General features: G+C 67.7%; 109 protein-coding genes and 1 pseudogene (2 of these 110 only partly in view). 65 read left to right on the forward strand and 45 right to left on the reverse strand.

Annotation, left to right across the window (positions count from 1 at the left end; genetic code table 11):
• On the forward strand, window positions 1–2,841 hold the 3' portion of the coding sequence (smc, locus tag ACZ5IQ_RS11750; RefSeq protein WP_464481294.1) for a chromosome segregation protein SMC. It extends 747 nt beyond the left edge of the window; the window shows 2,841 of its 3,588 coding nt (coding positions 748–3,588); its start codon lies beyond the left edge, outside the window; it ends in the stop codon at window positions 2,839–2,841.
• Window positions 2,842–2,913: 72 nt separating this feature from the next.
• Here smc and ACZ5IQ_RS11755 read toward each other — a convergent pair whose 3' ends face one another.
• Window positions 2,914–4,137 (reverse strand): ISL3 family transposase, encoded by a 1,224-nt coding sequence (locus ACZ5IQ_RS11755; RefSeq protein ID WP_212806588.1) that lies wholly within the window; start codon window positions 4,135–4,137, stop codon window positions 2,914–2,916.
• 169 nt (window positions 4,138–4,306) lie between these two features.
• On the opposite strand from ACZ5IQ_RS11755, the gene ACZ5IQ_RS11760 reads away from it, so the two are divergent.
• The 5 genes from ACZ5IQ_RS11760 (at window position 4,307) to ACZ5IQ_RS11780 (ending at window position 12,082) form a co-directional block, all read left to right on the forward strand.
• Entirely contained in the window at window positions 4,307–6,100 is a 1,794-nt protein-coding gene (locus tag ACZ5IQ_RS11760) for an HNH endonuclease signature motif containing protein (RefSeq protein ID WP_464481295.1), read from the forward strand.
• Between the two features lie 113 nt (window positions 6,101–6,213).
• The gene (gene ftsY / locus ACZ5IQ_RS11765; protein WP_464481296.1) at window positions 6,214–7,593 is read left to right on the forward strand and encodes a signal recognition particle-docking protein FtsY; all 1,380 of its coding nucleotides are present in this window, start codon (window positions 6,214–6,216) and stop codon (window positions 7,591–7,593) included.
• Between the two features lie 254 nt (window positions 7,594–7,847).
• Complete coding sequence (locus ACZ5IQ_RS11770) at window positions 7,848–9,167, forward strand: ammonium transporter (RefSeq protein ID WP_464481297.1); 1,320 nt, start codon at window positions 7,848–7,850, stop codon at window positions 9,165–9,167.
• A 60-nt stretch (window positions 9,168–9,227) separates the two neighbouring features.
• Window positions 9,228–9,566, forward strand: coding sequence for a P-II family nitrogen regulator (locus ACZ5IQ_RS11775; RefSeq protein ID WP_020103781.1), 339 nt, complete (start codon window positions 9,228–9,230; stop codon window positions 9,564–9,566).
• Between the two features lie 17 nt (window positions 9,567–9,583).
• The gene (locus ACZ5IQ_RS11780) at window positions 9,584–12,082 is read left to right on the forward strand and encodes a [protein-PII] uridylyltransferase (RefSeq protein WP_464481298.1); all 2,499 of its coding nucleotides are present in this window, start codon (window positions 9,584–9,586) and stop codon (window positions 12,080–12,082) included.
• On the opposite strand, the gene ACZ5IQ_RS11785 is transcribed toward ACZ5IQ_RS11780, so the two are convergent.
• Entirely contained in the window at window positions 12,063–13,508 is a 1,446-nt protein-coding gene (locus tag ACZ5IQ_RS11785) for an FAD-dependent monooxygenase (protein ID WP_464481299.1), read from the reverse strand. The genes ACZ5IQ_RS11780 and ACZ5IQ_RS11785 overlap by 20 nt on opposite strands.
• Before the next feature lie 133 nt (window positions 13,509–13,641).
• Between ACZ5IQ_RS11785 and ffh the strand changes: the two genes are divergently transcribed.
• On the forward strand, window positions 13,642–15,219 hold the full coding sequence (ffh, locus tag ACZ5IQ_RS11790; protein WP_318985977.1) for a signal recognition particle protein: 1,578 nt from the start codon (window positions 13,642–13,644) through the stop codon (window positions 15,217–15,219).
• Between the two features lie 5 nt (window positions 15,220–15,224).
• The gene (locus ACZ5IQ_RS11795; protein ID WP_212811895.1) at window positions 15,225–16,292 is read left to right on the forward strand and encodes an amidohydrolase family protein; all 1,068 of its coding nucleotides are present in this window, start codon (window positions 15,225–15,227) and stop codon (window positions 16,290–16,292) included.
• A 1-nt stretch (window position 16,293) separates the two neighbouring features.
• On the opposite strand, the gene ACZ5IQ_RS11800 is transcribed toward ACZ5IQ_RS11795, so the two are convergent.
• Both ACZ5IQ_RS11800 and ACZ5IQ_RS11805 read right to left on the reverse strand, forming a co-directional pair.
• Window positions 16,294–17,127, reverse strand: a complete 834-nt coding sequence (locus tag ACZ5IQ_RS11800) for a D-alanyl-D-alanine carboxypeptidase family protein (protein WP_212811894.1) — start codon at window positions 17,125–17,127, stop codon at window positions 16,294–16,296.
• Window positions 17,128–17,201: 74 nt separating this feature from the next.
• Window positions 17,202–18,080 carry a D-alanyl-D-alanine carboxypeptidase family protein gene (locus tag ACZ5IQ_RS11805; RefSeq protein ID WP_212811893.1) on the reverse strand — a complete coding sequence of 293 codons (879 nt, stop codon included), beginning with the start codon at window positions 18,078–18,080 and terminating at the stop codon, window positions 17,202–17,204.
• A 36-nt stretch (window positions 18,081–18,116) separates the two neighbouring features.
• On the opposite strand from ACZ5IQ_RS11805, the gene ACZ5IQ_RS11810 reads away from it, so the two are divergent.
• The 5 genes from ACZ5IQ_RS11810 to trmD all read left to right on the forward strand — a co-directional run bounded on the left by ACZ5IQ_RS11810 (window position 18,117) and on the right by trmD (window position 20,662).
• Window positions 18,117–18,548: a nuclear transport factor 2 family protein gene (locus ACZ5IQ_RS11810; protein WP_064979066.1), complete on the forward strand. Its 432-nt coding sequence runs from the start codon at window positions 18,117–18,119 to the stop codon at window positions 18,546–18,548.
• A gap of 176 nt (window positions 18,549–18,724) precedes the next feature.
• A complete protein-coding gene (rpsP, locus tag ACZ5IQ_RS11815; protein WP_029105754.1) occupies window positions 18,725–19,195 on the forward strand; it encodes a 30S ribosomal protein S16 in 471 nt (156 codons plus the stop codon).
• Window positions 19,192–19,434 carry an RNA-binding protein gene (locus tag ACZ5IQ_RS11820; RefSeq protein WP_003881089.1) on the forward strand — a complete coding sequence of 81 codons (243 nt, stop codon included), beginning with the start codon at window positions 19,192–19,194 and terminating at the stop codon, window positions 19,432–19,434. Before rpsP ends, ACZ5IQ_RS11820 begins: the two co-directional genes overlap by 4 nt.
• A 2-nt stretch (window positions 19,435–19,436) precedes the next feature.
• A complete protein-coding gene (gene rimM, locus ACZ5IQ_RS11825) occupies window positions 19,437–19,967 on the forward strand; it encodes a ribosome maturation factor RimM (protein ID WP_212811892.1) in 531 nt (176 codons plus the stop codon).
• 5 nt (window positions 19,968–19,972) lie between these two features.
• On the forward strand, window positions 19,973–20,662 hold the full coding sequence (gene trmD, locus ACZ5IQ_RS11830) for a tRNA (guanosine(37)-N1)-methyltransferase TrmD (protein ID WP_212811891.1): 690 nt from the start codon (window positions 19,973–19,975) through the stop codon (window positions 20,660–20,662).
• Window positions 20,663–20,667: 5 nt separating this feature from the next.
• Here the strand turns inward: trmD and ACZ5IQ_RS11835 are convergent, their stop codons facing one another.
• Window positions 20,668–21,588 (reverse strand): serine hydrolase, encoded by a 921-nt coding sequence (locus tag ACZ5IQ_RS11835; protein WP_212811890.1) that lies wholly within the window; start codon window positions 21,586–21,588, stop codon window positions 20,668–20,670.
• Between the two features lie 316 nt (window positions 21,589–21,904).
• Between ACZ5IQ_RS11835 and rplS the strand changes: the two genes are divergently transcribed.
• The 5 genes from rplS to ACZ5IQ_RS11860 all read left to right on the forward strand — a co-directional run bounded on the left by rplS (window position 21,905) and on the right by ACZ5IQ_RS11860 (window position 24,970).
• Complete coding sequence (gene rplS, locus ACZ5IQ_RS11840; RefSeq protein WP_020103768.1) at window positions 21,905–22,246, forward strand: 50S ribosomal protein L19; 342 nt, start codon at window positions 21,905–21,907, stop codon at window positions 22,244–22,246.
• A gap of 43 nt (window positions 22,247–22,289) precedes the next feature.
• Complete coding sequence (lepB, locus tag ACZ5IQ_RS11845; protein ID WP_464481300.1) at window positions 22,290–23,156, forward strand: signal peptidase I; 867 nt, start codon at window positions 22,290–22,292, stop codon at window positions 23,154–23,156.
• A 9-nt stretch (window positions 23,157–23,165) separates the two neighbouring features.
• A complete protein-coding gene (locus ACZ5IQ_RS11850; protein WP_212811888.1) occupies window positions 23,166–23,849 on the forward strand; it encodes a ribonuclease HII in 684 nt (227 codons plus the stop codon).
• A gap of 92 nt (window positions 23,850–23,941) precedes the next feature.
• Window positions 23,942–24,247 carry a DUF2469 domain-containing protein gene (locus ACZ5IQ_RS11855; protein ID WP_003893809.1) on the forward strand — a complete coding sequence of 102 codons (306 nt, stop codon included), beginning with the start codon at window positions 23,942–23,944 and terminating at the stop codon, window positions 24,245–24,247.
• 3 nt (window positions 24,248–24,250) lie between these two features.
• Entirely contained in the window at window positions 24,251–24,970 is a 720-nt protein-coding gene (locus ACZ5IQ_RS11860; RefSeq protein WP_464481301.1) for a trimeric intracellular cation channel family protein, read from the forward strand.
• Here the strand turns inward: ACZ5IQ_RS11860 and ACZ5IQ_RS11865 are convergent.
• Window positions 24,961–26,175, reverse strand: coding sequence for a cytochrome P450 (locus ACZ5IQ_RS11865; protein ID WP_464481302.1), 1,215 nt, complete (start codon window positions 26,173–26,175; stop codon window positions 24,961–24,963). The two genes, ACZ5IQ_RS11860 and ACZ5IQ_RS11865, sit on opposite strands and share 10 nt — an antisense overlap.
• A 142-nt stretch (window positions 26,176–26,317) precedes the next feature.
• Here ACZ5IQ_RS11865 and ACZ5IQ_RS11870 point away from each other — a divergent pair, with 142 nt between their 5' ends.
• Together ACZ5IQ_RS11870 and ACZ5IQ_RS11875 are read left to right on the forward strand one after the other, a co-directional pair.
• Entirely contained in the window at window positions 26,318–26,851 is a 534-nt protein-coding gene (locus tag ACZ5IQ_RS11870; protein WP_464481303.1) for a TetR/AcrR family transcriptional regulator, read from the forward strand.
• Between the two features lie 60 nt (window positions 26,852–26,911).
• Window positions 26,912–27,580 (forward strand): PadR family transcriptional regulator, encoded by a 669-nt coding sequence (locus tag ACZ5IQ_RS11875; protein WP_020103763.1) that lies wholly within the window; start codon window positions 26,912–26,914, stop codon window positions 27,578–27,580.
• Here the strand turns inward: ACZ5IQ_RS11875 and ACZ5IQ_RS11880 are convergent.
• Complete coding sequence (locus ACZ5IQ_RS11880) at window positions 27,577–29,088, reverse strand: PTS transporter subunit EIIC (protein ID WP_464481304.1); 1,512 nt, start codon at window positions 29,086–29,088, stop codon at window positions 27,577–27,579. The genes ACZ5IQ_RS11875 and ACZ5IQ_RS11880 overlap by 4 nt on opposite strands.
• 137 nt (window positions 29,089–29,225) lie before the next feature.
• On the opposite strand from ACZ5IQ_RS11880, the gene ACZ5IQ_RS11885 reads away from it, so the two are divergent.
• Both ACZ5IQ_RS11885 and ACZ5IQ_RS11890 read left to right on the forward strand, forming a co-directional pair.
• A complete protein-coding gene (locus ACZ5IQ_RS11885; RefSeq protein ID WP_212811884.1) occupies window positions 29,226–29,708 on the forward strand; it encodes a PTS sugar transporter subunit IIA in 483 nt (160 codons plus the stop codon).
• A 3-nt stretch (window positions 29,709–29,711) separates the two neighbouring features.
• Window positions 29,712–30,098 (forward strand): DUF2237 family protein, encoded by a 387-nt coding sequence (locus ACZ5IQ_RS11890; protein WP_029118411.1) that lies wholly within the window; start codon window positions 29,712–29,714, stop codon window positions 30,096–30,098.
• Window positions 30,099–30,102: 4 nt separating this feature from the next.
• Here the strand turns inward: ACZ5IQ_RS11890 and ACZ5IQ_RS11895 are convergent, their stop codons facing one another.
• Complete coding sequence (locus ACZ5IQ_RS11895; protein WP_346415765.1) at window positions 30,103–31,809, reverse strand: 3-ketosteroid-delta-1-dehydrogenase; 1,707 nt, start codon at window positions 31,807–31,809, stop codon at window positions 30,103–30,105.
• A 143-nt stretch (window positions 31,810–31,952) separates the two neighbouring features.
• On the opposite strand from ACZ5IQ_RS11895, the gene ACZ5IQ_RS11900 reads away from it, so the two are divergent.
• The 3 genes from ACZ5IQ_RS11900 to ACZ5IQ_RS11910 are packed head-to-tail and all read left to right on the forward strand — an operon-like array spanning window position 31,953 to window position 34,169.
• On the forward strand, window positions 31,953–33,086 hold the full coding sequence (locus ACZ5IQ_RS11900; protein ID WP_212811882.1) for a Rieske 2Fe-2S domain-containing protein: 1,134 nt from the start codon (window positions 31,953–31,955) through the stop codon (window positions 33,084–33,086).
• Window positions 33,086–33,364 carry a ferredoxin gene (locus ACZ5IQ_RS11905; RefSeq protein WP_212811881.1) on the forward strand — a complete coding sequence of 93 codons (279 nt, stop codon included), beginning with the start codon at window positions 33,086–33,088 and terminating at the stop codon, window positions 33,362–33,364. The genes ACZ5IQ_RS11900 and ACZ5IQ_RS11905 overlap by 1 nt, the downstream gene beginning before the upstream one ends.
• 4 nt (window positions 33,365–33,368) lie before the next feature.
• Entirely contained in the window at window positions 33,369–34,169 is an 801-nt protein-coding gene (locus ACZ5IQ_RS11910) for an SDR family NAD(P)-dependent oxidoreductase (protein WP_318985989.1), read from the forward strand.
• A 24-nt stretch (window positions 34,170–34,193) separates the two neighbouring features.
• On the opposite strand, the gene ACZ5IQ_RS11915 is transcribed toward ACZ5IQ_RS11910, so the two are convergent.
• Window positions 34,194–34,976, reverse strand: coding sequence for an SDR family NAD(P)-dependent oxidoreductase (locus ACZ5IQ_RS11915; RefSeq protein ID WP_464481305.1), 783 nt, complete (start codon window positions 34,974–34,976; stop codon window positions 34,194–34,196).
• An 84-nt stretch (window positions 34,977–35,060) separates the two neighbouring features.
• Window positions 35,061–36,005, reverse strand: coding sequence for an SMP-30/gluconolactonase/LRE family protein (locus ACZ5IQ_RS11920; RefSeq protein WP_346415768.1), 945 nt, complete (start codon window positions 36,003–36,005; stop codon window positions 35,061–35,063).
• 66 nt (window positions 36,006–36,071) lie between these two features.
• Here ACZ5IQ_RS11920 and ACZ5IQ_RS11925 point away from each other — a divergent pair, with 66 nt between their 5' ends.
• Window positions 36,072–36,656, forward strand: a complete 585-nt coding sequence (locus ACZ5IQ_RS11925) for a TetR/AcrR family transcriptional regulator (protein ID WP_406774894.1) — start codon at window positions 36,072–36,074, stop codon at window positions 36,654–36,656.
• Between the two features lie 6 nt (window positions 36,657–36,662).
• Here ACZ5IQ_RS11925 and ACZ5IQ_RS11930 read toward each other — a convergent pair whose 3' ends face one another.
• Both ACZ5IQ_RS11930 and ACZ5IQ_RS11935 read right to left on the reverse strand, forming a co-directional pair.
• Window positions 36,663–38,099 (reverse strand): amino acid permease, encoded by a 1,437-nt coding sequence (locus ACZ5IQ_RS11930; protein ID WP_464481462.1) that lies wholly within the window; start codon window positions 38,097–38,099, stop codon window positions 36,663–36,665.
• A gap of 69 nt (window positions 38,100–38,168) precedes the next feature.
• Window positions 38,169–38,681: an anthrone oxygenase family protein gene (locus ACZ5IQ_RS11935; RefSeq protein WP_212811876.1), complete on the reverse strand. Its 513-nt coding sequence runs from the start codon at window positions 38,679–38,681 to the stop codon at window positions 38,169–38,171.
• 3 nt (window positions 38,682–38,684) lie between these two features.
• On the opposite strand from ACZ5IQ_RS11935, the gene ACZ5IQ_RS11940 reads away from it, so the two are divergent.
• Complete coding sequence (locus ACZ5IQ_RS11940) at window positions 38,685–39,557, forward strand: AraC family transcriptional regulator (protein WP_212814852.1); 873 nt, start codon at window positions 38,685–38,687, stop codon at window positions 39,555–39,557.
• 12 nt (window positions 39,558–39,569) lie between these two features.
• On the opposite strand, the gene ACZ5IQ_RS11945 is transcribed toward ACZ5IQ_RS11940, so the two are convergent.
• From ACZ5IQ_RS11945 to ACZ5IQ_RS11970, 6 genes are all read right to left on the reverse strand, one after another.
• Window positions 39,570–40,424 carry an SDR family oxidoreductase gene (locus tag ACZ5IQ_RS11945; protein ID WP_212814851.1) on the reverse strand — a complete coding sequence of 285 codons (855 nt, stop codon included), beginning with the start codon at window positions 40,422–40,424 and terminating at the stop codon, window positions 39,570–39,572.
• 33 nt (window positions 40,425–40,457) lie between these two features.
• Window positions 40,458–41,366 carry an alpha/beta hydrolase gene (locus ACZ5IQ_RS11950; protein ID WP_212811875.1) on the reverse strand — a complete coding sequence of 303 codons (909 nt, stop codon included), beginning with the start codon at window positions 41,364–41,366 and terminating at the stop codon, window positions 40,458–40,460.
• A 31-nt stretch (window positions 41,367–41,397) separates the two neighbouring features.
• Entirely contained in the window at window positions 41,398–42,198 is an 801-nt protein-coding gene (locus ACZ5IQ_RS11955; protein ID WP_212811874.1) for an IclR family transcriptional regulator, read from the reverse strand.
• A 250-nt stretch (window positions 42,199–42,448) separates the two neighbouring features.
• Window positions 42,449–43,912 carry an FAD-dependent oxidoreductase gene (locus ACZ5IQ_RS11960; protein ID WP_212811873.1) on the reverse strand — a complete coding sequence of 488 codons (1,464 nt, stop codon included), beginning with the start codon at window positions 43,910–43,912 and terminating at the stop codon, window positions 42,449–42,451.
• Complete coding sequence (gene bphC / locus ACZ5IQ_RS11965; RefSeq protein ID WP_212811872.1) at window positions 43,909–44,817, reverse strand: biphenyl-2,3-diol 1,2-dioxygenase; 909 nt, start codon at window positions 44,815–44,817, stop codon at window positions 43,909–43,911. The genes ACZ5IQ_RS11960 and bphC overlap by 4 nt, the downstream gene beginning before the upstream one ends.
• Window position 44,818: 1 nt before the next feature.
• Window positions 44,819–46,000, reverse strand: coding sequence for an acyl-CoA dehydrogenase family protein (locus ACZ5IQ_RS11970; RefSeq protein ID WP_212811871.1), 1,182 nt, complete (start codon window positions 45,998–46,000; stop codon window positions 44,819–44,821).
• A 221-nt stretch (window positions 46,001–46,221) separates the two neighbouring features.
• Here ACZ5IQ_RS11970 and ACZ5IQ_RS11975 point away from each other — a divergent pair, with 221 nt between their 5' ends.
• Both ACZ5IQ_RS11975 and ACZ5IQ_RS11980 read left to right on the forward strand, forming a co-directional pair.
• Entirely contained in the window at window positions 46,222–47,829 is a 1,608-nt protein-coding gene (locus ACZ5IQ_RS11975) for a flavin-containing monooxygenase (protein ID WP_212811870.1), read from the forward strand.
• The gene (locus tag ACZ5IQ_RS11980; RefSeq protein ID WP_212811869.1) at window positions 47,829–48,629 is read left to right on the forward strand and encodes a mycofactocin-coupled SDR family oxidoreductase; all 801 of its coding nucleotides are present in this window, start codon (window positions 47,829–47,831) and stop codon (window positions 48,627–48,629) included. Before ACZ5IQ_RS11975 ends, ACZ5IQ_RS11980 begins: the two co-directional genes overlap by 1 nt.
• Before the next feature lie 9 nt (window positions 48,630–48,638).
• Here the strand turns inward: ACZ5IQ_RS11980 and ACZ5IQ_RS11985 are convergent, their stop codons facing one another.
• Both ACZ5IQ_RS11985 and ACZ5IQ_RS11990 read right to left on the reverse strand, forming a co-directional pair.
• Window positions 48,639–50,036: a WS/DGAT/MGAT family O-acyltransferase gene (locus tag ACZ5IQ_RS11985; RefSeq protein WP_212811868.1), complete on the reverse strand. Its 1,398-nt coding sequence runs from the start codon at window positions 50,034–50,036 to the stop codon at window positions 48,639–48,641.
• Between the two features lie 269 nt (window positions 50,037–50,305).
• Window positions 50,306–51,145, reverse strand: coding sequence for an alpha/beta fold hydrolase (locus ACZ5IQ_RS11990; protein WP_212811867.1), 840 nt, complete (start codon window positions 51,143–51,145; stop codon window positions 50,306–50,308).
• Between the two features lie 113 nt (window positions 51,146–51,258).
• On the opposite strand from ACZ5IQ_RS11990, the gene ACZ5IQ_RS11995 reads away from it, so the two are divergent.
• The 3 genes from ACZ5IQ_RS11995 to ACZ5IQ_RS12005 are packed head-to-tail and all read left to right on the forward strand — an operon-like array spanning window position 51,259 to window position 54,866.
• Entirely contained in the window at window positions 51,259–52,461 is a 1,203-nt protein-coding gene (locus ACZ5IQ_RS11995) for a CoA transferase (protein WP_212811866.1), read from the forward strand.
• Window positions 52,458–53,258, forward strand: coding sequence for an acyl-CoA thioesterase (locus tag ACZ5IQ_RS12000; RefSeq protein ID WP_212811865.1), 801 nt, complete (start codon window positions 52,458–52,460; stop codon window positions 53,256–53,258). Before ACZ5IQ_RS11995 ends, ACZ5IQ_RS12000 begins: the two co-directional genes overlap by 4 nt.
• Before the next feature lie 45 nt (window positions 53,259–53,303).
• Window positions 53,304–54,866 carry an acetolactate synthase large subunit gene (locus ACZ5IQ_RS12005; protein ID WP_212811864.1) on the forward strand — a complete coding sequence of 521 codons (1,563 nt, stop codon included), beginning with the start codon at window positions 53,304–53,306 and terminating at the stop codon, window positions 54,864–54,866.
• Window position 54,867: 1 nt separating this feature from the next.
• Here the strand turns inward: ACZ5IQ_RS12005 and ACZ5IQ_RS12010 are convergent, their stop codons facing one another.
• The 3 genes and pseudogenes from ACZ5IQ_RS12010 to ACZ5IQ_RS12020 form a co-directional block, all read right to left on the reverse strand.
• The gene (locus ACZ5IQ_RS12010; RefSeq protein WP_212811863.1) at window positions 54,868–55,635 is read right to left on the reverse strand and encodes a maleylpyruvate isomerase N-terminal domain-containing protein; all 768 of its coding nucleotides are present in this window, start codon (window positions 55,633–55,635) and stop codon (window positions 54,868–54,870) included.
• A 105-nt stretch (window positions 55,636–55,740) separates the two neighbouring features.
• A complete protein-coding gene (locus tag ACZ5IQ_RS12015) occupies window positions 55,741–55,908 on the reverse strand; it encodes a hypothetical protein (RefSeq protein ID WP_165605545.1) in 168 nt (55 codons plus the stop codon).
• A gap of 173 nt (window positions 55,909–56,081) precedes the next feature.
• Window positions 56,082–56,921, reverse strand: a pseudogene (locus ACZ5IQ_RS12020) (SDR family NAD(P)-dependent oxidoreductase); the annotation flags it as partial.
• A 78-nt stretch (window positions 56,922–56,999) separates the two neighbouring features.
• Between ACZ5IQ_RS12020 and ACZ5IQ_RS12025 the strand changes: the two are divergent.
• Window positions 57,000–57,317 carry a transposase gene (locus ACZ5IQ_RS12025; RefSeq protein WP_260932170.1) on the forward strand — a complete coding sequence of 106 codons (318 nt, stop codon included), beginning with the start codon at window positions 57,000–57,002 and terminating at the stop codon, window positions 57,315–57,317.
• Window positions 57,314–58,207: an IS3 family transposase gene (locus ACZ5IQ_RS12030; protein WP_260932168.1), complete on the forward strand. Its 894-nt coding sequence runs from the start codon at window positions 57,314–57,316 to the stop codon at window positions 58,205–58,207. The genes ACZ5IQ_RS12025 and ACZ5IQ_RS12030 overlap by 4 nt, the downstream gene beginning before the upstream one ends.
• On the opposite strand, the gene ACZ5IQ_RS12035 is transcribed toward ACZ5IQ_RS12030, so the two are convergent.
• Complete coding sequence (locus ACZ5IQ_RS12035) at window positions 58,188–58,343, reverse strand: hypothetical protein (RefSeq protein WP_464481306.1); 156 nt, start codon at window positions 58,341–58,343, stop codon at window positions 58,188–58,190. The two genes, ACZ5IQ_RS12030 and ACZ5IQ_RS12035, sit on opposite strands and share 20 nt — an antisense overlap.
• An 85-nt stretch (window positions 58,344–58,428) precedes the next feature.
• Here ACZ5IQ_RS12035 and ACZ5IQ_RS12040 point away from each other — a divergent pair, with 85 nt between their 5' ends.
• From ACZ5IQ_RS12040 to dprA, 4 genes are all read left to right on the forward strand, one after another.
• Window positions 58,429–58,815 (forward strand): MerR family transcriptional regulator, encoded by a 387-nt coding sequence (locus ACZ5IQ_RS12040; protein WP_371824539.1) that lies wholly within the window; start codon window positions 58,429–58,431, stop codon window positions 58,813–58,815.
• Window positions 58,816–58,961: 146 nt separating this feature from the next.
• A complete protein-coding gene (locus ACZ5IQ_RS12045) occupies window positions 58,962–59,318 on the forward strand; it encodes a YraN family protein (protein ID WP_064859396.1) in 357 nt (118 codons plus the stop codon).
• Window positions 59,318–60,826 carry a YifB family Mg chelatase-like AAA ATPase gene (locus ACZ5IQ_RS12050; protein ID WP_212811861.1) on the forward strand — a complete coding sequence of 503 codons (1,509 nt, stop codon included), beginning with the start codon at window positions 59,318–59,320 and terminating at the stop codon, window positions 60,824–60,826. The genes ACZ5IQ_RS12045 and ACZ5IQ_RS12050 overlap by 1 nt, the downstream gene beginning before the upstream one ends.
• A complete protein-coding gene (dprA, locus tag ACZ5IQ_RS12055; protein WP_212811860.1) occupies window positions 60,823–61,956 on the forward strand; it encodes a DNA-processing protein DprA in 1,134 nt (377 codons plus the stop codon). Before ACZ5IQ_RS12050 ends, dprA begins: the two co-directional genes overlap by 4 nt.
• An 18-nt stretch (window positions 61,957–61,974) precedes the next feature.
• Here dprA and ACZ5IQ_RS12060 read toward each other — a convergent pair whose 3' ends face one another.
• The 11 genes from ACZ5IQ_RS12060 to ACZ5IQ_RS12110 form a co-directional block, all read right to left on the reverse strand.
• Entirely contained in the window at window positions 61,975–63,165 is a 1,191-nt protein-coding gene (locus ACZ5IQ_RS12060) for a cytochrome P450 (RefSeq protein ID WP_212811859.1), read from the reverse strand.
• 100 nt (window positions 63,166–63,265) lie between these two features.
• Entirely contained in the window at window positions 63,266–64,861 is a 1,596-nt protein-coding gene (locus ACZ5IQ_RS12065; protein WP_212811858.1) for a YhgE/Pip family protein, read from the reverse strand.
• Entirely contained in the window at window positions 64,858–67,623 is a 2,766-nt protein-coding gene (locus ACZ5IQ_RS12070) for an MMPL family transporter (RefSeq protein WP_212811857.1), read from the reverse strand. The genes ACZ5IQ_RS12065 and ACZ5IQ_RS12070 overlap by 4 nt, the downstream gene beginning before the upstream one ends.
• A 9-nt stretch (window positions 67,624–67,632) precedes the next feature.
• Complete coding sequence (gene mhpA, locus ACZ5IQ_RS12075; RefSeq protein WP_212811856.1) at window positions 67,633–69,201, reverse strand: bifunctional 3-(3-hydroxy-phenyl)propionate/3-hydroxycinnamic acid hydroxylase MhpA; 1,569 nt, start codon at window positions 69,199–69,201, stop codon at window positions 67,633–67,635.
• Window positions 69,202–69,219: 18 nt separating this feature from the next.
• Entirely contained in the window at window positions 69,220–69,996 is a 777-nt protein-coding gene (locus ACZ5IQ_RS12080) for a 1-acyl-sn-glycerol-3-phosphate acyltransferase (RefSeq protein ID WP_212811855.1), read from the reverse strand.
• Between the two features lie 4 nt (window positions 69,997–70,000).
• On the reverse strand, window positions 70,001–70,810 hold the full coding sequence (locus ACZ5IQ_RS12085) for an SDR family NAD(P)-dependent oxidoreductase (protein WP_212811854.1): 810 nt from the start codon (window positions 70,808–70,810) through the stop codon (window positions 70,001–70,003).
• Window positions 70,807–71,481 (reverse strand): hypothetical protein, encoded by a 675-nt coding sequence (locus ACZ5IQ_RS12090; RefSeq protein ID WP_212811853.1) that lies wholly within the window; start codon window positions 71,479–71,481, stop codon window positions 70,807–70,809. Before ACZ5IQ_RS12090 ends, ACZ5IQ_RS12085 begins: the two co-directional genes overlap by 4 nt.
• Before the next feature lie 119 nt (window positions 71,482–71,600).
• The gene (locus ACZ5IQ_RS12095) at window positions 71,601–73,484 is read right to left on the reverse strand and encodes an acyl-CoA synthetase (RefSeq protein WP_464481307.1); all 1,884 of its coding nucleotides are present in this window, start codon (window positions 73,482–73,484) and stop codon (window positions 71,601–71,603) included.
• A complete protein-coding gene (locus tag ACZ5IQ_RS12100; RefSeq protein WP_406774906.1) occupies window positions 73,481–74,419 on the reverse strand; it encodes a fumarylacetoacetate hydrolase family protein in 939 nt (312 codons plus the stop codon). The genes ACZ5IQ_RS12095 and ACZ5IQ_RS12100 overlap by 4 nt, the downstream gene beginning before the upstream one ends.
• Complete coding sequence (locus ACZ5IQ_RS12105; RefSeq protein WP_318986019.1) at window positions 74,416–75,549, reverse strand: VOC family protein; 1,134 nt, start codon at window positions 75,547–75,549, stop codon at window positions 74,416–74,418. The genes ACZ5IQ_RS12100 and ACZ5IQ_RS12105 overlap by 4 nt, the downstream gene beginning before the upstream one ends.
• A complete protein-coding gene (locus ACZ5IQ_RS12110; protein ID WP_212811850.1) occupies window positions 75,546–77,303 on the reverse strand; it encodes an FAD-dependent monooxygenase in 1,758 nt (585 codons plus the stop codon). Before ACZ5IQ_RS12110 ends, ACZ5IQ_RS12105 begins: the two co-directional genes overlap by 4 nt.
• A 182-nt stretch (window positions 77,304–77,485) precedes the next feature.
• Between ACZ5IQ_RS12110 and ACZ5IQ_RS12115 the strand changes: the two genes are divergently transcribed.
• From ACZ5IQ_RS12115 to ACZ5IQ_RS12140, 6 genes are all read left to right on the forward strand, one after another.
• Window positions 77,486–78,097: a TetR/AcrR family transcriptional regulator gene (locus ACZ5IQ_RS12115; protein WP_212811849.1), complete on the forward strand. Its 612-nt coding sequence runs from the start codon at window positions 77,486–77,488 to the stop codon at window positions 78,095–78,097.
• A gap of 96 nt (window positions 78,098–78,193) precedes the next feature.
• Window positions 78,194–79,165 (forward strand): cellulase family glycosylhydrolase, encoded by a 972-nt coding sequence (locus ACZ5IQ_RS12120; protein WP_244872586.1) that lies wholly within the window; start codon window positions 78,194–78,196, stop codon window positions 79,163–79,165.
• Between the two features lie 37 nt (window positions 79,166–79,202).
• Complete coding sequence (locus ACZ5IQ_RS12125) at window positions 79,203–80,048, forward strand: siderophore-interacting protein (protein WP_464481308.1); 846 nt, start codon at window positions 79,203–79,205, stop codon at window positions 80,046–80,048.
• A gap of 73 nt (window positions 80,049–80,121) precedes the next feature.
• Window positions 80,122–81,285, forward strand: coding sequence for a lactate 2-monooxygenase (locus ACZ5IQ_RS12130; RefSeq protein ID WP_212811846.1), 1,164 nt, complete (start codon window positions 80,122–80,124; stop codon window positions 81,283–81,285).
• A 426-nt stretch (window positions 81,286–81,711) separates the two neighbouring features.
• Entirely contained in the window at window positions 81,712–82,521 is an 810-nt protein-coding gene (locus tag ACZ5IQ_RS12135; protein ID WP_244872585.1) for a Fic family protein, read from the forward strand.
• 68 nt (window positions 82,522–82,589) lie between these two features.
• On the forward strand, window positions 82,590–83,486 hold the full coding sequence (locus ACZ5IQ_RS12140) for a tyrosine recombinase XerC (protein ID WP_212811845.1): 897 nt from the start codon (window positions 82,590–82,592) through the stop codon (window positions 83,484–83,486).
• Window positions 83,487–83,587: 101 nt separating this feature from the next.
• Here the strand turns inward: ACZ5IQ_RS12140 and ACZ5IQ_RS12145 are convergent, their stop codons facing one another.
• On the reverse strand, window positions 83,588–84,067 hold the full coding sequence (locus ACZ5IQ_RS12145) for a M23 family metallopeptidase (RefSeq protein WP_212811844.1): 480 nt from the start codon (window positions 84,065–84,067) through the stop codon (window positions 83,588–83,590).
• A gap of 289 nt (window positions 84,068–84,356) precedes the next feature.
• Here ACZ5IQ_RS12145 and rpsB point away from each other — a divergent pair, with 289 nt between their 5' ends.
• Both rpsB and tsf read left to right on the forward strand, forming a co-directional pair.
• A complete protein-coding gene (gene rpsB, locus ACZ5IQ_RS12150; RefSeq protein WP_212811843.1) occupies window positions 84,357–85,169 on the forward strand; it encodes a 30S ribosomal protein S2 in 813 nt (270 codons plus the stop codon).
• A gap of 1 nt (window position 85,170) precedes the next feature.
• Entirely contained in the window at window positions 85,171–85,986 is an 816-nt protein-coding gene (tsf, locus tag ACZ5IQ_RS12155; RefSeq protein WP_020102030.1) for a translation elongation factor Ts, read from the forward strand.
• Window positions 85,987–86,076: 90 nt separating this feature from the next.
• Here the strand turns inward: tsf and ACZ5IQ_RS12160 are convergent, their stop codons facing one another.
• On the reverse strand, window positions 86,077–86,361 hold the full coding sequence (locus tag ACZ5IQ_RS12160; RefSeq protein WP_244872584.1) for an FmdB family zinc ribbon protein: 285 nt from the start codon (window positions 86,359–86,361) through the stop codon (window positions 86,077–86,079).
• Window positions 86,362–86,488: 127 nt separating this feature from the next.
• Here ACZ5IQ_RS12160 and fmdA point away from each other — a divergent pair, with 127 nt between their 5' ends.
• Window positions 86,489–87,742, forward strand: coding sequence for a formamidase (gene fmdA, locus ACZ5IQ_RS12165; protein WP_029118377.1), 1,254 nt, complete (start codon window positions 86,489–86,491; stop codon window positions 87,740–87,742).
• Between the two features lie 64 nt (window positions 87,743–87,806).
• Here the strand turns inward: fmdA and ACZ5IQ_RS12170 are convergent, their stop codons facing one another.
• The gene (locus ACZ5IQ_RS12170) at window positions 87,807–88,265 is read right to left on the reverse strand and encodes a MarR family winged helix-turn-helix transcriptional regulator (protein WP_464481309.1); all 459 of its coding nucleotides are present in this window, start codon (window positions 88,263–88,265) and stop codon (window positions 87,807–87,809) included.
• Between the two features lie 158 nt (window positions 88,266–88,423).
• On the opposite strand from ACZ5IQ_RS12170, the gene ACZ5IQ_RS12175 reads away from it, so the two are divergent.
• Entirely contained in the window at window positions 88,424–89,518 is a 1,095-nt protein-coding gene (locus ACZ5IQ_RS12175; RefSeq protein ID WP_234880615.1) for a substrate-binding domain-containing protein, read from the forward strand.
• 50 nt (window positions 89,519–89,568) lie between these two features.
• On the opposite strand, the gene ACZ5IQ_RS12180 is transcribed toward ACZ5IQ_RS12175, so the two are convergent.
• Entirely contained in the window at window positions 89,569–91,302 is a 1,734-nt protein-coding gene (locus ACZ5IQ_RS12180; RefSeq protein ID WP_464481310.1) for a purine-cytosine permease family protein, read from the reverse strand.
• Between the two features lie 290 nt (window positions 91,303–91,592).
• Between ACZ5IQ_RS12180 and ACZ5IQ_RS12185 the strand changes: the two genes are divergently transcribed.
• From ACZ5IQ_RS12185 to ACZ5IQ_RS12200, 4 genes are all read left to right on the forward strand, one after another.
• Entirely contained in the window at window positions 91,593–92,999 is a 1,407-nt protein-coding gene (locus ACZ5IQ_RS12185) for an amidase (protein ID WP_464481311.1), read from the forward strand.
• Window positions 93,000–93,215: 216 nt separating this feature from the next.
• Window positions 93,216–93,779: a hypothetical protein gene (locus ACZ5IQ_RS12190; RefSeq protein WP_464481463.1), complete on the forward strand. Its 564-nt coding sequence runs from the start codon at window positions 93,216–93,218 to the stop codon at window positions 93,777–93,779.
• Window positions 93,779–94,942: a glutathionylspermidine synthase family protein gene (locus ACZ5IQ_RS12195; RefSeq protein WP_020102022.1), complete on the forward strand. Its 1,164-nt coding sequence runs from the start codon at window positions 93,779–93,781 to the stop codon at window positions 94,940–94,942. Before ACZ5IQ_RS12190 ends, ACZ5IQ_RS12195 begins: the two co-directional genes overlap by 1 nt.
• Before the next feature lie 19 nt (window positions 94,943–94,961).
• Window positions 94,962–95,411, forward strand: coding sequence for a DUF350 domain-containing protein (locus ACZ5IQ_RS12200; RefSeq protein WP_318984319.1), 450 nt, complete (start codon window positions 94,962–94,964; stop codon window positions 95,409–95,411).
• Here ACZ5IQ_RS12200 and ACZ5IQ_RS12205 read toward each other — a convergent pair.
• Window positions 95,408–95,833 (reverse strand): MarR family winged helix-turn-helix transcriptional regulator, encoded by a 426-nt coding sequence (locus ACZ5IQ_RS12205; RefSeq protein WP_318984320.1) that lies wholly within the window; start codon window positions 95,831–95,833, stop codon window positions 95,408–95,410. The genes ACZ5IQ_RS12200 and ACZ5IQ_RS12205 overlap by 4 nt on opposite strands.
• A gap of 45 nt (window positions 95,834–95,878) precedes the next feature.
• On the opposite strand from ACZ5IQ_RS12205, the gene ACZ5IQ_RS12210 reads away from it, so the two are divergent.
• The 4 genes from ACZ5IQ_RS12210 to ACZ5IQ_RS12225 all read left to right on the forward strand — a co-directional run bounded on the left by ACZ5IQ_RS12210 (window position 95,879) and on the right by ACZ5IQ_RS12225 (window position 98,951).
• Window positions 95,879–96,568: a class I SAM-dependent methyltransferase gene (locus tag ACZ5IQ_RS12210; RefSeq protein WP_318984321.1), complete on the forward strand. Its 690-nt coding sequence runs from the start codon at window positions 95,879–95,881 to the stop codon at window positions 96,566–96,568.
• 126 nt (window positions 96,569–96,694) lie between these two features.
• Window positions 96,695–97,450, forward strand: coding sequence for a UMP kinase (gene pyrH, locus ACZ5IQ_RS12215; protein WP_346414907.1), 756 nt, complete (start codon window positions 96,695–96,697; stop codon window positions 97,448–97,450).
• 40 nt (window positions 97,451–97,490) lie between these two features.
• The gene (gene frr, locus ACZ5IQ_RS12220) at window positions 97,491–98,048 is read left to right on the forward strand and encodes a ribosome recycling factor (RefSeq protein WP_212811834.1); all 558 of its coding nucleotides are present in this window, start codon (window positions 97,491–97,493) and stop codon (window positions 98,046–98,048) included.
• Between the two features lie 30 nt (window positions 98,049–98,078).
• Entirely contained in the window at window positions 98,079–98,951 is an 873-nt protein-coding gene (locus tag ACZ5IQ_RS12225) for a phosphatidate cytidylyltransferase (protein WP_020102016.1), read from the forward strand.
• On the opposite strand, the gene ACZ5IQ_RS12230 is transcribed toward ACZ5IQ_RS12225, so the two are convergent.
• A complete protein-coding gene (locus ACZ5IQ_RS12230; protein WP_346414908.1) occupies window positions 98,842–99,807 on the reverse strand; it encodes a DMT family transporter in 966 nt (321 codons plus the stop codon). The two genes, ACZ5IQ_RS12225 and ACZ5IQ_RS12230, sit on opposite strands and share 110 nt — an antisense overlap.
• A gap of 94 nt (window positions 99,808–99,901) precedes the next feature.
• Between ACZ5IQ_RS12230 and rlmN the strand changes: the two genes are divergently transcribed.
• Complete coding sequence (gene rlmN, locus ACZ5IQ_RS12235) at window positions 99,902–100,999, forward strand: dual-specificity RNA methyltransferase RlmN (RefSeq protein WP_212811832.1); 1,098 nt, start codon at window positions 99,902–99,904, stop codon at window positions 100,997–100,999.
• Between the two features lie 4 nt (window positions 101,000–101,003).
• Here the strand turns inward: rlmN and ACZ5IQ_RS12240 are convergent, their stop codons facing one another.
• Window positions 101,004–101,543 (reverse strand): TetR/AcrR family transcriptional regulator, encoded by a 540-nt coding sequence (locus ACZ5IQ_RS12240; RefSeq protein ID WP_212811831.1) that lies wholly within the window; start codon window positions 101,541–101,543, stop codon window positions 101,004–101,006.
• Window positions 101,544–101,568: 25 nt separating this feature from the next.
• Window positions 101,569–102,909 carry a condensation domain-containing protein gene (locus ACZ5IQ_RS12245; protein ID WP_464481312.1) on the reverse strand — a complete coding sequence of 447 codons (1,341 nt, stop codon included), beginning with the start codon at window positions 102,907–102,909 and terminating at the stop codon, window positions 101,569–101,571.
• Window positions 102,910–103,048: 139 nt separating this feature from the next.
• On the opposite strand from ACZ5IQ_RS12245, the gene ACZ5IQ_RS12250 reads away from it, so the two are divergent.
• The 4 genes from ACZ5IQ_RS12250 to ACZ5IQ_RS12265 are packed head-to-tail and all read left to right on the forward strand — an operon-like array spanning window position 103,049 to window position 106,279.
• Window positions 103,049–103,426, forward strand: coding sequence for an ArsR/SmtB family transcription factor (locus tag ACZ5IQ_RS12250; protein ID WP_135356334.1), 378 nt, complete (start codon window positions 103,049–103,051; stop codon window positions 103,424–103,426).
• Window positions 103,423–105,099 (forward strand): SulP family inorganic anion transporter, encoded by a 1,677-nt coding sequence (locus ACZ5IQ_RS12255; RefSeq protein WP_464481313.1) that lies wholly within the window; start codon window positions 103,423–103,425, stop codon window positions 105,097–105,099. The genes ACZ5IQ_RS12250 and ACZ5IQ_RS12255 overlap by 4 nt, the downstream gene beginning before the upstream one ends.
• Entirely contained in the window at window positions 105,096–105,470 is a 375-nt protein-coding gene (locus ACZ5IQ_RS12260) for an FHA domain-containing protein (protein WP_061001106.1), read from the forward strand. Before ACZ5IQ_RS12255 ends, ACZ5IQ_RS12260 begins: the two co-directional genes overlap by 4 nt.
• A gap of 53 nt (window positions 105,471–105,523) precedes the next feature.
• The gene (locus ACZ5IQ_RS12265) at window positions 105,524–106,279 is read left to right on the forward strand and encodes a YoaK family protein (protein ID WP_133425998.1); all 756 of its coding nucleotides are present in this window, start codon (window positions 105,524–105,526) and stop codon (window positions 106,277–106,279) included.
• 64 nt (window positions 106,280–106,343) lie between these two features.
• Here ACZ5IQ_RS12265 and ACZ5IQ_RS12270 read toward each other — a convergent pair whose 3' ends face one another.
• Window positions 106,344–106,598, reverse strand: coding sequence for a DUF2631 domain-containing protein (locus tag ACZ5IQ_RS12270; protein WP_061001105.1), 255 nt, complete (start codon window positions 106,596–106,598; stop codon window positions 106,344–106,346).
• Between the two features lie 123 nt (window positions 106,599–106,721).
• Here ACZ5IQ_RS12270 and dxr point away from each other — a divergent pair, with 123 nt between their 5' ends.
• From dxr to ACZ5IQ_RS12290, 4 genes are all read left to right on the forward strand, one after another.
• Entirely contained in the window at window positions 106,722–107,903 is a 1,182-nt protein-coding gene (gene dxr / locus ACZ5IQ_RS12275) for a 1-deoxy-D-xylulose-5-phosphate reductoisomerase (RefSeq protein ID WP_464481464.1), read from the forward strand.
• On the forward strand, window positions 107,900–109,135 hold the full coding sequence (locus ACZ5IQ_RS12280) for a M50 family metallopeptidase (protein WP_061001104.1): 1,236 nt from the start codon (window positions 107,900–107,902) through the stop codon (window positions 109,133–109,135). The genes dxr and ACZ5IQ_RS12280 overlap by 4 nt, the downstream gene beginning before the upstream one ends.
• Before the next feature lie 9 nt (window positions 109,136–109,144).
• Window positions 109,145–110,311: a flavodoxin-dependent (E)-4-hydroxy-3-methylbut-2-enyl-diphosphate synthase gene (gene ispG / locus ACZ5IQ_RS12285; protein WP_061009581.1), complete on the forward strand. Its 1,167-nt coding sequence runs from the start codon at window positions 109,145–109,147 to the stop codon at window positions 110,309–110,311.
• A gap of 72 nt (window positions 110,312–110,383) precedes the next feature.
• Window positions 110,384–111,238 (forward strand): GNAT family N-acetyltransferase, encoded by an 855-nt coding sequence (locus tag ACZ5IQ_RS12290; protein ID WP_061001102.1) that lies wholly within the window; start codon window positions 110,384–110,386, stop codon window positions 111,236–111,238.
• Here ACZ5IQ_RS12290 and ACZ5IQ_RS12295 read toward each other — a convergent pair.
• Window positions 111,214–111,396, reverse strand: the final stretch of a protein-coding gene (locus tag ACZ5IQ_RS12295; RefSeq protein ID WP_407665082.1) for a DMT family transporter. It continues 804 nt past the right edge of the window; 183 of the gene's 987 nt are visible here — the last part of the coding sequence; its start codon lies off the right edge, out of view — the gene reads right to left on this strand; its stop codon occupies window positions 111,214–111,216. The two genes, ACZ5IQ_RS12290 and ACZ5IQ_RS12295, sit on opposite strands and share 25 nt — an antisense overlap.

Raw genomic sequence — 111,396 nt, forward strand, 5'->3', positions numbered from 1 at the left:
GCGCTGCGGCGCGAGCACGGCGAGGTGGCCGAGCGCCTCGAAGCCGCGTCGGCCGAACTGGCCGGCCACGAAGCGGCGGTATCGGGCCTGTCCGGCCGCGCCGAGGCCGCGCAACAGACCTGGTTCCGGCTGTCGGCGCTCGCCGAGCGGGTCAGCGCCACCGTGCGGATCGCCACAGAACGCACCAACCTGCTGGACTCAGAGCCGGAGGTGTCGACGGGGCCGGACCCGGACGCACTGGAGGCCGAGGCCGAGGCCATCGCCGAGCACGAGGAACAGCTGCTCGCCGAACTCGCCGAATCGCGGACCCGGCTCGAGGCCGCTCGCGGCGCGCTGGCCGAATGCGAACGTGCGGCGGCCGACGCCGAACGCGCCCAGATGGCCGCGGCCCGTGCCGAAGCGGACCGGCGCGAAGGACTCGCGCGGTTGTCGGGACAGGTCGACACCATGCGTACCCGCATCGAATCGATCGACGAGAGGGTGCTGCGCCTGGCCGGCAGCATCGAAGAGGCAGCCGCCCGGGTCGAGCAGGCCAACGCCGAGTTCGAACTCGTGCAGAGCAAGGTCGGTGAGCTGGATGCCGGCGAGTACGGGCTCGATGAGCACCACGATCGGACCATCGCGGCCATGCGTCAGGCCGACCAGCGCGTCGACGAGCTGCAGGCGGCCGAGCGTGCGGTCGAGAAGCAGGTCGCTTCCCTGCGGGCTCGCATCGATGCCCTGTCGGTGACCCTCGACCTCAAAGACGGGTCGGCGTGGTTGCAGAAAAACCATGACGGCTCAGGGCTTTTCGGCTCGGTGGCCGAACTGGTCCGGGTGCAGCCGGGCCATGAGGCGGCCATCGCAGCGGTGCTGGGCGCCGCCGCCGACGCGCTCGCGGCCGAGAGTTTCGATGCCGCACGCGCCGCGGTGGAAGCGCTCAAAAAGGGCGACGGCGGTCGTGCCGCCATTGTGCTCGGCGACTGGCCGGTTGAATCCTCCTCGCCGCGTGGGGATTTGCCGTCCACTGCGCAATGGGCGCTGGACCTGGTCGACGTGCCGGCCCGGCTCTCGGGCGCGATGCACGCCATGCTGGCGCGGGTCGCGGTGGTCGCTGATCTGCCTGCGGCGCTGGAGCTTGTGGCTGCGCGTCCGGAACTGCGTGCGGTGACGGCTGACGGTGATCTGGTCGGCGCCGGCTGGGTCAGCGGCGGATTCGATCGCAAGCCGAGCGCCTTGGAGATCACCTCGGAGATCGAGAAGGCCCGCGCCGCGCTGATCGACGCCGAGCGTCAGACCAGTGAATTCGGTGCCGCGTTGGCGGGTGCGCTGGCCGAACAGTCCGCGCGTCGCGATGCCGTCGAACACGCGCTGGCCGCGCTACACGAATCGGACGCCACCATCTCGTCCGTCTATGAGCAGTTGGCGCGGTTGGGTCAGGAGGCCCGGACGGCCGATGCCGAATGGCAGCAGCTGATGGCCCAGCGCGACGAGCTGGAAGCCGGTCGCGGCCGCACCCTGGCCGAGCTGGCCGAGCTGGAGGACCGGTTCCACAACGCGCAGCAGGAGCCGATGTTCGACGTCGAGTTCGTCGACCGCTCCGAGACGACGGCAGCCGCCGAAGAGGCGCGTGCCGTCGAGGTCGAGGCCCGGCTCGCGGTGCGTACCGCTGAGGAACGTGCGAATGCCGTTCGCGGACGGGCAGATTCATTGCGCCGGGCCGCGGCCGCCGAGCGTGAGGCGCGAGTGCGCGCGGCGCGGGCGCGTGAAGCCCGGGAGAACGCGGCGAAGGTCGCGGCCGCTGTCGCCGATTCCGGCCGGCTGGTGGCCGAAAAGCTAGCTGCCACAGTGAGTCTGGCGGCACGCAAGCGTGATGCACTGGCCGCCGAGCGGGCTCAGCGTTCCGAAGGTCTGACGCGGGTCAGGGCAGAGGTGTCCGAACTCAGCGCCCGCGCCGGCGCGCTGACCGAGGCGCTGCACCGCGACGAAGTCGCCAAAGCGCAAGCGGCCCTTCGTATCGAGCAACTCGAACAGCAGGTGCTGGAGCAGTTCGGTATGGCCGTCGCAGACCTGGTCGCCGAATACGGACCGGACGTGCCGCTGCCGCCGACCGAACTCGAGATGGCCGAGTACGAGCAGGCCAAGGAACGTGGTGAACAGGTCAGCGCGCCCACCCCGATGGCGTTCGACCGGCCCACCCAGGAGCGCCGCGCGAAGAAGGCCGAGAAGGAACTGGCCGAGCTCGGTCGGGTCAATCCGCTGGCGCTGGAGGAGTTCGCCGCGCTCGAGGAGCGCTACAACTTCCTGTCCACCCAGCTGGAGGATGTCAAGGGCGCCCGCAAGGACTTGATGGACGTCATCGCCGACGTCGATGAGCGCATCCTGCGGGTGTTCACCGAGGCCTACGCCGATGTGGAGCAGGAATTCACGCAGGTCTTCTCAACGCTGTTCCCCGGCGGCGAGGGCCGGCTGCTGCTGACCAACCCAAGCGACATGCTCACCACCGGCATCGAGGTCGAGGCCCGGCCACCGGGCAAGAAGGTCAAGCGGTTGTCGCTGCTGTCGGGCGGTGAGAAGTCACTGACCGCGGTGGCGATGCTGGTGGCGATCTTCCGGGCGCGGCCGTCACCCTTCTACGTCATGGACGAGGTCGAGGCCGCGCTGGACGACGTGAACCTGCGCCGTCTGATCAGTCTGTTCGAGCAGCTGCGGGAGAAGTCGCAGCTGATCGTCATCACCCACCAGAAGCCGACCATGGAGGTCGCCGACGCGCTCTACGGCGTCACCATGCAGGGCGACGGCATCACCCAGGTGATCTCGCAGCGCATGCGCGGCCAGGAGTTGGTTTCCAGCCAGTCATAGGCGGGGTTCGGCGTGGCCCTTTTGTGGCACGTGTCGGTCCTTGATGGCATGTTCGAACACATGTGCTACTCCTCACCTTCTCGTGGGTAGCTGAGGGTGGAGCCCGCCCAGGCAGAGATAGATCATTGAGGTCAGTGTTCGGGCGGAGTGGTGGCCGTAGCCGCGGGCGTTGATGAGTCGGATTTTGGCGTTGATGCCTTCGAGGAGGGCGTTGGAGATGCCGAGTTCCACGGCGGCGATGACGGCGTCGAAGTGTTCCTGTAGTCGTTTGCCGAGTTCGATGAAGGACGGGATACGGCTGCGTTTGGCGGCGGTGATCCAGGCTTTGAGTCGTTGACGGGCGACACCGGGTTCGTGTGGGAGTCGATACAGGTCGCGCAGCTGTTCTTTGAGGGCCCAGGCCCGGCCGACGTGACGGTTCGCGCGGGCGATCTGGTTGACCAGTTCACGTTTGTTGTCGGTGAGTTTGTTTTCGCCGGTGCGCAGCGCCCATCGGGTCTGGCGCCACTGCGCTGAGGTCATGGCGACTTTGTCCGGTCCGCTGGCGGCGGCGGCGAAGACCCGGTCCAATGCCCGGTTGACCCATTGCATGATGTGGAACGGGTCAAAGCAGATGGTGGCTTCCGGTAGGTGGGTTCGGGTGGCTCCGCGGAACGCCTTGCTCACGTCCATGCTCACGGCGGTGATCGTCTCTAGTGTCGAATCAGGTTGTTGTTCATAGAATTTCGATAGCGATTCTTCACTGCGTCCGGGCTGGACTCCGATGACGGTGCCGGTGTCGTGGTCGCCGACGATGGTCAGATATTTGTGCGGGTGGCGGTAGCAGATTTCGTCGACGCCGATCCGGTACAGGTCTGTGAGTCGTCGTTGGTCGAGCAGTTCGTCGACACCGCGGTTGATGATGGCGGTGACCGATTCCCAGCCGCACCGCATGAGCGTGGCCACGGTGGTGCGGTCGGTGCGTTGGGCCAGCCAGAGCACCGTGTCTTCGAAGTCTCGGGTGAATCGGGCACCGGGACGAGCCCACGGCACCTGCTCGGTGACGATGCCGCAGCGTGGGCAGTTCGTGCGGCGGATGTCGTAGACCAGCCACAGTTTCTTGCAGGCCAGATCCACATGGCGCCAGCGCCGGCGCCGGCGGTCATAACCGGCCCGCACACGTTTGCCGCACGGGCAGCGCATCGAGCGGGCTTTAAGGCCGACGGTGACTTCGATATCGCGGTCGCCGATGGTGACATCGGTGACGTTGGCTCCGGGGACCTGAAGTATTCGGTTAAATGCAGTACTGACGCGCACGCGGATCGTTCCTGGCGGTTGAGGTTGGTGTGGTAACCCCGAAACCTAGAGGGACACCGCGTGCGCGTCCTTCAACTCGCCGCCGACACGCTCAAAACCCCAGGCGCACAACCTAAAATAGCCCCTGAACAGCGCAAAGGCGCCCACGAAAACCCGTGGAGCGCCACACATGTTCGAACATGTGGGTGTCGGGGCCGGCGGTGTGCTGGTTCACGATGCCTCTGTGGTCGATGCGGTGGTGCATTTCGCGCGGGTGTCGAATGTCGCTGAGTGCGGGAAGTTCCGGGCGATCGCTGATCTGGTGGCGTTGCGTGTCGATGACGAAGATGGCCGGCAGTGGTGGGCCTGTGATGGGTGGGATGCTGCGGTCGCCGAGGTGGGGGCGGCGCTGGGTATCGGGAAGCGTGAAGCGTCGGGGCAGTTGTCGATTGCGGTCGCGTTGCGGTTCCGGTTGCCGCGGGTGGCGGCGGTGTTCGCCGACGGTGGGGTGTCGGCGCGGACGGTCGGCGCGATCTGTTGGCGTACCCGTTTGGTGGAGGATCCCAATACGCTGGCGGTGATCGATGTTGCGTTGGCGGGGGCGTTGTCGGAGTGGGCGGGGTTGTCGCGCAAGAAGATTGAACGCAAGATCGATGGTTGGGTGCAGAAGTTCGACCCGGCTGCGGTGATCAAGGTGCGCTCGGCTGCGCGCCGGCGTGGGGTCGGGGTGGGCAAGCCCGATGATGAGACCGGGGTGGCGTCGATCTGGGGTGCGCTGTTGGCCACCGATGCCGATCTGTTGGATCGGGTGCTGGACGAGATGGCCCGGCAGGTGTGTGAGGACGATCCGCGGACGTTCGGGCAGCGGCGGGCTGACGCGTTGGGGGTGTTGGCGGCTCGTGGGGATCGGTTGGTGTGCCAGTGTGGCAATCCGGATTGTCCGGCGGCGGGGCCTGATGCGCGGGTGGCGGCGGTGGTGATTCATGTGCTCACCGATCGGCTGCCGGTGCCGGTGGCGGATCCGCTGCTGCACGGGGATCCAGCCGCGCCGCTGACCCCGGTGCCAGAACCGGATCCCGCACCACAACCGAATCCCGCGCCTGAGCCGGTCTTCACGCCCGAACCTGAGCCTGAGCCCGCGCCGGCGGATGACCTGGCGCCCATGCCCACCCCTGAAGCTCATGCGGCGCACCCGCCGGTCCGGACTTCCGCTCCGACTTCTACCAAGCCCCCGGCGCCGGTGCGCACACCGGTCGGTTATGTCCTCGGCGGCGGTGTGGTGCCCCCGGCGGTGCTGGCGGACCTGGTGGCCCGGGGCGCGAAAGTGCGCACCGTGGCTTCGGCTGCGGATCTGGACGCGGTGTCGCGGTATCGGCCGTCGGCGGCGATGGATGAGTTCGTGCGGGTGCGGGCGATGACGTGCATGTTCCCGGGCTGTGATCAGCCTGCCACCGCCTGCGATGTGGACCATACGATTGCGTGGCCGGTGGGGTCGACGCATCCGGGCAACCTGAGCCCGAAGTGCCGCAAACACCATCTGCTGAAAACGTTTTACGGCGGGCCGGATGGGTGGCAGGACCGTCAACAGCCTGACGGGACGATTGTGTGGACCGCGCCCACCGGTCACACCTACATCAGCGTGCCCGAAAGTCGAATCCTGTTTCCCCGCACGGTCACCGACACCCCGCTGCCGAACCCACCACCAGACATCGCCGATCTGGACATCACCGCGGCTCCCGGCCGGGGTGTGATGATGCCCATCCGGCGCCGCACCCGCGCCCAGAACCAGGCTCAGCAGATCGCCTACGAACGTGCCCTCAACCAAGCCGACATCGACGAGCGCCAAGCCGCCCAAGAAGCCTTCGCCCGCCGGCGCAAAGAACGCCAAGAACGCGAAGCCGCAGAAACCGCCGAAGCCGCGGCGGCACCGGTATCCACCGAGCAACGCCAACCCGCTGAAAACGGCATCCCACCACCACGGTGAGCACCCAGATCGATTGGCGTCGCCGCCCGAGACGATCGTTGTGCCGATCTGCACCGGCCGGGAGGACGTCTGCCACCCGCGGCAGAACTTGGTGCGGCTGACAGAATGGCACGGTGTCGGAAGGTCTCTGGATCGCGATAGCGATCGTTGCTGTTCTCGTTGTCACCGCTCTGGTGGTCGGATTCGTCCGCTACCGGCGCAGCAGGATTTCGCTGTCCGCGCCGGAGGAGACGCCGAAGCTCGACCGGTCCGGCGGCTACACGGCGTCATCAGGCATCACGTTCAGTAGTTCGGACACCGCGGAGAAGCTGCCGACCGTCGGCGACGACGCCGAGATTCCGCGAGACTCGCGCAAGCGCACCATCGCCGACGTCCAGCTGCCCGAGCCGGAGATCGTGACCGAGCCGGAAGCGGTCGCCGACGTACCGGAAGCGGTCGCCGAGCCGGAAGTGGTGGCCGAACCCGAGCCGACCGTCGCGCCCGAACCCGAGGCAGCGCCGGAACCCGAGGCAGTTCCCGAACCCGAGCCCGAGCCCGAGCCCGAACCCGAGGTTGCGCCGCGCGACGAGATCGCACCGACCGCCGGCCGGCTGGAGCGCCTGCGTGGCCGCCTGGTCAAGTCGCAGACCACGCTGGGGCGCAGCATGCTGGGCCTGCTGGGCGGTGGCGACCTCGACGAGGACTCGTGGGAGACCATCGAAGACACCCTCCTCATCGCCGATCTGGGCCCGGTCGCCACCGAATCGGTCGTCACCGCGCTGCGCAGCCGCATGGCAGAGGCCAACGTGCGCACCGAGGCCGACGCCCGCGCCGTGCTGCGCGAGGTGCTGATCAAGGAACTGCGGACCGACCTGGACCGGTCCATCAAGGCGCTGCCGCACGCCGACAAGCCGTCGGTGCTGCTCGTCGTCGGTGTCAACGGCGCCGGCAAGACCACCACGGTCGGCAAGCTGGCCCGCGTGCTGGTCGCCGACGGGCGTCGCGTCGTGCTCGGCGCGGCGGACACCTTCCGTGCCGCGGCAGCCGACCAGCTGCAGAGCTGGGGTGCTCGCGTCGGCGCCGACACCGTGCGTGGCCCCGAGGGCGCGGACCCGGCCTCGGTCGCCTTCGACGCCGTCGACAAGGGCATCGCAGCGGGCGCTGACGTCGTCGTGGTGGACACGGCGGGCCGGCTGCACACCAAGACCGGTCTGATGGACGAACTGGGCAAGGTCAAGCGCGTCGTCGAGAAGCGCGCCAAGGTCGACGAGGTGCTGCTCGTGCTGGACGCGACCATCGGCCAGAACAGCCTGCCGCAGGCCCGGGTCTTCGCCGAGGTGGTCGACATCACCGGCGTGGTGCTGACCAAGCTCGACGGCACCGCCAAGGGCGGCATCGTGTTCCGGGTACAGCAGGAGCTCGGTGTACCGGTCAAGCTCGTCGGCCTCGGTGAGGGTCCGGACGACCTGGCGCCGTTCGAGCCCGCCGCCTTCGTCGACGCGCTCCTGGGCTAGTCGCTGCCATTCGCCTTCAGAACCCGAAACTGCCCTATTCCACCCGGAATAGGGCAGTTTTGTGTCCGCCGGGCAGGAACTCACAGAGCAGGCCAGGGCCTGCGAAGAGGGCATTAACCGCGCCGAAACGTAACTGGTCGATCCGTTCACATACGTGAAACGCCCGCGCGCCGTCGGCGAAACAACCGATGCGCAAAGTTCTGGCCTAGGTCATCGGCGTCTGCCTGTGACATGGGTTAAGGAGGAAGCGGCCAGTGGATGGATTCCCTATCTTGGGCACGCCGGACACCGGTGATACCGCATGGATGCTGGTGAGTTCAGCGCTCGTGCTGTTGATGACACCGGGTCTGGCGTTCTTCTACGGCGGCATGGTGCGCCGTAAGGGCGTGCTCAACATGATCATGATGAGCATCAGCGCCATGGGTGTCGTCACGGTGTTGTGGGTGCTGTACGGCTACTCGATGGCGTTCGGCAATGACAAGTGGAGCTTCGTCGGGGATCCCACCCAGTACTGGGGACTCAAGGGACTCATCGGCGGCAACTCGCTCGTTGCGCACCTGCCCGCGGGAACCACTGCGGCGGTGCAGATTCCGCTCGCGGGGACCATCCCGCAGCTGGTGTTCGTGGCATTCCAGCTGATGTTCGCCATCATCACCGTCGCCCTGATCTCGGGCGCGGTCGCCGACCGCCTCAAGTTCGGCGGCTGGCTGCTGTTCGCCGGGCTGTGGGCCACCTTCGTCTACTTCCCGGTCGCCCACTGGGTCTTCGCCTTCGACGGCATCACGGCCACGCACGGTGGCTGGATCGCGAACCAGCTCAAGGCAATCGACTTCGCCGGTGGTACCGCGGTGCACATCAACTCCGGTACCGCGGGCCTGGTGCTGGCCATCATCCTGGGCAAGCGCTCGGGCTGGCCCACCACTCCGATGCGTCCGCACAACCTGCCGTTCGTCATGCTGGGCGCCGGCCTGCTGTGGTTCGGTTGGTACGGCTTCAACGCCGGCTCGGCACTGACCTCTGACGGTGTCGCCGCCTCGACGTCCATCACCACCACCGTGGCGACCGCCGCCGCGATGCTGTTCTGGTTGCTGACGGAAAAGATTCGTGACGGCCACGCCACCTCGCTCGGCGCGGCGTCGGGCATCGTGGCCGGCCTGGTGGCCATCACCCCGTCCTGCTCGTCGGTCAATGTCATCGGCGCGCTGGCGATCGGCGCGGGCGCCGGTGTGGTCTGCGCTCTCGCGGTCGGACTGAAGTTCAAGCTGGGCTTCGACGATGCGCTCGACGTCGTGGGCGTTCACCTGGTCGGTGGTCTGTTCGGCACCCTGATGGTCGGCCTGGTGGCCACCAAGGAGGCTCCGGCCGCTGTGGCGGGTCTGTTCTACGGTGGTGGGTTCGACCAGCTGTGGCGTCAGGCCGTCGGCGCGTTCGCGGTCCTTGGCTACTCGGCGATCGTTACCGCTATCTTGGCCTTGATCGTCAAGTACACCATCGGCCTCCGCCTCGACAAGGAGGACGAGGCCAACGGTATCGACGAGGCCGAACACGCGGAAACCGCTTATGAATTCGCGTGATCGGGAAGGATTTACGGTGACATCCACGAGTACCGCGGTTATTTGGAAGGAATTGATCAAATGAAGTTGATCACGGCGATCGTCAAGCCGTTCACGCTCGAAGACGTCAAGACCGGTCTGGAGCAAATGGGAATCCTCGGGATGACCGTCAGCGAGGTGCAGGGCTACGGCCGCCAGAAGGGCCACACCGAGGTCTACCGCGGTGCTGAGTACTCGGTGGACTTCGTGCCCAAGGTGCGGGTCGAGGTCATCGTCGACGACGCGTCGGTCGACAAGGTCGTGGATGTCATCGTGCAGGCCGCACGGACGGGCAAGATCGGTGACGGCAAGGTGTGGGTCACCTCTGTCGAGACCGTGGTGCGCGTCCGTACGGGTGAGCGGGGCAGCGACGCCATCTGACGTCGGCTGACCACCAGATGACAATGCAGACACCAGATTCCGCTGCCGGAGCCGACGATCCTTCGGTTTCGTCTGCTTCGGCACCGGGATCAACCCGTCCGGCCAGCGACCTGAGTGCTGCTGTCGAGCAGTTGCTCAACGGCGGCGCACGCCGCCTCGATTCGGTGGCGTTGCGCGAGGCGCTGGTTGATCTGTACGAATTCTGGCTTGCCGCAAAGGCAACCGAGATCGGTATCACCGAGACCAGTGGCTTCTCCATAGTGGCGACCGGTGGTCTCGGGCGCCGGGAGATGCTGCCGTACTCGGACCTGGATTTGATGCTGTTGCACGACGACCTGCCGCAGGCCGCTGTCACGGAGGTCGCCGAGGCGCTCTGGTACCCGTTGTGGGACGCCAACATTCACCTCGACCACAGCGTCCGGACGGTGCCGCAGGCACTCAAGACCGCGGCCGGCGACGTCTCCGCCGGGCTGGCCATGCTCGACGCCCGGCACATCGCGGGCGATTCGGATCTGTCGTCCCTGTTGGTCGGCGGCGCCCGGCGGCAATGGCGGACCGGGATCACCTCCCGCTTCACCGAATTGATCGAACACGCCGCGGCGCGGTGGGAACGTTCCGGTCAGATCGCGCACCGCGCCGAACCGGATCTGAAGAACGGCCGCGGTGGGCTGCGCGACGTGCAGCTGCTCAACGCACTGGCCATGGCGCAGTTGGCCGACGTCTACCCGAGCCGGTCCGTGGCGTCGCCCATCGGCACGCTGGGCGACGCGCATCTCGCACTGCTCAACGTGCGCACCGAGCTCCACCGCGTCTCGCACAAGGGCCGTGAGATGGTGCTGGCCCAGTACGCCGACGAGGTCGGCGCCGCACTGGGCATCGGTGACCGCTTCGACCTGGCCCGCATGATCAGCGATGCCGCCCGCACCATCAGCTTCTACGTGGACGCCGGCGTGCGGACCGCGGGGAATGCCTTGCCGCGCAGAGGCTTTGCGGCACTCAAACGACCCGTCCGGCGGCCGCTGGACGAGGGTGTACTGGAATTCGGCGGCGAGGTCATCCTGGCCCGCGACGCCAAACCGCAGCGCGACCCGGGCCTGATCCTGCGCGTGGCCGCCGCGGCAGCCACCAACGGACTGCCCATCGCGGGATCGACCTTGGCGCGGCTGGCCGAATCGGCGCCCGAATTGCGGGCGCCGTGGCCGAAAGAAGCGCTCAACGACCTGCTCGTGATGCTGGCCGCCGGGCCGGGTGCGGTGGCCACCGTGGAGGCCCTGGACCGGACCGGGCTGTGGGGCCGGTTGTTCCCGGAGTGGGGCGCGATCCGCGACCTGCCGCCACGTGATGTCGTGCACATCTGGACCGTCGACCGGCATCTGATCGAAACCGTCTCCCGGGCAAGCGCTTTCACCACCCGCGTGGACCGGCCCGATCTGCTGGTGCTGGGTGCGCTGCTGCATGACATCGGCAAGGGCCGGGGCGGCGACCACAGTGTGATCGGAGCCGAACTGGCCAATCAGATCGGCATCCGGCTGGGCTTGTGGCCGGCCGATATCGAGGTGCTGGTCAAGATGGTGCGCTACCACCTGCTGCTGCCGGAGACCGCGACGCGTCGAGATCTGCAGGACCCCAACACCATTGCATCGGTGGTCGACGCACTGGGTGGCGATGGGCTGCTGCTGGAGCTGCTGCACGCGCTGGCCGAGGCGGATTCGCTCGCCACGGGTCCCGGCGTGTGGGGTGACTGGAAGGCCTCCCTGATCGGCGATCTGGTCCGGCGGTGCCGGCTGATGATGGCGGGGGAGGACCTGCCGCACCCCGATCCCATTGATCCGCAACTGCTTTCGCGCGCCAGTCAGAGCGGTGTCCACGTCGAACTCACCGCGGCGGACAGTGCGCACCTGTTCAACGTCACGATGCTCGCCCCGGATCGGCGCGGTCTGCTGTCGAAAGCGGCCGGGGTGCTGGCCCTGCACTCGCTGCGGGTGCATTCGGCGTCGGTCAACAGCCATGAGGGACTGGCGATCAACACCTTCGTGGTGTCACCACACTTCGGCTCCCCGCCGGCCGCGGAACTGCTGCGTCAGCAGTTCATCCTGGCGCTCGACGGCGATCTCGACGTGATCGCCGCGCTCGAGCAGCGGGACGAGGAAACTCCGGCCCCGACCCGGCGCGCCGGCGAGGTTCCGGCGGCCGTGCCCGGCTACCACACGGTCGCGCCGCCCCGCGTGCGGTGGTTCGAGGGGTCCTCGGACGACGAGTTGGTCGTGCAGATCCGTAGCGCCGACCGGCCCGGCCTGCTCGCCCGCCTGGCCGCTGTGGTCGAGCGCAAGGGCGCAGATGTGGCCTGGGCCAAGGTGACGACGCTGGGCGCCACCGTCGTCGACGCGTTCGGTCTGGTGGTGCCGGAGGACTTCACGGCCACCGAGGCCCGGGCAGCGTTCGAACAGGATCTGTATGCGGTGTTGCCCGCGCCCGCGCCGGTCAAGCCTGCCGTGATCACTGCCGAGGTGAGTTAGCGAGTTCCGCGCTGCCGCACCACTTCCGGACGGCGGCCGGGGCGTCGGTGGCCTCGCCGGCCCACGCGACGTAACCGTCGGGCCGGATCAGCACGGCGGGCGGCAATTGGTCATCGCCGGTGACCGCGCAGGTGACGTCGGTGCGGTCGAGCGTCAGACCGCCCTTGGTCAGCAGTAGGAATCGGCCGTCACGTAGCAGTTCGTAGACCCGGGTGCCCGCGCACGCGATGTCGGGCATGCGGCGCCCGACCAAACGGTGATCGTCGCGCTTGCGGGGATAACTGATGGCGATTCCGCTGAGGCGGCCGCCCATGGCACGCCTGGTGGGCCCGGTGCTCAGGAGCGCGGTGATCGCGATGCGCCGCAGGAGTCGCCGCGGCAGGCTGCGGCCCAGGACGAGCTGATTGAACGCATCGGTCAGTTTGAGCACGTTGGCGCCGACGGCATGGCGTTCACTCTGGTAGCTGTCCAGGAGCCAGGCCGGTGCGGTGCCCTTGACGGCCGACGCCAGCTTCCAGCCCAGGTTCATCGCATCCTGGATGCCGGTGTTCATGCCTTGTGCGCCCAGCGGCGAGTGGACGTGCGCCGCATCGCCGGCGATGAAGCAGCGGCCGACGCGGTAGCGGTCGGCCTGGCGTCGCTCGGACAGGAACCGGGTGCTCCAGCGCATCTCGCTGACGCCGAAGTCCGTTTTCACGATGCGGCGCAGTGAGCCCGTGATCTCGGAAAGCGGTACCGGTTCGCCGAGCGGCACGTCTTCCCGGGTGCGGTCCCACGCGATGGCGCGGAACCAGCCGTCGCCGAACGGGACCAGCAGCACGACGCCGTCGGGACTGTTCGCGGCAGCCAGCCCGCCGGCCGGCGGGCTCGTCAGCTGGACGTCTGCCAGCAGGATGTGGGTCTGGTACTGCTTGCCGGCGAACCCGATGCCCAGCATCGTGCGCACCGCGCTGTGGGCACCGTCGCAGCCCGCGAGGTAGCCGGCGCGCACCGTGCTGTGGTCGGCGAGGCGCACGGTGACGCCGTCCTTGTCCTGCGTCAGACCCGCAACTTCGGCGCCGTAACGGATTTCGACGCCGAGTTCGATGGCGCGTGCGGTCAGCACCCGTTCGGTCAGGCTCTGCGGTGCCATCAGCACCATGGGGTAGCGGGTGGGCAATTCCCGCAGGTTGATCGCGGCGCCCGGGACGGGGCTCACGCTCTGGACGGGGAGCCCGCGCTGCACGAGTTCGTCGGCCAGGCCGCGGGCGTCCAGCAGTTCCAGCGTCCGCGCATGCACGCCGAAGGCCCGGGTGATGTTCGGGATGTCACGGCGTCGTTCGAGCAACTGAACCGCGACGCCGCGCATCGCCAGTTCGCACGCCAACGCCAGACCCGTCGGGCCGGCACCGACAACGACGACGTCAGCGCTGTTCATGGTGGTCATCTCAGGCTCCTCGTTAATTCATCAAGCAATGAATTCATCATGTGATGAAATACTGCGCGCCCGGGTATCGCCGTGTCAAGGGGACGGTGGTGCCGAAGTACCGGCGACGGGCGCTGCAGTTAGGCTTAACCCCGTGTTTGAATCCCTGTCCGACCGGTTGACCGGTGCGCTGTCGGGTCTGCGCGGCAAGGGCCGGCTGACCGACGCCGATATCGACGCCACCGCCCGCGAAATCCGCCTGGCCCTGCTCGAGGCCGACGTGTCGTTGCCGGTCACGCGCGAGTTCATCGGCCGGATCAAGGAACGCGCCAAGGGCGCCGAGGTCTCCGGTGCGCTGAACCCGGCGCAGCAGGTCGTCAAGATCGTCAACGAGGAGCTCATCGGCATCCTCGGTGGGGAGACGCGCCAGCTGGCGTTCGCCAAGACCCCGCCGACGGTCATCATGCTCGCCGGTCTGCAGGGTTCCGGTAAGACGACCCTCGCCGGCAAGCTGTCGAAATGGCTCAAGGATCAAGGACATACGCCGCTGCTGGTCGCGTGTGACCTGCAGCGCCCCGGCGCCGTCAACCAGCTGCAGATCGTCGGTGAGCGGGCCGGCGTCAGCGTCTTCGCACCGCACCCGGGAGTCTCGCCCGACGGCGTGACCATCGACCAGATGACCACCGGCGACCCGGTGTCGGTCGCCGCCGCGGGTCTGGCCGAGGCCAGGGCCAAGCACTTCGACGTCGTGATCGTCGACACCGCCGGCCGCCTCGGTATCGACGAGGAACTGATGGCCCAGGCCGCCGCGATCCGCGACGCCGTCAAGCCTGACGAGACCCTGTTCGTCCTCGACGCCATGATCGGTCAGGACGCCGTCACCACCGCCAACGCCTTCCGCGAGGGCGTCGGGTTCACCGGTGTCGTGCTGACCAAGCTCGACGGCGACGCCCGTGGTGGTGCCGCGCTGTCCGTGCGCGAGGTCACCGGCGCGCCGATCCTGTTCGCGTCGGCCGGCGAGAAGCTCGAGGACTTCGACGTCTTCCACCCGGACCGCATGGCGTCCCGCATCCTGGGCATGGGCGACGTCCTCACCCTGATCGAGCAGGCCGAGCAGGTCTTCGACCAGAAGAAGGCCGAAGAGGCCGCCGCCAAGATCGGCTCCGGTGAACTGACGCTCGAGGACTTCCTCGAGCAGATGCTGATGATCCGCAAGATGGGTCCCATCGGGAACCTGCTGGGCATGCTGCCCGGTGCCGGTCAGATGAAGGACGCCCTGGCGGCCGTCGACGACAGCCACCTGGACCGCATCCAGGCCATCATCCGCGGCATGACCCCCGCCGAGCGGTCCGACCCGAAGATCATCAACGCCTCCCGGCGCCTGCGCATCGCCAATGGATCCGGTGTCACGGTGGCCGAGGTCAATCAGCTGGTCGACCGCTTCTTCGAGGCCCGCAAGATGATGTCGCAGATGGCCGGCCAAATGGGAATGCCGTTCGGCCGCAAGAGCTCTCGCAAGGCCGCCAAGGGCAAGAACAAGCAGGCCGGCAAGGGCCGCAAGGGCGGACGCGGCCCGACGGCGCCGAAGGCGGCCGCCAACCCGTTCGGTCTGGACCCGAGCGCGCTGCCGGGCGGTTTCCCGGACCTGTCGAACATGCCGCAGGGGCTCAACGAGTTGCCGCCGGGCCTCGCCGACTTCGACCTGTCACAGCTGAAGTTCCCGAAGAAGTAGCCGCCGTGCGGGCGCTGCACATTCGCGGTCGGGGACTGCCCGACGGCGACGAGGTGCAGTGGTGGATACATCAGGGCGTGCTCTCGGCCGAGCCGATCGCGAACGCCGACACCATCTTCGACGGTGGCTGGATCATCCCCGGGCTGGTCGACGCGCACTGCCACGTCGGCATCGGTCCGGGTGGCCCCGTCGAACTCGACGAGGCCGAGCGCCAGGCCGAGACCGAGCGCCAGGCCGGTGCGCTGCTGCTGCGCGACGCCGGGTCTCCGGTCGACACCCGCGACTTCGACGACCGCGACGACCTGCCGCGGATCATCCGCGCGGGACGGCATCTGGCCCGGCCCAAGCGCTACCTGCCCGGGTTGCCGATCGACATCGAGGACGAATCGCAGCTGCCGCAGTACGTCGCCGAGCAGGCCCGGCGCGGTGACGGCTGGGTGAAGCTGGTCGGCGACTGGATCGATCGGGGAGTGGGCGACCTGGCGCCGCTGTGGTCCGACGACATCCTCAAAGAAGCCATCGACGCCGCCCACGCCAACGGTGCGCGCGTCACGGCGCATGTGTTCGGTGAGGAAGCGTTGCCGGGGCTGATCAACGCCGGTATCGACTGCATCGAGCACGGCACCGGGATCACCGACGACATCATCGAGCTGATGCTGGCCCACGGCACGGCGCTGGTGCCGACCCTGATCAACATCGAGAACTTCCCCGGGATCGCGGAGAAGGCGACCAAATTCCCGGCATACGCCAAACACATGCGCGATCTCTACGCGACGTGCCCGCAGCGCGTCGGCGCCGCGCACGAGGCCGGCGTACCCATCTACGCGGGCACCGACGCCGGCGGGATGATCGCCCACGGCCGCATCGCCGACGAGGTCGCCGCCCTGGGCCGGGTGGGCCTGAGCCCGACGGACGCGTTGGGCGCGGCAAGCTGGAACGCACGAAAGTGGTTGCAGCGCACCGGCTTGGAGCACGGCGCCTCGGCCGATCTCGTCTGCTACGCCGACGATCCGCGACTCCCGGGCGTCCTCGACCATCCCGACCTGGTGATCTTGCGCGGCCGGGTCTACTGACTCAGGTGTAGTGGCTGAAGCCCCAGTCGAACAACTGTCTCGCCTGCGGGTAGAGATTGCCGGTGCCGTACATCTGCACCACGACCAACCGGTGGTTCCCGCGCTGCGCGGCGCCGACGTACGTCTTGCGGGCCCGGTCCGTGTAGCCCGTCTTGCCGGCGAAATCGCCGGGGTACCCCGTCAACAGCTCGTTCTGACTGGTCAGGGTCTTGCCGGGAAACTGCGCCGACGTCTGCCGGAAAATCTCGGCGATCACCGGGTAGGTCAGCGCCGCCCGGTAGATCACCCCGAGGTCGCGCGGCGTGGTCAGCGATTCCCAGCCGGGACCGTCGAGTCCGGACGGTGAGCCGGCGCGGGTGCTGCGGGCGCCGAGCGCCGCGGCCTTGCGATTCATGGCCGCCACCGTGACGCGCTGGCCGCCGAGCATGTCGGCCAGCATGTTCGCGGCGTCGTTGCCCGACACCATGAGCAGGGCATCGAGGAGCTGGCGGACCGAGTACACCTGGCCGGGTTTGAGCCCGACGCACGAGCACTCGACCTTGGTGTGCGACTCGTTGGCCCGTCCCAGCGCGTCCGGGCGCAGGTTGTCCAGGACGACCATGGCCAACAGCGGCTTGATGGTGCTGGCCGGCGCGTACGAGCCGCCCGGATCCTGCGACGCCAGCACCTGGCCGGTATCGAGGTCGGCGACCAGCCAGGCTTTGGCCGGGCCGTTGGCGAATGCCTGTGCGCCCGTGGGTTGCCCGGTGGGTTCGGCCGTCGCGGACGGTGTGGCGATCGGCGTCACCAGTAGTGTGCCGAGGGCCAGCGCGGTCGCCGTGAACAGTTTGCGCACGAGCGCCGACGCTACGGAACCCAGGCTGCGATCAGCTCGCGCCGAGATTCCGGTCGGGTCTCGGTTGGTTCGGTCTACAGCGAGCCGACGCTGACCGAGCGGTCCTGCGCGAAGCCCCAATCGAGCAACTGCGAGGCCTGATCCCAGTAGGTCGGCCCGCCCTCGCGCACCATGCCGTACATCATCGCGATGACCAAGCGGCGGCCGCCGCGGTCGGCGGCGCCCACGTAGGTCTTCTTGGCGGCGTTGGTGAACCCGGTCTTGCCGCCGATGGCGCCCGGATACCGCTGCAGCAGCTGGTTCTCGTTGACGATCTGCTCGTTGCCGTTCTTGCCGGGGAACGTCGCGGCGGGCTGCGCGGTGATCTGCGCGAAGTACGGATTGGCCATCGCGGCCCGGAAGATGATGGCCAGGTCCCGGGGAGTGGTCCAGCCCGAACCGCCCGCGCCGTCGAGGCCCGACGGGGTGGCGGCGTGGGTGTCGACGGCGCCGATGGCGGCGGCCTTGGCGTTCATCTTCGCGACGGCGACGTCGTAGCCGCCGATCATGTCGGCCAGGGCGTTGGCGGCGTCGTTGCCCGAGGCGAGCAGCACCGCGTCCAGCAGTTGGCGCGCGGTGTACACGTGGCCGGGGACGATACCGGCGCAGTTGCACTCCACCTGGGTGTCGGCGACGGTGCCGGCCACGGTCGCGTCCAGGTTCGGCAGTTCACTGAGCGCGGTCAGCGCCAGCAGCGTCTTGATGGTGCTGGCGGGCGGATGCCGCAGGTCGATGTCCTGTCCGGCGAGAATCTGGCCCGAGTCCATGTCGGCGACGATCCACGCCGGGGCCGGCCCTGCCGGGATCTGTACCGTGCCGACCGGCTGGATGTCGGGGTCAGCGGCCGCAACCGGCGGCGCGCCGAGGAATACGAGCGTCAGGGTCGCCATGACGGCGGTTGCGAACCTTCCCATGGAGCCAGCAGCCTACTGGTGGTGTTCAATCGGTTCATGCTGAGTCTGGAAGAGATCTCGGACCGTCTGGAAATCCAACAGCTGTTGATCGCGTACTCGACGGCCATCGATACCCGCCAATTCGATGATCTGGCAAAGGTTTTCACGCCGGATGCCTACATCGACTACCGCGCGATGGGCGGCATCGACGGGCATTTCCCCGAGGTCAAGGAATGGCTGGCGCAGGTGCTGCCGAATTTCCCGGCCTATGCGCACATGCTCGGCAACTTCGACGTCACCATCACCGGCGACACCGCGAAGTCACGCACCATCTGTTTCAACCCGATGGTGCTGCCCGCGGCGGACGCCGACGCACAGCCCCAGGTGCTGTTCTGCGGCCTCTGGTACGAGGACGAGTTCGTCCGCACCGCCGAGGGCTGGCGTATGACCCGCCGCGTCGAGACTAAGTGTTTCGACCGGGTGGTCTGAGTCGCCGTTCACGGGATTTGGGCCGGTCGCGGCTGCTCTGGCAGAATGGTCGGCTGTCTGTCCGCGACCCGTTCAATGCGCCGCGCGGCGGTCACACACGTGAGGCAAGACCGGACCGGGCAATCCGCCCGAGTCGCTGAATTGCAGCGTGGCAATCATCAGGAGAAGTGCAGAACATGGCTGTCAAGATCAAGCTCACCCGGCTTGGCAAGATCCGCAACCCCCAGTACCGCATCATCGTCGCCGACGCGCGCACCCGCCGCGACGGCCGCGCCATCGAGGTCATCGGCCGGTACCACCCGAAGGAAGAGCCGAGCCTGATCGAGATCGATTCGGAGCGCGCGCAGTACTGGCTGGGCGTCGGCGCACAGCCGACCGAGCCGGTCGCCGCCCTGCTGAAGATCACGGGTGACTGGCAGAAGTTCAAGGGCCTGCCGGGCGCCGAGGGCACCCTGAAGGTCAAGGAGCCCAAGCCGTCCAAGCTGGACCTGTTCAACGCCGCGCTGGCGAACGCCGACGCCGCCCCCGGTGGCGAGGCCGTCACGCTGAAGAAGCGCAAGGACAAGAAGGAAGAAGCGGCTGAGGCTGCCGCCGAGACCGAGGCTGCCGAGGCCACTGAGGCCGAGGCCGAAGCGCCCGCCGAATGAGCAGCGTCGTCGTCGACGCCGTAGAGCACCTGGTCCGCGGGATCGTCGACAACCCCGACGATGTCCGGGTCGACATGGTGACCAGCCGCCGCGGTCGTACCGTCGAGGTGCACGTGCACCCCGATGACCTGGGCAAGGTCATCGGGCGCGGCGGCCGCACGGCCACCGCGCTGCGGACACTGGTCGCCGGCATCGGCGGCCGGGGCATCCGCGTCGACGTGGTGGACACCGACCAGTAAATATGGACCTCGTGGTCGGCCGCGTCGTCAAGGCGCACGGCATCAGCGGCGAGGTTGTCGTCGAAGTACGTACCGATGATCCCGGCGAGCGTTTCTCGCCGGGATCATCGCTGCGTGGCAAGCCCGGTGCGCGTAGCATCGAGCGCGCCGAACGTACCTATGTGATCGACGCCGTTCGTGAGCACGGCGGGCGGCTGCTGGTGAGGCTGGCCGGTGTGAACGATCGCAATGCGGCAGATGCGTTGCGCGGCACGCTGTTCCTGGTGGACTCCGCCAGCCTGCCGCCCATCGACGAGCCCGACGAGTTCTACGATCACCAGCTCGAGGGCCTCAAGGTCCGCACCGTCGACGGTGTCGACGTGGGTGTGGTGACCGAGGTGCTGCACACCCCGGGCGGCGAATTGCTGTCCATCCGAACGGAATCCGGTGCCGAGGTGCTGGTGCCGTTCGTCACCGCGATGGTGCCGACGGTGTCGCTGGCCGACGGTCTGGTGGAGATCGATCCGCCCGACGGCCTGCTCGAGTTGGATTGATACCCATGCGGATCGACGTCGTCACCATCTTCCCGGCGTATCTCGACGCGCTGCAGCAGTCCCTGCCGGGCAAGGCGATCGCCAACGGCACCGTCCAACTCGGTGTGCACGACCTGCGGAACTGGACGCATGACGTCCACAAGTCGGTCGACGATTCGCCGTACGGCGGCGGGCCCGGCATGGTGATGAAGGCGCCGGTCTGGGGTGCCGCCCTCGACGAAATCTGCACGCCGGAAACGGTTTTGGTGGTCCCGACGCCGGCGGGCCGGCTGTTCACACAGGAACACGCGCACCGCTGGACCGGCGAGAAGCACCTGGTGTTCGCGTGCGGCCGCTACGAGGGCATCGACCAGCGGGTCGCCGACGACGCCGCCCGGCGCATGCGGGTCGAAGAGGTTTCGATCGGTGACTACGTGCTGCCCGGCGGTGAGTCCGCGGCGCTGGTCATGATCGAGGCCGTGGTGCGGTTGCTGCCCGACGTCCTGGGCAATCCGGCGTCACACCAGGATGATTCGCATTCGGCGCACGTCGGGGGAGTGCTGGAGGGGCCGAGTTACACGCGGCCGCCGGTCTGGCGTGACCTCGAGGTGCCCCCGGTGCTGTTGTCGGGCGACCACGCCAAGGTCGCCGCCTGGCGCCGCGAACAGGGTCTGCAGCGGACGCGCGAGCGCCGGCCGGACCTGTTGCCCGACTAGCCCGGCTAGTTGATCCGCCCGCCCGGGAACATCGTCTTCACGGCGTTGGTGATGGTCGCGCGTGCCGTGGCGTCATCGGTGGGCTGCAGTGAGCCGATCGCCATGACGTAGCGCCGGTCGGCGCCGATCACGCCGGTGGACATGTGCATCCAGTTGTTGCCGCCCCAATCCGGCATCCAGCCCTGCTTCACCGCGACCGGTTCGCCGTACAGACCGTCCGGGATGCCGAAGCGCTGCGGGTAGCCGTCGGCGCCGGTGGGCGTGGACGCGGCCAGGTTGGCCAGGATGATGCTGGCCCGCTCGGGCGGGAGCCCGCCGGAGCCGTTCAGCAACTGGTCGTAGTAGTGCACCAGGTCGGTGGTGGTGCTCATGGTGTTCCACCACTTGCCGTCGTAGGGCACCGAGGTCCCGGTCAGCCCGTAGCGGGCCGCGACGCGGCTGACGACGCTGTTGCCGCCGCTGCGATTCCAGAACACCTCCGCCGCGGAGTCGTCCGACGAGCGCAGCATGGTGTCCAGCGACTGACGGTCGGCCGCGGTGAGCTCGATCTGGCCCTTCGCCTCCTGCAGCAGCAGATCGTCGGCGATGAACAACTTGGCCACCGACGCGATGGGCATGGCGGACTTGTTGCCGGCGGCGATCAGCTGGCCGGTGTTGCGATCGAGAACCGCGGCGCTCATCGACGCGCCGGCCGCCGCCGCATCACTGGTGGCGGTCCGTTCGCGGGCATCGAGGCCCGCCAGGGCAGCGGCGGGCTCGGTGGCCGGGGCCTCCGGCATCTCCAGGGCGGTGACGACCGGTACGACGGTCAGCGCGATCCGGTTCGGCGGCGGCGCCCCGTAGACCTTGGCCTCGCAACCAGCTGTGAGCATCACCGTTGCCGCGGCAGCGGTGATGGTCAGCAGCTTCACGTGCTGCGGGCGCATGGGTCTCCTCAGATCACGGTGGATAAAAATCTGATTGATCAGCGTAACCGGTAAACGTGTGTTGGGTGTGACGACTGTGACGGTGCCGCGTGTGATGTCGGCTGCACCGGCCCGGCGGGGGTCACGATTTCGTCACCCGGCGGCTGTCTGGCACAATTGAGCAGTTGTCTGCGCTGGGCGCGGGGTCGGCGTCTGTTTCGGATGTGTCCCCGCCCGCTACGGCATCCGACCAACGTCCGTAAAGAGAATGGCTTTTCCGTCGCGCCGCATGGTGTCCGGCGGCTGTAGCCCGCGAGTTAGCAAGGAAGTGTCACCGATGAAAACGCTGGACTTCGTCGACCAGGCGTCGCTGCGCGACGACATCCCGGCCTTCAACCCCGGCGACACCCTCAATGTGCACGTCAAGGTCATCGAGGGCAACAAGCACCGCATCCAGGTGTTCAAGGGCGTCGTGATCCGTCGTCAGGGTGGCGGCATCGGTGAGACCTTCACCGTCCGCAAGGAGAGCTACGGCGTCGGCGTCGAGCGGACCTTCCCGGTGCACTCGCCGAACATCGACCACATCGACGTCGTCACCCGCGGTGACGTCCGTCGCGCCAAGCTGTACTACCTGCGCGAGCTCCGTGGCAAGAAGGCCAAGATCAAGGAAAAGCGCTGAGCTTGTTCGGCGACTCTTCCGCCGAGCTGATTAGCCTGGTGCCGTGACCGGCCCAAGCGAAGACAGCACCACTCCGGACAGTCCGGCGACGGACGACGCCGACACGACAGCGACCGCCGACTCGGTCAAGGCAGACGAGGCCCGCAAGGCCGAAGATGCCGACGAGAAGCCGAAGTCGAAGCTGGCCGCGCTGCGTGAGGGCGTCGTCCTCGTCGTCACTGCGGTGCTGCTGTACTACCTCGTGCTGACGTTCGTCGCGCGGCCGTACCTGATTCCGTCGGAATCCATGGAGCCCACGCTGCACGGCTGCAGCGGCTGCGTCGGCGACCGCATCATGGTGGACAAGCTGACCTACCGGTTCAGCTCGCCGGAGCCGGGCGACGTGGTGGTCTTCAAGGGCCCGCCGAACTGGAACATCAGCTACAAGTCGATCCGTTCGGACAACCCGACGATGCGCTGGATTCAGAACGCGCTCTCGGTCGTCGGCTTCGTGCCGCCCGATGAGAACGATCTGGTGAAGCGCGTCATCGCCGTGGGTGGTCAGACCGTGCAGTGCCGCAACTCGACGGGACTGACGGTCGACGGCAAGAAGCTCAAGGAGCCGTACCTGGACCCGGCGACCATGATGGTCGACCCGGCGACAAATCCGTGCCTGGGCAACGAGTTCGGCCCGGTGAAGGTGCCGGACGGTCGGCTCTGGGTGATGGGCGACAACCGCACCCACTCGGCGGACTCGCGCGCGCACTGCACGAACACACCGGCGGACGCCATCAACGCGCTGATGTGCACCGGTGACCCGACCGCGGGCACCGTGCCGGTCGCCAACGTGATCGGCAAGGCCCGGTTCATCGCGTGGCCGCCGTCGCGCTGGGGTGGTGTCGTCACGGTCAATCCGCAGACCGGTCAATAAGGTTCTTCGGTGTCCGTTTGGCCGCCTCGCACGGTGATCCGCAAGTCCGCGGGCCTGCGCACGCTGGAGTCGGCGCTGTACCGCGGTGGCCTCGGTCCGGTGGCCGGGGTCGACGAGGTCGGCCGTGGGGCCTGCGCCGGTCCGCTCGTCGTGGCGGCCTGCGTGCTGGGCCCGAATCGGCTGGAAAGCCTGGCCGCCCTTGATGATTCGAAGAAGCTGAACGAAGCCGAACGGGAACGGCTGTTCCCGTTGATCCGGCGTTACGCGCTCGCGTACCACGTGGTGTTCATCCCGTCGGTCGAGGTCGACCGGCGCGGGGTGCACATCGCCAACATCGAGGGCATGCGCCGCGCGGTTGCGGGCCTGTCCGTGCGGCCGGGGTACGTGCTGTCCGACGGGTTCCGGGTGCCGGGCCTGTCGGTGCCGTCGCTGCCGGTGGTCAGCGGGGACGCCGCGGCGGCCTGTATTGCCGCCGCCAGCGTGCTGGCCAAGGTGAGCCGCGACCGCCTGATGGTCGAGATGGACACCGTGCACCCGGGCTACGGGTTTGCGGTACACAAGGGGTACAGCACCGCTGCCCACACCGCGGCGCTGGCCGAACTGGGGCCCTGCCCCGAACACCGGTTCTCGTTCGCCAATGTGCGCAAGCTCGCTGCCAACCCGGCGATAGGGCAGCGCTGCCGATCCGGGTAGGGGAAAATGGGAACCGGCCGCCGATCCGAACAAGACATGGCCCTGCAACACCGAGTAAACCGAAGGACCGCTGAACTGATGAGTCTGTGCCGATGAGTGCCGAGGATCTCGAGAAGTATGAAACCGAGATGGAGCTCTCGCTGTACCGCGAGTACAAGGACATCGTCGGGCAGTTCAGTTACGTCGTCGAGACGGAGCGGCGGTTCTATCTGGCCAACAGCGTCGAGCTGATCCCGCGCAACGCCGACGGAGAGGTCTACTTCGAGCTGCGTCTGGCCGACGCCTGGGTCTGGGACATGTACCGGCCGGCGCGGTTCGTCAAGCAGGTCCGGGTCATCACCTTCAAAGATGTCAACATCGAAGAGGTCGAGAAGCCCGAGCTGCGCCTGCCCGAATAGCCCGTGCCGACCCTCGGCGAGCTGTTCGCCGTCATCGACCTGGCCGGCGTCCTGACCAACGCGATCCTGGGCGGCATCGTCGCCCGCGACGAGCGCATGGATCCGATCGGTTTCCTGACGCTGGCACTGCTGTCCGGGCTGGGCGGCGGCATCATCCGCGACACCCTGCTGCAGCACGGACCGCCGGTGGCGCTCACGGACTTTCGCTACGCGCTGTGCGCGGTGATCGGCGCGGCGATCGCGTTCCTGATGCCGATCGGCGGTCGCGGCTGGCAGGCGGTGTTTCCCTACGTGGACGCGCTGGCCCTCGGTTGTTGGGCGACCGCCGGTGCGCAGAAGACGTTGGCGCTGGGGCTCGGCTGGGTGCCGGCCCTGCTGCTGGGCACCATCACGGCGGTCGGCGGCGGCGCATTGCGGGATCTCACGACGCACCGGGTTCCGCAGATTTTCGGTGGCAACACGCTGTACGCGACGAGCGCGCTCGCGGCCAGCGCGGTGGTGGCCGGGTTCTGGAACCTCGGGCTGGCGCAGACCGGCGTCCTGGTGGGCACCGCGGTCGGGGCCGGACTGTGCCTGATCTCGCGTCGCCGTGGCTGGCAGCTGTGGGGTGGACTGTCGTGGGAGTACAGCTTCAGCCGCAAGCCGGGGCAGCGGCTGCCGCATGTGTCGGTGCGGATGGTGCGGGACGACGCCGGTGGCGCCGCCGGCGACGGTCAGCGGTAGCGCAGCTCCAGTCGTAGGTGTCGGCGGACCATGAGGCTCGGCACCCATTCGGCGCCGGCGAGCTCGAACCAGTTGGTGGCCTCGAGCAGCGTGGTGATCCCGATGCGGGCCTCGGTGCGGGCCAGCGCCGCGCCGACGCAGAAATGCAGGCCCTTCCCGAACGCCAGGTGATTGCGCAGGTTCGGCCGGCCCAGTTGCAGCCGGTCGGGGTCGTCGAAGGCCGCCGGGTCGCGGTTTGCCGACCCCCAGAGCAGGAGCAGGTGACCGTCTTTGGGCAGCGGAACACCCGCCAGCGTGGTGTCCCGCCGGATGTGCCGGTGATGGTTGCGAAACGGCGACTCCAGTCGCAGCGTCTCCTCCAGGAGGGCGGGCACCAGTTGCGGGTCGCGGCGCACCTGTTCCTGGACGTCGGGGTGGGTGGCGAGGAGCCGCGCCGCGTTGCCCATCAGCCCGGCGGTGGACTCACCGCCGGCGCCGACCAATTGCAGCAGCATCAGCACCGCCACCTCGGCCGTGACGGTGTTCTGGGCCACCGCGCGGGTGAGGTCGCCGAGCAGGTTGTCGCCCGGATTCGCCTGTGCTTCAGCGAATTTGGCGTACAGGTAGCCGGCGAGTTGTGCCGACGTCTCGACGGCGGCGCCGATGTGCTCGAGGTCGAAGACGCCGCTGAGCAGTTCGGTGCTGCCGTAGCCCCACTGCACCAGCTGCGGCACGTCGCCGTCGGGCAGCCCGATGAGCCTGGCCACCAGCGTCATCGGCAGGCGGTCGCCGATGGCGGACATCCACTCGATGCGGCCGTCGACCGCCGCGTCGTCCCACAGCTGCCGGGCGATGTCGGCGATCGCCGGCTCGAGGGCCCGAATCCTCTTGGCCACCAACGCCGGTAGCACCAGTTTGCGTTCGTGCGCATGACGCGGGTCGTCGCCGGTGGCGAGGACATGTCCGGCGGTGTCGACGGCTCCCATGTCGAAGGTTCCCGGCCGAACCGTCCCGTTCTGCGCTCCGGCATTTACCAGCGTGGCGGTCAGGTTGGAGGAGAAGTCCGCCGGGCGGCCGACGGCTTCCTGTACGGCATCCCAGGTGGTGGCCAGATAGAAGTCGGTGCCGGGCACGCGGTGTACCGGACCGGCCAGGCGGAGCTGCGCATAACAGTCATACGGATCGTCCAGCGTGGCCGGACTGAGCAGATCTGAAACTAGTTGCACGCCTTGAGTTTTGGGCTCACGTAGCGGCATGTCAAGGCCGGAATTCGGCTGTCTCACGCACGGTATGCGAGCTGCGGTGATGCAGACGGTTTGAGAAATTTCGTCTCGCTGTGAGACAAATCAATGGATTAGTATCAGGCCGATGGACTGGCTGATCGGCGCCGACCGCCGCGACGCGGGCATCGAACGCATCTATGCCGCCGCGGCCGCGAGCGCCGCGGCCCGAGGCCTGGACCGGTTGAACATCGACGAGGTCGCCGCCAGCGTGGGGTGTTCGCGCGCCACGGTGTACCGGCACGTCGGCGGCAAACAGGCGCTGCGAGACGGGGTGCTGGCGCGTGCGGTCATGCGGGTCGGGCAGGAGATCGCGCAGGCGGTGGCCGGGCAGACCGGGCCCGAGCGGATCGCGGCGGCCGTGCTGACGTCCCTGCGGGTGGTCCGGGCGGACCCGCTGGCCTCGGGTGTGGTGCGTGGCGGAGCCCTCGTCGACTTCGACTCACCCCGGCTCTCGCAGGCGGCGGCCGAGCTGACGGGCATCACGGATCCGCTGCTCGCGGACTGGATCGTGCGGGTTGTACTGTCGTTGCTGTGCTGGCCGTTGGCCGACGAAAAGGCCGAAGAGCTGGTGGTACGCCGGTATGTGGCCGCCGTAGCCCCGCCGGCGGGTGGTAAATGACTGTCCCGACAGGCGGTCATGACTGGGGCCTTTGCGGCAATGGATTGTTAGGCTAAACAGATGGCAAGCAAGCCGCAGAGCAAACCGTCGCTGGCGGCGACGAGTTGGACGCTGCTGGGCATGTTGTCGTACGAAGAGGAACTCAGCGGCTACGACATCAAGAAGTGGATCGACTGGAGCGTCGGTTTCTACTACTGGAGCCCGTCGTACAGCCAGATCTACACCGAGCTGAAAAAGCTTGAGGGACTTGGCTATCTCGAGTCCCGCGTCGAGCAGGACGAAGGCCTGCGCACGCGCCGTCTGTACAAGATCACCGAGTCCGGCATGGCTGCCGTGACCGACTGGACCAACAACGCTCCCGTCGACCCGCCGGTGCTCAAACACAGTGTGCTGCTGCGGGTTACGTTCGGCCACCTGAGCAACCCGACCCGGCTGCGGGAGCTGCTCGAGCAGCACGTCGCCTACTGCGAGGCCATGGAGCGGCAGGCCGCCGAGGACTCCGACGGCGCCAAGGCCCAGCCGGTGTGGGCGTATTCGGTGATCGCGCTGCGCTGGGCGGCCAAGTACTACGCCGCCGAGCGGGAACTGGCGCTCGAACTGATGAAGGACATCGACGACGCCGACGCGGTGCTACAGACCGCGGCGAAAGGCGTTGCGGGCATGCCGCGTTCGATGCCGGGCCTGTGGCGTGAGGTCGAGCGCGAGGTTCAGGGCCGCCACGACGTCTAAAGGATCGCGGCGATGTCGTTCTTGAGGGCTTCGGAGTCGGTGCCGAAAACCGCTTGGACACTGTTGCCGACCTCAATGACGCCCGCGGCGCCGAGACTCTTCAGCCGGTCCTGATCGACCTTGCTCGTGTCGGCGACCTCGATGCGCAGCCGCGTGATGCACGCGTCGACGGCGACGAGGTTGCCCCGCCCACCGAAGGCCGCGATCACCTGCTCCGGCCTCGAGTCCGCGCCGTCGCCGAGATTGGCCTGCTCCTCGGCTTCGAATTCGGTATCCGGCTCCCGGCCCGGGGTCCGCAGATTCCACTTCGTGATGGCGAACCGGAACAGCACGTAGTAGACGACGAAGAAGACCACGCCCATGCCGATGAGCAGCGGGATGTTCTTCGCGGCCGGGGCGGTGCCGTAGAGGAGGAGGTCGGCCAGTCCCGCGGAGAAGGAGAAGCCGAGGTGGATGTCGAGCAGGTACGCGACCGCCAACGACAGCCCGGTCAGCACGGCGTGGATGACGTACAGCGGGAACGCCACGAACATGAACGAGAATTCGAGCGGCTCGGTGACCCCGGTCAGCAGCGCCGTCAGCGCCGCGGCCGACAGGATGCCGACGGCGACCTTCCGCTGTTTCTTGTCGGCAACGTGGATCATCGCCAGGGCGGCGGCCGGCAATCCGAACATGAGCACCGGGTAGAACCCCGATGTGAGGATGCCCGCGGTCGGGTCGCCCGAGGCGAAGCGTGTGAGTTCACCCGTGACGACGTGGCCGTCGGGGGTCTGATAGTCGCCGTAGAGGAACCACACGTAGGAATTCGGGATGTGGTGCAGGCCCAGGGGGATCAGCATGCGGTTGGCGAATCCGTAGACGAAGGCGCCGAAGGCCCCAGAACCGCCGATGAACCTGCCCAGGCCGGTCAGGCCCGCGTCGAACAGCGGATAGCAGTAGCTCATCGCGAACGCGAGGAACAGGCACGCGATCGACACCACGATGGGGACGAACCGCCTGCCCCCGAAAAACCCGAGGTACGCGGGCAATTGGATGGTGTGGTAGCGGTCGAAGAGCCACGCGGTGAGCAGGCCGACCACGATTCCCGCGAACACGCTGTAGTTGATCTGGGCCTGGGCGCCTGCCTTGTCGACCTCGCCGGCCAGCACGACGGGCGACATGGTCTTGAACACCGACTGCACCACGAGGTAGCCGACGACGGCGGCCAGAGCTGTCGAGCCGTCGGCCTTCCTGGCGAACCCGATGGCCACGCCGACGGCGAACAGCAGCGGGAGGTTGGTGAACAGTGCGTCGCCGGCAGCGCTCATCGCGTGGACGAACGGCCCGATGACGGGGGCCTTGATCTTGCCCAGCAGGTCGTCCTGGCCCAGCCGGAGGAGGATTCCCGCCGCGGGCAGCACGGCGATCGGCAGCATGAGACTCTTGCCGAGCCGTTGCAGTTGAGCGAAGCCGGGGATGCGCAGGTCCGACTTTTCCTGTGCACCTGAGATTTTCGCTGTGCCGTTCATGTGCGAGACCCTTCTCTGCCGCAGAAACGCCACTCGGCGCGAGAGCTTTGCGGCAGCTTAGACGAGAACATGCGTCCGTGAGAGCTCGTTCGGCGGCGCTCGTATTGTGGGAGCGCACGAACAGAGGAGATGCGCCAGTGAGTCAGACGTCAGTTCTCGCCCCGGTCGCCGGGCGCGCGGTTCGGCTCGAGGACGTCCCGGACCCCGTGTTCTCGGCGGGCATGGTCGGCTACGGCGCCGCGATCGACCCGCCGCGCGGCGTGATCGAGGCCGTCGCCCCCGTCACCGGCAGACTCCTGAAACTCATGCCGCACGCCTACGTCGTCCTGACCGCGGACAACGTGGGCGTTCTCGTGCACCTCGGCCTGGACACCGTCAGGCTCAACGGTGACGGTTTCACGGCTCATGTCAGTCAGGGTGACGACGTCACCGCGGGGCAGGTCGTCATCGGCTACGACGTGCCCGCGGTCGAGGCCAGGGGGCTCAATCCCATTGTCGCCGTGGTGGTGATGGACGAACGTGTGCCGGAGAACGTTACCTTGTCGGCCGCGGTCACTTCCGGTGCGGACATCGAGTGCGGGGCAAGCCTTTTCACCGCGAGCAAGGTAAGGAAGGATTGACCGGTGGCAGATCGCAATGTGCTCGGTGCTCCGCTGGAACCGTGTGGCACCGAACCGCTGACGGGCTTCTACCGTGACGGCTGCTGCTCGACCGGGCCCGAGGACGCCGGCCGGCACACCATCTGCGCCGTCGTGACCGGCGAGTTCCTGGCGCACCAGCGTTCGATAGGCAACGACCTGTCCACGCCGATGCCGGAGTACCGCTTCCCGGGCCTGTCGCCCGGCGACCGCTGGTGCGTGACCGCGGTGAACTGGCTGCGCGCGCACAACGACGGCTACGCGGCACCGGTGGTGCTCGCCTCCACACACGAGCGGACGCTCGAGGTCGTGCCGCTCGAGGTGCTCCAGGCGTACGCCGTCGACGTGCCCGACGACCTCGGCGGGCTCTGAGCTCTCACAACTTCCCGGCGGCATCCCGTCCGGCGATGTAGCCGTACACCAGGCCCTGCGCGATGGTCGCGCCCGCGCCCGGGTAGACGGCGCCGAAGGCGTTGGCCGCGGTGTTCCCCAGTGCGTACAGGCCTTCGACGACGCCGCCGTCCTCCCTGCGCACCCGGCCGCGCTCGTCGGCCACCACGCCACCGCAGGTGCCGAGGTCGCTCAGCGTCATCTTCACCGCGTAGAACGGGCCCTTGACCAGCGGGCGCAGGTTCGGGTTGGGCGTCACCGTCGGATCACCGTAGTAGCGGTCGTAGGCGCTCAGACCACGGTCGAAATCGGGATCGATGCCGGCGGCCGCGCTCTCGTTGAATCGCGTCATGGTCCGCTCGAAATCGGCGGCCGGGACTCCCATCTGGGCCGCCAGATCGGCGAAGTTGGTGGCCTTGGCGGCGATACCGGCCCGGTACCAGGACTTGGGCAGCGGCATCCGCGGGAACGAGCCGGCGGCGAAGACGTAGCTGTTGCGGTACTTCTGGTCGAACACGATCCACATCGACTCGACGGGCGTGCCGGCCCGCTCGAGTTCGAGCACGCGCTGGCCGAACGACATGTAGTCGGTCGACTCGTTGGCGAAGCGCTTGCCGTCCTGATCGACGATGAGTGAGCCGGGCAGCGAGCGCTCGGCCAGCAGCACGGCGGGCGGGCGACCGTTCGCGGACGCGACGGCCGGGAACCACCAGGCCTGGTCCATCAACGCCGTGGCGGCACCGAGGTCGGTGGCCGCGCGGATGGCCTCACCGGTGTTGGAATCGGCGCCGAGGCTCTCGTGGTCGCCGAGCGAATCGGACTGGTACTTGTGGCGCATCGCCATGTCGTGATCGAAGCCACCGGCCGCCAGCACCACGCCGCGTGTGGCGGTGACGGTGACCTCACCGCCGCCGTGCGACAGCACCGCGCCGGTGACGCGCTGACCGTCGCCGGTCAGCCGGACCAGCGATGTCTCGGTCCAGATGGGGATGCCGGCCCGCAGCACACCGGCGAACAGCCCGGCCGCCAGCGCCTGGCCACCGGCGATGTACTCGCGTCCCAGCAGCTTGCCGCCGACGCCCTGCGCGAGCCGTTTGGCGATGAGCGGCAAGCCTTTTCGCGGCACCCGCGCCATCAGGTTCATCCATTTGTAGTCCGCGCCGGTCGTCGGCATCGGGACCTTGACCTCCATGACACCGCCGCGCAGCCGGTCCCGGTAGGCGCCCAGCACGCCGGCGTCGAGCGGGCGGCATTCGCAGGTGCGCCCGGTGGCGCGGCCGCCCGGTCGCTCGGGGTGGTAGTCGGAGTACTCGCGGGCCCAGAACAGCCGCATCGGGGTGGTGCGGCCCAGCATGTCGACGGTCGCGTTGACGTGCTGCAGGAAGCCCGCCGAGCGGGCCGCCGGTGCGGTGCCGTCGACGACGGCGTCGAGGTACGTCGCGGCGCGGTCGGCGGTGTCGGCGGTGCCCTTGTCGGTCAGCAGGGGAGTCGTCGGCAGCCACAGGGCGCCACCCGAGCGGGCGGTGGACCCGCCGATGTCGGAGGCCTTCTCGACAACCAGGACGTTCAGCCCCGATTCATGACCGCTCAGCGCGGCGGCCAGGCCGGTACCGGAACCGATCACCAGCAGATCGACGGTGGTGTCGGTGATGTCGAGGCCGGCCGGAATCGTGGCCGCGGCAGATGTCGTCACGGCCGCCAAGCGTATTGCGACAGACCGATTTCCGGCCTCGCGCGTCCCTGCCAGCGGGAGAACACGTGCATTGCGCACCCCGTTGCTGTTAGACCTGAAACATCAAACTGCAGCCCAGTTTTCAATGTGAGGATGGTCATCAGATGTCGGTGGAGGATGTCGATGTTCGCCAGATCGAAGCCGGTGAAGCGCCGACCCGGTTCGCCCGTGGCTGGCACTGCCTTGGCCTGACCAAGGACCTCGGTGACGGCAAACCGCACTCGATCAAGGCCTTCGGGCAGAAGCTCGTCGTGTTCCGCGGCGCGGACGGCCGGCTCAACGTGCTGGACAGCTACTGCCGCCACATGGGTGGTGACCTGAGCCAGGGCACTGTGAAGGGCAATGAGATCGCCTGCCCGTTCCACGACTGGCGCTGGGGCGGCGACGGTAAATGCAAGTTGGTGCCGTATGCCAAGCGCACCCCGCGGCTGGCACGTACCGCGAAGTGGGAGACCCTCGAGCAGGACGGGATGCTGTTCATCTGGAACGACCCCGAGGGCAGCGCGCCGCCGGCGGAGAACTACATCCCGCGCATCGAGCAGGCGGGCAGCGATGAGTGGACCGATTGGCATTGGTACACAACGGTTGTCAACGTCAACTGCCGCGAGATCATCGACAACGTCGTCGACATGGCGCACTTCTTCTACATCCACGGCGCGGTGCCGTCGCACTTCAAGAACATCTTCGAGGGCCAGGTCGCGACGCAGTACATGAACGGCGGTGGTCGCGAGGACATGCAGGGCACCGAAGGTGCGAAGATGCTCGGCTCGACGTCGGTGGCGTCGTACTACGGGCCGTCTTTCATGATCGATGACCTGACGTACCACTACCCGGACGCCGACCACAAGACCATCCTGATCAACTGTCATTACCCGATCGACTCGAATTCCTTTGTGCTGCAGTACGGAATCATCGTGAAGAAGATGGCGGGCCTGCCCGAGGAGGCGGCCGTGGCGACGGCGCACGCGCTCGGTGACTGGGTGAAGCAGGGCTTCGAGCAGGACGTGCAGATCTGGAAGAACAAGGCGCGCATCGACAATCCGCTCCTGGTCGAGGAGGACGGCCCGGTCTACCAGCTGCGCCGGTGGTACGAGCAGTTCTACGTCGACGTCGCGGATGTGGTGCCGGAGATGACCGACCGTTTCGAATACGAACTGGACACCACCGTCCCGCGTGAGGCGTGGACCAAGGAGATGGAAGCCAACATCGCAGCAGCACGGGCCGCGGAGTCGGTCTGATGACCGCGCGGCCCGACATCCGGCTGGCCGATATGCCGATGGTGCCGGTGGCCTGCCGTGCCTGTGGCGCAGAGGTGTTGGCGCGCAAGGGCAGCTGGCAGCAGACCAGCGTGCAGTGGACGCGCGAGTCGGCTGCGCGGTGCGAGGAGCGCCGGCGGGCCGAGTGTCTGCCGGGCCGGATCTTCCTGGCGTGCGGCCAGTTGAAGGAGTCCATCGCGGATGCGGTGGCGGCCGGTGTCGTGCACGTCGTTGAGGACGAACTGGGCGTGGCACCATAGCCGCATGAGCTCAGACAAGCGGGTCGCGGTCGTCACCGGTGCCAGCCGGGGCGCCGGCAAGGGTATTGCCGCGGCGTTGGTGGCCGACGGGTGGACGGTGTACCTGACGGGCCGTACCGTCACCGATCCCGGCGACGGCGGTATCGCCGTGCCGGTGGATCACCGCGACGACGACGCCGTGGCCGCGTTGTTCGCGCGGGTGGCCGACGAGGCCGGACAGCTCGATCTGCTGGTCAACAACGCCGCCGTGGTGCACGACAACCTCGTCGACCCGAAGCCGTTCTGGGAGAAGCCGATCGGCCTCGGTGACGTGCTCGACGTCGGTCTGCGGTCGGCGTATGTGGCGTCGTGGCACGCCGCCCCGCTGCTGGTGGCACGGGGCCGTGGCCTGATCGCGTTCACGTCGTCGCCGGGCGGGGTGTGTTACATGCACGGCCCGGCCTACGGCGCGCAGAAGGCCGGCGTGGACAAGATGGCCGCCGACATGGCCGTCGACTTCCACGGCACGGGGGTGTCGACGTTGTCGATCTGGATGGGCATCCTGCTCACCGACAAGTTCAAGCAGGCGTTCGACGCCGAGACGCTGGCCAAGGCCGCCGGTAATTTCGAGACGCCGGAGTTCATCGGGCATGTGATCAACGCGCTGTATCAGGACCCGGACCTGGACGGCATCAGCGGGCAGACCGTGATCGCCGCGGAAGAAGCCCAGCGCTACGGCATCACCGACGTCGACGGGCGCACGCCGCCGTCGCACCGGGCGATGCTTGGTGATCCGCGGGTGCCCAGCGACGTGGTCGTCCGCTGAGCACCCGCGGAAGTTCGTGGCGCGTCAGCAGTGCGCGCCGCCGTCGATCCGGATCTCGGTGCCGGTGAGGAACGCGCCGTCATCGGAAGCCGCCATGGCGACCACCGCGGCGACCGCGCTGGGATCACCCAGGTTCGCGTCGTTGCCGGTGTTGAGCATCGGGACCTGCTTGGTCCACAGCCCGTAGTCGGTGCCTTCCGGCATCTTGGCGAACGTGCCGTTCGCCAGCGGGGTGGAGACACCGCCGGGCTGGATGTTCACCGCGCGCAGTCCCTGCTTGGCGTATTCGAGCGCCAGTGAGTGGGTGAAGCTCAGGATGCCGCCCTTGCTGGCGGAGTAGGCCGCCATATAGGGGTGGGCATAGCTCGCCGAGGTCGAGGTGAAGTTGATGGCCACCCCGCGCCCCGATGCCAGCAGCGCGGGCAGTGCCTGGCGGGTCATGAGGAAGGTGCCGGTGAGGTTGACCGCGATGATGCGGTTCCAGTCCGCCAGCGTGATCTCGTGGGTGTGTGAGCACGTCTCGATCGCGGCGACGTTGACCAGCACGTCCAGGCCGCCCATGTCGGCGATGGCGGCGTCGACGCCCTTGATGACGTCCGCTTCGGACGAGATGTCGAGCACCGTGGTGGTGAGACGCGCTGCGGTGCCGGCCTTTTCGGCGGCTTCCTTGGTACGGGCCAGGCCTTCGGCGGAGATGTCGCACGCGACGATGGTGCCGCCCTCGTCGAGCAGACGGGCCACGGTGGCCTGTCCGATGCCGGACCCGGCGCCGGTCACGATGACCCGGCGGTCGCTGAATCTATCCATGCTGCAAGTCCTTTCGTTGCCGAAGGATTCTTGCGGCACCGGTGTCCGGCTGGACGGCTGTGGTCCGGTCACCGGGATGTCTTCTCAGCCCGCGGTCGGCGTCAGCTTGCGGACGGTGCCGAAGAGGTCGGTGCTGTACAGCGCCTGCGGGTCCCAGCCCGGGCCCGCGCCGAAGCGCACCGAGGTACTGCCGAACATGCCAGAGGCCAGGATGCACGCGGCGTGGCGTTCGGGATCGATGCGGACGATGTCGCCGCCGTCCATCGCCAGGTAGATGAGGCCGTCCGGACCGACCGTGAGGTCATCGGGGAATCCGAACAGCCCGAACAGGCCCAGGTTGACGGTTCGGATGTGGCTGGGGTCGGTGACGTCCACGATGGCCAGGGTGCTGACGGGTTGCAGGTCCATCGAGGCGATGACGGTGTGGTGCGCGGTGTCGTATGTCAGGCCATTGGCCATGGTCACCGAGGGTGCGAGGCGGCTTTCGCGGGTGCCGTCGGCACTGATCCTGGTCAGCCCGGTGGTCCAGCCGATGTTGCGGGAGACGACGAACGAACCGTCGGGCAATCGGACCATGCCGTTGGGCATGGTGAGTTTGGTCGCGACCGTCGTCAGCACGCCGCTGCCGAGATCCACGCGGGCGATGCCGCCGTCCTTCGCGCCGAAGACTCCGGAGAGAAAGCTGTTGCCGGTGGTGAAGTATGCCGCCCCGTCGGCGACGGTGATGCTTCCCGGCGCAGCAACATTCGGTACGAAGGTGCTGCCCTTGCCGTCGGGGGTGAGGCGGTACAGCTGCCCGGAACTGCCGACGGTGCGTGAGACGAGCATGGTGCCCGCGCCGTCGAACGCGAGGTTTTCCAGGGAGCCCAACCCACTTGCGACGGTGGTGGCGCGCCACGGGCACCGGGTGATCGCCACGGCGGACGCCGGTGCCGGCGGTGCGCCGACGACGGCCAGCAGCGCCAGCGCCGCGGCCGATGCCAACCGGGCGGCGGTGCCGCGTCTGCGGCTTCGGATCGCACGAATCATGGTTTCCCCGTCTGTGAGTACGAGGTCGTACTCGCACGTCAGGGCACAGTACGATAACGTACTGGGATGCGCAACACCGAGGACGACGACGCCCGTCAGCGATTCGTCGACGCGCTCGCGGCATTGATTGGCGAACGCGGCTACGCCGCGACGTCCGTCGTCGACATCGTGCGCAAGGCGCAGGCCTCCAAGACCACCTTCTACCTGCACTTCGCGAACAAGCAGGAGTGCTACCTGGCGCTGCTGGCCTCGGTGACCGATGATCTGGTCGCCGACATCCGGGCGGCCGTCGATTCAGATGCGCACTGGCACAATCAGATTCGGCAGATGTTCACGGCCTACATCGCGCATCTCACGGCGCGCCCGGCGATTTCGCTGAGCTGGATACGCGACCTGCCCGCGTTGGGCGCGGCCGCCCGTCCGATTCAGCGGCGAAACTTCGCCGAACTCGCCGCTCTGCTCGGCGAACTCGCCGCCAACCCGGGATTTCAGCGGGCCGGGCTGCCGCCCATCACCGGGCCCAAGGCCGTGATGCTGCTGGCCGGCGTGCGCGAGCTTGCCGCGCAGACCGCCGAAGACGATCTGGACATCGAGACCGTCATCGGCCCGGCCACCGACATCGCGATCAGCATCCTGTCGGCAGGGCAGTGATCCGGTTCAGTTCTCGATCGCGTCGGCGGGAACACGACTGTCGACGCTCGTCGGCGCCGGGGTCGCGGGCTCGGCGTCAGGGGTGTTGCGCCGTCGGACCACCTCGAACGAAACGAGGATGACGGCCAGGGTGACACCGCTCATCAGGAACTGCGAGCGGGTGTCGGGGAGGAACGCCATCGCCAGGATGACGGTCGCCATGAGCGCGATGGTGGCGTAGCTCAGCCACGGGAACAGCCACATCGTCAGCTTCAACGTGCCGGGCCGCGTCCGCTCGATGCGGCGGCGCAGGACGACCTGCGATATCGCGATGATCAGGTAGACGAACAGGGCGACGGCGCCGTAGGAGTTGATCAGGAAGTTGAACACCACGTCGCCCCACACGTAGGTCGCGGCGACCGATGCGTAGCCGACGGCGGTGCCCAGCAGGATCGCACGGCGCGGGACGCCGCTCGGGGACAGCTTGGTGAAGAACCGGGGCGCGTCACCAGAGGTGGTGAGCGCGAACAGCATTCGCGACGTCGTGTACAGCGCGGAGTTGAGGCAGGACAACACCGCCGTGAGCACGATGAAGTTCATGATCGTCGCGACGCCCGGGATGCCCAGAACGGTGAGCACCGAGGCGTAGGGACTGATGCTGACGCTCTTGGTGTTCCAGGGCTGGATGGCCACTACCACGAGGATCGAGCCGACGTAGAACCCGATGATGCGGAAGACGATCGACTTCATCGCCCGCGTCACCGCCCGCTCGGGTTCGTCGGATTCGGCGGCGGCGATGGTGACGATCTCGGCGCCCGTGTAGAACGCGACGCACGGTACGACGGCCGCCAGGACCGCGCCCCAGCCCAGCGGCGCGAAGCCGCCGTGGTCGATCAGGTTGGCCAGGCCGGGTGTGGAGTGCGGCCACAGTCCGGTGATCCACAGCGCGCCCATGCCCAGGAACACCACGATGGCAATGACTTTCACCGACGAGAACCAGTACTCGAACTCGCCGAACGAGCGCGCCGAGACCAGGTTGCTTGCGGTGAGGGCCAGCATCAGACCGAGGCTGAGCACCCACAACGGCACCGCGGGCAGCCAGAGATGCAGGATGCGGCCGCCCGCAACGGCTTCGACCGCGACCACGATGACGAAGAAGTACCAGTACATCCAGCCGGTGACGAAACCGCCACGGCGCCCGAGCGCCTGCCTGGCGTAGACGTAGAACGAGCCGACCACCGGTTGCGCCACCGCCATCTCGGCGAGCATCCGCATGATCAGCAGGGTGATGATGCCGGCGATCAGGAACGACACGATGGCCGCGGGCCCGGCGCTGCCGATCACGACGCCGCTGCCGACGAAGAGCCCCGCGCCGATCACTCCGCCGAGGGCGATCAGGTTCAAATGCCTGCGCCGCAGGCCTTTCGCCAGCTGCGCATCACTGGCCTTGATCTCTGAACTCACCACTGACGCGACGATGCCGCAGTTCGGTGCGCCGGCCCATGGTTGTGGTCACCGTGCGTTAATCCCGCGTCAACCGCGGACCGGCACGGCGAGCGCCCAACCCAGGACGGCGGTGGCGGCGGTGTTGGCCACTGCGCGGATAATGTTCCAGCGCACCCACGACGACTCGAACTGCTGGCGCAGTGACGCGAGATCGGCGGCACTGGTCGAGCCGGCCGCGGTGGTGAGCTTGTCGTTGAGCGGCACGTTGACCACCGATGTGACGGCGAGACTGGCGAGGTTGAGGGCCAGGCCGATACCGATCCAGATCAGCACCGGACGGGCGCCGGGCTTGACGTAGAACGCCCCGGCCAGCGCGGTGAAGCCGACCGACCCGAGGAAGGTCAGCAGGAACGGCGGATTGACGATGACGACGTTGATCTTGTTCATGACGTCGATGAAGGTCCGGTCGTCGAACGCGCCGAGTGCGGGCAGCACCGACACCGCGTATGCGTAGTAGAGGCCCGCGAGCAGCCCGGAGGACAACAGCGCGACGATGAGCGCCGTCGTGCCGAGCGGCTGGGGGAGCTTGGTGAATGTCATGAGCTGACGGTATTGCTCGACCCGCCGTGGTCGCTGCGCGTGCAGGACCGCGCGCCGCTCACCATCGTGGTGGTCGCCCGCGGGTCGGCGACCGTCATCCCGGATGGTGCCGTCGGCCGGCGACTCGAAGCGGGCGACATCGCGATCTGCCGCGGGCCCGACTGCTACACCGTCGCCGATGACGCGGCGACCGCGCCCGAAGTCGTCGTGCACCCGGGGCAGGTCACCACGACCATCGATGGTGAACCACTGTGTGAGGCACTGAGTCTGGGGATCCGGAGCTGGGGCACCCGACCTGACGCGCAGACCCTGTTGATCACCGGCGCCTACGAAGAAGTGGGTGCGGTCTGCCGCAGGCTGCTGACCGCGCTGCCACCGCTGGTGGTGATCCGGCGGGGCGAGGTCAACACCATGCTGGTCGATCTGCTGCTCGACGAGATGGCGCGCGATGAGCCGGCCCAGGGCGCGGTGCTCGACCGGATGCTCGATCTGCTCACGATCGCCGCTCTGCGCAGCTGGTTCTCCCGTGCCGAGGCACCGGCCTGGTATCGCGCGTATCGAGATCCTCAGGTGGGCACGGCACTTCGGCTCATCGAGAACAATCCGGCACATCCCTGGACCGTGGGGTCGCTGGCCGCCGAGGTCGGGCTGTCCCGGGCGGCCCTGGCGCGGCGGTTCACCCAACTCGTCGGCGAGCCGCCGATGGCGCTCCTCACCGAGATTCGCCTGGCGCTGGCCGTCGACCTGCTGCGCGGTTCCGATGCCACCATCGAAGCCGTCGCCGGCCGCGTGGGCTACGGCACCGCCTTCGCGCTGAGCACCGCGATCAAGCGCCGTTACGGCATGAGCCCCAAGGCAATCCGCGCCCAGGGGTAGGCCGGTGGGCGGTCAGCGGGTCTTGGCGAAGCGGCGATGCCGCCACACATACCGCGGAATGCCGCGCAGCGGCACACCTTTGGGCCAGCCGTCGGGCCGGAAGTAGGCATCGGTGCCGCCGTCGACGAAAATGACACTGCCGCAGAGGAAGTCGGCGGAGTCCGACAGCATGAAGACGATCCAGTTGGCGAGGTGCACGGGATCGCCGAAGTTGCCGGTCGGGATCGGGAAGGCGCGGACGGCCTTGCCCTCGCGCGGCGAATCGAGCTGCGCCTGCAGCAGCGGCGTCATGATGGCCCCGGGCGCCAGTACATTCAGCCGGATGCCGCGGCCGGCCCAGTCGGCCGTCACCGCGGTCTGCCGGACCCAGCGGGCCACGGCGATCTTGGACGCGGCGTACATGAGCGCGGAGGCGCCGCCGCCGAAGAACCGCACGGCGCGGGCTGCCCGCTCGGCGTCGCCGGCCACCAGTGCGCGGATGGCGCGGCGGGGTACCGCGGGCACCGTCGTGCTGGAGTTGCTGCCCAGTGCAACGACTTTCGCGTTACCGGCGGCCGCCAGTGCGGGCCGCCAGGCCGTCAGCAGGTCGACGGTGCCGAGGTAGTTGATCTGGGCGATCAGGCGTGCGCGGTCGGCGCCGGCACCGGGCCCGATCCCGGCGGCCAGTACGGCACCGTCGAGCGTGCCTTCGGACAGTTCGAGCACCCGCGTGGCGGCGGTACGCCGGCCGTCGGCGGTCGACAGGTCCGCGATGACATCGGCGTCCTTGAGGTCGACGCCGATCACCGTATGGCCCTGATCGCGCAACTGCTTCGCCGCCTGGTATCCCATGCCCGATGCCGAACCGGTCACAGCGTAGGTGCCGATGATGATCTCCTCGATTGGTTGGGGAAGCGCCGACTAGTCGGCGAGCAACTTGGTCAGTGCGTCGGCCACGTCACGACGGGCCCGGTGCGCGATGTCGAGCACCGGCATGGTCAGGAAACCGTGGATGGCCCCGTAGTACAGCTCGGTCACCGGTACCTCGGCCTCGCGCAGCGCTTCGGCGTAGGCGAGGGCCTCATCCCGCATCGGGTCGTAGCCCGTGACGACGAGCACGGCCGGGGCTACGTCCTCGACGGATGCGGACAACGGTGCCGCATAAGGGTTTTCGCGGTCGGTGGTGTTGGGCACGTACTGGTCCCAGTACCACTGCATGGCGGCCGTGGTGTTGTAGTAGCCGGTGCGGAACTCGTGGTAGGAGCCGTAGGTGAAATCGGCGGTCAGCACCGGGTACAGCAGTACCTGCGCGGCCAGCGGCGCACCGCCGCGGTCGCGGGTCATGAGCGCGGTGACGGCGGCGAGGTTGCCGCCGGCGCTGTCGCCGCCGACGACGAGCTTCGCCGGGTCGCCGCCGAGTTCGTGGGCATGGGCGGCGGCCCACTGGGTGACGGCGTAGACGTCTTCGGCGGCGGCCGGCCACCGATGTTCGGGTGCCAGCCGGTAGTCGACCGAAACGACCACGGCGGGAATCGAATTCGCGAAGCTGCGGCAGAGGCCGTCGTGCGAATCCAGATCGCAGAAGACGAAGCCGCCGCCGTGTGCGAAGACGAAGATCGGAAGCGGGCCGTCGGCCGCGGGGCGGTAGACCCGGACCCCGATGCCGTCGACCTCCGTGTTGGTGACGGAGGCGACCGCTTCGGGTTCGGCAGGTGCGACGAATCGCGCGCGAATGGCGGCGCGCGCCTGCGCCCCGGTCATGTTCGGCAGGTCGGGGAAGCCGCTGTTGAGTGCCTCGAGGAGGCCGGCGATCTGGGGGTCCAGGCTCATGCGCGATCCGCTAGCGCTACTCGCTGGCGGCTCATGCGTACTGCAACGCCGGGCCCATGCGCAGCGGCCGCATCGGCTGCAGCGTCGGCGCGACCCGGGAATCCTCGGCGTTGCGCCAGATGCCCATGGCGGTCATGCGCACCGGCGCGGTCAGCTGTTCGAAGGCCATGCGGTTCATTGGACCACACACCGAGACGGCGGCGACGGCCTCACCCTGGCGGCCGATCGGCGCTGCGACACAACCGAATCCGGGCACCGACTCCTCGCGCTCGAAGGCGACGCCGTGGGCGCGGACCTTGGCCAGTTCGGTGGCGAGCTGGGCGCGGTTGGCGATCGAATACTTGGTCTTGCGGCTCATGAGGTCGACCTCGGCGTCCTGGTTGTAGGCCAGGATGGCCTTGCCGACGGCGGTACAGTGCGCCGGCTGGCGGCCGCCCACCCGCGACGGCAGCACCGTCATCATGCCGTTGCCGACCTTCTCCAGGTAGACGACGTCACCGCCGTCGAGCACGGCGAGGTGCACGACGAGCCCGGTGGCGCGGTGCAGCTCGTGCAACAGCGGGCCGGCGGCGCGGTGCATGCGGTCCTGATGCACGGCCAGCGAGCCGAGCTCCACCAGACGCATCCCGAGTTCGTAGTCCCGGCCGTTGCGGCGCAGCCAGCGCAGCTGCACCAGACGCTCCAGCATCCGGTGCGCGGAGGAACGGGGCAGGCCCGTGCGGCGCACGATCTGCGCCAGGGTCAGGCGGCCGGGGCCGTCGAACGCGTCGAGGACCAGCGATACCCGGTCGATGACCGCGCTGGGGGTGGTGGATTCGACTGTTGCTGTCATGTCGGCCTCCAAGCTCCGTTGCTCCGTGTCGATATTCCTATTAGGAATATGCCTGTTTGTATCACACGGCGGTGGGGCTTGTCACACATTTCGTCGGAGCGCGGCAGAATATATGCACGACGAGGCGCCCCGAGCCGGGTTGGCAAGGGACGCCTCGTGTATCAATTTTGCAGCTCATGGCCCAGATTTGGGACACGAGCTCGTGGTCATTCCGGCGGCGACACGCGGGGTGGCGACACGCCGGGCGGGCTCAGTTCTGCGCCGCGGACCTCCCGGCGCGGCGCCCGTAGAAGCTGCCGTCGCCCAGCGACACCCCGCTGGCATAACCCCAGGCAGACAGGCCCGCTGAGCACCGGCCGGCCGCGAACAGCCCCGGAATCGGCTCACCGCCGACGTGCAGTACGCGGCCGTCCAACGTGGTCAGCAGGCCGCCGAGGGTGAACCCGCCGGTGCTGTTACGCAGGTCGATCGCACCGACCGGCGACCCGATCGGGCGCAGCCACTGCGGCTTCTTGTGCAGCAGCGGGTCCGCGCCGTTCGCGGCGTGCTCGTTGTAATAGGCCACGGTGTGCTGCAGCACGCCGGCGGGCAGGCCGATCTCGGCTTCGAGCTCGGCGACCGTCTCGCACACCCACGTTGCCGGGCGGCGCAGGAACGCTGTCGCCGAGGTGGCGGCCATGGCCTCTTCCATGGCGTCACCGTCGATGATCAGGTACGCCGTGTTGTCCTGGTAGTACAGCGTCTGCTGGCCGATGCGCCCCGCGTAGGTGTCCTCGGCGATGTAGCGCTGGCCCAGGCCGTTGACCAGGATGCCGCGGACCAACTGCTGCGGGTCGCAGAAGAACGCCACCTCGGTGGCGTCCATGTGTGCCAGGTCGGCGCCGAGCGCCTGTGCCATCCGGATCGCCCGGCCGTCGTGCTGCTCGATGCTCGCCGCAGGGCGGCCCGCGATGCGGGGTGCGTACTGGGCGACCATCGCGTCGCTGTAGGCGAAGCTGCCCGAGGCCAGCACCACGCCGCGGCGCGCCTTGATCGCCACAGTGTCGCTGTACCGGCGCGCGACGATGCCCACCACTCGGCCGTCGGCCTCGGTGATCAATGACTGCACCTCGGTGTCGTACACCGACCGGACGCCCTGCGCGGTGGCGGTTTCCACGAGCGGCTTCATCAACATGTAGCCGCCACTGCGCTCACCGGCGACCTTGTCGGTCATCTGCGGCACGTGACCGCGCGGCGCGGGGGAGGCAATGGTGTTGTACGGGAAGGCGTTTTCGCCGCCCGTGAACATCAGGCCCTCGTCGCTCGGTGGCTCCCAGCCCGGTTCACCCCAGAACACCGGCTTGAACGGCACGCCGCAGCTCACGAGCCAGTCGTAGTGGGCGACACTGCCGGCGCAGTAGTCGTCGATCCGTTCGGTGTCCGCGCCGGGACCCATGGCCACCTTCAGGAAGGTGGCCATGTTCTCCACGGAATCGTCAAAACCGCAGGCCTTTTGGAGATCGGTGCCACCGCCGAGGTAGATGAATCCACCGGCCATGGCGGCGGCGCCGCCCCAGCCGCCGGTGCGTTCGACGACCAGGACATCGGCGCCCGCAGCCGAGGCCGCCACGGCCGCGGCCGCGCCGGCGATGCCGTAGCCGACGACCACGACGTCGGCCTCGTCATCCCACGCGGTGATCGACGATGCCGGGACCGGTTTGAGATCGGCGCTCATGGCAGCATCGCCCGCGGCGGCACGCCCATCCACTCATGGCCCCAGTAGCTGTCGGCGGTGATTTCCTCTGCGGTGTAGTACCGTTCGTCGACCTTCATGCCCTCGGTGCCGAACTCGATGTCCCAGTCGCCGGGTGAACGCACGTAGAACGACACCATCTTGTCGTTGGTGTGCCGGCCCAGCGTGGAGGAAAGCTGGAAGCCGTCGCGGTTCACGCGGTCGAGCGCCTGCCCGACGGCGTCGAGCGTGTCGACCTCGACCATGAGGTGGATCAGCTTCGGGTCGCGCAGCGTCGCGGCCGGGCAGATCGCGAGGCTGTGGTGCCGCTCGTTGATGCCCAGGAACTGCACGCGCAGGGGGCCGAACTCCGGGGGAGCGGGCACCCGGAAGGCGCCGCGGGGCAGGAAGCCCAGCACCTCGGTGTAGAACGTGAACAGGCCCTTGGCGTCCTGCGCCGGCAGCACCACGTGGCCGAGGCCCAGACCCTCGGTGACGAAGCGGGCGCCGAACGGCGTGACGACGGGGCTGTGGTCCAGCACCGCGCCGTGGAACACCTCGACATCGTTGCCGGCCGGGTCGACGAAGGCGATGACCTCGTCGACGCGACGGGCGTCGGCCTCGTCCAGCGACAGCTGCTTCCACGGCACACCGGCGCCGTCGAGGGTGGCCTGCACCCGGCGCAGAGCGGCGCCGTCGCGGACCTCCCAGCCCACGGTGACGATGCGGTCGGCATCGCCCGGCACCACGATGATGCGCGCGGTGCGCTCGTCCATCCGCAGGTACAGCGCGTCGGGATCGGGACCGCTGCCCTTCGCGAAACCCAGTACTTCGAAGGCGAATTGGCGCCAGCGTTCGATGTCGGCGGTCTGGACCTTCACATAGCCCAGGCTCTTCAGGTCACTCACGTCAGATCATGCCTCGCAGCGGGCCCTGCGGATCCACACCCAGGCTGCTGAGTGCCGACGCGTGGTAGGTGGTGCCGGGGACGTGGATGGCGTGGGCCTGGCCGACGTGTGCGTCACGCCAGTAGCGCTGCAGCGGCTTGTCCATGCGGGTCGCGTTGCCGCCGCAGCGGGCGAAGATCTCGTCGACCGCGGACACCGCGCGCCACACCGACCGGATCTGGGTGCGCCGGCCGGCGGCGCGGTCCTCGAAGGACACCTCCTTGCCGGCGGCGACCATGTCGTAGATCCGGTCGACGTTGGCCAGCAGCTCCTGGCGGGCGGCGTTGATGTCGGCGGCGGCCTCACCGATGGCGTACATGACGTACGGGTCGTCCTTGATGGCCACGCCACTGGAGTTGACGCGCTCGCGCTGGTAGTCGAGCGCGGCGGCCAGGGCGCCTTCGGCGATGCCGATGACGGCCGACGAGATGCCCAGCGGGAACATGGTCGACCACGGCATCAGGTACAGCGGCGAGGTCATGCCGGCCTCGATCTGCGCCCGGCCGTCCATCACCTTGGTGGCGTCCATGGTGCGGTAGGTGGGGACGAAGGCGTCCTTGACGATGACGTCCTTGGAGCCGGTGCCGCGCAGGCCCACCACGTTCCAGGAGTCCTGGACGATCTCGTAGTCGCTGCGGGGCAGGATCATGTGCAGCATCTGCGGCGGCATGACGGGCTTGCCCTCGGCGTCACCGAGCATGGCGCCCAGGAAGATCCACTCACAGTGGTCGGTGCCCGAGCTGAACTGCCAGCGGCCGTTGAAGATGTAGCCACCATCGACGGGGCGGGCCACGCCCTGCGGCGCGTACGGCGAGGCGACCCAGGTGTCGGTGTCCGATCCCCAAATCTCAGCGGCGACCTTCGGGTCGGCATAAGCGAGTTGGTACGGGTGCACACCGACGACACCGTTGATCCAGCCGGCGGCCGGGTCCAGCGCGGCAGTCGCCATCACGGTCTCGGCGAACTCGCGCGGGTGCACCTCCAGGCCGTCATATTCCTTGGGCTGCAGCAGCTTGATGTTGCCGGCCGCCTTCATCAGCTTCACGGTCTCGTCGGGCAGCTGGCCCAACTTCTCTGCCTCCCAGGCTTGTTCGCGAAGCTGGTCGGCGATGTCACCGAGTCTGTCGATAACCCGCTGGGTCATGGTCGTTTTCCTAACTCCTGTGATGGGCTAATCAATGGTTTACCGCACCCGCAGCGCACCGGGAGGCGCTTCCCGGTCAGCGGGCGAAATCCTTCACCCGAAGCCGATTCGGGCGCTTCCTGGTCGCCGCGGACCCCGCTGGCCGGGACGCGCTCCGCCGGGTCGTCCGTTCACCGGGACGCCTCGTACTGGGTTGTGTGGCGGACGGCTAACTTCGCACTATGAGCAGCGCAGAACAGGTTGACGTCGTAGTAGTCGGTGCCGGGTTCGCCGGTCTTTACGCACTGCACAAGCTGCGGTCGGAAGGTCATTCGGTCGTGGTGTTCGAGGCGGCCTCGGACGTGGGCGGCACGTGGTTCTACAACCGGTACCCCGGTGCCCGGTGCGACGTGGAGAGCATCGACTACTGCTACTCGTTCGACAAGGATCTGCAGCAGGAGTGGACCTGGACCGAGAAGTACGCCACCCAGGCCGAAATCCTCACGTACATCAACCATGTCGCCGACCGGTTCGATCTGCGCCGCGACATCCGGCTGAACACCCGCGTGGTGTCGGCGACCTTGAACGAAGAGACGCTGCGCTGGACCGTCACCACCGACACCGGTGAGACGGTGGACGCGCAGTTCTGCGTCATGGCCACCGGCGCGCTGTCCGATCCGCTGCTGCCGGACATCCCGGGCGTCGAGACCTTCGCGGGCGAGACCTACCACACCGCGAACTGGCCGCACGAGGGCGTCGACTTCACCGGCAAGCGCGTCGGCCTCATCGGCACCGGTTCGTCGGGCATCCAGACCACGCCGATCGTGGCCGCTCAAGCTGCCGAACTCGTTGTCTTCCAACGCACTCCGAACTTCTCCGTGCCGGCCGGTAACGAGCCGCTGACGCCCGAACGCGAAGCCGAGGTCAAGGCCAACTACGACGAGCGTCGCGCGCTGTCGTGGCGCAGCGGCGGCGGTTCGCCGCACATGGCGCACCCCAAGCGCACCATGGAGCTGTCGGCGGAGGAGCGCCGCGCAGAGTTCGAAAAGCGTTGGCAGCTGGGCGGTGTGCTGTTCAGCAAGACCTTCCTGGACCAGATGGTCGACCCGGTGGCCAACGCCGAGACCAAGAAGTTCTACGACGAGAAGGTCCGCGCGGTGATCGACGACCCCGAGGTCGCCGACATGCTGATCCCGAACGACCACCCGATCGGCGCCAAGCGAATCTGCACCGATACCAACTACTTCCAGACGTTCAACCAGCCGCACGTGAAGCTGGTCAGCGTGAAGAAGACGCCGATCGAGCAGATCGACGCCACCGGCATCACGACCACCGAGGCCCGGTTCGACCTGGACGCCATCATCTTCGCCACCGGGTTCGACGCGCTCACCGGCGCGCTGGGGCGTATCGACATCACCGGCCGCGGTGGTGAGAAGCTCAAGCAGAACTGGGTCGACGGGCCGCGCACCTACCTGGGCCTGGGGGTCGACGGCTTCCCGAACATGTTCCTGGTGAACGGACCCGGCGCGCCGGCCGTGCTGGCCAACATGGTGCTGCACGCCGAAGCGCACGTGAACTGGATCGCCGACGCGATCGAGTATGTCGGCAAGAACGGCTATGCGGCCATCGAGGCCACCACGGACGCGGTCGACGAATGGGGCGCCGAACTGGTGCGCCGCGCCGACCAGACGCTGTTCCCGAAGGCGAACTCCTGGTACATGGGCGCGAATGTGCCCGGTAAGCCACGGGTTTTCATGTTGTTCATCGGCGGCTTCGCCGCCTACAACGACATCTGCGCCGAGGTTGCGGCCGCGGGGTACAAGGGATTCGAACTGACCAAGGCCGGCTGATGTCGGGGCTGCTGAACAAGGTCGCCCTCGTCACCGGTGCCGCCCGCGGCACCGGCCGGACCCACTGCGAGCGGTTCGCCGACGAGGGCGCCGACATCATCGCTCTCGACGTCGCCGGTGCGGCAGCCGATTTGGCCGACCTCGCCGACGCCGTGAAGCAGCGCGGTCAGCGCTGTTTCACGGCTGTGGCCGACGTGTCGTCGTTCGACGAGGTGCAGGCCGCGGTCGACGAAGGGGCCTGGGAGTTCGGCCGGCTGGATGTCGTGGTCGCCAACGCCGGCATCCATTCGGCGTCGGCGCCGTCGTGGGAAGTGACCGCCGAGGACTGGCAGCGCGTCATCGGCGTCAACCTGACCGGGGTGTGGCACACCGTCAAGGCCGCGATCCCGCATTTCGGCCCGGCCGGCGGATCCGTGGTGATCATCAGTTCCACCAACGGACTTCGCGGCACCGCGAACACCGCGGGGTACACGTCCACCAAGCATGCGGTGGTGGGTCTGGCCCGCACTCTGGCGAACGAGCTGGGGCCCAAGCGGATTCGGGTCAACACCGTGCACCCTGGCGCGGTCGGCACCCCGATGGTGCTGAACCCGGAGACCTTCAAGCGCATCCGGCCCGATCTGGAGAACCCGACCGCCGAGGACGTCGCGGAAGTCCTTGCCGCACGCAACCTCTTGCCGGTGCCGTGGGTGGAGCCCGAGGACATCAGCAACGCGGTGGTGTTCCTGGCGTCCGATGAGGCCCGGTACATCACCGGCACGCAACTGGTCGTCGACGCCGGGCTGACGCAGAAGGCCTGACCCGTCGGGCTAGCTGCGCTCGACGAGCCCGGCCGCGATCTCGAGCTCCACTAGCGCCGGCTCGATGGCGTCGGCCATGGCGTCGATGTCGTTGGCCATCTCGGGAGTGGTGACGAAGCCGAAATCGATGCGGTCGCGGTAGCTGAAGCAGGTGACGTTGAGCCCGACGTCCATCACCAGGGGACCCATCGGCATCATCTGTTCGAGGACGGCGCCGGCCATGTACAGCGGCACGGGCGGTCCGGGCACGTTGGACACGACGAGGTTCATCGGCTTGAGGGTGCCGCCGAGCTTGCTCGCCGTGTACGCCCGGGCGGCCAGGGCCACCAGGCCGGGTGGGGTGGTGTCGGTCAAGCCCATGATCTGGTGTGCGGTAAGCGCTTTCGCCATCTCCTTGGCGCTCTGGGAGCTCGCGTAGATGGCCTTGATGCGTTCGGCGGGGTCGACGATGTCGGAGGCCAGGGACACCGACATCGCGCTCACCTGATTGCCGACCTGGTCGCTGGAGCTCTCGGTCCGGGTGGACACCGGAACCTGCGCGATGAGCGACTTGTCGGGCAGCTCGCCGCGGTCCTCCAGATACGTGCGCATGGCACTCGAGACGAGCGCCAGCACGACGTCGTTCACCTTCACGCCGAACGCTTCCTTGACCGCCTTCACGCGCTCCAGCGACACGCCGGAATTGCTGACCCGCCGGTGCGGTGAGATCGGGCCGTTGAACCGCGTGTGCGGTGCGTCGAAGTAGCCGGGCGGCTTGTTGGCGACGCCGAGCGCCGCAACCTGCTGGCGCACCGTCTGCTCGAGGAAACGCACGACGCGATAGGGCGTCTTGATGCCGATGTTGATCAGGCCGCCCAGGGCCTGCAATTCGATCCCGGGTGCCTTGACGCCGACCAGTGACCTGCTCGGCTCGGCCGCCGGCGGCCGCGGGGTGGGCGTGATATCGAGCAGAATCTCACCGAGCCCGGCTCCCGAGACGCCGTCGATGATGGCGTGGTGCATCTTCATCAGCACGGCGACCCGGCCGCCCTCGACGCCCTCGATGAACCAGAGCTCCCACAGCGGCCGGGACCGGTCCAGCTTGTAGGACATCAGCCGCCCCACCAACTGGTCGAGTTCGCGGCGGCCGCCGGGTGCGGGGACCGCGATGTGGCGGACGTGGAAATCGAGGTCGAGTTCCTCGTCTTCGACGAACCACGGCCGGTCGAGGCCGAGCGGTGCGCCGGTCACCCGCCACCGCAATTGCGGCATCTCCGGCAACCGCGCCGCGATGAGCGCCTTCACCGACTCGAAGCTGAAATCCGGTGCGTCGGTGGGGTCGTAGATCGACGAGGCGGCGACATGCATATGCCAGCTGTTGGTCTCCGCGAACCAGAAGGTGGCGTCGGCACCGGACAAGCGATTCATGGGCCTGATCCTAGGGTGCGTGCTGCGCGCGGCGCGTGAAATCGGCGGATTGGTACGAATTTCGGCGTGTGACGGTTGTCTCCGCGCGCCGTGGGTCGGCAATCAAGTTGGGACACAACGAGACCCGCTGGTCCGGCAGTGGCGGTCGATGTTGCATGCCGGTCAATTGGTAAGCCGGGCAATATATTCCGGTGGCCTCGATGCAGACGAGCGGCCGCGTACCGCACACCATCGAACCGGTGTGCGGACGCGGCCGCCCGTGAAGACGATCAGCGCTGCAGGAAGCCCAGCACCGTGCTCTCGAACGCCTCCTTGGCCTCGATCATCGCCCAGTGTCCGCAGTTCGGGAACACGTGCAGCTCGGCGTTGGAGATGGTGCGCATCGGGATGAGCGCCATGTCCAACGGGCTGACGCGGTCGTCGCGGCCCCACGTCAACAGCGTCGGCGCCTTCACCTTGTGCATCTGGGCCCAGGGCTGCGGCGGTGCGTCGGCCGACCGCATGAACTTCATCATCATCTTGAAGGCGGCCTTGCCGTACATCCGGCGCGCCGACTCGAGCGTCTCGGGATCGGAGGCCAGCTTCAAGCGCTCTTCGATGAGTTCCTCGGTGACGATCTTCTCGTCGTAGACCATCGAGTGGAGCCAGTCGATCAGCCGTTGCCGGGTCGGGTCCTCGGTGAACTCCTGCAGCAGCCGGATGCCCTCGCTCGGGCCGGGGCTGAAGATGTTGGTGCCGATACCGCCGATGGTGACGAGCTTGCCGATGCGGTCGGGGTTGTTGATGGCGAAGTTGATGCCGACGCCACCGCCCATCGAGTTGCCGACGATGTCCACCTTCTCGATTCCGAGTGCATCGAGGAAGGGCACCACCGCGGACTGGGCGTCGATCATCGGGTGGCCACCGAAGTCGTCGCTGACGCCGAAGCCGGGGAACTCGAGGATCAAGCAGCGAAAGTGCGCCGCGAACGTCGGCAGGATGCCGCGGAAGTTCCGCCAGCCCGTCACGCCCGGGCCGGAACCGTGCAGAAACAGCACTACAGGCCCACTGCCCTCGTCGTAATAACGCAGCGTTCCGCGCTCGGTCTGGACTTCCTTCAGCTCAGTCATGCGTTCCAAATTACGGTGCGGATGTCACGCGGTCGCCACCACCTCCCGTCCGGCGGGACGCGCCGCGGCCGGGGGCGCCCGGTTGTGCTGCGGGTGGCCTTTATGGTGTCCAGATGACCGTGCCAGAGTCCGCGCGTCCACTGGCGGGCGTGCGCATCGTCGAAATCTCCAGTTTCGTCGCGGTGCCCCTGGCGGGGATGACGCTGACGCAACTCGGCGCCGAGGTCATCCGGATCGATCCGATCGGCGGCGCCGCCGACTACCACCGCTGGCCGGTGACCGATGGCGGCGAGAGCATCTACTGGGCGGGCCTCAACAAGGGCAAGCGATCCGTCGCGGTGGACATGCGCTCACCGGAAGGTCAGGACCTGGTCACCCGGCTCATCGTCGACGCCGGTGTCTTCATCACCAATGTGGCAGGCCGGCAATGGCATTCGTACGAGACCCTCTCCGCGCTGCGGCCCGACCTGATCCACGCCGAGGTGTCCGGCCGGGCCGACGGCGGCACGGCCGTGGACTACACCGTCAACGCCGGGCTGGGCTTTCCGCTCGTCACCGGTCCGCCCGAGCTGCATACCCCGGTGAACCACGTGCTGGCAGCCTGGGACGTGTCGTGCGGCCTCTATCTGGCGCTGGCGGTGACGGCGGCGCTGCGGCACCGCGACAGCAGCGGCCAGGGCCAGCAAGTCAGCATCCCACTGGAGAACGTGGCCCTGGCGACCGCCGGGAATCTCAGCTTCCTGACCGAAGTGATGGTCAATGGGGTCGGCCGTGAACGCATCGGCAACTCGATCTTCGGACAGTACGGGCAGCAGTTCGTCAGTGCCGACGGCGCCGCGTTCATGATCGTCGCGCTGACCGGACGCCATTTCCGGGATCTGGTTGAGGTCACCGGCACCACGAAAGCCGTTGCGGCGCTGTCGGAATCGCTCGGCGCCGACTTCACCGACGAGGGGCATCGTTACCTGCACCGCGACGCGCTCACCGGTCTGTTCACCGTCTGGTTCTGCGGGCACACCGCCGAGCAGATCACGGCGGCGTTGGGTGCGACGTCGATCCTGTGGGAGCGCTACCGCGGCTTCAGCGAGGTGGCCGCGAGCCCCAAGGTGACGGACAACCCGCTGTTCACCGAACTCGACCAGCCGCGCATTGGCCGCCACCTGGCGCCGGGCCTGCCGCTGCGGATCGATGGTGAGTATCCGCCCGCGCGGCCGGCGCCGGCGCTCGGCGACGACACCACCGCCGTGCTGACCGAGCGGCTCGGGCTCACCGCCGACGACGTCGCCCGGCTCGAAGCGGCGGGGACCGTGGCATGACGGTGCTGCCCGGTCTGTTGTGGGTTTCGCCCGGAGATGGAGACGACGCCTGGGTGGGCAAGGCCGGCGGACCGGACGGCAAACGGGCCTTCGGCGGCCTGCTGATGGCGCAGAGTCTGTCCGCCGCATGTCAGACCGTGAATCCGGAGATGCGCCCGACGGCCATGCACCTGCAGTACCTGCGTGGGGGCGAGGCCGGCGCGACCACGGACTACACGGTGGTCCGGGTGTACGACGGACGAACGGCGGCGGCGCGGCGGGTCGAGGCCTGTCAGGCCGGACGGCTGCTGACCGTCGCGACGGTGTCCTTCTCGGTGGACCTGGCCGGCCCCCAACACGGTGAATCATGTTCACTGCCAGAAGATCCCGAGCTGCTGCCGTTGACCGGGCCGCCGGGGCCGGCACCCGCGGTGCCGCTGGACGAGATCGACATCCGGATCGTCGACGACCAGTCGTCGGGCGAGTTCGTCCGGCGCATGTGGTGGCGGGCCACGGTCCCGATGCCACCGGAACAGTTGCCGCACATGATGATTGCCTGCTACATCACCGACCTCTACGGGATCGACCCGGCGCTGCAGGTCCACGGTCATTCCATGCAGGCCCGCACCCACCGCAGCGGCACCACCGATTTCTCGATCTGGTTCCACCACCCGATCCGGGCCGACCGCTGGAATCTGCTGGAATCGAGATCGCCGGCCGCGGGTCGAGGCCGCGGTGTGATCACCGGGAGTCTGGTCGACGCGGACGGCACCCGGGTCGCGACATTGGTGCAGGAAGGTCTGATCGCGGACCGGTAGTACCGTCGTCGGCAGGCTGTCGACGGAACCCGGCGAAGGAGAACGATGAACGGCGCACAGGCACTGATCCGCACGCTGGTCGACGCCGGCGTCGACGTCTGCTTCGGTAACCCCGGAACCAGCGAGATGCACTTCGTCGCGGCATTGGATTCGGTGCCCGAGATGCGTGGTGTGCTCTGCCTTTTCGAGGGCGTGGTCACCGGAGCCGCGGATGGGTATGCCCGCATGGCCGAGAAGCCGGCGGCCACCCTCCTGCATCTGGGCCCGGGATTGGGCAACGGCATCGCGAACCTGCACAACGCACGGCGGGCCTATTCGCCGGTGGTCAATGTCGTCGGCGACCATGCGCTCGGCCACAAGAAGTACGACGCACCACTGGAATCCGATATCGATGCGATGGCCGGCACGGTATCGGGGTGGGTGCGGCGGTGCGAGAAACTGGCCGACGTCGCCACCGACGCGGTGGCCGCGATCGAGGCCGCGCAGCAGGGACAGGTGGCCACGCTGATCCTGCCGGCCGATGTCTCGTGGACCGAGGGCGCCGAGCCCGCGGTGGGGGAGCCGGCTGTCGGTCCTGCCACGTTCGACTACCAGGCGGGCGTCGACCCCGATGAGCACCAGCTGCTCGACGCCGGTGCCGAGGTCTTCGGCCCCGGCACCGTCCTGTTGCTGGGTAGTGCCGCGTGCCGGGAGCGCGGCCTTCGCGCCGCAAGCCGGATCGCCGCGGCCACCGGGACCAAGGTGTTGATCGAGACCTTCCCGGCCCGGCTCGAACGGGGTGCCGGCCGGCCCAACTTCGAACGCCTGGCGTATCTCGCCGAAGCTGCCCAGTTCCAGCTGACCGGTACCGAGCACCTCGTGCTGGCCGGCGCCCGCTCCCCGGTGTCGTTCTTCGCGTACCCCGGCAAGGCGAGTGATCTCGTGCCCAGCGGCTGCCAGATCCACACCGTGGGCGGCGACGTCGTCGCACGTCTGGAAGAGCTGGCCGATGCGGTGGCGCCGGGTACGGAGCCGGTGCTGACCGAGCTGAAAGTGGCGGAGCTGCCGTCGGACTCGGCGCTGACGACGCAGAACTGGGTCGAGGTGGTGGCTGCGACGCTGCCCGATGACGCGATCATCGTGGACGAGTCCAACACCAGCGGATTCCTGCTGCCGCAGGCGACGATGAGCGCGCCGCGGCACGACCTGCTGACTCTGACCGGCGGGGCCATCGGCTTCGGCCTGCCGAGTGCGGTCGGTGCCGCCGTGGCGTGTCCGGACCGTCCGGTGCTGTGTCTGCAGGCCGATGGCAGTGCGATGTACACGATTTCGGCGTTGTGGACCATGGCGCACGAGCAGCTCGATGTGGTGACGGTGCTCCTCAACAACGCCGCTTACGCGATCCTGCGCATGGAGCTGCAGCGCGTCGGGGCCGAGGCCAGTGGTCCGAAAGCCGCGGCGATGCTTGACCTCTCGGGCCCGACGACGGATTTCGCGGCGCTGGCGGCGGCCATGGGCGTGCCGTCGGCCAAGGCGACGACCACGGCGGAGTTGGCCGACCTGCTCCGCGTGGGCTATGCCACACCGGGGCCGTACCTCATCGACGCGGCGGTGCCGGCGCTGCTGTAGCTCAGTAGCCGCTGAGCAGCGTGCGCAACCGGCCCAGTTCGAGTGGGCCTGCCGCGCTGCGGATCCGGCCGGGATCGGCCGGGCGGCGTCCCCACAGGAGCAGCACGCGGGTTGCCGCGTCGGTCTCGATGGTCGCCGCTCCGTCGGGCGGGGCCAGAGTGATGGCCGTGTTCTCGGCGTCGACGGTGACCACGACATCGTCCTCGTCAGCCACGCGGATTCGTGCTTCCACCCGCTCATTGCCGTGCAGCGCCAGGATGTCTCGGCCACGCCGCAGCAACGGCACACCTACCGCGTGGACGCTGTGGTCGGTCATCCACGGTTGCGCCAGCCGGGCGCGAGCGGGCGCGTCGTCTCCGGTGACGTCCCAGCTGTGCAGTGCCAGTTCCTCGCGCATGTGCTCGGCGAACCAGGGCACCTTCATCGTGCGGCCGGTCCACGCGACATCGGTGTCCTCGGGTAGCTCTTCCGCGGCAGCCGCGACCCGTCCGAGGTGCGTCATGCGGTCGTTGAACGCCGTCCACAGGTCGGCATCGTTGAGCGCCCGGTACGGCCGTTCGCGCTCCCCGAAACCGCGGGTCGCGACGGGGTCGCCGGCCAGGTGTCGCTCCAGTACCCGGGCGAGCTCTTCGGCGTTGCCGGTCTGATGGATGACGATGTCGCGCACGGTCCAGGCCTCACACCAGGTGCCTGTCTCGGGGTTGCGCCGCTGTACGGCTGCGGCGAATTGCGCGAACTCGGGAAAGCGGTCGATGTCGACGGTGTCCATATGTCCATCGGTACCCCGCAAGTGTTTCGGTGCCCGCCGAACTGACGGTCGGCGGGCAAAAAAATTCGGGGCCCCTCGGTGAGGGGCCCCGAATCCTGCTGACGCTCAGCGGCTCTGGTGCACGCTGTTGTCTACCTGCGGCGCCTCGGCGCGCGGGTGGATGTCGTTGACCCAGTCGTGGTGGGAGTAGTCCGCCGATGCCGGCGCGGCCAAACCCAGGACGGCTGCTGCCAGTCCGTTCGCCACCAGTGCGGCGATTCCGAGCTTCTTCATTTTCCCCAACTCCTTGTATCCGAAGCTTTGATGCTCGGTTCAACGGGTCAGGGCCCGGCGGTATTTCAGCAGATGGGGCGATGGCAGCAATTGATTGTTCCTCGGCAGTAATCAGTCTTTTCGGACCGCTCTCGATGGTCGCCTGGTTGCGCAACGACGGCCGAGGGCAGATGTCAGTTCAGGTCACGGCCCGTCAGCGCCACGCTGAGGTCCCACAGTTCGGCTGCCTTGTCGCGGTCCATCGCGTAGGACTTCAGCCCGGTACCGTCCGCGCCGGCCGGGCCTGCGACGTCGCAATCCTCGAGGTACAGACCACCCCGGTCTGCCAGCTGTGGGCTGGTCGCCGCCCAAAGACCGGTTGCGGCGCCCTGGGACACGGTCTTGAACGTTTGGTCTGCGACGTTGCCCTGCTCGTCGATCCAGCCGCGGTCGACCATTTCGGCCGACTCGAGATGGCGTTGCAATGGAGTGAGGATGGAACCCGGATGCAGAGAAAACGCGCGTACGCCCGTACCCACCGCGAGTGAATCCAGGTGCAATGCGAACAGGATGTTGGCCGTTTTCGCCTGACCGTAGGCCTGCCACTTGTCATAGCCGGTGGTGAAATGTGGATCATCCCACCGGATATCCGAAATATGGTGGCCGGCGGACGAATACGCAATCACACGGGCCCTTCCGCGCGCCAACGCGGGCCACAGTTCCGCGACCAACGAGAAGTGGCCGAGGTGATTGACGGCGAACTGGCTCTCCCAGCCTTGACCAACCCGCCGCAGGGGAGTGGCCATGATGCCGGCAGCACCGATGAACAGGTCGATCTGAGTCCATGTATCGCGGATGTGCTGCGCGCACCTGGACACCGAATCGAGGTCGGCAAGGTCAGCGTCGATCACCGTCACGGCGTCGCCGAGATGGTCGACGGCGCGAGCGGCGGTGTTCACGCGACGGGCCGGCACAATGACGTGCGCTCCTGCCCGGACCAGATGGGTGGTGGTTTCCAACCCCAGGCCTGAATAGCCGCCCGTGACGGAGGTTCCCCAGTTTCAGTGGACACCTGAGATAGCGGGACGGTGTCCTGCTGGAAGGATGTCGATATGTCGCGGACGCGTCGGTCGTTCACACCGGAGTTCAAGGTGGAGGCTGCTCGTCGGGTGATTGACAGGGGCCGGCCGGTCTCGGAGGTGGCCCGCGAACTGAACCTGCACGAGAGTCTGCTGGGCAAGTGGGTGCGTCAGGAGAGGGTCCGCGACGGGGTGGCCAGCGATGCCCGCCATGGGCCGCCAGAAGGCGATCTGACGGCCCGTGAACGCGCCGAATTGGTGCGGCTGCGTGCGGAACTGGCCGAGAAGGACCGAGATATCGCCTTCTTGAAAAAAGTATCGGCGTACTTTGCGGCACAGCAACATCGGTGAGTCGGTTTGAGCTCATCGCCGCGGAGTGCGCCGACCACGACATCGCCACACTGACCGAGCTCCTCGACGTCTCACGCTCGGGCTATTACGCCTGGGAAGCACGGCAGCGACGCACCGAACCCACGCCGCGGCAGCAGTGGCGCCGCGATCTCGAGGTCAAGATCCTGGCCCACTGGCAAGAATCCCGACGCACTTACGGTTCACCACGGATCACCGCCGACCTGCACGCCGCTGGGGTCTCGGTGTCGGTCAACACCGTCGCGGCGATCATGGCCGAGATGGGCATCGAAGGCATCAGCCCGCGCACCTTCAAGGTCAAAACCACAGTCGTCGACCCGGCGGCGTCTTTCCCACCCGACCGGGTGGGCCGGGTCTTCGATCAAGGCCGCCTCGATGCGGTATGGACCTCCGACATCACCTATCTGACCTGCGGTGAAGGCGATGCCTACCTGTGCGCGATCCGCGACGAGCACTCGCGACGGGTGCTGGGCTGGTCGGTGGCTGACCACATGCGCACTGAGCTCGTCGAGCAGGCGGTGGACGCGGCGGTGTTCACCCGCGGCGGGTCGGTGGCCGGCACCATCTTGCACTCGGACCGGGGCAGTCAATACACCAGTCACGACTTGGCCACAGTCTGCTCCGATCACGGCCTGCGCCGCTCTATGGGGGCCACCGGCATATGTTGGGACAACGCCGGGTCCGAATCACTGTGGTCGACGGTCAAGCACGAGTACTACAAGCGGCATGCCTTCACAACGTATGCGAATCTTGCTGCGGGACTTGACAATTACCTTCGCTACTACAACCATGACAGGCGGCATAGTTCACTGGGAATGATCTCACCTATCGACTTCGAGATCACCGCACGGATCAATCAGCAATCAAGCTAACCGTGTCCACTTTTTCAGGGGAACCCCAGACGACAGCGACGGCGCCGGCGAGGTCCACGCCGGCCATGACGTCCTGGCTGGTCGATTCATGTCCAAACCCAGACAGGATCGGTTGCTGTGTGGTGGTTGCAGTCATGCCGCCACGCTAGAATCTAGAGTGCGCTCTAGGTCAACCTCTGGGGATGAATATTCTTATGACACAGACTTTTACGATCGGGCAAGTGGCAGAACGCACCGGCCTGAGTGTCCACACCCTCAGGTTCTATGAACGCGAGAACCTACTCGTCAGTGACCTCACGCGAACAAGCTCCGGCCGCCGCCGCTACACGCAAACCGATATTGATTGGCTGGAGATCTGCGTCCGACTACGCGAATCCGGAATGCCGCTTGCCCAGCTCGCCGAATTCGCCGCCCTGGTACGCCAAGGGCCAGGTAACGAAGTCCAGCGCCTGGAGCTCCTACGGCGACATGAAGCCCACGTCCGTGCGCAACTCGCCAGCCTTCAGCACTGCCTCGACGTCATCGAAATGAAGGTGACCATCTACGAGACGCAAGTCGAAGATTCCTCGGCGCACGGGCTGTGGGACCCCACCGCTTCGCAGCGCTGAAGCCGCCGGCGGTCAGCACGCGGGCCGTCCTGTGGATGAATCGCGCACTGTGCATAACTGTCTTCCGGGCGCCGGATCCGGGGGTCTTCGTCCCGTGATCTGTCGGTGGCTCCGGCCACCGTGACGGCATGAACACACCACCACGCATGACCCGCGCCGAGATCGGAGCACTCGGTGAACAACTCGCGGTCGATCACCTGATCTCGCTCGGAATGACGGTCCTGGCCCGGAACTGGCGTTGCCGGTGGGGTGAGCTCGACGTCATCGCCACCGAAAGGGACCACAGTGCGGTGGTTTTCGTCGAGGTGAAGACCCGCACCACGACCGAGTTCGGCGGTATCGAGGAAGCGGTGACGCCCGAGAAGGCCCGTCGCCTGCGTCGGCTGGCCAGTGTTTGGCTGGCCGAGCAGAACGCCCACTGGCCCGATGTGCGGATCGACGTGGTCGGTGTACGTCTCGGCGGCCGGGAGCCGGAGCTGGTGCATCTGAAAGGTATCGGCTGATGGCGCTGGGACGGGCCTACTCGGTGGCCATCCGCGGCCTCGACGGCGTCATGGTGGAGATCGAAGCGGACATCACCTCGGGGCTGCCGGGGGTGCATCTGGTCGGCCTACCCGACGCGGCGCTGCAGGAGTCGCGGGACCGGGTCCGGGCGGCGATCACCAACTGCGGCAACAGCTGGCCGATGTCGCGGCTCACTCTCGGGCTGTCGCCGGCCACGCTGCCGAAAGGCGGGTCGATGTACGACCTGGCGATCGCCGCATCGGTGCTGTCGGCGCATCTGAAGACACACTGGGAGCGGCTGGAGAAGACCGTCCTGCTGGGCGAACTGGCGCTCGACGGGCGGGTGCGCCCGGTCAAGGGTGTGCTGCCCGCCGTCATGGCCGCCAAGCGTGAGGGCTGGCCGTCGGTGGTGGTGCCCGCCGAGAACCTGGCCGAGGCCAGCCTGGTCGACGGCATCGAGGTGTCGGGCGTTCGCACGCTCGGGCAGATGCAGGCGTGGCTCAACGGGAAGGCGGCGCTGGACGGCCGGGTCGACACGACGGCGCCGGCCGCTGACGACGGCGTCGACCTCGCCGATGTGGTGGGGCAGACGCAAGCGCGGTGGGCAGTGGAGATCGCCGCCGCGGGCGCGCACCACCTGATGCTCACGGGGCCGCCAGGAATCGGCAAGACGATGCTGGCCCAACGGCTGCCGGGGCTGCTGCCGGACCTGACCGAGGAGGAGGCCCTGGAGGTCACCGCCATCCATTCGGTGGTGGGGCTGCTCACCGGTGATACGCCGCTGATCACCCGCCCGCCGTTCGTCGCGCCGCATCACACGTCCAGTGTCTCGGCGTTGGTCGGCGGCGGCTCCGGGATGGCGCGCCCCGGTGCCATCAGCCGGTCGCATCGTGGCGTCTTGTTCCTCGATGAGTGCGCGGAGATCGGGACCAGCGTGCTCGAAGCCTTGCGAACCCCGTTGGAGGAAGGCAAGATTCGGTTGGCCCGTCGTGACGGCGTGGCGTGCTATCCGGCACGGTTTCAGTTGGTGCTCGCGGCCAATCCCTGCCCGTGCGCGCCGCCGAACCCGCGGGATTGCGTATGCCCGTCGGCCGACCGGCGCCGATATCTGGGCAAGCTGTCCGGGCCGTTGATGGACCGAGTCGATCTGCGCGTCGACATGCATCCGGTACTCGCCGGGGCGTTCGGTGACCATGCCGCCGAATCCACCGGTGCTGTCCGTGCCCGGGTCGCCGCCGCCCGCGCGGCCGCCGCCGAGCGATGGCAGGAAGTCGGCGTCCGCACCAACGCCGAGGTGCCTGGGCCCGTGCTGCGCCGCAGATTCCGGCTGAGCCGGGACGCGATGAAACCGCTACGAGAATCGTTGGATTCCGGGCGGTTGAGTATCCGGGGCGTTGACCGCACCTTGCGTGTCGCGTGGTCTCTGGCTGATCTGGCGGGCCGCGATTCACCCAATCTCGAAGACGTCAGCACGGCTTTGGGTTTCCGAGAGGGAGAGCTCCGATGAGTGACGACGATCTGGAACGACGAGCGTGGGCGTATCTGTCGCGCGTGGTGGAACCGCCGTGCCCGCGGCTGACGGCATTGGTGGCCGATCGCGGCCCGGTCGAGACGGCGGACATGATTCGCCGTGGTCAGGAGGACAAGGAACTCACCGGCAGTGTCGCGGCCCGCCGTGAGGTCGATTGTGCGGCCCGGGATTTGGAGATTCTCGATCGCCGGGGTGGGCGGCTGATCACTCCCGACGATGACGAGTGGCCATACCTGTCGTTCGTCGCGTTCGGGAATAAGGAGGTGCGGGCGCGGCCATCGGGTTATCCGCCCATGGTGTTGTGGGCGCTCGGCCCGGCCCGCCTCGATGACATCGCCGAACGCGCCGCCGCGATCGTCGGCACCAGGGCCTGCACGTCGTATGGCGAGCATGTCGCTGCCGAGATCACGGCGGGCCTCGTCGAACGTGACGCCGCGGTGGTTTCTGGGGGCGCCTATGGCATCGACGGCGCAGCGCACCGCGCCGCGCTGGCGTCGGACGGCGTCACCATGGCGGTGCTCGCCGGGGGTGTCGACGTGCCGTACCCGTCCGGGCATTCGGCGCTGCTGCACCGGGTGGCCACCTCGGGGCTGCTGCTCAGTGAGTATCCGCCGGGGGAGCGGCCGACCAGGTACCGGTTCTTGACCCGAAACCGCTTGGCGGCGGCGCTATCCGGCGCCACCGTGGTGGTGGAGGCGGGTTTGCGCAGCGGGGCGGCCAACACCGCGGCGTGGGCGACCGCGATGGGGCGCAAGGTGTGTGCGGTGCCCGGCCCGGTGACGTCGGCCGCTTCGGCAGGATGCCACGTTCTCATTCGCAACGACGCCGTTCTGGTCGACCGGGCGGAGCAGGTCGTCGAATTGATCGGGCGGATAGGCGAACTCGCCGGCGAACCCGACCATCCGGAGACACCGCTGGATGGCCTGACCCCGGACCAGCTTCAGGTGTACGAGGCGCTGCCGGCGCGGGGTTTCCGCAGCCTCGAGCAGATCTCGGTCGGTGCGGCCCTGCCGCCCGAACGTGTGCTCGGACCGTTGGCGCTGCTGGAGATCAGCGGGCTGGTGGAGAAACAGGATGGGCAGTGGCGGATCAGGAGGGCGGGGTGAGCTGTTCGGTCTCCGGGACTAGGCGGCAATCAGCTTGAGCGGCAACCGTTCGTGGCGGCGGATGATGTTGTTGATCGCCCATTTGGGCGTGCCGGTCAGTTCTATCCGGTCCACGCGCTCGATCAGCGCCCGCAACATCGCCGTTGTCTCCAAGCGGGCCAGGGCCTGTCCGGCGCAGGCGTGCGCTCCCTGCCCGAAACCGACGTGGCGGCCGGCGTCACGTCGGATGTCGAAGACCGCGGGGTTCTCCCACTCTCGTTCGTCGCGGTTGGCGGAGGCATAGATCACCAGGACTCGTGCGCCCGAGGGGATTGGCCATCCGGCGATTTCGGTCTGCTGCGCCGTGCACCGCGCAAAGGCGCGTAGCGGTGGCTCGTAGCGGACGATCTCATTGACGGCGTTCGCCATGAGGCCGGGCTCATCCTTGAGTAGTCGCCACTGGTCGGGGTGCCTGGCGAAGAGGTACAACGCGTTGGAGATCGCGCTCATGGTGGTATCGATCGACGGGGCGATGTAGTCGACGAGCAACGGCGGGCATTCGTCGTGCGCCAGTTGGCCTTCGTCCGCCGCGGCGAGTAGCTCATCCGCCATGCTGCCCTCGATGACGTTGCGCTCCCGAACCACGCGCCGGGCGAAGCGCAGCATGAGCAGGGTGTTGGGCACCGCTTTGATCGCCTGCCAGTTGAGCGGGCCGAGTACATCGAATGTCGCTCCGGCCCAGGCAATCAGGTGATCGCGTTGATCACGCGGCCAACCGATGAGGTCGGGTACGACCGCCAGCGGTAGCGCAGCCGCGAGGTCGTTGACACCGTCGACATCTCCCTTGCCGAGCGCTGTCTCGACGACCCTGCGAGCCGTGTCGTCGACGGTGTCGCTGATGGCGCGCAGAGCGCGCGGCAGCATGCGGTGCGCGACGCGCTTGCGGCGTTGTTCGTGCTCGACGCCGTCGCTGTTGAGTGTGGTGCCGTGCGACATCCGGTTGGTGATCGGGTTGAGCGCCACGCCCTGACCCGACAGAAAGGTCTTGTCGTCGCGCAGTACCGATTTGCACTCGGTGTAGCGCGGCAACGCATATGCCCGCTGCTTCGCCAGCCATACCACCGGACCGAGGTCACGCATCCTCTGGTAGTGGGGATAGGGGTTGGTGATGGCGTCGACAGCGTAGATGTCCGGCGCGTAGATCGGCAGGCCGGCGGGTGGGCGTCGCATCGATGTTCCTCTCAGGACGTCGGCAGTGGACGATTGGTGGCTGTTGCTCGCGCTGAAGGAACTGTTCTCTCCTCCGGGCGATACCGGCAGATTGGCATTGTCATACCGCGGGCGACGGGTGGTAGCCGAGGCGCAACTGTCGGCCGTTGAGCGAGCGACGTCGCTCGGTCACAAACAGGGTTGCGACCGCGGCGCCGATCATCCAGACGGCGAGTTCGAGCGCCCCGCCGATGGTGGTGTTCGACCCGATGATCACTCCCCGCAGCGCGAGAATCGCTGCGTGCGTGGGCAGTACGTCGCCGATGCTGTGGAGTGTCGGGGGAATCGTGGAGGTCAGGCTGGTGACGACCGCGAGAACCAGCACGGCGATGCAGACGAACCGGCCCGCCAGACCGAACGCGGCGGTGGCGGCCTGGTTGAGAGCCGTGAACGCCAATGCCGTCATTATCGCCACCCCGAGCAATCCGAACCACCTGCCCGCAGATAGATGGAGCACCGGTATGAGTGTGAGGCTCAACAGGATCGCGGACACCACCGCGATCGCGACACCTGGCGCGATCGCGTTCGCCACGATCCGTCGCGTGGACTGCCGCGATGTGAGAACGGCGTTCGGCAGCGGCGGGGCGCTGATGAACATGCTGAGCGCGCCGGCCCACAGCGCCAGGGTTACCGCTACTGCGGCGACGGCAGCGCCCAGATCGGTGCCGTCGGTTACCGCAACGGCGGGCGTGGCCGCGACATTGCTCATGCGTTCCCGCTGTGCCTTGTCGTAGGGGGGTACCTGATCGCGGCCCTGCGCGAGTTGGGTCGCCAATTCGTGTGCGCCACCGGACAGTTGCCGCAAACCGCCCTCCAACTGATGCGCACCGGAATCGAGTTGATGGACGCCATTGATGGCGGTGCCGATCTGCCCGGTGAGTGCGTCGACGCGGCCGGTGATCGCTGCCGGCGGTGGGGGAGGCGGTGGTAGCTGAAGTTGATCCTGCAAGCCGGAAGCTGCCGTCCGTACCTGGTTTACCTGGGCTTGGGCCGCATCGAGTCCCGAAGAAAGCTCACTGGTTCCGGCCGACAGCTGTGCTGCGCCCGCCGTCAGTTTGTCTGCCCCGTCGGCCAATTGGGATGCGCCGTCCGCTGCGGCGTCGAGCTGGTCGTGGATGGTGCCGAAGGACATGTACACCCGGTCCAGGTAGGTCTGGACGATCTGCTGATTGAGGGTTCGCAGCACCACCTGGGCGATTTGGCTGGTGACCAGCGGGTCCGCGACACCGGTGGCATTGGACGCCTGCACCCGGACTTCGGCTTGACCCGCATCGAGCGGATTGCTGCTCGCCGATGATGTCGCCTTGGCGGAGAAGTCTTCCGGGATGGTGACGACGGCGCCGTAGTCGCCGCGTGCCAGACCGTCGCGAGCATCTGCGGCGTCCGTCAGGATCCAGGTGAAGGCAGCCTTCGACGTGGTGAGGTTGCTGGCCAATTGCCGCCCCAGCGGGATGGTCTGGCCATCGACGGTCACGGGCTTGTCGTTGTTGACCACGGCGGCCTTGGCGGCGCCGTGGTTGGATTCGGGCGCCCAGAACGCCCACAGGAACAGGCCCATCACGAGCACCGGTAGCAACAGCAGACCGAACCAAGTGCGCCACAGGAGCTTTCCGTGCGCTACGGAGTCGCGGGTGAGGCTGGTGAGAGAGGCGATCATTTTGTCGCTCCGGCGGTTGCAGGGTTGAGGTCCACGGTGTGGACGCCGTCGGTGTCATCGGGCAACAGGTCGGCGATGCGGGCGAGGTCCTGGCAGGTCACCACGAAGGTGACAGGGCGTCCGGATGTGCTGTGGCGGTCAGCGAGGACTTCGCGCAGCCGGTCCCGCGAGGTGGTGCGGATGACGACGTCGGCGTCGTCGATGAGAATCAGCTCGACGTCGTTCGCGAGCGCCTCGTCGAGCGCGGCTTCCGGCGCGGCGGTGTCGTGGCAGGTGACCACGGCGACCTGTCGGCGGACCGTCCGCATATGTTGCGGCAGAACGTGTCCCAGTACTTTGAGGTCACCGGCGATGCGGCCGACACGGCCCGCCAGGGTGTACAGCAGCGCGGTCTTTCCGGCCGGACCGGGGCCGTGTAGCACGAGGACGGAACCACGCGGCACGGCCAGATCGATGTCGGCGTAGACGGTGCAACCGCGGTCGTCGGTGCGCGTCAGACCGGCGGCATCGATGGCATCGTCGCAACCGGGTTCGGGCCAGTCCGCCAGCCGCAGTTCGTGCATGAGGCCGTCGCCTTCGGCGTCGAAGATGGGCAGGCGGCGGTCGATGGCGCCGGGCAGGTGCCACGCGCGCCGGCCGAGCAGTGCGAGCACCGCCGGGACCAGGGTCATGCGGACCAGGAACGCATCGACGAAGACGCCGACGGCGAGGCTGAAGGCGATCGGTTTGATGACGGCGCTGCCCTCGGGGACGAACGCGGCGAACACGGCGAACATGATGACAGCGGCGGCGGTCACGACGCGCGAGGCGGAGACGAATCCGGATTGGATCGCCTGCTGCGGATCGCCTTCGTGCACATAGCTTTCCCGTATCCGCGAGACCAGGAACACCTCGTAGTCCATGGCCAGGCCGAACAGCACACCCATGAGGATGATCGGCAGGAAGCTGACCACACTGCCGACCCGGTCCACCCCGAGCGCGCTCGCCAAGTGGCCCTGTTGGAAGACGAAGGAGGTCGCCCCGAAGGCGGCACCCACTGACAGCAGATATCCGGCGGTGGCTTTGACGGGCACCCAGACCGAGCGGAACACCATCGCGAGCAGGACCAGTGACAGCCCGACGACCAGCACGCCGAACGGCACCAGCGCGGCGCCCAGTTGGGCCGACACGTCGACACCGACGGCGGTGATGCCAGTGACGGCGGTGTCGATGCCATAGGCCTGCTTGAAATGCTCACGCTGGGCGCGCAGCGTGTTCACGAGGGTCTCGGTTTGCGCCGAGTCCGGGGCTGTGGTGGGTACGACTTGGATGATGCCGGTGTCCGCCTTGGGGTTTGGGGTGGCGAGCGGGACACTGGCCACCCCGGGCAGGTGCGCGATGTCTTCGGCGATCCTGTTGACCACACCGATCGGGTCGGTGCTGGCGATGATGTCGGCCGTGACGATGAGCGGGCCGTTGTAGCCGGGGCCGAAATATTCGTCGATGACATCGTACGTGTCGCGGGCGGGGCTGCCGTGTTCTTCGGAACCGTTGTCGGGCAGAGCAAGTCGCAGCTCAGTCGCCGGTAGCGCGCACACGGCCAGGCCGGCGACGATGACGACGACCGTCACCAACGGCTTGCGGGTGGCCAACTGCACCCACAGTCGGCTCCATTCGATACGGCGGGGTCGCGTCTTGGTGGCCGTTTTTGCCTGCGTCGGTTTGGTTTTGGGCCGCAGACGTTCGCCGGCGAGAGCCATCAGCGCGGGGATCAGAGTGACCGCGATCGCGACGGCGATCGCCACGGCGGAAGCGGCCGCCAGACCCATCGTGGTCAGGAACGGGATACCGCCGACGAACAGGCCCAGCAGCGCGATGATTACCGTCAGACCCGCGAACATCACGGCCGATCCGGCCGTGGCGGTGGCGCGGGCCACCGACTCCGCGACGTCGAGACCTTCGGTGAGTTGGTCGCGGTGCCGCGACAACAGGAACAGTGCGTAGTCGATGCCGACGGCCAGCCCCAGCATCACCGCCAGCATCGGCGCGGTCGACGACACGGGAGTGACGGCGGTGGCGGCGTAAATCAGCGCCACCGAGATCGCGACACCGAGGATCGCGGTCAGTAGCGGCATACCGGCGGCGATCAGGGACCCGAACACCACCAGCAGCACCAGCAGCGCGATGAGTAGGCCGATCCCTTCGGTGGGGCTGAGTTTGGGGACCGGATTGCTGAAGGCGGGCCCACCGACGTGCACGCTCACGCCGTGGCCGATCGCGGTGGCCAGGTCTTGTCCGATATGGGTGATCTGATCGCGGGTCTCGGGCGTGACGTCGGCGAGTGCGACCGTCAGTTGGGCGGTGAGGATCGCGGCGCGATGGTCGGTCGAGATGGGTGCCTGAATCCGGGGTTGTGGGCTGCCGGGCGGGGTGTCGGTCTTCGGGGCGGGATCGAACGGGTTGATGACCGAGGCGACCTGGTGCAGCTTGGTGAGCTGGTCGACGGCAGTCGCGGTCGGTGCGGCGCTCAGCGCAGTGACGTCCTGGCCGGCCGGGGCGACGATGACCAGCTGGGCCGAGGAGCCGCTGGTTTCGGGGAACACGCGCCCGAGGTAGTCCAGGGCGTCCTGAGATTGGGTGCCGGGCACCGAGAAGGTGTCGTCGGTGCCCTTGTTGAAGCCGGCCAGGCCGCCCGCGACGGCGAGCGCGAGCAGCCAGGCCACGATGACCCAGCGGCGCCGGCGCACCAGCAGGTGGCCCAGTTGGTAGAGGAAGGACGACATGACGATCGCCTAACTGGTGGTCTGGATGGGTGGCTGGGCGTTGCGAGCCTGAGCGAATGACGTGAAACCTGGTATCGCGGCACAGAGTTTCGACACGTCGCGGCCCGCGCACATGACCGTCCGATCTGGCCGGACTACGGCAGCGGTCGCATGTCCGTGGCGCAGCCACCGCTCCAGTTCGCCCCCGGGCTCGGCGACATGAACGACGATGCCGTGCTCATCGAGCGCGGCGAGCTGGAACGCCAGGGGACGCGTCGTGGTGACGAGTGCAAAGCCGTTGCCCAACACCGTGTCCAGGCGCCGGCCGTCGGCCAGTACCGGGTTGGGGCACAAGGTGCCGGCAAGGTGGCGGGGTCTCCGGCTCTTGATGACCAACGCAGACTCGTGCAGCCGGGGGGTCGTGCCGTGGGTGAGCTTGTCGCGCAGGCCGGGTATCAACCGGAGCCGGGGTGTGACGGTGCGCCGCACCAAGTTTCCCGCATGACCACCGGCCGTCATTGCCCACCCCATGGCCAATGCCAGGCCGATCATGCTGCGCGCGTGGGGTTTCCGCTCCTGCTCGTAGGTCGTCAGCAGTGCTTCGGGTAGTTCGCCGTCGATCACACCGGCGACTTTCCACGCCAGGTTCATCGCGTCACGCAGGCCCGCGCCCATGCCCTGCCCGATGAAGGGCGGCGTGAGGTGGGCGGCGTCGCCGAGGAGGAACACGTTGCGGTCCCGCCATCTGTCGGCGATCTGTGCGCGAAACGTGTACTCGGTGACCCGCACCAGGTCGAGGTCGTCGTCGGCGACATCGCCGATCCACGGTGCGATCAAGGGCCGAAGGGTCTCGATCGTGCTGAAGTCGGCGGCTGTTTCCGGCGGCAGCAGTCGAAACTCCCACCGGTAGCGGTTGGGGCCGATCCGCATGTACGTCGCAGCCCGAACGGGATCGCAGACCTGGTGCACGCCATCCCACTGCTCGAGTTCGGCTTCGGTGACGACGTCGGCCACCAGCCAGCGCTGCTCGAACCGCAGGTCGTCCATGGCCGCACCGATGGAGGCTCGCACGATGCTGTTGGCTCCGTCGCAGCCCAGCACGTAGCTGGTTTCGACGACGTGCTCCGTCCCGGTGGCGCGGTCGGAGTAGGTCACCCGGACGCGGCCCGGTTCGTGTTGGGTGATGCCGGTGACCTCGGAGTTGCCGCGCAGCTGCACATTTGGTCGCGTGGCCAGGTTGGCACGCAGCAGCTGTTCCAGTTCGGGTTGGTCGAACATGTTGGCTTGCGGGAAGCCATGCCGGCTGCGGGCGGGGTCGCGGTCGAACTGTGCCAGCGTGTGGTGGTTCTGGTCGAGCAACCGTAAGCCGAGCGCTGGGCGGGAAATCGTGGCGAACTCTTCGGCCACGCCGAGGCGGGCAAGAATGCGATGAATCTCGTCATCGAGGTGCACCGCGCGGGGCTGGGGATAGACCGATTCCCAGCGGTCCAGAACCAGCGTCGGCACGCCGTGGTCGGCGAGCAACGTCGCGGCAGTGACACCGGTCGGTCCCGCTCCGACGACGACAACGGGCACGGATTGCGTTACAGGGTCAGGCATTTCGATCCTCGACTCGAATCAGCCGATGATCGGCATGCGGTTGGCGACGAGTGCGTCGAGGCGCGTCTGCATGGCGGCCTCGATTCGGGACGCGAAGTCCTCGGCGGTTTCCCCGGGATTCGCGGTCATCGGGGGCAGGACCGCGGTCACCAGCTTGGTCGGCAATGCGACGTAGGGGAGCATGCCGGCGACGCCGATATTGAGTCCCCACGGAATGGTGACGCTGATGGGCAATGTCTTCATGCGCAGACGCCGGTGCAGGCCCAATCGTCGGGCGAGGCCTCGGCCGTCGGACACGACGAACAACGAGTCACCGGCGCCGGCCGTCACGACGGGGACCACCGGGACGTCATGAGTCATGGCCAGGCGGGCGAACCCGCAGCGCTCATCGAAATGCACCTGATTGCGGTCCCGCCAGGACTTCCCGGCATCGACGTCGCCGCCGGGGAACACCAGCACGTTGTGCCCGGCGGCGAAGGCGGCGTCTGCCGATTCCTGGCTTGCGGGCCGGCCGTCGAGAAACTCGGCGATGCGGCCCGCGCCGACCGTCCACGCCACCTGGTGAACGAGCGCGGTGGTCGGCCGTTTGAGTGCCGCTTTCTCGCGGACGGCGATCATCGCCAGCACGTTGAGGTCCGCCAGGCCGCCGAAGCCGTGATTGGCGACAAGCAACGCCGGCTCGGGAATCTCGGCGTCGATGTGGATTTCGTGGCGGTGGTACCACCGCAGATAGTTCGGGACCGCCACGCACATTGCGGATTTGAGTGCGGATGCCGTCGAGGAGGGGTCGGTCATGGGATCAACTGCTCGTCAGCAGCGAGCGCCTGCCCGAGGCAAGAACACGCACGAGGAGGCGGTTGGGAACAAGGCGCGCGATACGGGTGACAACCCGGGTTGGCCACCCCGGGATCACCGTCCCGCAGTCGCGATCGATGGCCTCGATGCCGGCTCGTGCAACGTCGCGGGAGGACATGTACATCATTTTGGGCAACCGGAATACATCGTCGTCAGCGCCTGCGGCAGAGAGGAATTCGGTCGCCACAGGCCCTGGGCACAACGTGGCGACAGTGACGCCGGTGCCCGCGAGCTCTCCGCGCAGTCCTTCGCCGTACACATGGGTAAATGCCTTGGTGGCGGCGTAGCCGGCCTGTGTGGGTGTCGGCATGAACCCGGCGCTTGACCCGACGTTGAGGATGGCGCCGCGGCGGCGGGGAACCATCTGCTGTACGGCGCGGGTCGTCAGGTCGATGACAGCCTCGACATTGACGCGGACCTGGTTGATTTCCGCATCCACGGACGAGTCGACAACTGCGCCAATGGTTCCGATGCCCGCATTGTTGACCAGGATGTCGACCTGCAGACCGCGCGTTGCGATGGTGCTGAACAGTGCGGCCCGCTGCGTCGGATCGGTGACATCGCACCCGATCACTTCGACATTGACTTCTGACGAGAGCTCCGCAGCAAGTGCATGCAGCCGGTCTTCGCGGCGGGCCACCGAGGTGACGTTGTGGCCGCGGGCGGCGAGTTCGCGTGCGATGTCGGCGCCGATGCCGGATGACGCGCCGGTGACGACGGCAGTCGACGACGGGTTCGGGGTGGGCAAGCTCATGGGGTCGTCCCTTCGATGAGGTTGAAAGATGTGGTTCGAGAACGGCCGATCACCGGGACGGTGCGCTCCACCGCATAGCCGTGCACTGCGGTCAGCACGGTGTGCTGCGTGTCGAGCACCTCGGCCAAATTGTCGTGTGTGAGAAGCTCGTCGAGCGCGGCGCGATCGTCCACGCCGAAAAACACCGCTGCGTGGTACCGGTGTTGGGGCGGGTTGTCGTGGGCGACGCCGGGCGATCCGCCGAGAAGCGGGGTATACGGTAGGAAGGCGTAGGACCGTAGATCCCTTGCGCCTGCTGCCATCAGCGCCGGGCTCAGCTGCTGATGCACAAAGGAACGAAACATCCTGGCGGCGACACCCATTCGGCGGCGCAACAACAGTGCGACGTGCTGCTGGGCGGAGTTGTCGTACCCGTCGGTGAACCAGCGTCCGCCGCGCGGCCCTGTGTGGTGGGCCAACACCCGGGTGAAGACGTTCTGCTCATCGAGGAACACCTCGCGCGAGTGCAGGCCGGTGCGCAGCATGGCCGCGGCGCTGGTGAATCGGATCTCGGCGCAGCCGTCGAGGTGCCATGTGCGCGGTATCGAGGTACCTATGCCGGCGGTGGCCGGCCAGAACCCGTGGTCGGTGGACGAGAACAGCCGTTGGTTGTATTCGAGGAGATGTGGCAAACGTATGACCTTGTCGGCGTGCGTCTTTGCCCAGTATGTGGTGGCTGCGTCACGCGAGAGATCGCTACGCAACATGAGTGGAGCAAGCAGCGACGTGGTGCGGGTTGGCGTCACGGTGCTCACTCCGCATCCACCAGCCGCCACGTGAGGGCGTAACGGCCCAGGATTGCCTCGACCGGGGCACGGTCCGTGCCGGGGGCCACGCGCACCGTGACAACCGTTGCTGCGTCTTCGGTATCCGCGGTCACGCCGCGCACGCCGTCGACATCTGCGACGGCGTCACGGACCGCGCTTCGGGCGGCGTCGGCCCGCAGCGGCAGCTTGTACGGCTTACCGACGGCGGTGACGGGGATGGCGTCGATCGCGATTACCGATTTCGGAGCGGCCGCGCTCTCGGCGACGTGCTCAACGGCCCACTGCCGCAACAAATCCGGAGTTGTGGCAGCGTCGGGCCGCAATGTGACATACGCGACCGGTACCTCACCGGCGTGCACGTCGGGCCGGCCGACCGCGGCCGCGCCGGTGACGTCGGGATGCGCCAGCAGTGCGTCTTCGATCATTGCCGGGTCGATGTTGTGCCCGCCGCGGATGATCAGGTCCTTCGCGCGCCCGCAGAGATGGACGAAGCCGTCGTCGTCGACCCATGCGAGGTCGCCGGTGTCGAGCCAACCGTCGACGAGCTTGCCGTTGCCGTCGAGGACGAAACCGTCAGAGCTGCGGTCGGTGACGTAGCCCGGGAACACGGTGGGGCCACCGACCACGTGGGTGCCGATCTGGCCGGCCGACAGTTCGTGCCAGTCGCCGTTGTCGTCGATGTCGACGGTCTTGAGTTGTTGGTAGGGGAGCCGCTGACCGGCCGAGCCGGGCCGGGGATGGTCGGGGAAGCTGCGCGCGCTGGCGCAGGTGGCCTCGGTCAGGCCGTAACCTTCCAGCAGGGGGACACCGGTGTGCGACTCGAAATCGCTGCGCACCGCAGGCGGCAGCGCGGAGGCACCGACAATCGCCATCCGCAGACTGGAGATGTTGGCATCGACGGGGAGCAGGCTGAGCACGGCGTACACCGTCGGTACCGCGCTCATGGTGGAGATCCCGTAGCGCTCAATGATTTTCCAGAAGTTGCCGTAGAGCGACATATCCCGGTAGCCGAGCGGGCCGGCCCACAGCACCTGCTGTCCGCGCAGCAGCGGCGCCAGTAGCGTCACCACGAGGGCGTTGACGTGGAACAGTGGCAGCGCGGCGAACAACACCGGGGTTTCATCGAGCACCGTGTTGGCGGCGATCATCCATGCATCGGCCACCTCGTTGGCGTGCGTGTGGGCGGCCAGTTTCGGCGCGCCGGTGGTTCCGCCGGTGTGGAACAACGCGGCCAGATCGGTGGATTCCGGTGCGGCGCCGTGGAATCGGGTGCCGTCGTGTGCCGTGGACAGTCGCGCCAGGTAGTCGACCTTGGCTCCCGCCACCGTGGGGACGTCGATCGCCGTCGCGCCGGTCGGCCCGATCAGCAGGATGGTGTCGATCAAGCCGGCACTGACGAGACGCTCTGCCACCGCCCATGCCGAGGCGTCGAGCTCAGCGTCCGCCGTGATGAGGACTCGGGCGCCGGATCGCCGCACCAGTTCACTGACGTGCTCCGGGGAGAGCCCGCCGTTGATGGGCGCCGCGATGCCGGCGAGCTGAGCCGCCAGCGTCGCGGTGATCAGGTCATCGCAGTTCGGTGCGATGAGCGCGACGGCATCATGGCGCTGAACACCCAAGTCGCGCAGTAGGTTTGCGCTCTGGTGCACGTCGTGCAGCAGTTGGCTGAAGGTGCGCTCAACGGGCTTCTCCCAACGTTCGCCGTCGGGCACGACGCTGACGGCGATCCGGTCCGGCCACATCTGTGCCGCGCGCGCCAGCAGCGCGTAGGTGGAGGCCGGCAAGCCCCGCTCGGAAAGTGGGACGGCTTCGATGTCGGCCAGGTCGCTCGGGCTGGAGTACCTGGGCCACAACAGGTTCGCGCTCATGCGTACTTCACGATGTTGCGCTGGGCGCCGAGGTCGATGGCGCCGTCATCGGTGGCGATGGTCGTCTCGACGACGTCACCGTCGTGCAGGTATTTCGGGTTGCGCGCCTGGCTCTTGAAGAAGGCCTTCCATTTCACGGCGGGCGGCAGCAGCGACCCGATGAACGCGACAGCCTTGTGCGGCGCACTCAGCGCGGTGCCCACGGGTGTGCCGGTCAGAATCAGGTCGCCGGCACTGAGGTCTTGAAAGCGGGTCAGCGATTGCAGGGCCTGCAGCGGCGGGTAGATCATGTCGCCGGCAACGCGCATGTCTTGCCGCAGTTGGCCGTTCACGCGCAGCTGTAGTCGCAGCTCGCCGAAGCGCTTGAGCTCGGCGGCGGTCAACAGCACCAGGGCCGGGCCGACGGGCGTAAAGGTGGGGTAGGACTTGGCCTCGTAGAACTGTGTCTGGGGCAGCTGGATGTCGCGCGCGGAGACGTCATTGGTGACCACCAGTCCGGCTACGTAGTCGGCGAGGTTGGCCTCGGTGATGGTGCTGCCCACCGGGATGTCGGTGCCGATGACCAGACCGATCTCCACTTCGTAGTCCAGGAACTGCACGTGGCTGGGTTTGACGATCGCGTCCGATGGGCCCGTGATCGACGCCGACGATTTACGGAAGAAGGTCAACGGGATCGAGGCCGGTTCCATCCCGGCGTCTTTGACGTGCGAGGCGAAGTTCGTCATCTGGGCGACCACCCGGCAGGGTACGGTCACGGGAGACACGAGTTCGAGGCTGTCGACCGGCACCGTGGCGGTGTCGGCGGCAGCGGCTTCGATGGCGACGCGGTCGGCGAGCAGGGCGCCCGTGGTGGTCGCATCGGTGGCGATCTTGGCGGCACCGGTGGCGGTGTGCACCCACCAGGCGTCGGCGGTGCGCAGAACGGAGATGGTCATGACTTGGCTGCTTTCAGTAGGCCGATGAGGCGGTTGACGTCGAATTCGTTGTTGCTGCGCAGGGCGGTGAGCAGTTCTCGTACCTCGCCGCGCGCGTGCCGCGGACTGGTGCCGAGGAAGTCGGCGGTGGCCGGCGGTCCCCATTGCGCCAGGCCGGAGGCGGTGAACTCGGCCCATCCGGGTTCGAGCGTGCTGTCGAACATGTCGCCGTCGGTGAAGTGCTCGACCATGAACCCGTCCGGGTCACGCCAGTAGTCGAAGATCTGGCTGCCCTGGATGTGCCGGCCGATGCCCCAGGAGCGTTGGTAGCCATGGTCTTTGAGGTATTCACCACCGGCGGCGAGGGCGTCGAGGTCACTGACCTGATAGGCCGAGTGGACGTAGCGGTTCGCGGGCCCCAGCGCCAAGGCGAGGGTGTGGTGGTCGGTCGGGATCGAGCCGCGGTCACACCGGATGAAGCTCATGGTGGGGCCGCGTTCGCGCTGGCCCGGGAAGTACAGGAAGTCGCTGACGATCAAGCCGAGCGTATCGAGGTACCAGTCCAGCGCGGCACGGTATTTGGTGGACTGGACGACGACGTGGCCGAGGCGTTGCACCGTCGTCGGCACCCGCGGCGGCCGTTGAGTGGCGTTGATCCGGACGACATCGTGGCCGAGGTTGAAGGTGTGCGGTGCCTGGGCCGGCAGCGGGCTCAGCGGATGCGTACCGGACACCACGTGCACCGGAATACCGCTGGGGTCGGTCAAGTGCACACCCAGCCCGCCGATCGCCTCCGGTAGCGCGGTCACCCGGGCGCCGGTCTTGTCGGCCAGTCGGACCAGGTCTGTGTCGTCGCCGGCGGCGAACGCCATGCCGCGGAAACGCGTCTGCGCGCCACGCCGGATGAGGACACACGGGGCGTCGGGATCGCTGCCGCGCAAATGCAATTCGGTATCGGTGCGCAGCGCGGTGCCGAAGCCGAATGCATGGGCAAAGGCCTCGGCGCGCGCCAGGTCGGGTTTGTCGAATTCCAGCCAGGCGACGTCCGTCACCTTGATCAGTGGGTTGCGGGAGCGCCCAGGGTGCTCGCCGGCCAGTGCCCCCTGCGCGCTGTGCAGGCCGTTGTGGGCGCCAATGGTGTTGCTGCTCATCGTGCGTACTCCTTTCGTGACGCTGTGACCGCGGCGCCGACCGCACCCCGGACCTTGTCGATCACGGCCAGCGCGTCGGCGGGGCCGTGGTCTCCGCGCCATGCGACGTGCTGATCGGGACGGATGAGCACCAGGTCGCGCTCGTAGAGCTTGCGGGTGTGTGCGTCGCGGACGTCGACGACGGTCAGTGGGACACCGCGGTCGTCGGCCGCCGCCATCAAGTCGGTGATATCGATATCGGTGAAACGCAGCAGGGTGAATCCGGGGCCGAACAGATCGAACAACGCTGTGCCATCGGGCAGGAAGACACTCGGCGGGCGGGCACCCGGCACGGTGCTCGGGATGTACCGATGTGAGGGGCCGGCCGGCGGGCAGCTCGGTTCCGTACAGACGACCGGTGAGGTGTCATAGCGGTATCCGTACTCGATTCCGTCGGCCTCGTTTTCGAGGTTGCCGAGATCCAGAATCTCGCGTCCCAGGCGTGCGCGGTCGCGTTCACCTGACCAGTTCTGCCCGGAAAGCGAAGCGCGGTTTGCCATTTGGATGGCCAGGCGCACCATGGTGTGGCGTGCTGAGGCATCCCGATTGGCGATCCCGACGCCGCGGCGTTCGGCCGCGTACGCACTGAGCAGGCGCGGACCGCCCCAGCCGTTGACAACGGCGGCCAGCGCCCAGCCCAGCCCGACCCCGTCGCCGACACCGGTGTTCATGCCGTAGCCACCGTTGGGCACCACCTGGTGGGCGGAGTCGCCGGCCAGCCAGACTCGGCCGTGCCCGTACGAGTCGGCCAGCGACAGCCGGGGCCGCCACTCGTTGGCAACGATGATGTCGCAGTCGAATTCGACTCCCAGGCGGGCGAACAGGAACTGCTTCGGATCGATCGCCTCGGTCTTCACTCCCACGCCGATCAGCGTGTGCAACGTCCAGGTGTCACGGTCGTTCTGCGAGATGAGGGTCCAGCCTTCGGGGGACTGGGTGTGCCAGGTGGTGCCGAACCGCTCCAAGATCTCGCGGGCCGGGGAAGTGAAATGCACCATGTACACGCGGCCGTCCATCGGGGTCTGTCGCTGGTCCATGAATGCCCGCACCGTGCCCGCGACCATTTTGCGCAGCCCGATTTCGCGGGCGGCCATACGGCGGATATCGATGTCGTGCAACGCGATTCCCAGTTCGCGTCGCACGATGCTGCCGGCGCCGTCGCAACCGGCCAGATAGTCCGCGCGTACGGTCCGGGTCTCGCCGGTGGCGCTGCAGTTGATGACGGCGTCGACGCCGCCGGCGTCCTGGCGGAACGACTGCAATGCCCACCCATACCGGACGTCGACGCCGGTGCGCGTCTCCAGGATCTCCTTCAGCGCCGGTTCGAGAATCGCCTGGGAGACCCGCATCGGGGGCTCCAACGCCATGGTCCCGTCGATGCAGGCCCGGATGGCGTCGCGGCGCGCGGCCACCCCGGGGTAGCGGAATCGCGCCAACTCCCACCCACTGAGCTTGGTGACCCACGCGACGTCGAACGGATTGTCCTCGGGGACAGCCACTTTGCGTAGTTCGTCGGCGATGCCGAGTTGCCGGTACAGCTCCATGCTGCGGCCATTGGTGATGTCCATCTTGGGGTGCGTCGTCGTCGACGGATTGCGTTCGACGAGTAGTGCCGGCACGCCCTGACGGGCCAAGGTCAGCGCCAAGGTGAGGCCGACCGGCCCGCCGCCGGCGATCAGTACCGGGATCCGGTCAGTCGGGGAGGGTTCGATCATCGTTGATCCCTTCGAGTGGCAACAACTATGTATCGAATTGAACAGAAGTGTTCAACACAAGTCAAGGGTGTATTTTGAACAAAGTTGTTCAGAAGATCGATGATGTGTGCAATCGCTGTTGCTATCGTTATGGATTGGACAGGTGATGCAGACGGTGCAGGAGAACTTGAAGGAGCCGCGCCATGACCACAACTGACGACCGGATCGTGACGGCGGCAGTGCGGCTCTTCGTCGAGAAGGGCACCACGCAGGTCACCATCAGTGAGCTGGCGCAAGAGGCGAACGTGGCCCGCGGCACCCTGTACCGGAACGTCGGCTCGATGGACGATCTGTTCGATCGCGTCGTCAGTGAGGTCACCGCGGACCTGCATCGGCGCGTTTCGGCTTCGTTCCTGGCGGCGGCGACCGATGATGCCGCGACGAGGCTGGCCACGGGCATTCGGATGTGGGTGCGCTATGGGCACGAGAACCCCATGCTGGGACGGTTCGCCGTCAAGTTCGGCCTCAGCGAAGAGACGCTGCGCACCTGGATGGCCGGCCCGCCGAGCAGTGACGTCGACGCCGGCGTGGCGGCCGGCCGCTACCAGCTGGGTGAGATCGGAGTCGACAGCGTGGCCTCGATGGTCATGGGCGCCACGGTCAGCGCCATGTGGATGGTTCTGGAAGGTCATCAGACCTGGCGTGAGGCAGGCTCGGCCACTGCGGAACTTGTGTTGCGCGCCTTGGGGATCGACACCCAAGAGGCGCACCGCATCGCGACCGAGCCGCTGCCCGCACTGCAGCCGTCCGCCTGAATGCCCGCTGGCATGGTTCGCGCTCGCCGCTGTTTTCGGTGGCTCGCTGCCGTCATCGGATTGGTCGTCGCGCTGCTAGCGGGCGAATGCGTGTGGGTGCGGCCTTCGCTCGTCGCGATGCCCGCGGTGCCCGACGCCGGTTATGGATTCAGCGTCGGCGCGCCGCAGTCCTGGATGAGCGACGCCGACGCCGACCGCGAACTCGATGCCGTGGCCCGAACGCGGGCGGAGTGGATGCGGGTGCTGATCGACTGGCACATCGTGGAACCTGTTAAGGGCCAATACAATTGGCACTACGTCGACCACTGGGTGAACGGCTCCAAGAAGCGTGGCCTGAAGGTGCTCGGCCTGATCGCGTACAGCCCCACGTGGGCTCGGGCGCCGGGTTCGTATTTCAGTGCGCCACCGGTGAATCCGGCGGACTACGCCGCCTTCGTCACGGCCGTCGTGCAGCGCTACGGCGACCGCGTCGCCGATTGGGAGATCTGGAACGAGCCGAATCTGCCGCTGTTCTTCGGATTCACCGACAACCGCGCTGCCGTCTACACCGAGCTGCTCAAGGCGGCCTATCCGGCGATCAAGGCCATTCAGCCCGACGCCACGGTCATCGCCGCCGGGCTCAGCCGCGCCACCGGCCCGGACGCGCCGACCAAATTCCTCGCCGACATGTACGCCAATGGCGCGCGGAAGTTCTTCGACGCCACCGCGATGCACCCGTATGTGTTCCCGGGCGGCATCGCCGAAGACGGCGACAACGGGTGGTCGGACCTGGTGCGCGTGCACGACCTGATGACCGTCAACGGCGACGGAGACAAGAAGGTGTGGATGACGGAACTGGGCGCCTCGACGTGCGCGCCGCAGGCCCGGGGCGTCAGCCAGGACGAGCAGGCGCGCCAGATTCTGCAGGTGCTGTCGGGCGTGGCGGGGACGGGTTGGAGCGGCCCGGCCTTCATCTTCGCGGTGCGTGACACCGACACCGCCAAGCGTGACGACCTCGAATCCAACTTCGGTGCGTTGCTGACGTCGGACTGGAAGCCCAAGTACACGGCGGCGGTGCTGGCTCGGTAGCCCACCACGGCGGCCGCGCCGCTCGTATAGTCGAGGCGTGGCAGGCCGTCCGATTCATACGTTCGAAGTACTCCGCACCCAGCGCCTGACCCCGCACATGATTCGTGTTGTGTTCGGCGGCAACGGGTTCGACACCTTCACTCCCAAGGAATTCACAGATTCCTACGTCAAGTTCGTCATCGTGCCCACCGGTGTCCAGGTGGCCGATCTCGCGCAGCCGCTCACGCTGGACAGCTTCGAGGAGCTGCCGGCCGACCAGCGCCCGACGGTGCGGACCTACACCGTGCGCAGCGTCGACGTCGAGCAGCGCGAACTCACCGTCGACTTCGTCGTACACGGCGACACCGGCGTGGCCGGGCCGTGGGCGGCGTCGTTGGCGCCAGGCGACCCCGCGTATCTCATGGGACCCAATGGGGCATACGCGCCCAACCCGGCCGCCGACTGGCACCTGCTGGCCGGCGACGAAGCCGGGCTGCCGGCGCTGAGCACCGCGCTGGAAGCGTTGCCGCCCAACGCGATCGGCCAGGCCTTCATCGAAGTCGACGGACCGGACGACGAACTCGAGTTGACCGCGCCGGCCGGCGTGAAGATCCAGTGGATCCACCGCGGCGGCCGCGCCGACCTCGTGCCCGATGACCAGGCCGTCGACAACGCGCCGCTCATCGCGGCGGTCCGGGCGGCCGACTGGCTGCCCGGCCAGGTCCAGGTGTTCGTGCACGGTGAGGCGCAGACCGTCATGCACAACCTGCGGCCCTACCTGCGCAAGGAGCGCGGCGTCGGCGCCGAATGGGCGTCCATCTCCGGCTACTGGCGCCGCGGCCGGACCGAAGAGACCTTCCGGCAGTGGAAGGCCGAGCTGGCGAAGGCCGAAGCCGAGGCATAGGCCGGAAAGCCGACGCGCAGGCCGACGCTAATGTGCGATCCTCAGCCGAAGTTTGCGACGGAAGGGCGGCCTGATGGCGTTCGGTGACTATCAACTCGAGATTTACCTGCAGGGGCTCGGCGGTGTCGTCCCGACGCTGCCGATCTCGTTCGCGGAACTCGAGGAGCGCGCCCAGGCCGCGATGCCGCCGTCGATCTGGTCGTACGTCGCCGGCGGCGCCGGTGACGAGCGGACGCAACGCGTCAACGTCAGCGCCTTCGAGCGCTGGGGCCTCATGCCGCGGATGCTGGTCGGGGCCACCGAGCGGGACCTGACGATCGACCTGTTCGGGCTGAAGCTGCCATCGCCGTTGTTCCTCGCGCCCATCGGCGTCATGGGCATCTGTGCCCGCGACGGCCACGGCGACCTGCATGCCGCGCGGGCTGCGGCCCAGACCGGGGTGCCGATGATGGTCTCGACGCTCACCAGCGATCCGCTGGAGGACGTCGCCGCCGAATTCGGTGATACCCCAGGCTTTTTCCAGCTGTACACCCCGAAAGACCGCGATTTGGCGGCGAGCCTCGTCAGCCGTGCCGAAGCGGCGGGGTACCAGGGCATCGTCGTCACCCTCGACACCTGGGTACCCGGCTGGCGTCCCCGCGACCTGTCGACGGCCAACTTCCCGCAGCTGCGCGGCCACTGTCTGTCCAACTACACCAGCGACCCGGTCTTCCGTGCCAAGCTGCCCGCGCCGCCCGAGCAGAACCCACAGGGCGTGGTGATGCAGTGGGTGCAGGACTTCGGCAACCCGCTGACCTGGGACGACCTGCCCTGGCTGCGATCGCTGACGAAGTTGCCGCTGCTGGTCAAGGGCATCTGTCACCCCGACGACGCGCGGCGCGTCCGCGACGCCGGCCTCGACGGCATCTACTGCTCCAACCACGGCGGCCGGCAGGCCAACGGCGGAATTCCGGCCATCGACTGCCTGCCCGGCGTCGTCGCGGCGGCCGACGGACTGCCGGTGCTGTTCGACTCCGGCGTCCGGACCGGCGCCGACGTCGTCAAAGCGCTGGCGCTGGGGGCGACGGCGGTCGGCATCGGCCGGCCGTACGCGTACGGCATGGCGCTGGCCGGCACCGCCGGCGTCGTTCACGTGGTGCGGTCCCTGCTGGCCGAGACCGACCTGACCATGGCCATCGACGGCTACCGCTCACTGGCCGAACTGACGCCGGATGCCTTGCGTCGCGTCGACGCCTGAGCGAACAAGTGGATGCAACACCCAATCTTACATCCACTTAACCGATAAATGGATGTAAGGTCGCAGTGTGCATCCACTTAGCGCTGTTACTTACGAGGATGTGCGCTGGGAGCCGCAGGTTCATTACGCAGGTATGCCACCCAAACACGGCACCTACCATCCAGCAGTGCCGGCAAGCATCGCCGAGCTGGACCTGGTGTTGCCTGACGCGGTCTTGGCCGAGGCTGAAGCAGCGAGATCGCCCGGTTCGACGCCGAACTAGGCGGCGAGATCGCACCGTTCGCTGCGGTCCTGCTGCGGTCGGAATCTGCTGCCAGCTCCCAGATCGAGAATCTCTCGGCGTCGGCAAGATCTGTCGCCGAGGAAGAGCTCGTCGGTGGCACTGGCAAGCGCAACGCCGCCGACATCGTCGCCAACACCGCCGCGATGCAGGCTGCGTTGGATCTCTCGGGGACCATCGACGCCGCAGCCATCCTCGCGATGCACGCCGCGCTCATGGTCAATCAGCCACGGCACACCCCGGGGCAATGGCGTACCGAGCCGGTGTGGATCGGTCGTGGATCGACACCTGTCGGTGCGACATTCGTAGGCCCACGTCACGAACTCATTCCCGCTGCGATCGACGACCTCATCGCGTTCACGAGGCGCACCGACACCGCAGTACTGCCGCTGATCGCGGTAGCCCACGCTCAATTCGAGACGCTGCACCCGTTTACCGACGGCAACGGTCGCACCGGGCGTGCGCTGGTCCAGGCAATGCTGCGCAATAAGGCACTGACTCGTCAGATCACTGTGCCGGTGTCGGCGGGGTTGCTGGCCGATACGGACGGATACATCGGGGCACTTACGGCGTACCGGGAGGGTGACGCCGCGCCCATCGTGGAGCGATTTGCCGAGGCAAGTCTGCGCGCCACGGTCAACGGTCGGCAGCTGGTCACAGACCTGCGTACCATCCGCGCCAGCTGGAACGACAGGATCACCGCGCGTGCGGATTCAGGAGCGTGGAAGGTGGCCGACCTACTGACCAGCCGCCCCGTGATCAATGCCGCACTGCTCGTGGACAAAGGCATTGTGGCCCAGACTGCACACGCCCAGCGCGTACTGACTCCATTGGTTGAGGCAGGCGTGATCATCGAGACCACCGCTGGGCGCCGCAATCGCGTATGGCGATCCCCGGAAGTTCTTGCTGCGCTCGATGCGTTCGCCGAACGTGCGGGCAGGCGCGTCGACGCCTGAGGTCACAGCTCGGAAACCGACGGGTGGCGTGACGGGCGATCGGCCGAGCGTTCTGCCAACGTAGGGGAGTGCACCAGGCGGTTCTCGACGAGTTCGATCAGTACCTCGAACTCGAATGCGGGCGTTCCGAGCACACGCGGCGCGCCTATCTCGGTGACCTGCGGTCGTTGGGGGAATTCCTCGGCGACGACGCGACCCTCGCGGACCTGGACCTCATGACGCTGCGGTCGTGGCTCGCCGAACAGGCCGCCAGGGGCGCCGCCCGGACCACGCTGTCCCGCCGGACCTCGGCGGTCAAGACCTTCACTGCGTGGGCCGTGCGGCGCGGGCTGCTCGAGACCGACCCGGCCGTCCGGCTGCAGACCCCCAAGGCGCATCGTGCGCTGCCCGCAGTGCTGCGTCAGGACCAGGCCGTCGATGCCATGTCGGCGGCGAATTCCGGTGCCGAACAAGGTGATCCGGTGGCGCTGCGGGACCGGCTGATCGTCGAGATGCTGTATGCCACCGGCATCCGTGTCAGCGAGCTGTGCGGCCTGGACATCGATGATGTCGACCAGAGCCGCCGGTTGCTGCGCGTGCTCGGTAAAGGCGACAAGGAGCGCACCGTGCCCTTCGGGGAACCGGCCTTCAACGCGCTGCGGGCCTGGCTGTCCGACGGCCGCCCGGCGCTGGCGGTCGCGACGTCCGGCCCGGCGCTGCTGCTCGGGGCACGGGGACGACGCCTCGACCCCCGACAGGCGCGAACCGTCGTGCACCAGACGATCTCGGCGGTGGACGGTGCACCCGACATCGGGCCGCACGGCTTGCGCCACAGCGCGGCCACCCACCTGCTGGAAGGTGGTGCCGACCTGCGCGTGGTGCAGGAGCTACTGGGGCATTCATCGCTCGCGACGACGCAGCTCTACACGCACGTGACCGTCGCCCGGCTGCGCGCCGTCCACGACCAGGCCCACCCTCGGGCCTAACTCGTCGTCGCGAGCATTTTGGGGGCCGCTCGCGGCCGGCGAGGGTGCGCATCGTGCACGCGAATAGCGGCGTGTCGCCGTACAAACACGGCCGCTCGCGGTCAAAGGGGCTTGAGGCGGATCGGGGTGGTGGCGAGCAGGCCGAGGGGATCGACGTAGTCGGCGTCGGACGACGCGCCCCACATGGCGCCCCAGTGCAGACAGCTCGCGCAGCCGGGGTGCCCGGCCAGCAGCGTGCCGAGCGGCGTACCCGCCGCGACGACGGCGCCGGCGCGCACCGCCGCCCGGACGGGCTCGTAGCTGGTCCGCAGCCCGCCCGGATGAGCGACCGACACGACGGGCCGGCCTGCGAGCTCGCCGGCGAACACCACGGTGCCCGGGCCGGCGGCGTACACCGTCTGGCCGGCGGCACCGGCGAGGTCGACGCCCCGATGCCCGCGCTGCCAGTTCGGCCGCGGCGCGTCGAACGTGCGCACGACGGCCGGTCGCGGCCGCAGCGGCCAGTCCAGGCGGTCGTCGGTGGCGTGCGCCACGCCGGTCGAGCCGAGTCCGGCGAGCAGGAGCGCCAGTAGAGTCCGCATCAGGCCAGTTCAGCGCTTCGGCGGCGGCTTCGGCACCCCCAGAAACCCGATCTGTGGATAACCCGCGCACTGTGGACAAAAGCACCCCCGGCGAGCGTGTAAACTTCCACCTGCAATCCGCATTCGTGGGTTGACTTCGCGCGCCTGCACAGCGGCTCGATCTCGGGTCGCCACCGCATGCCGGGCGGTCCCACCTCGGACAACCGAGTTGGGTCCGGCACGCAGCAGACGCCAGGGTCCGGAATCACCCGATACCGGACGACAACCGATAACTGAGTGAGGCACCAACATGGCCGTAGTGACCATGAAGCAGCTGCTGGACAGCGGCGCACACTTCGGGCACCAGACCCGTCGCTGGAACCCCAAGATGAAGCGGTTCATCTTCACCGACCGCAACGGCATCTACATCATCGACTTGCAGCAGACGCTGACCTACATCGACAAGGCGTACGAATTCGTCAAGGAGACCGTTGCCCACGGCGGCACCGTGCTCTTCGTCGGTACCAAGAAGCAGGCCCAGGAGTCCATCGCCGACGAGGCCACCCGCGTCGGCATGCCCTACGTCAACCAGCGCTGGCTGGGCGGCATGCTCACCAACTTCTCGACCGTTCACAAGCGCCTGCAGCGCCTGAAGGAACTCGAGTCGATGGAGCAGACCGGTGGCTTCGAGGGTCGCACCAAGAAGGAAATCCTCATGCTGACGCGTGAGAAGAACAAGCTCGAGCGCAGCCTCGGCGGTATCCGGGACATGCAGAAGGTTCCGTCGGCCATCTGGGTCGTCGACACCAACAAGGAGCACCTGGCCGTTTCCGAGGCCATCAAGCTCGGCATCCCGGTCATCGCGATCCTGGACACCAACTGCGATCCCGACCAGGTCAACTACCCGATCCCGGGTAACGACGACGCCATCCGCAGCGCCGCGCTGCTGACCAAGGTGATCGCCTCCGCGGTTGCCGAGGGTCTGCAGGCCCGCTCGGGTGCCAAGACCGAGGCCGAAGGCGCCGAGCCGCTCGCCGAGTGGGAGCAGGAACTGCTCGCCGGTGCGACCGCCGGCACCGACGCTGCCGCTGAGACCACCGAAACCACCACCACAGAAAGCTGAGATGGCTAACTACACCGCTGCTGACGTAAAGCGACTGCGGGAGCTCACCGGCTCCGGCATGCTCGACTGCAAGAACGCACTGGTTGAGACCGAGGGTGACTTCGACAAGGCCGTCGAGGTCCTGCGCATCAAGGGTGCCAAGGACGTCGGCAAGCGCGCTGAGCGCGCCACCGCCGAGGGCCTGGTCGCCGCCAAGGACGGCGCCCTCATCGAGCTGAACTCCGAGACCGACTTCGTCGCCAAGAACGCCGAATTCCAGGCTCTCGCGGACCAGATCCTCACCGCTGCCGTCGCGGCCAAGGCCAACGACGTGGAGACCCTCAAGGCCGCCACCGTCGACGGCACCACCGTCGAGCAGCTGGTCGCGGACCTGTCCGCGAAGATCGGCGAGAAGCTCGAACTGCGCCGGGTCGCCTACTTCGACGGCACCGTCGAGACCTACCTGCACAAGCGTGCCGCGGACCTGCCGCCGGCCGTGGGTGTGCTGGTCGAGTACAACGGTGCTTCCGAAGAGGCCGCTCACGCGGTCGCGCTGCAGATCGCCGCGCTGAAGGCCAAGTACCTCACCCGTGAGGACGTGCCCGCCGACCTGGTCGCCAACGAGCGTCGTATCGCCGAGGAGACCGCCAAGGAAGAGGGCAAGCCCGAGGCCGCACTGCCGAAGATCGTCGAAGGCCGCGTCACCGGCTTCTACAAGGACGTCGTGCTGCTCGACCAGCCGTCGGTGTCCGACAACAAGAAGACCGTGAAGGCCCTGCTGGACGAGGCCGGCGTCACCGTGACCCGCTTCGTGCGGTTCGAGGTCGGCCAGCAGTAAGAACTTGGGCAGCACACCCGCTGCTCACTGACAAAACCCCGCGCACAAACCCGGCGATCCCGGAGTGCGCGGGGTTTTGCTTTTGTCCGGCTAGGGCCGGGGCAGCTTGCGGTGCAACGGATTCGTCGTCACCGGCGCGCGGCGGCGACTCGTGGGCAGGCTCTGGACGACATCGGGGCGGTCCGCCGTGGCGCGGGTGGCGTCCTGCGCCCGCATGCCCGGCGAGTTGCCGGCGCCCAGGGCGGGCGCTCCGATTCGGCGCCTGGCCGCGCCGCTGCATCTCGGACACGGCGTATCGGCGGGCACGCTCGCCATCGAATGTTGTTCGGTGAAGTCCGGGCAACCCTGTCCACACCGGAATACGTAGGTAGGCACAACGACACCATAAGCCCTATCCGCCAACGTCATCCGGATGTAACTTGCCCGAACCGCAGACGAGACACCTTCAGTATTGAATACTTCCATTCGGAAGCAAGTGTGTTTGTGTCGCTAGGAGGTCAATGTGCCGGAATTGCTGTTCCCCTTGGATTCGGCGAAGAAGTTCACCGACCAACAGTTGGTCGGCCACAACCGATGGCACCCGGACATCCCGCCGGCCGTCACCGTCAAGCCGGGGGACAGCTTCCGGGCGCACTGCCGCGAGTGGTTCGACGGTGCCATCCACAACGACGACTCGGCCGAGGACATCCTCAACGCGCCACTCAAGGGCGTGCACTGCCTGTCCGGGCCGTTCGCGATCGAGGGCGCCGAGCCGGGTGACCTGCTGATCGTCGACATCCTCGACGTCGGGCCCATTCCGCAGGAAGACTCGGGGCCGCTGGCTGGGCAGGGCTGGGGATACACCGGCATCTTCGCCAAGCAGAACGGCGGCGGGTTCCTCACCGACCAATTCCCCGACGCCTACAAGGCGATCTGGGACTTCTCGGGGCAGAAGGCCACCTCGCGCCACGTGCCCCATGTGAAGTACACCGGCATCGTGCATCCCGGCCTCATGGGCACCGCGCCGTCGGCGGCGCTGCTGGCCAAATGGAACGCCCGCGAAGGCGCGTTGATCGCGACCGATCCCGACCGCGTGCCGCCGCTGGCATTGCCGCCCGAACCGCAGGACGCGATCCTGGGCTCATTGCGCGGCGATGCCTTCACCAAGGCTGCCGCCGAGGCCGCCCGCACCGCGCCGCCCCGCGAGAACGGCGGAAACCAGGACATCAAGAACCTCACCAAGGGCAGCCGGGTGTTCTATCCGGTGTTCGTCCCCGGCGCGAACCTGTCGTTCGGCGACCTGCACTTCTCGCAGGGCGACGGCGAGATCACGTTCTGCGGCGCGATCGAGATGGGCGGGTTCATGGACCTGCACGTGGATCTGATCAAGGGCGGCATGGAAACCTACGGCGTGCATGAGAACGCGATCTTCATGCCCGGCAACACCGACCCGCAGTACTCGGAATGGCTGGCGTTCTCCGGCACCTCGGTGACGCTCGACGGCGAGCAGAAATACCTCGACTCGGATCTGGCCTACCAGCGCGCATGTCTGCACGCCATCGACTACCTGACGAAGTTCGGCTACAGCCCGGAGCAGGCCTACCTGCTGCTCGGATCCGCGCCGATCGAGGGCCGGCTCTCCGGCGTGGTGGACATCCCGAATTCCTGTGCGACGGTGTACATCCCGACGGCGATCTTCGATTTCCCGGTGGCGCCGTCGGCATCGGGGCCCTACCAGATCGATCCCGGAATGGGCGCGCCACACGCCAGTTTCTGATCCCGCAGCCGGCAGCCAGTTCCCCGATTACCTTGGGGGACTGGCTGTTTGGCGGGTACCGGTGTCAGCCGCGCAGGTCTGCCGGGGAGCTCGAACCCTGCAGGACGCCCAGCAGCTCGGTCAGGGCTTCGGGCTGCAGCGACGCTGACGTGCACAGCGCGGCCAGCTGTTCGGACTTGTTGAGCCGATCCCGGATCTGGCGGTACAGCGCGCTGCCCCGGCGGGTCTGGTAGACCAACACCCGCCGGCGATCGACCACATCGGCCTTGCGCAGCACCAGATTGTCGTCGACCATCCCGTCGACGAGCCGGGTCAGACTCGGCCCGGGCAGCAGCGTCACCTCGGCCAGTGCCGTCATCGGCTTGCCGGCACCGCCTTCGAGCGCGGCCAGCACATGCCACTGACGCACCGTCAAACCGGCCAGGTGATCTGTCACCACGCGGTCGAGTTCGAACGCAACCGACTTCACCAATCGAGCGAGTTCCTCGACGGTGTCGGCACGGGCGCCGGGCTTCATTTCCATGGTGGCGCCCAGCCTACCGTGGTGGGGCCCCTCATCTCGCCGTGAAACAGCGCTGATCGGGAGGTATCTTCAAATTGAATTCTGGTCACCCGGGTGGCGGACGTCGTGGTCGTCGCGATCGGAGTTGCATGGCTGGGCCCGTGTCCCAAGGTGAGGTGATGGTGAATCCGAAACCCGCGACGATTCCCGCGCGCCCCGACCGGGATGTGGTCGACATCGCGCTCGTGGTGCCGTTGAGCGGGCCCGCCGGGATGTTCGGACCTTCGTGCGAGGCGAGCGCCGAACTCGCCGCCGAGGACATCAACGCCGCCGGCGGCATACTGGACCGGCCCGTCCGGATTCATCCGGTGGACGCCGGGGCGCCGCTGCGTGAGCTGGCGGACGAACTGGGCCGCCTGGTCGCCCAGCAGCAGATCGACGCGGTGGTGGGCTGGCACCTGTCGAATGCGCGGCGCGTCATCGCGCCGCAGACGGCCGGTCGGGTGCCCTACGTGTACACCACGTTCTACGAGGGCGGCGAGAGCACCGACGGGGTGTACATGGTGGGGGAAACCCCAGAGCAGCAACTGTTTCCGGCGTTGACGTGGTTGCGTGAGCACCTCGGGCTGAAACGCTGGTGCATCGTCGGCAACGACTACATCTGGCCGCGGCAGACCGCCCGCGTGACCAAGGAGTACATGTGGCGATCGGGCCTCGAATTCGTCGGTGAGGCATTCGTTCCGCTGGGCGGGCGAGATTTCCGGCCCATGCTCGACGTCATCGCCAGCTCGGAGGCCGACGGGGTGCTGGTGTTGATGGTGGGCGCCGACAACGCGGCGTTCAATCGCGCGTTCGCCCGTGCCGGTCTGGACCAGAGCGTCGTGAGACTGTCGTTGATGATCGGTGAGGATGTGTTGTGCGCCAGCGGAAGTGGGGCGACCACCGGCCTGTACACCGCGTGTGGTTACTTCGAGAGTCTGCCCACCGAGGTGAACATGGGCTTCGGCTCGCACTATCTGCAACGGTTCGGCAGTGCCGCCCCGGCGCTCAACAACATCGGTGAATCCTGTTACGAGGGACTGCTTCTGCTCACCGCGCTGGCTCAGACGGCCCGCAGCCTGGAGGTGGCCGCGATCGATCGGGCACGCGCCAATGTCGCGTACCAGGGCCCGCGCGGCGAGGTCGTCATGCGTGGTGCCCATACTCGTCAACCGGTGTACCTCGCCAGCGCCGACCAGCTCGAATTCGATGTGATCGCCGAGCTGACGCCCTGACCGATGGTCATGGCCCCGCCCGGTGCTCAGGGCGAGGCCATGACAATTCATCAGCTCGACTGCGGTGTAACCGCAGTCTTCAGTTCCTCCGTGCTGGTGGAATCGGTGTAGCCGTCCTTCTTGCACATGTCATGGCAGTCCTTGGTCAGCGTGCAGGTCAGCGAGGACACGGTGCCGTGGTGAAAAGGACAGTCGTGCACCATGTCCGGCAATTCGTAGCGCTTCTGGTCGACGACGTCCAGCAGCGTCTGACCCGCCCACAGCGGCTCCTTCTCGATCTCCTCACGAAGTGGATTGCGCCGTGCCAGGTAGTACTTGCCCTTGGTCGCGATACACATCACCGGGGACAGTACGAACGACAGTGTCAGCGCCAGGTACGGCGACCACGCCGCGAGGAAATCACCGAAAGCGTGGTAGAAGGCCAGGATCGAGAACACCGAACCCACCAGCATCGAGACGAACCCGACGGGATTGATGCTGTAGAGGTAGGCCCGCTTGAACTCGACGTACGACGGGCTGAGCTTCAGCAGCGGCTTGTTGATCACCAGGTCGGCGACGATCGCACCGATCCAGGCGATCGCGACGTTGGAGTAGAACCCCAGGATGGTGTTGAGCACGGCGAACATGTCGCTGAGCATCAGTGCCAGCGCGATGGCGATGTGCAGGCCGAGGTACACCACCCGGCCCGGGTGCACATGCAGAATCCGGCTGAAGAAGTTCGACCAGGACAACGAGCCCGAGTACGCGTTGGTGACATTGATCTTCACCTGCGACAGCAACACCATCAGCGTGGCCAACCCGAGGGCGAGGGCGTCGTTGTGGATGACCGAGCCGAAGCCGCCGAGGAACTGCTCGATGGGTTCGGTGGCGGCCGCGAAACCGACCTTGCCCGCGACGTAGAAGGCCAGGAAGGCGCCGCAGATCTGCTTCGCCGCGCCGAGGATCACCCAGCCGGGCCCGGCGGCGAGTACCGCGGCCCACCACCGCAGTGGCGGCGTTTCCGACTTCTCGGGCATGAAGCGCAGATAGTCGACCTGTTCACCGATCTGGGCGATGAGTGACAATGCCACGCCGGCGCCCGCGCCGACCCCGATCGCGGTCACCTGCTCGCTGCCGCCGTTGCCCGCCCAGCTCAGGAACCCGTGGAAGCCCGCCGGATCCGCCGTCGCGATGAAGGCGATGGGGGCGACGAACAGGATCAGCCACAACGGCTGGGTCCAGACCTGGAACTTGGCCAGGGCCGTCATGCCGTAGAGCACGAGCGGAATGATGATCAGTGAGCCGATGATGTAGCCCAGCGCCAGTGGAATGCCGAACGCCAATTTCATCGCCTGCGCCATGATCGCGCCCTCGAGCGCGAAGAAGATGAAGCAGAAGCTGGCGTAGATGAGGCTCGTCAGGGTCGAGCCGAAGTATCCGAAACCCGCTCCGCGCGTGAGCAGATCCATGTCGATGTTGTACTTGGCGGCGTAGTACGCGATCGGGATGCCCGTGAGAAAGATCGTGACCGCGGCGACCAGGATCGCGACGACCGCGCTGGCCGCGCCGTGGGTGACGGCGATCGAGGCGCCGATCGAGTAGTCGGCGAGGTAAGCGATGCCGCCCAACGCGGCCACGGCGCATGCCATCGGTGACCATTTGCGAAAAGACTTGGGCGCGTAGCGAAGTGAGAAGTCCTCGATGGTGTCCTGGTTGGCCCAGGTGACAAAGCGGGACCACGGGCCGACGCGGGCCGCGGCCATCGGTTGGCCGTGCACTTCGTCTAAGGATTGCTCGGTAGTCATGAAGGCGTTTCCTGTCGAATCCGTCGTAATCGCCAGTGATGCAATGCATCAGGCAGGCAGGTCGGATGCGGGCGCCGATGACCGGACCGGTCCGCGACCTGCAGCGGCCGGGTCGAACGGAAATTAGCACCAGTTACTTCCATATGGCAGTAGTCCAAATGGAACGTTACGGCCGGGAAACTACGTGTTTACACTGCGCGTTCGCGCGCGCGGCAAGCCGGTGTCCGGACTCACAACGTGAAATCTGAGGGTAAGGCGGGCTGGTGGTACTGCTTGGTACCGTGGGTGCCATGACACGCATCAGCACATTCGGTGACGACGCCCTCGGCGACCTCGACGCGGTCGGTGTCGCCGACGCGATCCGCAGCGGTGCGGTGTCGGCGGTCGAGGTGGTGCAGGCGGCGATCGCCCGGACCGAGAAGGCGCAGCCCGAACTGAACGGCATGGCGTACGAAGCCTTCGAGCAGGCTGTTGAAAAGGCGAATGCGCCTAGACCTTTCGGGGGATTCTTCGACGGGGTACCGACGTTCATCAAGGACAACGTCGCGGTCGGCGGCTGGCCCACCATGCAGGGCGCCGACGCCTGGGCGCCCCGGCCGGTGCCGGCCGACGGGGAGTGGGCGCGCCTGTACCTGTCGACGGGGCTGCTGGCCCTCGGGAAGACACAGCTGTCGGAGTTCGGTTTCAGCGCCTCGGCCGAGCATCCCCGGCTGGGCCCGGTGCGCAACCCGTGGGACACCATGGTGACCGCGGGCGCGTCGTCGTCCGGGTCGGGGGCGTTCGTCGCGGCCGGCGTGGTGTCCATCGCCCACGCGAACGACGGCGGCGGTTCCATCCGAATCCCGGCTTCCTGCAACGGATTGGTCGGTCTCAAGCCCACCCGTGGCCGCTTGCCGCTGGACCGTGAGACCCGGATGCCGCTGCAGATCGTCGCCAACGGCGTCCTCACCCGCAGCGTCCGGGACACCGCGGCGTTCTACCGCGAAGCCGAGCGCGTCTACCGGAACCCGAAACTGCCGGCCATCGGCGACGTCACCGCGCCCGGTCGGCGCCGGCTGCGTATCGCGGTGTGCACGAGCTCGATCGGCCGGGAGGCCAGTCCGGAGATCCGGGGCCTGACGATGCAGACCGCGGCCCGGCTCGAGGAGCTCGGCCATCGCGTCACCGAGATCGGCAACCCGGCACCGGAGCGGTTCCGCGACGACTTCCTGCTCTACTGGTCTTTCCTGGCCTTTGCGCTGGTCCGTAGTGGAAAACGCACCTTCGGCCCCAGCTTCGATCGCGGCAGGTTGGACAACCTGACCCTGGGACTGGAAGCAAAGGCGGCGCGCAATCTGCACCGCGTGCCGGCCGCCATCGCCCGGCTGGCCGCGTCACGGCGCATTCCGGCGCGCCTGGCCCGCGACTACGACGTGGTGCTCACCCCGACCCTCAGCGAGGTCACCCCGCCGATCGGGCACCTGGACCCGACTGCCGACTTCGACCAGGTCATGTCGCGGCTCATCGACTGGGTCGGCTTCACGCCGCTGCAGAACGCCAGTGGCGCCCCGGCGGTTTCGCTGCCGCTGGCCCGGTCCGCGTCGGGACTGCCGGTCGGCATGATGTTCGGCGCGGCGGCGGGGCAGGAGGCGACGCTGCTGGCACTGGCGTTCGAGCTCGAGCGGGAAATCGGTTGGCCGTCGCTCGCGGCGCGCTGACGTCGACCGGCCGGCGGGGCTATTTTTGCTCGACGCAAGCAGCGGCAACGGCCGCTTTGTCGGGCGGCCAGCCTTATGCTGTCTCACAGGTTGCGTCAATTGGGGGTGTGCATGACTGTCGGGCCCGAGAACGGGGCTGAAAGGCAGCCGTGGAAGTCGTCGGCTCAAGGCGGCGGGCCGGAGCCCGCGCCCGGGTCCGAGCCGAGTTCGCCGCCGGTGCCCCCGGCACCCCCGGCAGAACCGCAGGGTTCCGTCCGCTGGCAGGACCCGGCCACCGCCAAGCCGCGGCAGCCGACCGTCGCCGAGGCCCGGGCCCGCGACAAGGCCAAGAGGGCGCGCGAAGCCGAAGAAGAGATCGAACGCGTCAAAGCCGAGAAGGCGCGCAAGCGCGCGGCCACCGGCAAGAAGGTCCTCATCGGTTCGGCGGTCGGCGTCGGCGTGGTGGCGGTGGTCGCCGCCGGCTACGCGATCTTCCATCGCGATGATCAGATCAGCGCGTCCTGCGTCAAGGACGGCAGCAACGAAGTGGTGCCGGACAGTTACTGCAGCAGCGGCACCAACTACGGCGGCGGCAGCACGTTCTTGTACATGGGATCGCCGTACCGGTACTACTACGGCGGCTCCAACTCCGGCGTCGGCAGCATCGCCCACGGTGGCACCCTGACCCTGCCGAAAGGCACTACGGCCACAACGAAATCCGGCACCTCCATCTCCAAGTCGGGGTCATCGGTGTCGCGCGGCGGCTTCGGTTCGTCGAGCCACGGAAGCTCCGGTAGCTGATGCGGCGCGAACGTCACGCCCCGCGACCGGGGTGGCAGCAGATCGTGGCCAGCCAGGGCATGTGTTTCGACACCCCGGCCACCGACGCACACGGGAATGACCGTCCGTACTGGGACGAGTCGGTGCACTACGTGTTCGACATGGACGAGGTGCTCTCGATCGAGGCCTCGGTCGAGGTGCTGCACTCGATGTGTCTGGAAGCCGTCGAGAACATCGTGCTGACCGAGCGCTACCGCGACTTCGGGTTGCCGGAGTGGAGCTGGCCGCACATCGAAAAGTCTTGGCGCCGTAGCGATCCGCACCTCTACGGTCGCTTCGACCTCCGTTACGACGGCCGCCGGCCCCCGGTTCTGCTGGAGTACAACGCCGACACCCCCACGTCGCTGCTCGAAGCCGCGATTCTGCAGTGGTATTGGAAGACCGATGTCTTTCCCGCCGACGACCAGTGGAACTCGCTGCACGAGAAGCTGGTGGAGCGGTGGAAGGAAATCCAGGATCGGTTGCCCGGCAACGAAGCCCACTTCACCTGGTCCTCTGCGGACACCAGCGGTGAGGACAACGTGACGCTGGCCTACCTGCAGGAGTGCGCCGCCGAGGCCGGGATGAACACCGTCGGCCTGGCCATCGAGCAACTGGGCTGGGACCGGGACCTGAATCGCTTCGTCGATCTGGAAGACGCCCCGATCTCGACGCTGTTCAAGCTCTACCCCTGGGAATGGGTGCTCGACGACGAATTCGGCAAGTACGCAGCCGAATCCCTGCCGGAGACCATGTGGATCGAGCCGCTGTGGAAGTCACTGCTCAGCAACAAGGCCATCCTGGCGGTGCTGTGGGAGATGTACCCGGGGCACCCGAACCTGCTGCCGGCGTACATCGATGATCCGCACGAGCTGACCGAATACGTCCGCAAGCCCAAACTCGGGCGCGAGGGGGCGAACGTCACGATCGTCGGCGCGGGTTACGAGACACAGACCGGCGGCGTGTACGGCGAAGAGGGCTACGTGTACCAGTTGCTCGACCCGCTACCGCAGTTCGACGACATGCGTCCCGCGCTGGGCGCCTGGATCGTCGGCGACGAATCGGCCGGCCTCGGTATCCGCGAGACCTCGGGTCTAGTCACCGACAACGGCGCAGCCTTTGTGCCCCACCGCATCCCGCAGTGACCGGAAGGAAACGAACTTCATGACCCTGACCGCTCTTGGCAACGACTACTGGTCCATCGTCGGACACGGCGCGTCGGCCATCGCGCTGTACGCGATCGTCGGCGGCGCGCTGATGATCCTCGGCTTCTTCGTGATCGACTGGACCACGCCGGGACCCTTGCGCGAGCTGGTCCGCTCGGGCCGGCCGAATGCCGCGGCGGTGGCCGCCTCGGGTGTGCTGTCGATGGCCTTCATCGTGGTGCTCGCCATCTACAGCTCGACGGGCGACCTGGCCGGCGGCCTGATCAAGACGCTGGTCTTCGGCCTCATCGGCATTGCCGCACAGGCGCTTTCGGTGCGCCTGATCGGCGCCGTCAAAGGCCTCGACATCGGCGAGATGCTCCACGAGGAGAAGTTCTCCCCGGTCGTGCTCGACGTCGCGGCCGCGTACCTGGCGTTCGGCCTGATCGTCGCCGCCGCGATCCTCTAGTCGGGCGGCATCAGGCTCGTCAGCGTTTCGCGGAACTGCCGGCGCTGGGCCGGGCTCAAGTTGGCCAGCAGGGCGTCGTCGGCGGCGCGAATCCCGGCGTCGGTCTTGCCCAGCAGGGTGCGGCCGGCCCGGGTCAGCTCGGTGGGCCGGGAGCGTCCGGCTGCGACGGTCGAGGGCCGGGTGATCAGGTCGCGGTCCTGCAGCGCGCGCACCACGATGTTCATCGCCTGTGGTGACACCCCGATGAAGCGTGCCATCTCGGCATTGGACATGCCGGAGCGGTTGTCCAATATGCGCAGGCAGACGTACTGCGGGAAGCTCAGGCCGAGTGGTTCGAGAACGTTGGCGGTGATCTCGGCGCGCAGCGCGTTGGCGATACGGCTGAGTAGATAGCCCAGGGGAGCGTCTTCACCTTCGAACATGTCAATTATATTGACATATATCAAGCCCGTTGATAAACCGGAGGTATGACCAGACCCACAGATGCCATGTTCGAAAGCGCGTACCGCGGTGAGGCTCCCGAGATGGGTGCCCGGCCGCCGTGGAGCATCGGCGTGCCGCAGCCCGAGATCGCCGCGCTGATCGACGCCGGGAAGGTGCACGGCGACGTCCTCGACGCCGGTTGCGGCGAGGCCGCCACCGCGATCTATCTGGCCGAGCGCGGCTTCACGACCGTGGGTCTGGACCAGTCGGCCACCGCCATCGAACTGGCCCGGGCCGAAGCTGCCCGGCGCGGCGCCCACAATGCCAGCTTCGAGGTCGCCGACATCAGCGACTTCACCGGGTATGACGGCCGCTTCGGCACCATCATCGACAGCACGCTGTTCCACTCCATGCCCGTCGAACTCCGGGACGGCTACCAGCGCTCGATCGTGCGGGCCGCCGCGCCCGGCGCCACCTACATCGTTCTCGTCTTCGACCGCGGCGGCATGCCCGCCGGCCCGGCCAACCCGGTGACCGAGGACGAGCTGCGCGACGTCGTCGGCAAGTACTGGGTGATCGACGACATCTCCCCGGCCCGCATCCACGGCAACATGCCCGACGGTTTCGGCGCGACCGGCGCACCCGGCAGAGGTTTCGCCGACGTCGACGTAAGGGACGAGCCGAACGGACTCAAGTCGGTTCGCGCGTGGTTGTTACAGGCGCACCTGGGGTAGTCCGTCGGGTAGCCGCCCGCCCATCGGGTTCCACCCTCCTTGCCTCCGGCGCGATCGCCATGAGGCAGGATGGAGCCGCTGCCGATCGCCGGGGCAGTTGTGACTTGTGGGGACCGAAGGAGTCTGATGGGCAGCCCAGACAACGAGGCAGACAACGGTGGCCAGGGTTTGATCCGGCCGGCCTACAAGCGGGTATTGCTCAAGCTCGGTGGTGAGATGTTCGGCGGCGGCGCGGTGGGCCTGGACCCCGACGTCGTCGCTCTGGTCGCCCGGCAGATCGCCGAGGTGGTCCGCGCCGGTGCCCAGGTCGCCGTCGTCATCGGTGGCGGCAACTTCTTCCGCGGTGCGCAGTTGCAGCAGCGCGGCATGGAGCGGACCCGCAGTGACTACATGGGCATGCTCGGCACCGTGATGAACAGCCTTGCGCTGCAAGACTTCCTGCAGAAGGAAGGCATCGACACCCGCGTGCAGACCGCCATCACCATGGGACAGGTCGCCGAGCCGTACATCCCGCTGCGGGCGCGCCGGCACCTCGAGAAGGGCCGCGTGGTCATCTTCGGCGCGGGCATGGGCCTGCCGTACTTCTCCACCGACACCACCGCCGCGCAGCGCGCGCTGGAGATCGGTGCCGAGGTGGTCCTGATGGCCAAGGCCGTCGACGGCGTGTTCACCGCGGACCCGCGTGAGGTGCCCGACGCCCAGATGATCACCAGCATCACCCATCGTGAGGTGTTGGAACGCGACTTGAAGGTCGCCGATGCCACCGCGTTCAGCCTCTGCATGGACAATGGCATGCCGATGCTGGTCTTCAATCTGCTGACCGAAGGCAATATCGCGCGCGCGGTCGCGGGTGAGAAGATCGGAACGCTGGTTTCCAGCTAGGGCTGGGGCCGGGCGAGCGGGACTGACGGGAGAAGATGAAGTGATCGAGGAAACCCTCTTCGATGCCGAAGAGAAGATGGACAAGGCCGTCGCGGTGGCCCGTGACGACCTCGGGTCGATCCGTACCGGCCGGGCCAACCCGGGCATGTTCAACCGGATCAACATCGAGTACTACGGCTCGATGACGCCCATCACCCAGCTGGCGAGCATCAACGTCCCCGAGGCGCGCTTGGTCGTCATCAAGCCGTACGAGGCCAACCAGCTCAAGGCCATCGAGGACTCCATCCGGAACTCGGACCTCGGCGTCAACCCGAGCAACGACGGCAGCGTCATCCGCATCTCGATCCCGCAGCTGACCGAGGAACGCCGCCGGGAACTGGTCAAGCAGGCCAAGGGCAAGGGCGAGGACGCCAAGGTGTCGGTGCGCAACATCCGTCGCAAGGCGATGGACGAGCTGTCCCGGATCAAGAAGGACGGCGAGGCCGGCGAGGACGAGGTCGCGCGCGCCGAGAAGGATCTGGACAAGACGACCGCCACCTACACGGCTCAGATCGACGAGCTGGTCAAGCACAAGGAAGGCGAACTGCTCGAGGTCTGAGGATCTCCAGCCGTCCGCATCCGCACATTCGTGGCCACCGAAACCACCCCCACGGGGGAGCCCAAGAAGACATCGCGCGCCGGGCGCAATCTGCCCGCCGCCATCTCCGTCGGCGTCCTCCTCGGCGGCACCGTCATCGCCACCCTGCTGTTCGTCCCGCAGCTGTGGGTGGCGCTGGTGGCTCTGGCCGTCGCGCTGGCCACGCACGAGGTGGTGCGCCGGCTACGTGAGGGTGGCTATGCCGTCCCGGTGATCCCGCTGCTGATCGGCGGCCAGGCGATGATCTGGCTGACGTGGCCCTACCGGGAAGCCGGCGCCCTCGGGGCGTTCGGTGCCACGGTCGCGCTGTGCATGATCTGGCGGTTGTTGTCCGGCGGGCTCAAAGCGGCGCCGGTCAACTACACACGCGACGTGTCGGTGACGATCTTCCTGGCGTCCTGGGTACCGCTGTTCGGCGCCTTCACGGCGCTGCTGATCTACCCGCACCAGGGCGGCTACCACGAGGGTGCCATGCAGGTGTTCTGCATGATGCTGGGCGTCGTGGCCTCCGATATCGGCGGCTACACCGCGGGCGTGCTGTTCGGTAAGCACCCGATGGTGCCGGCGATCAGCCCGAAGAAGTCCTGGGAGGGCTTCAGCGGGTCGCTGCTGTTCAGCATCGTCGTCTCGGTGCTGTCGGTGCACTACCTGGCGGGCCGGCCGCTGTGGGTCGGTGTGCCGCTGGGCATCATGCTCGTCATCACCGGCACGCTCGGCGACCTGGTGGAGTCGCAGGTCAAGCGCGACCTCGGGATCAAGGACATGGGCACTCTGCTCCCCGGTCATGGCGGTCTGATGGACCGGATCGACTCGATTCTGCCGTCTGGAGTGGCGGCGTGGCTGGTGCTGGAGTTGCTGGCCTGACGGTCCGCGCCACGGCCCGCGAATTGAGCCAGCAGGCCAGCGCGCCGAGCACCAGACCGACCACCACACCGAGGTCCGGGCGCTGGCCCAGCAGCAGCCACGACAGCACGCCGGCGATGGCCGGGATGACCGCGAACAGCATGGCCACCGCGGCGGCGCCGTAGCGATCGATGGCCCGCACGTACATCGTCATGCACAACGTCGCGTTGAGCAGCACCACAGCCCCCACCGCGAGGACCGCGGTGTGCACGTTGGTCACCGTCCACGGCATGACGGCGGCCAGGATCGCCACCGGGACCAAGGAAGCCGCGTTCTGCACCGCAGCGGTGGCGCGGAAATCCACGCCGCGGCAGAACCGCTGCTGGTAGACGCCGCCGGAGGCCAGCGCCAGCAGCGAGACGACCAGCAGCACGATCACCGCGTCGACGCCACCGACCATCAGCAGCCGCTGGGCGCACGCGGCCAGCACCGCCAGTGCGCCGAGGATCAGGGCGACGACGCGCATGGCGGTCAGACGCTCGCCCAGGAACACGGCGGCCAGCAGCGCGGTGGCGACCGGGTTCATCGAGATGACGACGGCACCCAGCACCGCGGGAGCGCCGTGCATCAGTGCCAGGTACAGGCAGATGAACTGCACGGCCTGCGTGAGCAGGCCACTGATCACGACGTGCACCAGCCGCGTGCCAGTGGGCCATTTCACACGCGCCGCCAGGGCCCACGTGGACAGGATGGCGGCGGCGAGGCCGAACCGGAACACCAGCGTCGCCATGGGTGTCAGGGCCGAAACCGCAAGGGCGCCAATGGGATAACCCAATGCGTAGACGAAGGCCAGGAGCGACGCGGGACGGGGCGGCATGGGCTCATGGTGAGTGTTCATAGACGCCGAGTCCAACGATTTTCGGCTGTGATTTCGTCCCGGGGGTGCCGTCGGTGCGATACTGAAGCCCGTTATGGCCGTTTCCCTTCCTCTGGTGTTCGATGCACCGCGCCGCGGCATGCCGCCGCGGCACCTGGCCGACCTCGATGCCGAGGGACGCGTGGCGGCCGTCACCGAGCTGGGATTGCCGAAGTTCCGGGCCAAGCAGCTGGCCAACCAGTACTACGGGCGGTTGATCGCCGATCCGCACGAGATGACCGATCTGCCCGCATCGGTGCGCGATCAGGTGGCCTCGGCGCTGTTCCCCGACCTGATCACCCCCGCGAAGCAGATTCAGTGCGACGCCGGGGAGACCCGCAAGACCCTGTGGCGCGCGGTGGACGGCACGACGTTCGAGTCGGTGTTGATGCGCTACCCGCAGCGCAACACCGTCTGCATCTCGTCGCAGGCCGGCTGCGGCATGGCGTGCCCGTTCTGTGCCACCGGTCAGGGCGGCCTGAAGCGGAACCTCTCGACCGCCGAAATCCTGGAGCAGGTCCGCGCGGCGTCGGCCGCCATGCGCAACGAGCACGACGGCCGGCTGTCCAACATCGTCTTCATGGGCATGGGGGAGCCGCTGGCCAACTACAACCGGGTCGTGGCCGCCGTGCGCCGGATCACCGCGGCGCCGCCGGAGGGTTTCGGGATCAGCGCCCGGTCGGTGACGGTCTCGACGGTCGGCCTGGCACCCGCGATCCGCAAACTCGCCGACGAGAAGCTGGGCGTGACGCTGGCGCTGTCACTGCACACCCCCGACGACGAGCTGCGCGACACGCTGGTCCCGGTCAACAACCGGTGGAAGGTCTCCGAAGTTCTCGAGGCCGCACGGTATTACGCCGACGTCACCGGTCGCCGGGTGTCGGTGGAGTACGCGCTGATCCGCGATGTCAATGACCAGCCTTGGCGCGCAGACCTTTTGGGCAAGAAACTGCACCGCGCGCTCGGTCCGCTGGTGCACGTGAACCTGATTCCGCTGAACCCGACCCCGGGCAGCGAGTGGGACGCGAGTCCCAAGCCGGTCGAGCGGGAGTTCGTGCGCCGGGTACAGGCGGCCGGGGTGTCCTGCACGGTGCGCGATACTCGCGGCCGCGAAATCGCCGCTGCCTGTGGGCAATTGGCGGCCGAGGGCTAGTCTCTCAGCGCAAACCGACGGCGTGCCGCAGCTGCGCCAGTAGTTGCTCGGTGTCGTCGCTCGGGACGAGGTAGTGCGACACCGCGATCCGGATGGCCGTTGCGGCCTTCAGTTCGGCGTTCGGCCCCGACAGTAACTTCTGCAGGCGCGCGCGCATGGTCGGGACGACGTTCGGCAGCTGGGCGAGCACGGCCTCCGGTTCGATGTCGATGACCCGTACGCCGGAATAGGTCTTCTGGTACTGCACGATGAATTGCAGTGCGGCATCGAGCTTTTCGTTGCCGCGCAGCCCTTCGGTGGCCGCGGTCATGCCGTCGACGAACAAGTCGCGCTCGTACCGTCCGAACGACTCGAGCAGCGCCTCCTTGGAGGCGAACCAGCGGTACAGGGTGGGCCGCGAGACGCCGGCCTGCGTGGCGACCTCGGACAGGCTGAGCTTGGTCTGGCCCTGACGGGCAAGCACTTCCGCGGTGGCCACCAGGATTCGGCTCGGGGTCGAGGCGTCCTCGACGGAGCTGCCCTGATTGCTCGCCGTGCTGTCCACGAAACCGATGGTACTACCCGGTAACTTAGTCGACGGTTCCGGTGAGTCCGAGTTCGGCCAGCGCCTTGCGGGTGGAATCAGCCAGTGCCGCTTTGGTGTTCGTCTCGCCCGGTTCCCATGCGGTGACCGTCACGATCATCGACGTCGGTGTCTGGCACAACACCAGGAACAGGTGGCCGTTCAGGCGCTCGAGGTCCACCGGGGTCAGGCCCGGCTCGACCAGGCGGGCGTGGAAATTGTCGGCGTCGGTCCCGTCGGGCCGGTTGAACGCGGGCGGGAACTGGCCCAGGTTGGAGCAACCGATGGGCTTGCCGACCTTGAGCACCATCTTCTCGAGCCGCCGCACCGCGAACTTCGGCACCAGGGGAGTGAGGGGAAGCGGCGTGAGCATCATGCGGGTCCACTCGTCGACACCGGCCAGTTCGCGCTTGACGTCGCTGCGCAACTCGGACAGGTCGGTGCTGACCTTTTCCGGATCCGCCATCACGGTGATGGTGCTGAGGGCATTGCCCCGGGTGTCGCCCTCGGTGCGGATGTTGACGGGGAACGACAGCATGGCGCGGCCGTCGTCGCCCAACCGGCCCACCACCAGCCCGAGCCGGGCAGCGAGCGCGGCGAACAGCACGTTGCTGGTGCCGCCGAGGGCTTTCGCGCGCTGGTACCACTCGTCGATGCCGATGTGGACGACGACGAACGGCGGCGTCACCGGAGTGGTGATCCCGCTGGACACCGGCGCGCTCACCGATTTGGCCGACGCCGCCAGGTCGCCCTTCTGATCGCGGGCGATCTTGACCGCGCCGACCACGGCCTTGAACCAACTGGGCACCGAGCGCACCGTCTGGCGGAGGTCTTCGCGCAGGGCCTCGCGCCGGGTGCGGGCCCCGGCGATCGGGTAGCCGAGATCGCGCGGCGACCCGTTGACCGCGTCGGCGACGGCCTCGGCAATGGCCAGGCCGTCACCGACGGTGTGCGACACCACGAGCGACACGGCCGCGCCGCCGCCTTCGAGTTGCTGCACGCCGAGGTGCCACGGCGGACCGTGCTCGGGGTCGACGGGGATGTAGCCGCGTTCGTTGACCCAGTCGTTGATCTCGGAGACGGGCCGCGTCCCGGGAGCGACGTCGAGGTCAACCGGTCCGGTGGAGCGGACCCACCGGTGGCGGCCGAACGGCAGGGGGGACCGTTCGATCCGGCGGCCCAGCAGGCCACCGCTACCCAGATTGCGGTGCAGGCGGCGCAGGCCATCCAGGTCGACCGGATGTTCGTAGATCCAGGTGTATTGGATCAGCGGGCCGCGGCCCAGCGCCCGTAAGCCGGTGAAGGAGGCTTGATCGCCCAGGTCGATCGTGTTGTCGGCTACGGTCATGTCGCGAATGTTACCCAGCCCACAATATTTTGCTGCGCGAGCCTGTGGGTTGTCTGGGGGGAAGCTGATCCGGCGGATCGGTCTGACGCGCTATGATGGATTGAGAATTTCTTCAATCCATCAATTAGGGGTGCGGCAGATGGTCGACAGCGTGCTCGACGGTCCCGAACGGCCGCTGTACGAGATCAAGGCGAACCTCTTCAAAGCGCTGGCGCATCCGGCGCGCATCCGGGTGCTGGAAATTTTGTCGACCTCTGACGGTCCGACGCCGGTGAGCGACATCCTCGCGGCCAGCGATATCGAGCCGACGCTGCTGTCCCAGCACCTGGCGGTGCTGAAGCGTCATCACGTCGTCAGCGGGTATCGGGCCGGCAACGCCGTCTACTACACGCTGGCCCATCCGAAGATCGCCGAACTCCTGCTCATCGCGCGGACCTTCCTCGCCGATACCCTTGCCGCCCAACGTGATCAGCTCGACGCCGTCGGCTCGCTGCCGCCGATCGGCACCAGCCGATGACCGCGCTCGCCGCTGACCGCATCACCAGGTTGCTGCCGTCGCGCGCGGACTACGTCGGCCTGGGGCACTCGTGGCGGCGTGACGTCCTCGCCGGGGTGACGGTCGGGGTGGTCGCGTTGCCGCTCGCGCTGGCGTTCGGCATCAGCTCGGGGGTCGGTGCGGCGGCCGGTCTGGTCACCGCGGTCGTGGCAGGGCTGGTCGCGGCGGTGTTCGGCGGGTCGCACGTGCAGGTGTCCGGGCCGACCGGGGCGATGACGGTCGTGCTGGCGCCGATCGTGGCGCAGTACGGACTGGGCAGCGTCGCCGCGGTCACCATCCTGGCCGGGGTCGTCGTCGTGGTGGCCGGCGTCACCGGCGTCGGGCGTGCGGTGACGTTCATTCCATGGCCGGTGATCGAGGGATTCACCCTCGGCATCGCCGCCATCATTTTTCTGCAGCAGGTCCCGGCGGCATTCGGGCAGGCGGCACCCGCCGGACGGTCCCCGCTGGTGGCCGCGGGCGTCGTCGTCTCGCACATCGACACGGGTGCGGCCCGGCCGGCCCTGCTCGTCACGGCGCTGGTGGCGGTCCTGATGATCGTGCTGCCCAGGTTGCATCCGGCGGTGCCGGCCTCGCTGGTGGCCGTTGTCGCCGCGACCGCGCTGGTGGCCGGTGCCGGGTTGTCCGCCATGCGGATCGGGGCGCTGCCGTCGCGGCTGCCCGCTCCCGTCTGGCCGCACGCCGACCTGGCGGTCCTGCACTCCCTGTTCGGTGCGGCGCTGGCCATCGCCGCACTGGCCGCCATCGAGTCACTGCTGTCGGCGCGGGTCGCGGCGACGATGTCCCCGACCGGGCCCTACGACCCGAACCGGGAACTGGTGGGGCAGGGACTGGCGTCGGTCGCCTCCGGGGTGTTCGGCGGCATGCCAGCCACCGGGGCCATCGCCCGCACCGCGGTCAATGTGCGGTCCGGCGCGCGGACCCGCGTGGCGGCCATCGTGCACTCGCTGGTGCTGCTTGCCGTGGTGTACCTGATCAGCGGTCTGGTGGGGACCATCCCGCTGGCGGCGCTCTCGGCGGTGTTGATGGTGACGGCGTTCCGGATGATCTCGCCGCACACCGTCACCCGGATCATGCGGTCCACGCGTTCGGACGCGGTGACTTTTCTGCTGACCGCGACGGTCACCGTCTGCTTCGACCTGATCCAGGCCGTCGAGATCGGCATCGCGGCCACGGCACTGTTCGCGCTGCGCGCGCTGGCCCGCCGCAGCAGTGTCACGCGGGAGGAACTGCCGGGGCCCTATCTGCCCGGCGACGAGCGCATCGCCGTGCTGCGGCTCGACGGCGCGATGTTCTTCGGTGCGGCCGAACGGATTTCGACCGCGATCACCGACGGCAACCATCCCGAGACGTCCGTCGTCATCATCAGGCTGTCGCAGCTCGGCATGCTCGACGCGACAGGCGCGCACACCTTGACGCAGATCGTCGAAGACCTCGAGGCGCGCGGCATCACCGTGATCATCAAAGGGGTCAGGCCCGAGCACCGGGACCTCCTCGCGGGCGTCGGCATCATCGACTCCCTGCGGCACGAGAACCATCTCATCGAAAACTTGGACGATGCCATCGCCCACGCCCGCAGCCACACCACCCGCAGCGCCTCGAAAACCCATCCAGGAAAAGGAAACCCGATATGAGTCTGATCGACGAGCCACGCCTCGGCGACGACGTTGCCGTCCACCGGAAGGCGTCCGAGGTACGCCCGGGCTCGGGTGTCCTGGTGATCAACCGCGGTCCCGGACCCGGCGGCCAGTTCCTGCTGGCCGACGAAGTCGTCGCCGCCGGCCGGCACCCCGACAGCGCGGTGTTTCTCGATGACATCACCGTCAGCCGGCACCATGCCGAAATCCGTTGGCTGGACGACGAATACTGGATCATCGACGCCGGCAGCCTCAACGGCACCTATGTGAACGGGACCCCGGTTCAGGCCCTCCCACTCACCAGCGGTGACGAAATCCAGATCGGCAAGTTCCGCCTCGGCTTCACCTGCCGGTCGCAGGACCGGTGACCGCGCCGGTCTGATCTGGGCCGTCCGCCGACCCTGCCGTATATAATGTGCCGGTGGATGAGCAGTCGCCAGACAGGGTTGTGAGCAAGGAAGCCGCCATCGGACCGGAGGCCCGGTTGTCGTGGCTGTTGTCGTGGTTGGCCGGCATGATCGGCGCGGTCGCGTTCCTGCACAGTGCCGGATACTTCGTCACCTTCATGACGGGCAACACCGAACGCGCCGTACTCGGCTGGTTCGACGTCGCGGAACGGCAGAAAGTGTCCGGAGCCGGGCCGCAGGCGGCGTTGTGGTTGATGGCCTGCTTCCTGGCGGGGGTCTTCGTGGCGTCGTTCCTGCGGCGCAGGTACTGGCAGAACCATCCGCACGGGGCCACGGCCCTGGTGACCTTCGGCCTGTTGGTGGCGTCCGTCGTCGAGCTCTATGAGGACGGCTGGTACTACGAGGACGTCAACTTCACCGGCATCCTCATCATCTGTTTCTCGGTGGGCGCGCTGAACACCAGCTTCGTCAAGAACGGTGAAGTGGCGGTACCGCTCAGTTACGTCACCGGAACGGTCGTCAAACTGGGCCAGGGGCTCGAACGGCACATCTGCGGCAAGGGCACCGTCTACGACTGGCTCGGTTACCTCGCCCTGCTGGGGTCGTTCATGATCGGCGCCGGCGTGGGCGGCGGGCTCGCCGACCGTCTCACCGGCCCGCAACTCATCGGCACCGTCGGGATCATCTGCGGCGCGACGACACTCGTCACGTTCTTCCATTCGGACAAGAGGCACCGCGAGCCCGAGCAGGCGCCGGAGCCCGCCGCCTAGGACCCGCCGACGACAAAGGCCACGAACTCGAAAGGAGTTCGTGGCCTTTGTCGTAAGGCTGAGGTCAGCGGATCCAGCCGCGACGACGCAGCCACCAGCCGCGCACGACGATGACCAGCAGGAGGATGGCGAAGCCGATCAGCCAGGCGTCCTCGACGTGGCCGACGTGGTTACCGCGCAGCATCACCAGCAGGAAGATGGCGGACAGGATGCCACCGGCCTGAATCACGGCGCGGTTCATCTTGGACCAGCCCCACTCGGCAGAGGGGACGTCCTCGACATCGACGCCGGTGCTTCGTTCGACCTCGGTGGTGGCCACGGCAACTCCTTAACGATCCGGTGGATTGCCGACATTCTTACATACGACGCTCGGTCGTATTTGTTGGTGGCCACGTTGTCGCCGCGCGTTTATCCGGTCGACCACCGTTACTCGAATGTGGGCATCGGGCGGCACAATAGAGACGTGAGTGAGCGGCTACGAGTCCTGGTGCTCGGCAGTACCGGGTCGATCGGTACCCAGGCCCTGGAGGTGATCGCCGCCAACCCGGACCGGTTCGAGATCGTCGGCCTGGCGGCCGGCGGCGGCAACGCGGAACTGCTGGCCCGGCAGCGCGCCGAGACCGGGGTCACCAACATCGCGGTGGCCGATCCCGCCGCCGCCGAGCGCATCGGGGACATCACGTACGCCGGCGCCGACGCGGCCACTCGGCTGGTCGAGGACACCGATGCCGACGTCGTCCTGAACTCCCTGGTCGGTGCGCTCGGTTTGAAGCCGACGCTGGCCGCGCTGCACTCGGGTGCCCGTCTTGCCCTGGCGAACAAGGAATCGCTCGTCGCGGGCGGACCGCTGGTGCTCAAGGCGGCGCAGCCCGGTCAGATCGTGCCCGTCGACTCCGAGCATTCGGCGCTGGCGCAGTGCCTGCGCGGCGGCACCGGTGACGAAGTGGCCCGGCTCGTGCTCACCGCGTCGGGCGGCCCGTTCCGCGGCTGGGCGGCCAAAGACCTCGACGACGTCACCCCGGAGCAGGCCGGTGCCCACCCGACGTGGTCCATGGGCCCGATGAACACGCTGAACTCGGCGTCGCTGGTCAACAAGGGCCTGGAACTCATCGAGACCCACCTGCTGTTCGGCATCGACTACGACCGCATCGACGTCGTGGTGCACCCGCAGTCCATCGTGCACTCGATGGTCACCTTCACCGACGGCTCGACGCTGGCACAGGCGAGCCCGCCCGACATGAAGCTGCCCATCGCGCTGGCGCTGGGCTGGCCGGCCCGCGTGCCGGGCGCCGCCCTGGCATGCGACTGGACCACGGCCTCGACCTGGGAATTCGAGCCACTGGACGACGACGTCTTCCCGGCGGTCCGGCTGGCCCGGGAGGCCGGCACCCGTGGTGGTTGCCTGACCGCGGTGTACAACGCCGCCAACGAAGAGGCGGCAGCCGCGTTCCTCGACGGCCGGATCCGGTTCCCGGCGATCGTGCGGACCGTTGCTGATGTGCTGGGCGCTGCGGATCAATGGGCCGCCGAACCCAGTACCGTGGATGACGTACTTGATGCGCAGGATTGGGCCCGGGACCGGGCACGGCGCATCGTCGCACAGGAGGTCGTGCCCGCCCGATGATGTATGCGATCGGCATCGCGCTGTTTGCGCTGGGTCTGCTGGTATCGGTGGCCCTGCACGAGTGCGGCCACATGTGGGTGGCCCGGGCCACCGGGATGAAGGTGCGGCGGTACTTCGTCGGCTTCGGCCCGACGCTGTGGTCCACGCACCGGCCCAACCGGCTCGGCTCGACCGAGTACGGCATCAAGGCCGTCCCGCTGGGCGGCTTCTGCGACATCGCGGGCATGACGTCGGTCGACGAGATCGCGCCGCAGGACGAGCCCTACGCGATGTACAAGCAGAAGGTCTGGAAGCGCGTCGCGGTGCTGTTCGCCGGGCCTGCGATGAACATCATCATCGGCCTGGTGCTGATCTACGGCATCGCGGTGTCGTGGGGCCTGCCGGACCTGCATGCACCGACCAGCGCCGTGATCGGCGAAACCGCTTGTGTGGCCCCGCAGGTGGCGAAGACAGGCGACAACCTGTTCGGGCCGTGCCCGCATCCGGGCGCCGGACCCGCCGCGGCGGCGGGCCTGAAGGCCGGGGACACCGTCGTCAAGGTCGGTGACAAGCCGGTGAGCACGTTCGAGGAGATGGCGAAAGCGATCCGCGGCATGAGCGGCGCCGTCCCGGTCGTCTACGAACGCGGCGGCCAGACGCTCACCACCACGGTCGACATCGAGCAGACGCAGCGCTTCACCGACAAAGAAGCCGCGACGGCGACACAGGTCGGCGCCATCGGCGTGACCGCGGCGCCGCAGCCGGGACCGACGCAGTACAACGTGCTGACGGCCGTGCCCGCGACGTTCACCTTCACCGGTGATCTGTCCGTCGAGCTGGGTAAATCCCTGGCGAAGATTCCGACCAAGATCGGCGCCCTGGTCCACTCGATCGCCGGTGGCGAGCGCGACAAGGAGACCCCGATCAGCGTCGTCGGCGCCAGCCGGATCGGCGGCGAGACCGTCGAACACGGCATCTGGGTGATGTTCTGGTTCTTCCTGGCGCAGCTGAACTTTGTCCTGGCGGCGGTCAACCTGCTGCCGTTGCTGCCGTTCGACGGTGGCCACATCGCGGTGGCGACCTTCGAGAAGGTCCGCAACATGATTCGCGCGGCCCGCGGCAAAGTCGCCGCGGCGCCGGTGAACTACCTGAAGCTGATGCCGGCCACCTATGTGGTGCTGGTGGTGGTCGGCGGCTACATGCTGTTGACCGTGACGGCAGACTTTGTGAACCCCATTCGACTTTTCCAGTAGGAGACCGTGATGACCTCCATCGGTTTGGGCATGCCGGGCGTCGGCAGCGAGCCGCCGGCCCCGCCGACCCTCGCGCCGCGCCGTAAGACCCGTCAGCTGATGGTGCGCGACGTCGGCGTCGGCAGCGACTACCCGATCGCGGTGCAGTCGATGTGCACCACGAAGACCCACGACGTGAACGCCACCTTGCAGCAGATCGCCGAGTTGACGGCGTCGGGTTGCGACATCGTGCGCGTGGCCTGTCCGCGGCAGGAAGACGCCGACGCGCTGGCCGAGATCGCCCGGCACAGCCAGATCCCGGTGATCGCCGACATCCACTTCCAGCCCAAGTACATCTTCGCGGCCATCGATGCCGGCTGCGCCGCCGTGCGCGTGAACCCGGGCAACATCAAGGAGTTCGACGGCCGGGTCAAGGAGGTCGCCAAGGCCGCCGGTGCCGCCGGCATCCCGATCCGCATCGGTGTCAACGCCGGCTCGCTCGACCCGCGGCTGCTCGAGAAGTACGGCAAGGCCACGCCGGAGGCGCTCGTCGAGTCGGCGCTGTGGGAGGCCTCGCTGTTCGAGGAGCACGGCTTCGGCGACATCAAGATCAGCGTCAAGCACAACGACCCCGTGATCATGGTGGAGGCCTACCGTCAGCTGGCCGCCAAGTGTGACTACCCGCTGCACCTCGGCGTGACCGAGGCCGGTCCGGCGTTCCAGGGGACGATCAAGAGCGCCGTCGCGTTCGGTGCGCTGCTGAGCGAGGGCATCGGCGACACCATCCGCGTGTCCCTGTCCGCGCCGCCGGTCGAAGAGGTCAAGGTCGGCAACCAGATTCTGGAGTCGCTGAACCTGCGGCCACGCGGCCTGGAGATCGTGTCGTGCCCGTCGTGCGGCCGCGCCCAGGTGGACGTCTACAAGTTGGCGAACGCGGTGTCGGCAGGCCTCGACGGGCTCGACGTGCCGCTGCGCGTCGCGGTGATGGGCTGCGTCGTCAACGGGCCGGGTGAGGCGCGCGAGGCCGACCTCGGCGTGGCGTCCGGCAACGGTAAGGGCCAGATTTTCGTGCGCGGTGAGGTGATCAAGACCGTGCCCGAGTCGCAGATCGTCGAGACCCTGATCGAAGAGGCGATGCGAATCGCCGCCGAGTCGGGAACCGATGCGAGCGGTTCGCCCGTCGTAACCGTAAGCTGAGCACAGTCTTGTGATCGCGGTCACGGGCAGACGCAAATAGCAAACCAGGTCACACTCGCAGAAGGTCGGTGAATGTCGGCACCTCCGCTGTTCCGGATCGCAGATGCGCGCCGGATATCAGTGGTGCGCGAGGTTGCCCAGGTGCAGCAGGTCTTCGACGAGGACCCGGTCGGCACCTGCATGGTCGCCGCGCGCGTGGGCGACCACGGCCTCGATCCGGTGGCCATCGGCGGCGAGCTGTGGACCCGTAGCCAGCCCACCGAGTCGCTGTGCTTCGCCGGGGTGAATCTGATCCCGATGCGGGGCACCGCGGCCGACATGATGGTGTTCGCCGACAAGGTGATGAGCGCGCCGCGGCGGTGTTCGTCGCTGGTGGGGCGCGCCGAGCTGGTGCTGCCGATGTGGCAGCAGCTGGCCCAGGTGTGGGGCCCGGCCCGCGAGGTCCGGGACTGCCAGCCGCTGCTGACGCTGTCCGACGCTCCGCAGTGCCCGGTCGATCCCGCCGTGCGTCCGGTCCGGATGGACGAGTTGGACGCGTATGTCGTTGCGGCAGTGGACATGTTCATCGGCGAGGTGGGAGTCGACCCGCGGATGGGCGACGGCGGCCGCGGCTACCGCAGGCGGCTGGCGGGGCTGATCGCCGCGGGCCGCGCCTGGGCACGGTTCGAGGACGGCCAGGTCGTGTTCAAGGCGGAGATCGGCGCCCAGACGTCGCGGGTCGGTCAGATCCAGGGTGTGTGGGTACACCCGGACTGGCGTGGCCGCGGTCTCGGTGCCGCCGGCACCGCGGCGTTGGCGGCGGCGGTGCTGCGCAGCGGCCGGACCGCCAGCCTCTACGTCAACGACTTCAACGCCCCGGCCCGGGCGATCTACCGGCGTATCGGGTTCGGTCAGCTGGGCACCTACGCCACCGTGCTGCTGGACTGACGCGCATCCGCGTGCGGTGATGCCGCTGGTTCGGTTGCCCCGGGATTGCCGGTTCGTGAGCGGACCGCCGAGAGCGCGCAGACGACGACGGCGCCGCCACCAAGGACCGTCGGCCAGGTGAGCCGTTCGTGGAGGAGCAGCGCTGCCCAGAGGATGCT

This window comes from Mycobacterium toneyamaense (genome assembly GCF_055384815.1).

Bases quoted from the DNA above. Each gene is read 5' to 3' on its own strand.
- ACZ5IQ_RS12130 (WP_212811846.1), top strand. From the start codon at position 80,122: ATGGCGTTCGGTGACTATCAACTCGAGATTTACCTGCAGGGGCTCGGC.
- ACZ5IQ_RS12095 (WP_464481307.1), bottom strand. From the start codon at position 73,484: ATGAGCGCGAACCTGTTGTGGCCCAGGTACTCCAGCCCGAGCGACCTG.
- ACZ5IQ_RS12070 (WP_212811857.1), bottom strand. From the start codon at position 67,623: ATGTCGTCCTTCCTCTACCAACTGGGCCACCTGCTGGTGCGCCGGCGC.
- ACZ5IQ_RS11980 (WP_212811869.1), top strand. From the start codon at position 47,829: ATGTCGGGGCTGCTGAACAAGGTCGCCCTCGTCACCGGTGCCGCCCGC.
- ACZ5IQ_RS11950 (WP_212811875.1), bottom strand. From the start codon at position 41,366: ATGAGCCTGGACCCCCAGATCGCCGGCCTCCTCGAGGCACTCAACAGC.
- ACZ5IQ_RS11835 (WP_212811890.1), bottom strand. From the start codon at position 21,588: ATGCGCCCGCAGCACGTGAAGCTGCTGACCATCACCGCTGCCGCGGCA.
- ACZ5IQ_RS12050 (WP_212811861.1), top strand. From the start codon at position 59,318: ATGGCGCTGGGACGGGCCTACTCGGTGGCCATCCGCGGCCTCGACGGC.
- ACZ5IQ_RS12250 (WP_135356334.1), top strand. From the start codon at position 103,049: ATGGTCGACAGCGTGCTCGACGGTCCCGAACGGCCGCTGTACGAGATC.
- ACZ5IQ_RS12025 (WP_260932170.1), top strand. From the start codon at position 57,000: ATGTCGCGGACGCGTCGGTCGTTCACACCGGAGTTCAAGGTGGAGGCT.
- ACZ5IQ_RS12080 (WP_212811855.1), bottom strand. From the start codon at position 69,996: ATGACCGACCCCTCCTCGACGGCATCCGCACTCAAATCCGCAATGTGC.
- trmD (WP_212811891.1), top strand. From the start codon at position 19,973: ATGCGGATCGACGTCGTCACCATCTTCCCGGCGTATCTCGACGCGCTG.
- ACZ5IQ_RS12110 (WP_212811850.1), bottom strand. From the start codon at position 77,303: ATGATCGAACCCTCCCCGACTGACCGGATCCCGGTACTGATCGCCGGC.
- dprA (WP_212811860.1), top strand. From the start codon at position 60,823: ATGAGTGACGACGATCTGGAACGACGAGCGTGGGCGTATCTGTCGCGC.
- ACZ5IQ_RS11975 (WP_212811870.1), top strand. From the start codon at position 46,222: ATGAGCAGCGCAGAACAGGTTGACGTCGTAGTAGTCGGTGCCGGGTTC.
- ACZ5IQ_RS11990 (WP_212811867.1), bottom strand. From the start codon at position 51,145: ATGACTGAGCTGAAGGAAGTCCAGACCGAGCGCGGAACGCTGCGTTAT.
- ACZ5IQ_RS12175 (WP_234880615.1), top strand. From the start codon at position 88,424: ATGGTGAATCCGAAACCCGCGACGATTCCCGCGCGCCCCGACCGGGAT.
- ACZ5IQ_RS11870 (WP_464481303.1), top strand. From the start codon at position 26,318: ATGGACTGGCTGATCGGCGCCGACCGCCGCGACGCGGGCATCGAACGC.
- ACZ5IQ_RS11875 (WP_020103763.1), top strand. From the start codon at position 26,912: ATGGCAAGCAAGCCGCAGAGCAAACCGTCGCTGGCGGCGACGAGTTGG.
- ACZ5IQ_RS11760 (WP_464481295.1), top strand. From the start codon at position 4,307: ATGTTCGAACATGTGGGTGTCGGGGCCGGCGGTGTGCTGGTTCACGAT.
- ACZ5IQ_RS11785 (WP_464481299.1), bottom strand. From the start codon at position 13,508: ATGACCACCATGAACAGCGCTGACGTCGTCGTTGTCGGTGCCGGCCCG.
- ACZ5IQ_RS11775 (WP_020103781.1), top strand. From the start codon at position 9,228: ATGAAGTTGATCACGGCGATCGTCAAGCCGTTCACGCTCGAAGACGTC.
- ACZ5IQ_RS11925 (WP_406774894.1), top strand. From the start codon at position 36,072: ATGCGCAACACCGAGGACGACGACGCCCGTCAGCGATTCGTCGACGCG.
- ACZ5IQ_RS12180 (WP_464481310.1), bottom strand. From the start codon at position 91,302: ATGACTACCGAGCAATCCTTAGACGAAGTGCACGGCCAACCGATGGCC.
- rlmN (WP_212811832.1), top strand. From the start codon at position 99,902: ATGGCCGTTTCCCTTCCTCTGGTGTTCGATGCACCGCGCCGCGGCATG.
- ACZ5IQ_RS12255 (WP_464481313.1), top strand. From the start codon at position 103,423: ATGACCGCGCTCGCCGCTGACCGCATCACCAGGTTGCTGCCGTCGCGC.
- ACZ5IQ_RS12065 (WP_212811858.1), bottom strand. From the start codon at position 64,861: ATGATCGCCTCTCTCACCAGCCTCACCCGCGACTCCGTAGCGCACGGA.
- ACZ5IQ_RS12185 (WP_464481311.1), top strand. From the start codon at position 91,593: ATGACACGCATCAGCACATTCGGTGACGACGCCCTCGGCGACCTCGAC.
- ACZ5IQ_RS11960 (WP_212811873.1), bottom strand. From the start codon at position 43,912: ATGAGCGCCGATCTCAAACCGGTCCCGGCATCGTCGATCACCGCGTGG.
- ACZ5IQ_RS12035 (WP_464481306.1), bottom strand. From the start codon at position 58,343: ATGACTGCAACCACCACACAGCAACCGATCCTGTCTGGGTTTGGACAT.
- rplS (WP_020103768.1), top strand. From the start codon at position 21,905: ATGAAAACGCTGGACTTCGTCGACCAGGCGTCGCTGCGCGACGACATC.
- ACZ5IQ_RS12115 (WP_212811849.1), top strand. From the start codon at position 77,486: ATGACCACAACTGACGACCGGATCGTGACGGCGGCAGTGCGGCTCTTC.
- ACZ5IQ_RS11880 (WP_464481304.1), bottom strand. From the start codon at position 29,088: ATGAACGGCACAGCGAAAATCTCAGGTGCACAGGAAAAGTCGGACCTG.
- ACZ5IQ_RS11920 (WP_346415768.1), bottom strand. From the start codon at position 36,005: ATGATTCGTGCGATCCGAAGCCGCAGACGCGGCACCGCCGCCCGGTTG.
- rimM (WP_212811892.1), top strand. From the start codon at position 19,437: ATGGACCTCGTGGTCGGCCGCGTCGTCAAGGCGCACGGCATCAGCGGC.
- ACZ5IQ_RS12015 (WP_165605545.1), bottom strand. From the start codon at position 55,908: ATGAAGAAGCTCGGAATCGCCGCACTGGTGGCGAACGGACTGGCAGCA.
- ACZ5IQ_RS11905 (WP_212811881.1), top strand. From the start codon at position 33,086: ATGACCGCGCGGCCCGACATCCGGCTGGCCGATATGCCGATGGTGCCG.
- ACZ5IQ_RS12245 (WP_464481312.1), bottom strand. From the start codon at position 102,909: ATGACCGTAGCCGACAACACGATCGACCTGGGCGATCAAGCCTCCTTC.
- ACZ5IQ_RS12230 (WP_346414908.1), bottom strand. From the start codon at position 99,807: ATGCCGCCCCGTCCCGCGTCGCTCCTGGCCTTCGTCTACGCATTGGGT.
- ACZ5IQ_RS11855 (WP_003893809.1), top strand. From the start codon at position 23,942: ATGAGTGCCGAGGATCTCGAGAAGTATGAAACCGAGATGGAGCTCTCG.
- ACZ5IQ_RS11985 (WP_212811868.1), bottom strand. From the start codon at position 50,036: ATGAATCGCTTGTCCGGTGCCGACGCCACCTTCTGGTTCGCGGAGACC.
- ACZ5IQ_RS12290 (WP_061001102.1), top strand. From the start codon at position 110,384: ATGTCGGCACCTCCGCTGTTCCGGATCGCAGATGCGCGCCGGATATCA.
- ACZ5IQ_RS12010 (WP_212811863.1), bottom strand. From the start codon at position 55,635: ATGGACACCGTCGACATCGACCGCTTTCCCGAGTTCGCGCAATTCGCC.
- ACZ5IQ_RS11820 (WP_003881089.1), top strand. From the start codon at position 19,192: ATGAGCAGCGTCGTCGTCGACGCCGTAGAGCACCTGGTCCGCGGGATC.
- ACZ5IQ_RS12145 (WP_212811844.1), bottom strand. From the start codon at position 84,067: ATGCGGACTCTACTGGCGCTCCTGCTCGCCGGACTCGGCTCGACCGGC.
- ACZ5IQ_RS11995 (WP_212811866.1), top strand. From the start codon at position 51,259: ATGACCGTGCCAGAGTCCGCGCGTCCACTGGCGGGCGTGCGCATCGTC.
- ACZ5IQ_RS12100 (WP_406774906.1), bottom strand. From the start codon at position 74,419: ATGACCATCTCCGTTCTGCGCACCGCCGACGCCTGGTGGGTGCACACC.
- ACZ5IQ_RS12105 (WP_318986019.1), bottom strand. From the start codon at position 75,549: ATGAGCAGCAACACCATTGGCGCCCACAACGGCCTGCACAGCGCGCAG.
- ACZ5IQ_RS11910 (WP_318985989.1), top strand. From the start codon at position 33,369: ATGAGCTCAGACAAGCGGGTCGCGGTCGTCACCGGTGCCAGCCGGGGC.
- ACZ5IQ_RS12260 (WP_061001106.1), top strand. From the start codon at position 105,096: ATGAGTCTGATCGACGAGCCACGCCTCGGCGACGACGTTGCCGTCCAC.
- mhpA (WP_212811856.1), bottom strand. From the start codon at position 69,201: ATGCCTGACCCTGTAACGCAATCCGTGCCCGTTGTCGTCGTCGGAGCG.
- ACZ5IQ_RS12170 (WP_464481309.1), bottom strand. From the start codon at position 88,265: ATGGAAATGAAGCCCGGCGCCCGTGCCGACACCGTCGAGGAACTCGCT.
- ACZ5IQ_RS12205 (WP_318984320.1), bottom strand. From the start codon at position 95,833: ATGTTCGAAGGTGAAGACGCTCCCCTGGGCTATCTACTCAGCCGTATC.
- ACZ5IQ_RS12000 (WP_212811865.1), top strand. From the start codon at position 52,458: ATGACGGTGCTGCCCGGTCTGTTGTGGGTTTCGCCCGGAGATGGAGAC.
- ispG (WP_061009581.1), top strand. From the start codon at position 109,145: ATGACCTCCATCGGTTTGGGCATGCCGGGCGTCGGCAGCGAGCCGCCG.
- ACZ5IQ_RS12005 (WP_212811864.1), top strand. From the start codon at position 53,304: ATGAACGGCGCACAGGCACTGATCCGCACGCTGGTCGACGCCGGCGTC.
- ACZ5IQ_RS11780 (WP_464481298.1), top strand. From the start codon at position 9,584: ATGACAATGCAGACACCAGATTCCGCTGCCGGAGCCGACGATCCTTCG.
- ACZ5IQ_RS11955 (WP_212811874.1), bottom strand. From the start codon at position 42,198: ATGACAGCAACAGTCGAATCCACCACCCCCAGCGCGGTCATCGACCGG.
- ACZ5IQ_RS11805 (WP_212811893.1), bottom strand. From the start codon at position 18,080: ATGGGAAGGTTCGCAACCGCCGTCATGGCGACCCTGACGCTCGTATTC.
- rpsB (WP_212811843.1), top strand. From the start codon at position 84,357: ATGGCCGTAGTGACCATGAAGCAGCTGCTGGACAGCGGCGCACACTTC.
- ACZ5IQ_RS11810 (WP_064979066.1), top strand. From the start codon at position 18,117: ATGCTGAGTCTGGAAGAGATCTCGGACCGTCTGGAAATCCAACAGCTG.
- ACZ5IQ_RS12045 (WP_064859396.1), top strand. From the start codon at position 58,962: ATGACCCGCGCCGAGATCGGAGCACTCGGTGAACAACTCGCGGTCGAT.
- ACZ5IQ_RS11935 (WP_212811876.1), bottom strand. From the start codon at position 38,681: ATGACATTCACCAAGCTCCCCCAGCCGCTCGGCACGACGGCGCTCATC.
- ACZ5IQ_RS12195 (WP_020102022.1), top strand. From the start codon at position 93,779: ATGCGGCGCGAACGTCACGCCCCGCGACCGGGGTGGCAGCAGATCGTG.
- ACZ5IQ_RS11970 (WP_212811871.1), bottom strand. From the start codon at position 46,000: ATGACCCAGCGGGTTATCGACAGACTCGGTGACATCGCCGACCAGCTT.
- ACZ5IQ_RS12085 (WP_212811854.1), bottom strand. From the start codon at position 70,810: ATGAGCTTGCCCACCCCGAACCCGTCGTCGACTGCCGTCGTCACCGGC.
- rpsP (WP_029105754.1), top strand. From the start codon at position 18,725: ATGGCTGTCAAGATCAAGCTCACCCGGCTTGGCAAGATCCGCAACCCC.
- ACZ5IQ_RS12280 (WP_061001104.1), top strand. From the start codon at position 107,900: ATGATGTATGCGATCGGCATCGCGCTGTTTGCGCTGGGTCTGCTGGTA.
- tsf (WP_020102030.1), top strand. From the start codon at position 85,171: ATGGCTAACTACACCGCTGCTGACGTAAAGCGACTGCGGGAGCTCACC.
- ACZ5IQ_RS12135 (WP_244872585.1), top strand. From the start codon at position 81,712: ATGCAGGCTGCGTTGGATCTCTCGGGGACCATCGACGCCGCAGCCATC.
- ACZ5IQ_RS12200 (WP_318984319.1), top strand. From the start codon at position 94,962: ATGACCCTGACCGCTCTTGGCAACGACTACTGGTCCATCGTCGGACAC.
- ACZ5IQ_RS12060 (WP_212811859.1), bottom strand. From the start codon at position 63,165: ATGCGACGCCCACCCGCCGGCCTGCCGATCTACGCGCCGGACATCTAC.
- pyrH (WP_346414907.1), top strand. From the start codon at position 96,695: ATGGGCAGCCCAGACAACGAGGCAGACAACGGTGGCCAGGGTTTGATC.
- ACZ5IQ_RS11915 (WP_464481305.1), bottom strand. From the start codon at position 34,976: ATGGATAGATTCAGCGACCGCCGGGTCATCGTGACCGGCGCCGGGTCC.
- ACZ5IQ_RS12210 (WP_318984321.1), top strand. From the start codon at position 95,879: ATGACCAGACCCACAGATGCCATGTTCGAAAGCGCGTACCGCGGTGAG.
- ACZ5IQ_RS11900 (WP_212811882.1), top strand. From the start codon at position 31,953: ATGTCGGTGGAGGATGTCGATGTTCGCCAGATCGAAGCCGGTGAAGCG.